Origin of the sequence: Parabacteroides caeci (assembly GCF_023656795.1) — a bacterium.
Taxonomy (GTDB): Bacteria; Bacteroidota; Bacteroidia; order Bacteroidales; family Tannerellaceae; genus Parabacteroides; species Parabacteroides segnis.
The window spans coordinates 1-99,757 of record NZ_JAMOKT010000020.1; the positions used below are offsets into that span (position 1 = coordinate 1).

The window sequence follows — 99,757 nt, forward strand, 5'->3', positions numbered from 1 at the left end:
AGCAGATACCCAATATCGAATCTGCAAATCACTGATAATCAATTATGACTCTCAGTACAAAAATGCCTGTTTCGACTCAGATTTAAGACCTTCATACTGTCCCAGTATACTCCGGTCTCTCCAACTTGCCAAGCTGAATGACAACGTGTTCAAGTTGAGAACAGAAGTTGAAAATCTGTCCGGCTCTATACGTGAGTGCAAACCTATTATTTCTGAAGAAATGCAGAAGATGGCAGTTGAATTTGGAGCAAGGCTTCTATGTGATTTTCTCAGTCAGATTGAGAGCAAATGCAAGGAAGCCGAGCGAAGAATGAAGAAAGCCGACAATGCCATCCCCATCCCAGATACGGCATTCTACATTTTGATTATCATTGTAGTCGCTCTATCTTCCTTTTTCGTGTGCATGATAGTGGCTAATTCAGAGATTTTGCATTCCGGATTGATTTGGAAGGCTGCTATTGGTTGTATTCTTATGGTTGTTTTGGAGATTAGTATAGCGTTAATAGTACAGAAGTTTTTGGATAGAGGTAAATAAACGAAAAGTCTCAACTGGATAGAAGTGCTATCGGTTGAGACTTTATTTTATTCGTTATCAAACAATCCCTTTTCTTTCCATAACTTAATTTCCTTATCGAAATCTGAAAGATATTCTTTATCTTGAATCAAGCGAAATTTGTCATATTCAGCATACGCTTTTTCCTTTGCTTGTTCAGCAGAAATGATACGAGAATCATGAAATTTGTCATAGCCATATACAGTCAGGAAATCATCCAATTGTTTTTTCCAGTCTTCCATAGTAGAAATTATCTGACGTTCCGCACGCGCTTCTGCCAAATCAAGAAACGAGGTTGTCAGACGGTTTAAAGAGGTTACTTCTTTATCCGATAAATAATTCTTTGCAATAATCGTATCTGACTTTTGAACTCTTCCTTCCGGTGCATTTTTCCATGTAGTAAGTCCCATATGAGGCATTTCTGCATCTGCTCTTGTATATACGATTTCAGCAGCAGTTTGATGAGTAACCGCCCAATGCATCATATTTTGCACCATTTTAAAGAATAGCTGAGTCGTCTCGGCCTTAGGATCATAATCGGAACTACATTCTGCATATACATCAGTGATTTTTTGATAATATCGACGTTCAGAAGCCCGTATTTCCCGGATACGCTCCAATAAGTCATCAAAATAATCTTTACCAAAATATTTTCCTTGTTTCAAACGTTCATCATCCAAAACAAAGCCTTTAACTATCATTTCTTTAAGAACAGATGTTGCCCATATTCTAAACTGAGTAGCTTGGTAGCTATTTACACGATAGCCCACAGCTATGATAACGTCCAAATTATAAAACAGTGGTGTGCGTTCCACTTCTCGTTCTCCCTCTGACTGAACTATCCCAATTTTTCGGATAGTTGCCTCTTTAGTGAGTTCGCCTGTTTCGTAAATCTGACCAAGATGATAATTGATGGTTCGTACATCTACCCCAAACAAATCAGCCATGCGCTTCTGCGACATCCAGAATGTTTCACTATTGAAGACTACCTCTATACGCACTTCCCCTTGTCCTGTTTTATATAATAAAATATTAGCAGATAGACTATTATTAATTGATTCAGGAGTAGATATCTCTTGCTTGAAATATTCTCTTGCCATTTGTACTTGTGGCTTCTTTCCATCTGCATTTTCCGCAATAATCAAGCAAGCGATACGAGATAAATGGATATTTTCCACCTTGCGAAAAGAGCCAGAACCAACCTTAACCATTTCAACCGTTTGGTTAAAATGCTCCGATACATTAAATCCTTTATTATTGGCTATCGCAATGGCTTTGTTTATAATACGAGTGAATTTTTGATATGTACTATATCCTAATACAGCACATAAATCCCTTGACGACCAATATTCTTTTCCGCCATCCTTCCGTTTCTTAATCTGTTCGAAATCAGAACTCAAGAATTCAACATTATCTTCTATCATACCAAAATCTTATTCTTTTAAAGTTGCTTTAAATCCTGACACAAAATCTTTATTAATGGAAACTTTCATCGATTACTATTAATCACTAGCAAACATCACTGATAGTTATAAATTACTCTATTCTTTTGCATTTGATTTAATAATTACGTTTATGGCTTACACGAAGTTTATCATCATCTTCTCTATATGATGAGATATATCCAATAGTTTTTAGCTTCCCTAAAAACATTTCATTCATGTGATTATTTTCTATAGTAGCCTTTTTTGATTTATCTGTAATACTTCGATAAGAATCGCCTAAAGACTCTATTAATTCTGTCACAATATCAAAATCATCTCTATACTTTTCAATCAAGTCTATCAAAAAAGACAAGCGCTCTGGCAAATTAGTAGAATCGACCAAAATGTTCTTCTCTGTATCATAATCAAATTTTTCAATATTGTTTTTCACCACAGGAAGAGTGATATTTGCCAATTCGTTATCCCACACAATATGAGGAAGAAAGTGTTGAACTACACTTAGAGCTTTTTCACCGATTACTCTTGGATTTCTCATAAGATACTTGTATAACCTCATATCTGTAGGTAACTCCTCTATTTCTATAATGCACTCATCCAAATACTTATCTACATAATAAGTAAGTACATCACTATGATTGTCTCTAATTGTAGTCGTATAATATGTGCTATATGGAAGCATATCGGCACAAAGTAACGATTTAAAATGAGCGTTATCTACACTGTTAATATTCGCATCCTTAAATGTAACTCCATCAAAGATTTTGATAAGTTTATCGTATACCGACATTTCAAAATCTGATGTCAACAAAGCACTGTTTGCCAGTAGTTCTTTCTGAGTATCATCCAATTCAGATATATCTGTTAATTCATCAATATGCTTCGTAATGAATATTCGCAAACTAGCAATCATTACATTATTCTGACTCTCATAGAATGCATATATCTCAGGCCATGCTGGTGTAACTATATCAACTTCAATAGCGGACTCCCACTGTGTATTGTTAACATAGGAAAGAGAAACTCTATTATGTTGCCCCGAAAGGTATTTGCGTTTTGTCTCCTCTGTTATATCTTCAGAATTAATAATTTCAAGAATAATTTCCACACTCTCTTGTTTCGCTGCATCTGTGATAAATACATTATTTAGTGCATCATCAAAACGTTCATCTATATAATCTGACACTGGTTTAGCAGATTCACAACTCCTCAGTATTGTAACATTTAAAGGATAATTATTCAATGCTTCCATCCTTTCATTTCGATAATAAACAAATGCGCATACAACATTTTCAGGTGTCAGCATATATGCTTCGTTTTCTACAACATATTCCAGCAAACACCCTGATTCTGCATCTATATCTGTAAAAATCAGTTTTCCATTCGACACTGTTTGTTTGACTATATCAAAACCTATAAGATCTACTCTATGAGATATAAATGCGAAGTGTTTATTCAACCAGTTACGACTTTCTTTTGTGGAATAGTTTAATTCTAGGAATCGCAACCAAGCCTCGAATAATTCATCGGAATTCTGTTTCACGAAGATCTTCCATAATCCATCAACGATACTACCCAAATGGTTGAAAAGCGGGCTCGAATCTTCAACTGACTTATAGAAATCAATCAAAAAGTCCCACTTTTTATTATTCTTAACAACTTGTGCTATCGAATGAAGTTTTGAGTTATTAGTTTCTTCTTCAAGATGCTGACAAATACAATCCACCACCTGAATATTCAATATACTTACATCATTGTAACATTTGTCAGGAATGTTTTTCACGCACAGTTCTATTTTATCTATATGATAATCATATGGTAAGCTATGCCGAAGTTTTAATTCCAGAATAAAATCATGGTCATGCTTATTAATTGACTTACCAAAAAAGAAAGAGATATAATCAAAGTAATCTTCATTTATAAGTCCTTCTTTCAAGAAAGCTTCAAGCATTTTAGAGACTTTGAGTTCACTAAAAATCTTATGCGTCTGCATATCAATATCCAGCAACAATTCATGTATTGGAGTAGCATAATGATTGTTCCGAGACAACTCTAGTATCTTGATTTGTTCACGATATTTTTTTTCGCCCTCTCGCAAGGCTTCTAATCGCTCATGGTAAGTAAAGTCCGAATTAACTATTTCCTCTATCTGACTGAATTGAACATTGCAACTATCTTCAGATGTATCATAACAAGATCTAACATGACCATAATATGTGTTAATTTGACATCCCTTAAAATATTGGTATCGAATTGAAGGTTGCGATATCAATGAATTAAATAAAGTTTCATTTTCAGCGATATCTTCAAGAGGTATAAAATTGTTCTCAACAAAAAACGAAAAGACATTACTTTTATATTGTTTTGATAATTTTTTACGATACCCTTCAATATAAATCAGCCTTAATTCTTTTTCTTGCATGGCATGCGTCGCTTCTAAAGATTGAAGTTTTTTAGTGATTACGCCAATACGTTCATCAATTTGCCTATTACGTTCAATTAACAACTCGCTTTTCTTATGCAAACAATCATATAAAACACCCTTTCCTTTATGTAGATCAGCAAAATCCTTTGGGTAGTAGTTTTTATATACAATCATGGCAAGAAGCTTGTTTTGATCAAGTTTCTCATCAAGTTTTTCTCTATATTGGGCATATTCATTGACAATGTTCTTAAGTAATCTCATATCGTCAATAAAAAAAGCTAAACTTTCTATTACCTCAACATTAAGATCTGAAAAACCTTTTATCTCTAGTTCCTCTTTCAGTTTGTCTGCCGAGTTTGAGGAGTTGATTATTGGAATTACAGTTGTGATATAATCAAAGAATTTAGTACGTTCTTCATCAAAGAACATATCATCCTTAACCGCATAAATGAACGTAACTTTACGTCCCACGGAGTTTGACTGATTTAAGAGTTGATTGACTTCTCGTAACTTAAGAAAAATATCAGTATTATTAAATCTATCTAAATCCTCTATAATCACGACATTATAATTAGTGACCTCAAAGAAATAGACAATTTCATCCATGTGCTTATTGAAAACAGATGTATCTTCTTTATTTTCTTTTAATTCAATCTCCCCATTCTTTAGATTTAACTTATTAAGTTTACTATTACTCAATGACTTGATAGTCTTTTGAGCGAATATTATTGTTGCAATAAATATATATGATAGAGCAAAAATATCAGACCATTTATTTAATACCGGATTGCTTAAGCGGTTGCAAATCCATTCCACTTTCAAAAACGATGGTTCAAATACAATAATTAAAGCAACAGCATAAAATATTATTACAAATGATAAAGCATATTGAGCCCAAGTTGATTTATGATAAATCCTTTTTAATCTAGAATTATAAAGCGTCTCTTGTTTTTCTTTATAAATAAGTTGTTGAAGAATGCTGTATTCAATACGATTATTCATCGTATCAATATCTATTTCATTCTTTTTATCATCTAATGGAGACTTTAATGTAGCAAGAGATATTGAAAGATATTTGTATTTAGGATAGTCTTTCTTCAAAGAGCGAAGAATGGAACTCTTACCGGCTCCATAAGGACCTGTAAGAGCAATGTTCAATATGTCTTTCTCTTCTAGTTTTCGTGCAAGATTCAAAACACTCCTATACTGCTTCTTATCACTTTCACTATCACGATTAAGCAGAGCAGGAGTTAATGATACTTGTTTATCATCCTCCATCGAATTATTTGCACATATTTTCTTCCAAAATCTCCAGTTCATTTATTTTCAGCTATTTATTAATCACATTTTTCTAGTTTGTTACAGATTGCTATCTATATTAAAGCAACACCAAATTCACGGATTGTTTCTTCGCTATCTCTTCCTGAGACAGATTTGCCTGTCGCTTGCTCTATTCTGTCAAGCAATTGTTTTGCTCGATCTATGAAATAAGCATTGAAATCATCTAATACAAGATGAGCATAACTTACCTTATGTGACTCTATGGCTTCCTGTATCTCAACTTGTTTTAATCCCTTATTTGCCATAGTTCCAATATAGGTACTTGGTGCATGTCCTCCTATTGAACGATTGGAAGATGCATAAATTGGAGTCTTATTAATGACAGAATTCCATTTTATACGTGGAAGGTTATTTTTCTCGCAATAAGTTTGAGGGAATATATGATGAATATCAGCATCTTCATCAATGTAAGATGCTATATCCATACGATGACCTGTCATAAAATCAAGTGGTGAGTCTTGTAAGATAAGTGCCATAACACCTTTGTACGCTGCACTATTCCTAGTCTGCATGGTCAATAAACGAGTTGGTTGTATATTAGAACGATATACAGTCTCTGGCATTTCACCACCTTCCATCCAACGGAATACGCCCATTATATCAGTTGCAAATCTGGCTTCATTGGCACCCCCATATAGTTCACCCATTACGCCACACCAATACCAACGAGACAATAATTCCTGTTTGCTTCCAAGATGCAACATTTTTTTATTTTCGTTGTCGTATGCAAAGATTGCAGCAAGTGGAATAAGTTGTGACGAATATGGAAGATCTCTGGAACGGAAAATCCCCTGATGTACTAAGAAATCAGCTGCATCACAGAAACCTTTAATCAAAGCGTCATGATACTTCAAATAATCTTTCAATTCAAGCCTAAGAATGTCTTTTTTCTTACATGTTACAGCCACACGCTCATCATCACCTGAAACCACTCTTTTATAATATGATACCAACAGAGTCATTGCCGCCAAAAAATTAGCACCAGTGATTTCTTTCAATAGCTCGCCATTTACTTTTTGAGCAAAAATATGACGAATGGTCTCCCAATCTTTTCTCAATTCATGTCCTTCAGCAGCAAATGTAGCTGTGACGAGTTCGAAAACCGTAAGAGGTACACCACCAGTGTTTACATTCTCAAAAATCTGACAAACAGCCTCTTTCGGGGTTTCTTTATCAAGCTGAATTATAGGTATGTTATACTCTAAAATTGGGCGAAGAATCTGCTGGGAGAAATCACGAAATAAATTTCTATACTCTCTATCACCTTTGTAATAGTCTTCCATATCATAATGCCAATCTTCCGTATCATTATGAGAAAACGTAATATTTAGGGGAAACATCAGGTTCTCAAATTCTTTCTCTCTTGTGGATAAGTCCAGCGTTACATCACGACCAATATTTGTTGTAAGCTGTTTCTTCTCTGATACAGATATGATAGCTTCCAATCTGTCCGCAGTAGAGTCTAGACATTTACGAATATCTAGATAATAATAGCGTTTGATAATTGTATCTCGATTGGTCTCTAATCGAGTATTAGTTGCTTTCTTACTCTTCAAGACCTGATATAAGGTTGTGAGTCGCTGTTGTCCATCGAGCACAAGCCACTCAGGTGTAACTTCTGATATAGAATTCACTCCCTCAAATGTGCGATACTTAAAACGGATATGCTCACCACCATTAGCCAAAAACATCGCTGCACCCATTGGGAAACCAGATGTGATACTTTCTATTAGTTTACATATCTTCGTGTCATCCCAAACCCAACTACGTTGAAAGTCGGGTAATTGAGCCTTACCTTCTTCAACCATTTTTAGGAGGTCATCAAGTTTCTTATCGTGTGATTCAACAGCCATAACAAATTCATTTTATCAACCGATTAGTAATACATCTCAATATACTGATAAGCCTTATCAAAAACTTCTTGATCTTTAATCTGGTAGTTAACCCACAGAATAGAACGTAGTTTCTTTTTTATCTCTCGCTGAGCTGTAATGCTTTTAAAAGCATCTTTAAACTTACGTACAATAGCTACTACATTTTCATCAATATCAGCAACTACACGTTCTACAATGATAGGTGTATCCTCAGTTTTAATTGATTCAAACAACTCCGTAAGAGCAGCTTTAGCTTGTTCCCTCTTGTCAAGAGGTTGATTTGAGTTTTTTTCTTCTTCAAGCACTTCTTTGGCAAGGGTGAGCAATCCTTGGAGGAAATCAATACTAGTTATAAGATTCTCCTCCATATGACGGCGCAGTTCATCCAACTTCTCAGCAAATACCTTGTAATTAGGGTCTCCATGATGCTCTCCTAACCTCAAACGAAGCATTTTTTCCACTTCCAATATCTTTTTAGGATTGTCTTTGGCTTGCTCCAACACCATATCAATTACATCTCCATCTACCACAAGATCCTCAAGTGGAGTCCCAATATCAATTGTATCAATGTTACGATGAATGATTTCAATGGTTTTAGCACCCAATAAAGTCCATATGAGTGATCCTCCGGTACTAACAGGACGTACACTTTGATATACCTGAGCCAGCCAAGTATAATCCGCCTGATAAGCAGCCAGCATTGCATCCGGGCTTACAGTTTCCCAAGCTTTAGCCAATCGTGAAAAATGTTTTGCAAAATTCGTTTTTGTAGACTCATCAAGTAAACATTGCTGGGCAGCTTGCAAACCTTCCCAACCACCGATTGTCCGGTCTACACCAGGGAAAAAGTCAATACACTCTTGCAAAAATTGAGGTATCAACACTTTTATCTCATCAATATTCTTTACAACCGTTTTTACCGTCTCCTCATCAAAAGCAAGGCTTTTGGCTACATTATCAAATACACCGACGAAATCTACAATCAGACCACATTTCTTATCAACATTGTACTTTCTATTCGTACGGCAAATAGCTTGTAACAACGTATGATCCTTCATTGGTTTATCAAGATACATACATTGCAAAATTGGAGCATCAAAACCTGTCAACAGCTTTGAAGTGACAATCACCATTTTAATCGGTGACAATGGATCACGGAATTGGTCAAGAAGTTTTCTTTCTTGTTCTCTATCACGACGGTATGCCTTATACTCATCAGCTTTATCGCCAGCCGTATGCATAACGATAGTGGTTGCATCTTCCGAACCCAAAAGAGCATCAATCGCTTTCTTATATTTCACACAGCAGTCTCGGTTATATACCACGACTTGAGCTTTCATTCCAGTGGGCTCTACATACTCTTTGAAGTGATTTACAATATAACGTGCGACATCGTTAATTCGCTTCTCCGCTGTAAAAAATGCTTCAACAGAAGTTCGTTTTACTAATTCGTTCTTTTCTTCCTCTGATATTTGATCGGTCAGTTCATCAAACTCTTCTTGTAATTGAGCTTCGTTAAGATGCATCTCTACCGGCACTGTTTGGAAATTCAATTCAAGCGTAGCTCCATCTTCAACAGAATTTTGGAAAGTATACTTTGAAATATATCCACCTTTCTCTAAATCCTCATCAGCTCCAAAAGATTGAAAAGTATTCTTATCTCGTTTATTGATAGGCGTTCCGGTAAGACCAAAGAAAAATGCATTAGGTAGTGCACTGCGCATTTTTTGTCCTAAATCCTTTTCCTGAGTTCGGTGTGCTTCATCTACCAATAAAATGATATTATCTCTTTCATTCAGTACACTATCAACATCTCCGAACTTGAAAATTGTCGTTATCAAAATCTTGCGCTGATCCTGCTTGAAAAATGCAACTAACTCTTCTTTTGTCTTTGCAGGTTCTATATTGGGAATATCAGCACGAGTAAAATCACCCGTTATCTGATCTTCCAAATCAATACGGTCATCAACGATAACAACAGTGGGAGCATGTAATTCGTTCTGCAAACGTAATTTTTGGGCAGCGAATACCATCAACCATGATTTTCCCGAACCCTGGAAATGCCAAATAAGACCTTTCTTCGGACCTTGTTTCTCACGATATGTGTTTAAGACACGCTGAACAATAGCTTCACCACCTAGATATTGTTGATAACGGCAAACTATTTTTATTTTTTTGCCTGATGATGTTCCTGTAAAAACACTATAGTAACGATATATGTCAAGCAGTCGGTTTGGTTGAACCAACCCCATTACGTTACTTTTAACCGACTCTATTGTGCCATGCTGACGACTTTCATCTTTAAACCAAGGTCCCCATTTATCAACAGGGGCACAGATGCCGGCATATTGAAGTTCTTTGCCTTCTGTAGCAAAGGTTAATATATTCGGAACAAACATTTCTGGAATGCTCTTTTCGTAATGCAGCATATCAATGGCTCCGTCAGCCCATGTTATCTGAGGGCGAACAGGAGATTTTACTTCACCAACACAAACCGGAATTCCATTTATCAGATAAACCAAATCCAAACGTTTACCTCCTTCAACAGAACTACGTGGAAACTCCCATTGATTGGTCACTACACAATAATCTTCGACCGCATCTTCGCTAAAGAATCTGATAGGTATATATTCACCATCCTTTCCAAAAGGCTCTGTGTTTTCATTAAATAACAATGTACGAAAACGGTCATTGGCAGTCACCAATTCATCATAATTACCTCCACAAGTAATAGCAGCACGGAGTTTATAAATAACTTGCTCCGCTTGTTGACGTGTTATTGGATTTAACCTGACAAGAGCTTCCAATAGCCATGATTCAACAAGGACAGAATCAGAACTACGAGGTATATCCTGTGACTTTACATACTGCCAACTACTTTGGGTTGCAGCTTCTATGAGCATTTGCTCCACTGTATTGTCTTCGTTAAACATATCTATGATTTTTATTGTTATCAATTTAATAATTAAGCGATTTTCCTTAATTCGTCACTCTGTATGTCATTCAAATATACTAAAGCTTTTTGAATGACAGATTTTGATTTGTCGGCTTGCTTTGCAATGGAAACAAACTGCATTTGTTTGGCCATTGGAGGAATTGGCAATTCCATTGAACGAATTATACCTTGCGATATATTCGGCTGAGCAGCACCTCTACATTGAGAAATCATCCAAGGCGTTTTTTGACATACTGCATAGTACAAAAATATCGGGTTAAAAGAGCTGCAAGGTAACAACGCACATACTGCTTGATTTGTGGTTAATGGAATTGTAGAGAGTCCAACCCTACCAGCTGTAGCTCCGTACATTGCAATAAGTACCGAATCTTTAGGAATCCACCTTGCAGATGAGTTGTCTAAACCTTCTTGAGTGATAAACTTCTCTGTAGAAAAAATATATCCTTGATTAACTTCGCTACTTGAAAGCCAAGGTATATTACCCCCTTCGTAATACTTAAGTTTTTTAGTATTCGGAGTACCACCAGACTGAGTTGCTATTTTGTCTTCCAATCGGACGACCGAGCTATCTCCAAACATCTCGATAAATTGCGATTTGAAGTCGCCAAATTTTGATTTGTCGGCTTGTCTATATATTGCTTCAAAACGCCTTTGTTCCTCTATCGCAGGCAACCCAACCATAAAATGGTCCAGATATGAAGCACTAACTCTTTTCTGCCCGCCTGTTCCAGACATATTTTTTGCAGCACGCTCACGAAATATAGGCATTCGTGTTAATGCTAACAGCCAATAGGGACTAGATATTCCGTTAATTGGCCGCAATACATGAAATTCTGTAGATCCCATTCCTATACCATTTGTAAGTCCATGTACAATAGCTCCTTTGCCATTCTCCATACAAGGTGTAATCTTGGCAAACAAGACATCATTATTCTCAAAATATGTAAAGCCTTTTTTTACTTTTCCATATTCTTCGTCAGTCATATCTACCAAATATCCATCCTCACTTACCGCCGGCATAGGAATAAAAGAGACTTTATCGGTGTCGCAAAGAGCAATGTTAGGACGTCTTGGATTTAGAATACAACATTCTCCTAATCTTTTCAACTCATTCTTCTGATTTAAAGAAAGAGGATTCCCAAACATCTCGATAAATTGCGACATACTAACCAATAAATTTACGGTGAGACATTTTTACATTTGTCTGATTCACCATAGCATATTGTAATGTTGTATCAAGACTTTGATGCCCTAAGAGATGCTGGACCTGCTCTATGGGCATACCTTTATCTATCGCCATTGTTGCCAACGTGCGGCGAAACTTATGAGGATGCACCTTAGGAATATTCAATTCACGTCCCAATCGACGTAACCGAATTTCCACGCCACTTATCTGTAAGCGATCGTAAGGTGCTAATAACGAAACAAACAGCGCAGGATTGTCATCTATCCGTTCTGCCAAATAACGTTGTAAATGTATCTTTGTACGAGCATCGAAATAAACTCGGCGTTGTTTATCGCCTTTACCGGTAACGATGCATTCCCGGTTTTCAAAGTCTATATCGTTCCGATTAAGCTTGACCAACTCACCGACACGCATACCGGTAGAAGCTAACAAATCTATCAAAGCCAAATCGCGAATACCCTCGCAATGGTCACGCATTTGTTCCAACGCTTCATCGGAGTATGTTTCTTTGACTGTTTTTCCGACTTTTACTTTATGAATCCGACGTACCGGACTCTTCACAATATAATCCTCATCCTCAAGCCATGAGAAGAAGCTCGACAAGATGCGACGTATATTGTCTACCGTAACCTTTGTTGCCCCACTTGTTAGTTGGTAGTCATTTAGATAACTACGCAAATCATCCGTCGTAATATGACGAATATTTTTTCCTATTTTCCTGATTGCATTATTTAACGTACTTCGATAATAGTGCATCGACTTATCCGAACATCCTTCAACTCTTTTGGCCGATAAAAAGATATCTATCAACTCACTATTTCCACTACACTCTTCATTGTTCTTAGAAGATACGTTGATATCACGAAAAGTATAATCCAATACCTTTCGCAATTGACTCATTTGCTCGTTGTTTAAAACTCCCAGCATAGCCTGCTCTATGTCATTAATCAGATTCTCTATCATATTATTAATAAATTAGTTATCCAATTAAGCTGCAGTATCAACGTATCTATCTATTCTATCCGTTTATTAAGCTCTTTATTCTAAGGGAATAACTTAAATTCAATCAATCTTTGGCAAGTATCCCAATAATGCACTTATAATCTCATCTCGTTTTTCTCCTTTTATCAAATCAAGTACTACTTGCGGATATTTCTTTTTAAGACCGATTATACCAGTAACTCGTTGACACATTCCCTTATGGTTAAACACATTCAACATTTTTTTATAATCCCTTTCTGCAATAATATCTGAGATATTTGTTTCAGCCTGAACAAATATCGCATTTACATCAATTTCAGAAATATGATTATTTAAGTCGTTTTGTATATCTTCGCCTTTATTGCCTTTAGATGAAAAACAATTTAGTTTGTGTCTTATTTCTTTTATACAAATAGAGTTGACTATGTCATATTTACCTTGCTCCATTTGTTCAAAAAGAAAATCACTTACTTTTTGAAATGCTTCATTCTCATTATCACCTATTTGCTTGGCCGCAAGTTTAATCAAAGGTTCTATGAGAAATAAGTTCTCCACTTCTAACACATCCAATGTATATATATTCTGTTTTAGATAACTATCTTTCTCAATATCAGTTAAAAAGTCATGATCAATTAACCCCTTTACATCATATGTGTGCAAAGACTTTACTTTTTCATTATTAAATGCCTTTGTCAACTCTATAACTTTTCGACAATTATCACATGGGATGACCAAATAATTACCGAAAACTTCTTTATATAAAGGCAAATCATAACTAGTTTTTCCCCCTTCCACAAACAGAATGGGACTTCTAGTACCTAATACTTCCAAGAAAAGAGCTTCTGGAATGTCATCATTATCTTCTATCTGGTAAATTTCCCAACTATCATGTCCATCATATGACTGCACCCATATCTTGGTTGCTGTTTTCCTTGAGGTTGCAAAATTTAAGTCATGGGTTATATAAACAAAAGTCTTATTGGGACAATACCTTTCAATCTCACCCCAAAGCCTTTTCATTATAGATGTATGAAGGTGAATTTCCGGTTCATCAACAACAATAATATAATCATCAGGAGTTATTAAGCATTGCGCAATAAGATAGAGACAAACCCTTTCTCCATCAGACATAGAACCTGCCTTATATAACTCCTCTTTGTACTTTGCTTTTGCTTCAAATTTCTCTAGAACAAGCTCTCTTTGTGGTAATACTTGGTTCCAAATCATCTTGATTTTTTCAACTATTGTCTCATATCTATTGAGCTTATTCCCTTTATCGCACAAATCCTTAAATACTCGAAGTTCATCAGTCTCCCTAGAAAAGACACTTGATAAAACACTTTCATAATCATTTACTAGTGTAGATGTTTCTTTTCCCCACTGCCATTTATAACCTTTATCTGTTTGAGTGGGATTGCCATAGAATATATTTTTCCATGCAGCCTCTTCATTTATAATGTTAATAGTATCAGGAATAGATAATGCACGTTGAGCAGAGATACGTAAAACTTTATCATTATTTTTTTCAATCCATGCTCCCAAATGACTTTTTCCACTACCATTCGCCCCAACAAGCACATACGATTGTGTACTTGACACATCACCTATTTGGGGAAATTTTACTGTTCTGTCAATCATATGGCTATAATTTTAATTGTTAATTAAACTTTTAATTACTTTATCTATTGCATCTATTGATTTACGCAATTCAAATTTTGATTTATCAGCCTGAATTATTATTGCTGAAACCTTCCTTAGCAAGATATCATCAGCTACATGAATTTCATAAGATAGAACATCCCCATTACTCACAGCAGGATACAAACCTCCACTTGCCTTGTCACACATCTTCTCAGTATATGCATCAGATAAAACTACTGATAATATATATTCTCTACATCCTTCTTTAGGACGTAATACACAAAAGCCGGTAGATGCAACCAAGTTGGGCATATCTTTAGTTATCAATGCTATATTCCTATTAATTGGACGTACCATTGATACAAGAATATCACCTTTCTTGACACATTGTTGTGCTCTTGATGGAGCCTTTTTCACTATGTATTGTGTTGTTCCCAAAATAGTACGAGTTGTATTATCAATAGATGATATATCGATATACTCAATATAGTCATTCTTATCAAAGGTTCTTTTCACACTTGCTATATTCTGCTCTGTAAGGTCTCTTATAGTTCCATTAATGGGTTTGCCTCCGAACATCTCGATAAATTGCGATTTCAGCATTTCATCAGTGGCAACAAGTAGTTTTTTATAGGCTTCCTTCAATCGATAGGCAGCCCATAATTTATCCGCAAGAACTTTTTGTTCCTCTAATGGAGGTAATTCAAACTCAAAATCCGCCAAATCAGAAAATAACACATAAGGATTTGTAGAACCTTTTGATTTAGCTATCGACCAAGTCGTAAAATCCTTTGATAGCATAATGAATGGCAACAAACGCTGTTCAAGTACAAGAGGATCTTTTGTTTCAAGAACAAAAGTTGTATTAGCACATATTCCCTCAAAATCAGCAACAGCTATTTTCTTTAGATATGTTCTTCTTGAGCCATACAAAATCTGACCTGGTTTAAAAACACGAATAAAAGCAGGTCCAACATCATCTGTTGCAAAACGACCTTTCCTATGTGTGGTTAAATCCTCCGAATCCATATGATCACCTGCAACATAAAATTCATACGGATTATTTAGACGATCTATATTTATCTTGACATCTTTAACGACATCTCCAAACTTTATCCTACTCATGTTTTAGCATACTTAAAAGATTAGAAACTTCGATATGCATTGATTTTGAAATATTTATCCATTTTAGGAGAGATTTATCCAAATCGAATATTTCATTCGTTCCCTTTTGCTCTACATAACTTTGAATACTAAGCAAACTCTTATTGTTTAATATATTATCTTTATCAATAACTTTTGCGAAATATTCTATATCCTCAAAATTTTTATAGGCAGAAATAATTTTTTGGATGTGTACATTTTCTAAATAGCTTTCTGCATTCCTTCTTGTTACCTCACCTCTTGCATCAATAAAAAGAACTTTACCTTTATGACTATCTTCTTTTCTATTTTTGCAGATAATAATACAAGCTTCCATAGAAGCATTAAAAAATAGATTGGGACCAAGTCCAATTACGCAATCTACAATGTCTATTTCAACTAATTTTTTGCGCAGTTCATATTCTTCATCACGAAATAGTACACCATGGGGAAACAATATAGCACACCTACCTGTATTTTTATCCATCGAAGCAATAATATGTTGAAAAAAGGCATAATCAGCTCTCCCTTGCGGAGGTGTTCCTAAGAAATTACGTCCCCACTTATCATTCATGAATTTTTCACGATTCCATTCTTTGATTGAATAAGGAGGATTTGCCAGAACAATATCGAACTTTCGAAGATGGCTTCCATCTAAAAACGCTGGATTCTCCAACGTGTCAGCACAGGCAATCGAAAAATCTTCAACTCCATTCAAATAAAGATTCATTCGTGCAATAGAAGATGTCAAACCGTTTACCTCTTGTCCGAACACCTGCACACTCTGCCACTCTTCTCCTTTATTGCGAAGATAGTCTAAGCATTTGACCAACATTCCCCCAGAACCGCAAGTCGGGTCATAAATACTTTCATTCGGTTGGGGCTGCAGTATTTCAGCCATAAGTTGAACGACTGTTCTATTCGTATAGAACTCCTGAGCTGTATTCCCAGCATCATCGGCAAACTTTCCAACAAGGTATTCGTATGCCTGCCCCATTTCGTCGGCAGGACATGCCTTTAGGCTCAACGTATATTTAGAAAAATCCTCAATCAACGAAGTAATGATACTATCGGGCATCTTCGCCTTGTTGGTCCAACCATCCTTTGGACCAAAAATTCCCTCCAATCCTCCGATTTTTCTGCCATCCATTTCTTTGGCAGGATTGGCTTGTTCTATGGCAATAAACGCCTCGACTAATTTATTACCAACATTTTCCGTCACCTCACGAACATCTCTCCAGTGCGCACCATCAGGAATGCGGATGGGGATATCTTCTACTTGCATACCTGCATACTCAACTCCTCCTTCACACACGAATCCTTCAAACTGTTCATCATAAACATCGGAAATGCGTTTGAAAAAAAGCAAAGGGAAAATATACTCTTTATATCCTGCCGCATCAATCTGACCACGCAAATGAGTGGCAGCCGCCCAAAGGAAACCTTTAAGTTCATCGAGCGTAATAGGGTCGTCCGGATGACGATATTGTTTTACTTTTTCTGCCATATTGATTATGCGTTAATGAGTAATGAAAATTCTTTCTCCAATCGCTTCACATCTTCGTATGCTTGTTTGAACTCTGCCAACACTTCCGCATAAGGACGAATTTCCTCCTTGTGGTAAACCACATAGCGATTGGGCGAAAGATTATACTCTTTATCTCTTATCTCCTGCAACGTAACGATTCGAGAATAGTCCTCTTCATCGGAGTAATTTTGATAAAGTGAATATAACCTATCTATATCATTCTCTGCTAAAATATTCTGCGCTCTCTTTTGAGTTAGAATTTTGGAACCATCTATCATCAGAATCCGTCCGGAATGATGAGCCGGTTTCATTCTTCGTATTATCAAAAAGCACGGTGAAAGTCCAGTACCATAAAACAATTTATCTCCTAATGTAACAACGGCTTCTATCAAATCACTTTCGACTAATTGTTTCCTTATTTCTACTTCTTGATTTCCACGAAACAGAATACCTTGTGGCATTACAACAGCCATACGCCCCTTGCCAGAAGACATTGAACATATCATATGCTGAATCCACGCATAGTCTCCACAACTATCACTCGGTGTGCCATAAATGTTGCGCTTATATTTATCTGAACTCCATTCCGTTGCTCCCCAATTTTCAAGAGAAAATGGAGGGTTTGCTATAACACAATCGAATTTGGCGATATTACCACCTTGAAGAATTTTTGGGTCTCTCAATGTGTCGCCTTGCATTACATTAAAATCAGATGCACCATGCAGGAATAGATTCATTTTAGCAATGGCCGCATTCACGACATTCTTCTCTTGTCCGAATATACTTCCACAGCAAAGAGAATCATCGTGCATATATCGTATAGCTTCGATAAGCATTCCTCCACTACCACAAGCAGGATCATATACAGTTTCCCCAGGTTGCGGATCGAGAATATGCACTAATAATCTCACAACAGAACGAGGAGTATAAAACTCTCCGGCCTGGGCCTTACTGTCATCGGCAAACTTCTTTAATAGTATCTCGTAAGCATCACCCATTAAATCCGCAGGGTAATCCTTATTACCAAGTTTTCGTTTTGATAGATGTTCTATCAGGTCACGAATCTTACTGTCATTGAGAATTGCCTTATTAGTCCACTTCTGAGATGAAAACATAGATAGCACCCCATACAATGTATCAGGGTTTGCTATCTCTATCTGTCTCATAGCACCGACTATGGCTGCTCCAAGATTTTCTATGCGTTCTCTGACTTCTTGCCAATGACAACCATCAGGAATAACAAAACGATGTTGCTCTGGCAGAGATGCATACTCCTTATCACCACCACTTGATATTAAAGCTTCTTCTGTTTCTTCATCATAAACATCAGATATCCGCTTGTAATAAAGCAAAGGCGTGATATAATCTTTAAAATTATCTTGGCTTACAGGACCGCGTATTATATTACAAGCCTCAAACAAGAAATTGTATAAGTCCTGTGCACCTGTAAGTTCTTTATTTATTGTTTTTTTTGCCATCTAATAACTCTGTCAAATAGTGGATTTGAGATTCCTTTATTTCATTAACTCAACAACATCTTCCGGCAACATTGCATTCCCAGCATCATCTTTCGGAGCGTTCTTAAAGAACAGCACCGGAACAATAATATAATTCTTAGCAAACGGCAGCAGATTAGCTTTGCGGAGAAGTTCAGCAGTTAGCTGTTTACCATTCTCCCCTGTTGTCCATTTGCATTCTCCGACCAACAGAAACTTTTTATCAAGCGATTCAGCCATTACATCGAACTCGACCTGTTCCGGCTTCTTATCCTCATTGAGAACAGAGCCCCACCAACGTTTTGCTTTGCCATAAACTACTCCATTAACAAGATTTCCTGTGACAGCATCCCGACACAGTTTTTCCCACTGCATACTCACATACTCAGAGAAATGAGCAGTCAAAGCCTGTTCTATGGGTAAACGACGACCAAGTTCAATGAACGAACGATTAGGAACAACAAACTGATAGTAGAACGCCATAAACGGATCGGCTATCTTGTAAAGACTCTTTTTCGCATTCTTTTCATCAATCCCAAACGGAACATCTTTCTCCAAAAATCCGAGATCAATAAGTTTCTTCAATGGACGCGACAGGTTGGTTGCAGGCTCATTGCATCTTGCGGCAATCTCAGAAAGCCGATTTGCGCCAGTACCGATATAAGACATTATCGTCGAAGTCTTAACAATATCCTTTACATCGTCCTGAAACAATTTTATCGGTTCTTCGTAAAGAGTCCCATTTACAGAAAGGATATTGTGCCACAAAGCATCATTAAGTAAATTTTGGTTTTCCCTTAGTTCCCAATAACGCGGCACACCTCCCCAAACAGCATATTCTTCAATGGCATTCATCGCATCAAGGCTCAAAGCCTCTTGAATATATGGCAAACGTATCGGTGCAAGTTTCATGATCTCATCAGCACGACCATAGAGAGGTGCAGTAGAATCAAGAAACAATCCATACATCATATTTTGTGACGAACCGCAAAGCACAAGATTATACTTCAACTGCTTTTCATCAACCAGTTTTTGTAGCACAGACGGCAGTTCAGAAGATTGCTCTACAAGATACGGAAACTCATCCAAACATAAAGTAAAACGCTTGTCTGTTCGATAATTGACCGCGCGAAACATAGATTCCCAATCCGGATATGTCAGTTTGTCGAAATCTGGAAACACCTGTGCTATCACTTTTGCAAACAATATCCTTTGGTGTTGGCCTTCAGAACGATCGGCAAGGAAATAAACATCCGTATCCGACAGCACCCTTTTGATAAGCGTTGACTTACCCAACCGTCTGCGACCGTACATCACGACTAACGAGGACTTCTCTCTTGCAAGAGCATCCTTTAATCGTGCAGCTTCATCTATTCTATCAACGAATTTCATATATCTTATTTATTATGCAATGCGAACATAATGTTTTTATAACATAACACAAAATTTTGAGCCATATTTTTTTATTCCCAAAGAGCAAATTGCAACTTATGTATAGGAGAACATGTGCTCTATTCCTTTTTTGAAGCTCTTTTCCTTGTTTTCAAACTCAAATCTTGCAAAGCTTTTCCCAACTCGTCTTCTTTGGCCAGCCACAGAATATCATCGTCAAGCTGTAAAGCATACAACACACGCAAGTAGATTCCGATGGCTACGGTCGGCGCACCTTTCTCTATTCGGGACACGGTTAATGGAGAGCAAGTGGCACGTTCCGCCACTTGAGCCACACTCAGATTCTTTCGTAGGCGAGCCAATTTAATCTGTTCTCCTACAATCGACATCTTCTGCACCAATTTTCGAGGCAGTTTGGTTCCCATTGTATTCTTTGTCATAATCAACTCATCATATAATATACAAAGATATTAGATTTTATCTATTTAATGATATATTAAAAGGAAAACTCACAAAACTAGAAGAGATGGCTAAAACAAGTACAATATAATGGTTCTACACTTTTCCAAGCGAATCCAATGTCTTTGCAGCAGATTCCGACAAGCATTTTTGGAAAAGTGCGAAAGACAAGGTGATTTTACTTTGGAAAATGCAAATGCTATCATATTGTTTGTAAGCGCCAATACACCCATATAACAAACAATATATTATTCGTTACATAAACACAAATCTCAAGATTAGATTGGCTATTCCAAATGAAAAGCAACTTTACTTTATCTCCGTATTCATATATACGAGCATTAAAGTAAACCTAACAAAGGGAGGAAAAGAAATGGCTTCGCCAAAGCCGAACCGAACCATATCTGCCGACTTTCTCATTTGGCTGCAAAAGCATCCGAAATCCTAACCCAAAAGCAAAGCAAGATTTTCTCCTTATCAAGCCACCAAAAGCCCACCAGAAAATCCGTAAAATTACCCTCTATTTTACAGCCATAATCGGCGAAATAATCACCAATATGCCTTATCTTTGCGAACCGGAGGCTTCGGAACAAAAGAGAGCCATTTTTCTCTTTTTCCCTTCGTTTGAAGATAAACTAAGGTTAAAAACGTTAAATCTTCGATTTTCGGCGAAAAAACAAGTAAATTTTTGAGCCTTCTATCTTTTAAGCCATAAAATATTGATAGTCAATTAGCATAATATGCTGCATCGGGAAATAAGTAATGATTTGTTTCAGAGGGTCATTCAAAACATCTTCCCCTCTGCACGAAAGCGCAAAAAGGAAGATATTCAATTACTTTCTCATCAATTTCTCAACTCCTTGCCAATCATATCCCCAGTAAACTTTACCGTCACCGGCAAAGCTCCAAACATTCATCACTTCACGAAGCCTGTAAGGAAGTTCCTTACCCTCACGAATATACTGTTTGGATTTACTACGAAAAAGACGATTGCACATTTGCTTGTCCTTCTTTTGCGATTTACAACACGCAATAGTACTGGCAGGAGTTTTTTTTCTACTTCTACTCATTTGTTTGTAAGATCTTTAAGCCAATAATAATGCATGGCTCTATTAAACACTTACAAACCGTCAAGAATTGTTTTACCTTTCAACATCATATTTCTTTTCATTAAACATTAATCTTCTGATTCTTTGATGATACGCAAAGTTTCTTTCTTATATTCCTTGCGGTCGTACTCCGCTCCTCTACACATCCAACAACTACACGGAGTTCCCGTAGTTTTATAAACCTGCGCCCATTTATCCTTTGCCAATTCAAACCAATGAGGATGTTCATAACAGCTACCATCTTCACGGATAATGCAATGTCCATAAGCGGCATAAAGAATCATACGAGCCCTAAACACACGTGCCATTTGCCGGCATCTCCAAAATTTTGTTCTTTTGTCCATCGTCTCTTTGTATTAAAGTTAGGATGAACAATGATATTGCTTTTGTGAGACTTAATGTATCCATAATCAGTATTCAATTTTATCGTAAATGCAATATTACAGAAAATATCGGAAATCATATCAAAAGAGACGTAATAAAAATATTCTACCACATCTACCATTCCTCACCCAAACTCTCATCAACAAAGCATTTCCCCAATGGTGGCAGATAAAAAAATATCTACCACCATCAACTCATATCTACCACTATTTCCTACTTTTCAACCACCAAATACAACCGTCCCCTACTCGCCAGCTGCGTCATTAACCCCAGTTTCTTCAGGAAGCGGCCGAAGACGGAAACATTACTCATTGGAAGTTTTACTCCGCTCTTTTTCTGCAACGAGAGGTAAATTTCTCCGGCAGAAGCCTTTACACCTTCTTCCTTATGTAGGGCCGGACGATAATATTGAAAGAACAGATCCTCAAACAAAGGACGCTGTTGAAACTCTTCATTCGCCTGCATCTGCAACGCTTCTTCTTCGTGCGTCAGCCAGTAACGTTCGTTATTATTCAGAGCGGCCACAGCTTGCGCGTAGAGTTGGGTATACTCGACCGGCTGTGCATTGTCTATCATCCCCTTCACCTCAATGCAGATGAAACGACGGCTACCGGAAGGATCACCCAATAAATCCGTATGGTTGCTCGTGGCAATAAACGAAGCATAACGCTTCACCGACTCCACCTGTGTAGCATAAGGCTTGCGCAGATTGACTACCGGCTTCTGCAACAGATGCTTCAAGAAGCCTTGATGCTTGACGCTCACCTGGTCGAACTCATCCATATTTATTAAACTAAAAACATTATTGATTAAATAATTAGCTGTAAATCAGTATAATATGAAAGTAATTATGATTGTTAAATATGATTTACAGGGTTGGGAGCATTATAGACTACTTATATTGTTACTCAGTACTTCTCTTGATTGGGTAAGAACAAATAATGTGTCTCGGATGTGTACATTATGTAACTTGCGTTACTTTGATTTAGAGTTGCCTCTAAATTCCTCTAACTTTAATCATTCTACGATGATAGCTTCTTCGACATTATCAGGCAAGAGATTATATCCTGCATCCTCTGTCGTTTCAACTACGTAGTCTGCGGGAAGGTCTATATTCATAGCTTCCTCTTGCTTACGTTCATATTCATCCCGTAAAGCTTCTAAAGTTTCTTCGTCAGGTATTGTTATAATCTTCGGATTTAATGGAAGTGTTACCTTTCCACTTATGTCCGACATAAAACCAATATAACTACACCTGTAGAAGAATGCGTTAATTGATAGGTTTGAGTAAGTCTCCTTATAAAGGAATGCAGCTATAGCAGCATTGACATCATAAATGATGAAATATGATTTAGCCAATTCATTCAGCGAAGTAACTTTCTCAAAGTCCAGCTTAAATAAGGTGTCCTCCATTCTATTTACGGTAACTTTTACAAACTCAACCTTAGTTAAGTTTTCAATATTATCGTATATAGCATTAAACGCCTTTGTATAGGTAACTTTACAAAATAAGAGTCCCTTTACTAAACGTTTAACAATCTCTTCATTAGAGATTTTAGACACCTGATTTACTGAAATCAGAAAAGAATTAGTTCTATCGAACATTCTCCTTGCTTGTTCTCTATTTGTCATAATCTTTTATTTTAATAGTTAATTATTAATTAGATTATGATATGTGCCTATCAACAGACCACGATTCCACCTCTTAACAATTCTCATAACTCGTATAAGTGCTGTTATATGGACTTGTAACGTTTAAAGATGCTCTTATGCACAATCAAGCGTTTGCTGCTAATGGTCTTGCAGTAATTAATGTACACTAAACCAAAGAACACATTATTTGTACTGCAAAGGTAGTAAAGATTGGCTTATAATGAAATAAAAGCAGCATAAGAGTTTCCTCAAATGCTGCTTATGCTACAATAAGAATTTATTGCTTGGTATAAAGTTCTACATGTCCGTCCTCGTACATCAATTTCATCTTATTGTCAGATATGTTATAATAGTACGTTTCGGGTGAATTATCTCCAAAATCAATAATAAACTTATCCTCCTTATCATCCATTGTATAAGTAAATGGGTCTAAATTGGAAGTGTTGTCATGTATATTCACTGACTCCCAACGACCAGTGTTATCACTGTAAAAAGTGATAATCTCTTTATATCCTTCATCTGTGATATAAACCCAACTACCAACAAGGGGAGAAACATTTTGGGTTTCAGAGATTGTGCCGTTCTCAATATTTAGGTAAAATGTATAATCTTTCTTCGTTCCGTCATAATATAAGAGGTCTAATTTGTACTTCCATATATTGGTGGAATTGTCAAGTAATGTACATTCTTTCTTGGTGTCAGAGAAAATTTCAAATGGAGGTTTATGCTTCGTGTACCAAACGTTCTTATATGTTTTATAATTAATTCTTGACGCAGTGATTTGTGTTAGAAAATCATTGACATTAACATCAAAATTAACATCAACATTGACGCTAACAGATTCTTCATAAGAAATAGGTGTCCCTCCTACTGCGCCATTGTTTACTTGGCTAACATAAAGTGTATCTCCCATGTCGTTATAGCAACAATTCCCAACGAACACAGATTCCTTGTACCAATCAGTAATATATGCACGATAGTCGTTTTTTATTTCTTTGAGCGTTCCTGCTGCTGTTTTGAACAAGATATTATCTTCATTGTATGACTCACCATTATAACTGACACTCGCAACGAAGATGTTGTTCTTGGCGCAAGCTCCATAGGTGGTAATGCTTGATATTTCAATATCCTTATATTCTCCATATCCAACATGAACTGTACGTTTTTTGTCAAAAGTTCTATTATCAGTCCATTCCCAAAGTTTTTCTTTAGTCGTCCTATCATAAGAACTAATCCATAGATGATTATTCTTCAAGCCTGAGAAATGATTAATATTCCCCCAATGGAAAGAGCCATAGCATTCATAATCTCTGAAATTCAGTCCATAAGTAGAAAAAGAATCTCCATCAATGAACATTACTTCTGTTTGATGTTCTTCCAATTCATCATCGCCACAAGAACTAAATCCTGCGCATACGGCAACTAATAATGAAGCTGCCAATAATCTAAATATTTTCATTATCGAGTTTAATCTACGCTCACCTGTTCCCTACGGCAAGCCATAAATAAAAGAGGTGTGGGAACTATATCTGTCTTATCCTACATTCAGGTCTTCGCATTACCTTTGGCACGGATAAAACAATAGCCCCACACCAAAAGGTATATAGTTCACCTAACCGATGAATATATATCAAATGTGTGGGTGCTATTGCTATCATCTTCGTGCCAATATCAAAGTTGCGAAGTTTGAATGTAGAAGATAATTTCAATAACACCTTTCGTTAAATATGTCCTTCCAACTCCCTAACACATTAGTTCATTGGAATTGATGCAAAGATAATGAAAGGTTTTAAATCATTAGGTATGAAGTGTGGATTAATAGTAAATTCTATGCCCTCAAACATGGTCTGAATGGGATATTTAATAAGAGTTGCATCTGAACTTTGTAAATCCATGTGGGTATCAAATTCACTTCTTCCCATATAAAGACTAAATTCTGAATATTCTTACCCACCTTGAATTATCATCTTTAAGTCAGTATATTGTTGGATATTCAAGAAGTGCTACCTGTAACATGATTAATAAGAGTTGAGATAGTTCTAAAGTCTGTAAACTTATATAATTGATTTACTTCTATAAGGCTGAAATGCCAAACTACCAAGATTGGACTTTAGATGTATCTAAGCTCAATATTCTATGGATTTGGGACAGAACTATTCAGACCACTATAAAGATGAATCTTAATAATCCTGTCCCAATCAATTAGAAGCTCAAACAGTCATAAGTCTGTAGAATCTCTTCCTGCCTTAGTCCCAAGTATCTTTTTGTAATGGCAACAGAACTATGGTTGAACAATTCCATCAGCTTTACTAAGGCAAGTTCAGCATTATCACTATTCATATTATAGACCTGCCTACCAAATGTCTTTCTAAGCGAATGGCAACTAAAGTTCTTAATCTTTAACTTGTATTTCTTCTTCACCTCTTTAAGAATGATATTGATTCTCTGAACTGTGAAGATAGTGCCTTTCTGACTTATAAGAATTGGTGCATTGATTCCAACAGGATTTATATGCTCGTAGCACTCTTTAATATGATGTTGTAATTGGGGGTTCAGTCTGATAGTCCTTACTTTGTCTGTCTTCTTCTCAATTACTGTAAACTCGTCAGCATCTAATATCTGCTTCCATCTTAGAGATAGAATATCAGATATTCTTAATCCTGTGAAGCATCCTAAAGCTATAAGAAGTGAGATTTTATAATTCTCGTCTTTGGCTAACTTCCTTATGAGGTTCATTGCATCAGACCAAACAAGATAGTCTGCGGTTGTGCTTGAATATTTAAGTGACATAATGTTCTGTTTTATAATGAAATGAATAGAAGTGAATATTAATTTTTAGTTATGTTTGCTAACTCATTGATTATTAAAGGAATATTCACTAATTATCAAAGTGAATATGATAAGGACACCCAATTTAGAATTAGAGTGTCCTTTACCTTATTATAATTCTCCCTCGTCAGCAAAACTGTAATATCCTGTATCTGTTAATATGAGGTGGTCTAAAACTGTAATTCTCATAAGTCTTGCAGCATCCTTAACCTGTTTAGTAATCTCCATATCCTGCCTGCTTGGTTTCGTGTTACCACTTGGGTGGTTATGAGCAAGAATAAGAGCTACTGAATTGGTAAGCAATGCAGCTTGTAAAATTACTCTTACATCAGCACAAGTTTCAGTAATTCCTCCCTCTGAAATGAGAGTGTAACCTAAAATTTGGCTGGTTTGGTTTAGAAACAAGACTTTGAAATATTCTTTGTAACAGATTGTACCCTCCTTATAGGTAGGAAGTAAGTATCTATAAGCATCCTCAGAACTGACTACCTTATGCAGTTTCTTGAATTTGGGTTTGTAGGACAGTTCCACTTCACCTACAGTATAATCTATATCCATAATGTACAATGTTTAATAAGTTGGTAGAAATAAAGAAAGGACACCAACTTAATGATGTCCCTTCCTCTCTCAATCAACAATCCACTCAGCCCAAGAACCAAGCGTATTCACTATCTCCTAATTTGGCACGTTGAATGCCTTGTACAAACTCTGTACAGTTAAGATTCCTCTCCAAGAAGTTATCAATGTAACTTGACTTTACAGAACCATTGAGCAGGTTTAAGAGCTGCCAGCCTGTAATGCTGTCCCCCGTACTCTTGAAATTCACATCAGAAACGAATGCTCTGCAAGCTGCATTAATCTGACTGTCTCCCAACAATAGACGAGGTAAGCGTTTCTGTTGGTTGGGTGTAAGAGCTTGATATAATCTCATCCTGCCTATTATCTGGCAGAACTCACTCGTTGAGATTGACATCTGCCCAAGTGTCCTTAACAGATGCAGGTCTTTGGATGGATTGTAAGCATGGAACAGATTCAATGCTGCTGCATATAGTTCCTGTACGCTTAGGACTTCTATCTTATCCTGCAAACCGTCAGTGGTGAGCATGAGATTACTGCAAACTCTATTCCTAAATCCTATGAAGATTTTAAATCTCTCAACAGATTTCTTACTGTATAGGTTAATCTCGTTATATGCTCTCACTCCACCAATGGATAACGCTAAACGATTACCGTATTCATCATGTACAATGGATGGAATTTCAAAGCAGAAACACATTCTCTGATAGAATAAAGTTTTCTCTTCGTCTGTCAATTCAGATGCTTTCTTACCCAATGCACTTGGTATTCTACCATTGATAGGGTGTGAGATTCTAATCTCTGGCATATCAAACTGTTCTCCATGAAAGTAATCCTTAGCTGCATCCACTACTGCACCTATAAAGGATTGGTGGCTAATGGTTTCTTCCATTGATGCAAAACTTGGAATGATGCAGTCTTGTTGTAGGTGCTGTAAGGTTACTTCCTGTGTATTTGCTTCAATGAAATGATTTACTCTTTTGGGTGCTGTTACTTCTTCCACAATGATTGCTTCTTCTGCAAACTCACCCATGTTTAATGATTCTCTACGCTGTGCCATAGCTGGCATAATTACTAAATCTCTCATAATGAAATTGAATTAAATGGTTATTGATTGAATTAACTCTGAAATTGGTAAAGTCCATATCGTTTTGGATTGCTCCGTTACGATTTGGACTTTACTACAATTCACTGAATTACTTTTAAGTGATATTTACAATTAGACAGTATTACCATTATGTCTGTATTGTGTATCGCTTTAAGAAGTCCATGAATGATGTGAGGTGAATAGTAAAATTTATAATGATTGAGGGGGTGGGCAGGTCTATGCTTAAACTCATTTTTCTTTCACTTGGTGAGAGGGGGAGTTTAAAGGGGTGTAGTAGCGTTCACAGTTCAGCTATCGGGTTCAGTTCAGCTATCGGGTTCAACCTTCGCTTCGCTCGGTCTCACAAATTTATATCTGAGAATGCTTTCAACTTCAAATTTTTATGAATTGGGACAAAACTATTCAGACCATAATAAAGATTGATTTTAATAATTCTGTCCCAATATCGGACTATTCAAGTGAATATCTCTTTTCAAGTGGAATGTACCCTTTAAGGCGGGTTTTGGGTATGGTCATTCTGTCAGAAAGTCTAAAATATTTATCCAAGTAGGTAGCCTTAGCTTGTAAAGGTTTACCGTTATCATCCACAAGCTCATATTTATCATATATGGTCTGTAAGTTGGTTACTATCTCATTCTCTGAATATGGTCTGCCTATTATAAAAGTGCTATGGATTTCATCTATTGGTACGAAGCAAATCTCCTTCTTATGTGCGGATTTAAGTTGCCGTTTCATGGTAGCTAAATCATAGTCGATTTCTATAATCTTATCCATGCCGAACTTCTCATAGTACTTGCACAGTTCGGGAGCTTCATGTCTTAAAGACCTCAATTCTTCCTGTTGTTCTTCGGTAAGAAATTTCAAAACCAGTCCTTCGGGTTTTAAATCCTGCAACCGTTCCAATATCTGTAACTTTCTCTCTCTTGACAATGGTTTAGCTTTTACAGCTTTAGGTTTCTCTTTGTAATGCTCATAATGGTACGACACATTAAAATGTCCTGTCTCATTGTAAGCATTGTTTAATGACTGTAAGTCTTGGTAGAACGATTCGACTTTGGACTTCTGAATGTCACATTCTACCAAGAACGGGTTTACCTTTCCTTTGTAATCATTATTTCTAAACAAGACCTTATAAATTGGGATGCGCTCCTGTATCTCGGTCAGAAGCTGCCTTTCCCTGCCTGTAAGAGTTTCCTTTAAGTCTGCAAGCATATTATAGACCTTACTCTGTGCTTCCATATCTTCAATGATTTCTTCACGAGATTTAGGCTTTAAATCCTCCTTCCAATTCGTTATATGTGTAATGTTACCAATTCCTGAACGAAACCTGCCTGTTATTTGGACGGAATGGGTGAAAGGGTCAATCATGGTCTGAGCCTTGCTCAAACAGTCTGTAACCATTATTATATCAGGCTTGTCAGGAGTATCTAAATCTACTGCTGAATAGAACCTGCTCGTAAAGAAGCTGTACTGTTCCAATATCTCACCCGACACGAAGCTGTCAGAAGCCTTGTAGCCGTCCTCATGGAGTTTGTTAATGGCGTTCTCCTGATTGGAGCAATAGATTTTACTGTGGTTCCTGATGTCTGCTTTATCTATCAAGGTCTTTGCATAGTCAGGTGAGTTTAGGAATATAGCTTTCTTGTTATCGTTCAAGGATATTTGCTTTAAGAACTCCAACTGTACGTTATTCGTGCCTATTAACGATAGATTCTTCTTGTAGTCGTAAGTGGGTACAATCTTGATATGACTGAACGAATGTTTGGTAAAACCTTTTAATTTGGGTGATAATGGAGTAGCTGAAATCAATGCCTTGTTGTCAAAGCTAAAGAAGTCGAAGAATGGCTGAACTATGGCAGGTCTAAAATTTGAGTCCTGTACTACTTTCTCGCACTCATCTATAAGCAGGAAGAAGTCTTTAAAGAGGTTTACACCTGCATATTCAGCCGCCTGTTTGACTTTGGAATAGCTTTCAGGAGTTACTATAATCTTCTTGTAACGTATGGACTTGTCGAGCAGATATTTCTTAACATCGTAATCCGTAACTCCTTCACGCACTCCCAACAAGTTTGAGTATTTGACTTGCTTGCTGTCAATTACGGGAACATTGGGTTCAATGATTATGGAGTTACGTTTGGCATATCTTTCATCCAATTCACAAGTTGTAGCTCCTTTGGCTGTTAAAGTCTTATCAATAATGGCATTACTCGGCAGACCGTCAGGGTAGAGGTCTGACATATATTGATTGTCCCGAATTTCAACGAGTTTTAACTCCAAGTTGGTATTCTCTATCATAATCTGAATTTAAAGTTTAATCGTTTGAATTATGGGACAAAAGTAATAATAATTATCTTTATTATGGTCTGAATGATTCTGTCCCATTTTAGTAAAATTTGGTCTAAAGGCAGGCATATCGTTCTAATTCCTTTAACGGCTGCTGCAATCATTCCCTGTATCGGACTTCAAACCCGTTCCTGCTACAAATCTCTTTCATTTCCTCCAATGTGTAGTAAGCATCCACTTCATCACTGTCTGTCAGTAATGTGTTATTGGGAGTATAGAAGTTCCGTATGTCAGGGTGGTACTGTGCCAATGTGTCTTTGATGAAGTAGGCGCACTTTTGTTGAGCCTTTCGTGGTTCGTAGAATATATTGAATATTCCTTCAATGGTATCAACCTTCAGGAAACAATAAACCTTGTCTATGTATAAGGGGTAAATGCCTTTCACGTACTCACGAAGGACTTTCATCTGCTTTTCAAGGTCTGCTTCCACCTCTTTAAAATATTGCTCCGTAAAGTCCGTACTGTTGAACCGCTTGATGTTGAAATCTGACAGTCTTATTCTGTCTGTCAGTCTATCCATTTGAGCCTTTATGGATGAAAGCTCTTTCTCAATCTTGGACTTCCGTTCCTTGTAACGGTTCTTGTCTATGTCATTATCCAAATATAAGTCCTCCAACCTTGTAAGTTTGTTCTCCTGCTCCTTATAAGATATTTTAAGTGCATCCTGTTCCTCAATGGCTTTACTCTTGTTATCGTTCTCTCCTGCAATAGCTTCAAGACGTTGCTCCACATTCATCTTACCGACATAGAACAACTGTTCCTTTACGAAGTTCCATATTATAGGGTTTACAATCCTTTCATTCAGATAGACTTGGCTCTTACAGCCTGTCAGACTATTCTTGTCACTTGTGCATTTGAAGTGTACGGTATCTCTCTTATTGGAGTGCAGCCTTGTGTAGAATGCTCCACATATGGAACACTTGATAAGTTTCTGTAATAGGTACTTGGTAGCTCTCGGATAAGGGGTGGTGGTTCTGTTGTTAGCTAACTTCTTCTGCACCTTGTTATAGGTTTCCTCGTCTATAATGGCAGGAATGTCAAAGTAGAATGTATCAGTAACCTTGTCTATCTCGTCATAGATATTGGCTTCCGCTCTGCCTGTGTAAGCTTTGTTGTTTAGTATGAACTTGGTGTTGCCAATGCTCTTTAGCTTCTTTATATCAGGGTACTTACCATAGATATATCTCGTTGTGGTAATCAACGCCTGTCCTTCTTCAAGGTACTTGTCGAACATCTCTTTCACGATTGGAGCATATTCATTCTTGACTAAATAGCCGTTCTTCTGTCTTGTATATCCGAATGGTGGGATGCCTGCAAACCATTGACCTAATCCTGCTGAATCTCGTTTACCTGACGCCATTCTGAAACGAATGGATGCAAGTTCTTCCTCCGCCTGTTCAAATGCTTTGCGTAGCTCCTTCTCAAATTCTAAATTGACCTCGCCTGTCTCTATGTCAATAGTCCATTTCCTTTTATCTCTAAAGTAGATTGGAATGCTGTAATCCCGATTAAACTTATCGACCAAAGTTACTCCATATAGAAAGTTTCTTGTCAGTCGGGAGACCTCCGAGATAAGAACGACATCAATTTCATCATTCTCACAGGCATCAATCAATTCATCAACAGACTTGCGGTTGCCCTTACGAATATCATCCTTACCAGTTACGTGTTCACCGAAGACTTTGGCGACTTTCAATTTAAACCTGCTGGCGACTTTCTCAAGTTCCAACTTCTGACGGTTATAATCCTGTATATTGGTGCTACATCTTAGCAATAATGCTGCTCGTTTCATCTTCTTAGTGCTTGAATTTCAGCACAAATATAGCACTTTAAATTTTATCATAAAAGTTATTAGCTTAATTGATCAAGCCGAAACGGGTAAGATACAATTCGGCATCCCGTTTTTTGCTGAAATCGATACTGTCCGTGTAATACTTATTCAAATCCGGAGGTAACAGATTGAAACAGAAAGTGGACTTTCCGCATCCCTGTCCGCCCACCAACAAAGGAGAGAGACTGTTGCCGTGCTGTTTGTCACGCCCCTGCCAGTGCGCCACCATAGACAGAAACCAGGTGTAAAACAACTGTTCCCACCGCACATTGTCGCACGGAATGCGTGCAGCCAGCGGACGTATACGGTCCTTGCCGTCCCACGCGGGTAAACGGGCCAGATAATCTTCGATGGGCGTATAATCTGGGACACGGTCCGAAAAGACAAAACGCCGTACATCCCTGTCCCACAACTGCAAACCTTCCTTTTGAGCATTCAGAGCAATACTGTTCAGTACGCGGTCCGTCACCGGACGATAGTCGAAACAGAATGTATTTTTCTCCCGATATTCCGGTCCGCCGGACATCAGATTGTAACGAAAATCATAACGGCGATTCATAAACTCTTCCATTTTCAACGCTTGTAACTGCTCAGGTTTATGAAGCGGTGTACTGCCAAAATCCGAACCGGGGGCTAACTGGTAAGCATGGCCCAACGTCTCCCGTATCTCCACCTCCGAAATCAGATTCCCCCAATAGAGCAACGTCCACTTCACACAATCTTCCTCCTCCACCCCGGCTGCAAAACAGAGTTTACCGAGCGTGACCAACATAGGTTTGAAATCCACCTTCAGATCCAAATCACCATACTCCTCCAGGGCCCGTTGTAAAGCAAATTCATATTGAATGGCAACATAACGATATTGCTCATAAAGCGTCTTCCCGGCACTCTCGACCGGCATCCGTTTTTCAAATCGTTCCTGATAGGCACTTTCTTCAGGCATGGCGACAGGCTGCTCCAGATGAATGGCAAGCGCATCAGGATTGTAAAACACATCGGCATCAAAACTAAGGCGACACCCCTGTTCCAGTGCCGGGCGGTTCAGTTCGATGGGATAAGAAAGGCGCGGTTCATACGTTTTGAGAGCATGCCGGTAAGCGTGCGCATGAAAAATTTCGGCATCGGTCCGCAAACGCGGAAGCGACCCGTCGGGATAGGTATAAGCCACCACAAACTTCACACTCCGTCCACTGGAACCGATCATAGCGAACAAGGTCTGCGGATATTCAACGATTTTCCGCTTCAAGTCCAAAGCTTCGTCCATGCTCTTCAACCGATTGATTTCCAGCAATACCCAGCCATTATACTCCTTCAATTCGCCTTTCCGGAAAGTCCCGGCAAAGAGTAACTGAGGTAATTTCCGGGTAAACGAATAACGCTTGTCGGGATAGGCCCGCCTCAGCCTTTCACGAAAGAGCATAAGTTTCTCCCTCGTCTGTTCGTCCTTTACCCATGCTACAATTTCCTCCATGCCCATCGCCCGTTGCGCAACACGATCCCGATAGACTGTCTGCTTGGTTATCTTCATTTTATATGTTGTTTGAGAGAATTACTAACTGACATTGATTTGTTTTTCTGATGAAAAAACTTTAGTTTATTGCTGTAAAAACTTTAGTTTCTTCAGCAGGAAACAAAATTTTTGTCAGCAGAAAACCATTGTTTCCACCAGAAGAAACTTTTTGTACCTCCCTATCCCTTTGTCCATCGGTAGCCTGTCTTCCAGGAATCAAAGGTTGGTTCTTCCTCCACCCCGTTATTAAGAAAAACTTGTTGGATATAATGCTGGTCTTCGGGCGAAAAGATTCTTTCTTTGCGCTTAAACTGATAAAACTTATTCTTACCGTACGTCATCAGCAAGCGTTGCTTGATGCACTTCGCCTCCTTATAAGGAATCCGGTCTAACAGGTGATCCATGCCGACGGCATATTGCACGGGAGTATCCGCCATAAAGGCCTTACAATCTCCATCGGAATTGGTACATGCCGGATTCACAACAGAGATCGACCAATGTGTATCGGGAATAAAACGGACAATCTGGTGCCGCAAACAGTGGTCCGCGCTTTTGCAGTTTCCGTTAAAACAATGTGCAAAACCTGTCGGGACCATAGCGTAATCGAGCTTTTCTATCATATTTGCTTTTGTTTTGAATGTCTTCCAAATATAAGACATATCCTTCCCAAAAGCAAATAAAATATGTAGAAAAACAGGTATAAAGTGGTAGATATTGAAGAATAGTTGTAGATTATTTTCCATCTACAATCACTGCATAATATACTTATTTATAAAGCTTATAAAATATAGTTGTAGATACTGTAGATATTATAACAAACTAAGATACATAAAAGCAATAAAGATAAATCAAGAAAACATTTCACCATCCTATTTTAACATCTCGAGAGGAATAATCATCTACTTTTACCTTTTATAGCAGATTGTTTTATATCTTTGTTACAAAAGACACCCCAGCTTGGAAGTCTTATTTCAAAATCAGATTAGAACTGAATGAACAAATTGTACTGAAAATCCAATTGCTCTATAAATAAAACTATGCTTGCATACACATATATTGAACAAGGTAAATTTGAATTACGAGACAAACCGGAACCCAAAATTACGGATACACGGGATGCAATCGTACGTGTGACTCTTGGCAGCATCTGCACCAGCGACCTGCATATCAAGCATGGTAGTGTACCGCGTGCAGTACCCGGAACAACAGTCGGACATGAGATGGTAGGTGTCGTGGAAGAAGTGGGAACAGATGTCACATCAGTCAGACCCGGCGACAGAGTGACTGTGAATGTCGAGACTTTCTGCGGGGAGTGTTTCTTTTGTCACCACGGATATGTCAATAACTGTACCGACCCCAACGGTGGTTGGGCCTTAGGTTGCCGTATCGACGGCGGGCAGGCGGAATATATCAGAGTACCCTATGCCGATCAAGGACTGAACCGTATCCCCGACACAGTCAGTGATGAACAGGCTCTATTCGTCGGTGATGTACTTGCCACAGGTTTCTGGGCAACTCGTATCTCAGAGATTACGGAGAAAGACACTGTCCTCATCATTGGTGCCGGTCCTACCGGTATTTGCACTTTGCTCTGCTCGATGCTGAAGAATCCGAAGCGTATCATTGTCTGTGAAAAGTCTCCTGAAAGGATTCAGTTTGTCCGTGAACATTATCCCGATGTATTGATAACGACACCTGATAACTGCAAAGAATTTGTACTCAAAAACAGTGATCACGGCGGAGCTGATGTTGTTTTGGAAGTGGCAGGGACTGAAGATAGCTTCCGGATGGCGTGGGAGTGCGCTCGTCCCAATGCGATAGTCACTATTGTGGCTCTTTACGACAAACCTCTGCTTTTCCCTTTACCTGATATGTATGGAAAGAATTTGATTTTCAAAACAGGTGGAGTAGACGGCTGTGACTGTGCAGAGATTCTAAGACTGATTGAGGAAGGTAAGATAGATACCACTCCTCTTATCACTCACCGCTTTCCGTTGAACGAGATAGAGGAGGCATATCGTGTTTTCGAAAACAAACTGGACGGTGTCATCAAAGTCGCTATTTATTAAAGACTTGTTTAATGCCTGTTAAAACGACCTGTTATATGAATAAAACGATTGTGTGTCTAACCGAAAGTTATAAATAAGAATATGCCTGTTATCGAAATATCCTCTTTATCTCATCCCGGTGTTGAAATGTTCTGTACCCTCACCGAAGCTCAATTACGCAACCGTATCGAGCCTGATAAGGGTATTTTCATCGTAGAAAGTCCAAAGGTTATCACAAGAGCTTTGGACGCAGGCTTTGAACCTTTAGCCATTTTGTGTGAGCATAAACATATCACAGGGGATGCTTCCGAGATCATTGAACGTTGTGGTAATCTGCCTGTCTATACGGGTAGCAGAGAACTACTTGCTACATTGACCGGCTATGTTCTGACACGAGGTGTTCTTTGTGCCATGCGTCGCCCTGCGGTACGCAGTATGGAAGAGGTATGCCGGGAAGCCCGACGCATCGTCGTTATCGACGGAGTTGTTGATACAACCAATATCGGTGCTATTTTCCGTTCGGCAGCTGCCTTTGGAATCGATGCCGTATTACTGACGCGTAACTCTTGTGACCCGTTGAACCGCCGTGCAGTCAGAGTATCGATGGGAACAGTCTTTCTTGTACCATGGACCTGGATGGATGGTTCTCTCAGTGACTTGGGCAAGTTGGGATTTCGTACTGTAGCCATGGCACTCACGGACAACTCTATTTCCATTGATGATCCGGTCCTGGCAACCGAACCCCAGCTGGCTATCGTAATGGGTACCGAGGGAGACGGACTTCCACCGGAAACAATTGCTGAAGCTGACTACGTAGTTCGTATCCCTATGTCGCACGGTGTCGATTCACTCAACGTAGCCGCTGCGGCTGCCGTAGCTTTCTGGCAGCTTCGTGTTCCACGAATATAGTCACACAAACTTAAATAATTCATCCAAATACGACATAATATAAAAAACTAAACATCATGGCAGATAACTATCTGGAAAGAAAATATCAGGAATATCAGTCTCAAAAATCCTCCGCAACAAAAAGCGGCTACGGCAAGAAAAAAACAACTCCAACCCACAAGATGCGCAGAGTTTTCGTGACAGGAGGCGCTGATGGTATCGGAAAAACAATTGTCAAGGCGTTCCGTATGGCCGGGCACCGTGTAGCTTTTTGTGGCCGGAATGAAGAATCAGGAAAAGAAACAGCCGAAAAAACCGGTACCACTTTTTATCACGTAGATATCAATAATAAAGAAGCTCTTGAAAACTGTATGCGCCATATCCTAGAAGATTGGGGCGACCTGGATATCATCATCAACAATGCCGGCATCAGTAAATTCGCCTCTCTCACAGAAACCAGCGTGGAAGATTTCGACCAGACTTTATCAGCAAACCTGAGACCGGCATTTATTACCTCCCGTCTGCTCGCTATTCACCGTCAATCACAAACGACACCCAACCCGTACGGCCGGATTATCAATATATCGTCCACTCATTACCCAACAAACAAACTTAGCAGTGAAGCATACGCCGCATCTAAAAGTGGCATATGCTCATTAACACAGACACTTGCCATGTCTTTATCACCTTGTCATACAACGGTTAACTCCATTATTCCAGGTTGGATACAAGCAGACGATTACGACCAGATCGACTCGGAAGCCCATCCCATACCCTTTTCCGGACGAATTGGAAAACCGGAAGATATAACCCGTATCTGCCTGTTCCTTTGTCAGGATGAAAATGATTTCATTAACGGCGAAAACATAACAATTGATGGCGGAACCACCAGGATATTCCACGACCATCATTGAAAAACAACAACTTTAAACGATTATTCTTTTAAAAGATTGTACCTTTGCCCCAACATAAAATTATATCATTATGAGACTGACACGCAAACAAACAATCTGCGATATTCCTATCCTGAAAATCAGGGATTATTTAGACCACATCAGACCCGCTCTGATATCTCCGGAGATGATAAGCGAGCAATTCGACCTCAACAAAGAGAAAACGAAAGAGCTTATCGATGTCTTATTATCCGAAGGATATATCGAATCAGCCAAGAAGAAAGGGAAGTATCAACTGACCATTAAAGGTCAAGCCCTTTGTGTAGCCCGGTATACCAATCCACTCAACAAGGAAAAGGCCGATAAACTATTTCAGGAATTCATGGAACGGGTCGAAGAGATCAACAGTAATGAGTTTTACCTGTATAGAGTCTCCAAAATCGTTTTATTCGGCAGTTATATTGATCCTGAAAAAACAGATTATTCAGACATCGACATTGCGTTTGAACTCTCCCGCAAGGCCAAAAGCCATGAGGAATTCATGGAAATGGACGAGCAAAGAATTAAGGAAGCAGAACTCGCCGGAAAATCTTTCCCTTCCTTCTTCGATCAAATCGGATACACGGAACGCGTCGTACTGCTCAAGATGAAGAACAAATGCCGGTATATCAGCCTGCATCGTATGTATGACGGAATATTGAATATTACGAAAACCAAACAAGTTTATCCCTAAAGAGTAGTCATAATCTGATATTCCTTTATATATTTGTTTTCTACAAACAAACAATATACATATATAAAGTTCGAAGATCATGAAAACAAAAACATTCATAGCACTTGCACTGATCATCAGTTCCATATCCTTTTGTAGTTGCGGAAGTTACATGACCGGCAAAAGTGCTATCATGAAGGTTGAAAAAGGGATGGCTAAAAAAGAAGTCGTCAGTCTGCTCGGTGAACCAGACTTTCGCCGGTTCGATGAACAAGTTGAAGAATGGGAATACAAGAAAACAAATCCGCTGACAGCGGAAACAACCATCATCATAGTCAACTTTATCAACGAAAGGGTGAGCAATATGAACTCATTCGACGGTGATAATTATCCGGTAAACCCTCCGGTAGCCATTTATCCTCCCGGTGATATCGATTATGGAAAACCTCCCTATCCATCCCGCCCGGATGACCACAGAAGACCATCCAGGGCTATAAACGAAAAAGACTTTCAGCAATTATACAACAAGGTCAAACAAAAACCGTTTAAAGACGACCAGCTGGAACTTCTTGAAATGGGGGTTACCAATAAAAATTTCACCTGCAAACAGTGTATACGCCTCATGTCCATCTACACTTTCGATGATGATAAACTGGAAGTATTGGAAATAGTGGCCCCGCATATCGTCGATTCCGAGAATTACGAAGACATTATCAAGTCGCTGAGCTTTCTTTCCAGTGAAGAAAAAGCGAATAAAATATTGCGCCGATCCCAGAAATGAACAAGTTCCATCAGTTACCTTTTCCGGCTACGCATTTTCATTTGCCGGAAAAGTTTACTTATCCATTCCATTACACACCTCATCCTTTATGCGTAGCGGCAGCAGCCGAGGTACAAAAATATCTGCAAAACAAGGATGAATGGAAAAGTGATCTGGAGCAGGGGAAGATGTTCGGTGTCCTGATCGTACAAATCCAGACAGGAGAGACCGGCTATCTGGCCGCTTTTTCCGGTATTCTGGCGGGAAAAAATCTGCATGATTATTTCGTCCCTCCCATTTACGACCTTCAACAACCGAACGGTTTCTTCCGGATCGAAGAAGATCAGATATCTGCTATCAACGCTCGCATCAAAAAGGCCCAGACGGATAAAAACTATCTGGCAACCAAGATACTACTGGCAGAAACAATCGACCAGGCAGAAAAAGCAATCAATACAGCCAAAGAAGAGCTGAAAGAGGCCCAACAAAGACGAGAAGAAAGGCGCAAGCATACCTCCGATGAAAACGAACTGGCAAACATGGTACGTGAAAGCCAGTTTCAAAAGGCTGAATTAAAACGGTTAAAAAAACAATGGGATGAACGTATTTCCGCCATACGATCAGAAGCAGAGACATTAGACCTGGCAATAGAGCAGCTGAAAACAGAACGCAAAACCCGCTCAGCCGCTTTACAGCAGCAACTTTTCGAGCAGTTTCGGATACTAAACGGGAAAGGAGAGACGAAAGACTTATGTGAAATTTTCAAAGAGACTACACAACAGGTCCCTCCTGCCGGAGCCGGAGAATGTGCAGCACCCAAATTGCTACAATATGCCTACCTCCATTGCCTGAAACCTATTGCTATGGCAGAGTTCTGGTGGGGCAATTCGCCTAAAAGAGAAATACGCCATCATGGATATTTCTATCCGGCTTGCAAAGGGAAATGCGAACCGATTTTAAAGCACATGCTGCAAGGATTGAATGTAGAAGAAAACCCGCTACTAAACGACTTGCATCGTGACACGAAACTTGAAATCCTGTTCGAAGATAACTGGCTGGTAGCAATTAACAAACCTGCCGGAATGTTATCTGTTCCGGGCAAAGCGGATATAGACTCTGTCTACCATCGACTAAAAACACGTTATCCCGAAGCAACAGGCCCCATGATAGTACATCGCCTGGATATGGCAACCTCCGGCATATTACTGGTTGCCAAAACAAAAGAAGTACATCAGAACTTACAGGCACAGTTCAAAAGCCGAATGGTAAAAAAGCGTTATGCCGCGTTGCTTGACGGAACAGTCATACCCAAAGAAGGCATTATCGACCTTCCCCTCTGCCTCGACCCTATGGATCGTCCCCGGCAGATTGTGAGTACGGAACATGGCAAACCAGCCATTACCCAATTCAAGGTTCTTGCCCACAACGGGAATCGGACACGCATTGCTTTCTATCCGCTTACAGGACGGACGCACCAGTTGCGTGTACATGCTTCCCACCCACTAGGCCTCAATGCTCCTATTATCGGTGACGAATTATATGGCAAAGGAGCCGACCGCCTTTACCTGCATGCGGAGTTCCTTGAATTCCGGCATCCGGTATCAGGCCAAATCATCCGGATAGAAAAAAAAGCCGGATTTTAAATTCTAAAACAGGACAATCATGAAAGAAAAGCAACAACAAACAATGTATGAAGCTGCTTCCATTAGAGATTACGACGAACTAATCCAGCTATGGGAAGCATCTGTACGCAGCACTCATCATTTCCTGACGGAAGATGATATCCAATATTACAAACCTCTGATAAGAAACGAGTATTTCCGTGCAGTAGAACTCTACATTATAAGAGACAGAAAAACAGAGCAAATCGCCGCCTTTATGGGATTAAGCGACGAACTGATCGAAATGCTTTTTGTTCATCCTGCACAGCAAGGAAAAGGCCTGGGAAAAACATTGCTTGAATATGCCATACGGGAAAAGAAGATGCAGAAGGTAGATGTAAACGAGCAAAATACCCAAGCCCTGCATTTTTACCAGAACAGAGGATTCGAGGTCATAGCGCGGGATACTATCGACGGACAGGGAAAAGCTTATCCAATCCTGCATATGCAGTTAAAACCGGTCCGCCTGAGAAAAGCTGAAGCAGGCGATCTTCCGGAACTTCACTCCGTCTTCGAGCTGAGTGTAAGAAATAGTTGTAAAAAAGATTACACGCCCGAACAAATCGAAGCCTGGATACAACGTGCCTCTCCCGAACGTTGGCAGGAATTATTCACAAGCGGCCTGCAATTTATCGTCGCAGAAGAAACAAAATCTTTCCGGATAACAGGATTCACTTCTTTTAATAGCCAAGGATATTTACACAGTATGTTCATACTACCCCAATTCTGTGGTAAAGGTATTGCCACCATGTTATTGGATTTTGCAGAAGATTTTGCACGCAACAATCATATACCCAACCTCTTTTCAGAAGTGAGTATTACCGCCCGTCCTTTTTTCGAAAAACGAGGGTTCATTGTAGAACAGGAACAGCTTGTCAAAGTAAATAATGTTGAAATGAGCAATTTCCAGATGCGGAAGTCCTTATATATATAATGTACGTATAAAAGATATCAAAAAAAGAGGTAAATCATTTCTGATTTACCTCTTTTTGTAGTCGGGATGAGAAGACTCGAACTTCCGACCTCCACGTCCCGAACGTGGCGCGCTAGCCAACTGTGCTACATCCCGTTTTTGATTACGGCTGCAAAGGTACAACTATTTTTGAATCCACAAACACTTTCGATGTTTTTTTCAAAAAAATATAGCATTCATCCCTTCAATTTCTTCAAATGTATTTTTTTCGACATTTTTTTCAGGAAACATTTGGAATGTATCATATTTTCCCTACCTTTGCACCCGTTAAACAAAACAAACGGTACCATAGCTCAGTTGGTAGAGCAAAGGACTGAAAATCCTTGTGTCCCCGGTTCGATTCCTGGTGGTACCACTGAAAATCAAGCAGTTACTTTTAAAGTAGCTGCTTTTTTTGTATGCAATCCCCTTCTTTTCACAAAATATCACCTATTCTCTTCGTTTTTCCTGTTCTATTTAAACTATGAGTACAACTTCTCCAATAAAAATACTTATTCCTTATATAGTCTCTTTTAATTTGGCTAAATGAGGAGTGGCAATATCGTATTTTATCCCGTAGGCAATCATATCTTCAATCATTTGCCGTACCTCTTTAGGAGAATGACTCACATGACCGTCAAACATAAGTTGTAAAGCCTCGTTGCCATATATCTTCCTGGCAATCGGAACACTTAGAAACAAAGGCAATCGATACAATTTATTTGCTTTCTCTTCCTTGGCATCATATCCACGCTTCAAGCAAATAGAAAAACCCTCACGAATGGCGCAGATAGTAGTTCGAATAATAGCGAAGTCATTCACAAACCTGGCTGCACCGCCTGCACTCAATATTCCGGCAGTCAATCCGGCAGCAGTAGCGTAATGAGTAATTATCCAAAGTAATATCTGTCGGGACAAGACAGGTTTCAGATGTGCTTCGTCTAGCGCCTGAACCATTTTCCGCACACGGGGAGTCATCTCTCCATCCACCTCCCCGATGGGAGTATGGGAATATTTCATTCCCGAAATAACACAATGTATTCCGTTCGCCTCTCTTCCACCTCCTACCATGAATGGAAAGCCGAAAAAATACTGTTCAGGTTTCAGAAAACGGGCAATCTCATCAAAGCAATCCCAATTATTCTGAAAGAACATCACATGCGCTTTACCAGCAGACACACCTAAAACCGGCAACACATCCGGTAGTTGTATCTTATTCGTTGCCACAATTATGTATTCAAAATCATTCCGTGCTTCCAGTCCGTCAATCACATGAGGACGAAAGACTGTATCAACCGTCTTCTTTATACTGCTCCTAAAATCCTGACAAATATGATGAATACCTTGTTCATCTATCAATTGTTTCTGTTCCTTCCGGACAAGTAACGTAACATCGTGTCCGGCCTCTGCCAATTGCCAGCCATACGTACAACCTATTACTCCGGCACCATGGCACATAACGCTGCGAACTTCGTTCCGCGTTATGTGCCATGGTGCCGGAGTAATAGGTTGTACGTATGGTCTTAACTGCTTGGACGGTTGTACTAGCTGAAATTTCTCCATTTTGCTTTATTATGCCAGTAAAAATAATCCTTCTTTACTGGAAAGCGGTGTAAAAAAAGGACTTTGTTATAATACACTATCCAGCTTATGATTCAGACGTGCGCATCATTCCATATCAAACATATCCGGCTCTTCGCTTCTGCTCTTGTTTTTATCTTTTTTCTTGTTCATGTTGCCGAAGTTGTAAGTCAGCGTGAAACCGACACGTCTTCCGCCACGCCAGTTCTCAGAGTCCTGCCAGAAACCGTCGCCGGCTGTAACGGTACGGAATTTGCGGGAATCCAACAAGTCTCGGGCATTAATGCTCAAGGTCAGTTTATCGCTCAGGAAAGATTTACGCAAGCCCAGGTCGACCGAATAATTCGGTTCGCGATGTCCCTGTGCCATCAACTGTTTGGAATTATAATTACCTGTTCCCTGCAAAGAGACGCCCCAGGGAAGGCTGAAGTTGGCAATCATACGGACGTTCCAGGCAAAACTCTCATCCGTATCTCCGATAACCGGTGTTTCCGCACCTTGCGGCAGATAACTGAAACCATCCAATTTAGAATAATAGAGGTTGACTGTCGTTGTCAAATCGAGTATCTTGAATAATTTATCCTTCCCTACGATTTCCAGACCGCTGGCCTGCGATTTTGCCACATTCTCACTGGTGGTATACATTACATTGTCTTCCGTATTCAGAAAACGGATGCGCTGAATTACATCATCCGTCGAACGATAGTAACCGGATAAAGACAAAGTATGTCCCGATTCCCAACTCTTGATATAATTCAATTCAAATGAGTGAGAATACTCCGGTGTCAACTCCGGATTACCGAAAGAGATATTGGAAGCATCGGATATATTACGGAAAGAGTTCAACTGTCCTCCCCACGGACGACGCAGACGGCGTGTATAATTCACCTGCAACTCATTGTTTTTCGGCAAGGAATAAGAAATGAACGCACTCGGGAAAAGTTTGAAATAATCTTTTTCAAAAGCCTCGGAGGCTTTGCCGTTAAACTCCTGGTCGAAATCAAGCGAACGGGTATCCACCCGCCAGTACTCACCGCGCAGACCGGCCTGATAACTTAATTTATTCCATTTTCCGCCGTATGTCATGTAAAGAGCATGTACATCCTGATTATAAAGGAAGCGGTTGTAAAGCGACTCGTCCTGTCGGATATCTTCGGCTGTCGTTCCGGTATAGGTATCAACCGGACTGGCATTTCGCTGAAAAGTACCCTTATAGCCGGCTTCGATGCGGGCCATATCGGATATTTTATTGGTGTAGTCGGCCTGGACTTCCCAGGTTTTGTCCTTTATATCATTCTCCTGAGTCTGATAAAGAGGGTTAGCGGTTTGGGAAGGGTCTGTATAGACAGTCGATTGCCTGAAAATATCCATTCCGTCCCGTCTCCACTGGTTATTGCTGACCGTCAGGTCGATGTTACTGTTTTCCGAAAACTTATGAACATAATTCAGTTCCAGATTATACATTTTCATATCCGAATCGCCATTGGTCATACGGTCGCTGGTGTAGATTGTATTCTTCTGACTGTCGATAGAGTTATAATGGATATTCTCACTATTGTCTCCACCACCGGTCATACCGGTTACATTAAATGCCAGGTCATCGCTTTTAGTGATATGCCAGGTGGCGCCAAAACGTCCGAACCAGTTATTATGCTGCCGTTCGGAATCGTTGGTCTGGTCGAGAAAACTGTTGTCCGTCGTATTCAGACGACTCGTGATGCCTCCTCCCTTAAACTCACGGTTACGGTAATTCAGATTGGCATAAGCATCCACTTTACTACTGCTGTAATTGATGTTACCACTCGCCTGATACCCTCCGTCCGTATCGGCTCCGACTTTTACGCTTCCGTAATAACCGGGTTTCCGGTCATCCTTCAATATAATATTGATAATACCGGCTGTACCCTCAGGACTATATCTGGCAGAAGGATTGGTGATAACTTCTACCTGCTTGATATCTCCGGCCGGCATCATATCCAGAATATCCGCCTGGTTATCAGCCGTTAAACCCGATGCTTTACCATTAATCCAAATCGTTACACTGGAGTTTCCCCGCAACGACACCGAGCCTTCATTATCTACTTCTACAGACGGGATATTGGATAACAGGTCGCTTGCCGAACCACCTTCGGCCGCAATATCCTGCGTCGCATCAAAGACTTTCCTGTCAATCTCGAACCGCATCTGAGGCCGTTTCGCCACCACTTCCACTTCTCCTAATTGATTGGCATCTTCTACCAGTGTCAACTCTCCCAGACTCAAAATCTGGTTGTCGCTGCTGATAGAAATATTTTTAGACACTTCTTCATAACCGATATAAGAAAAAGTAACTACATATTCCCCTTTCTTCAATCCGCCGATAGTGTAATTTCCGTCACTCCCGGTAACGGAACCCTGCACTATCTTATCCGAACCTTTTGCCTTTACCTGCACTGTAACAAACTCCAACGGTCCACCCAGTTCGCCGTCCATTACAATACCTTTAATCTTTCCATCCGTTTCATTTGCAAACATGTCCGGAGCAAAACACAAAAGCATTCCGGCCAGCACAATACTCATCTTCTTCTTCATCATAGTCCAAATATCTATCTATTCCAATTTTTTGTCGCTTTGTTTGACTGGTTATTAACGGAATAGTTTATTCGGAACAATAAAAAAATAAGCAAATATACCTTAATAAAAAACACTTTCACTGGTTTGAAATTGATTATCATCACCAGTAGATATTCAGAAGCAAACACATTTAAAAACGAATATTTTTCAATCTACAATATAATATTTTATCTATTTTCATTTATTACCAATTGGTAAGTTCATCCGGAGGTTAAAGGCCTACCTTTGCGGGCGTTATTATTAAAAACTAATTGATATGCAGAGGGATAGCCTTGATTTCAAAAGCATGAGCGTAGGAAAACTATTTACCAAATTACTGGTTCCTACCATTATGGGGATGGCCGCATCGGCACTATTTACCGTTATAGACGGTATTTTCGTCGGGAACGGGATTGGAAGTGATGCTATGGCAGCGGTCAATATCTCCGCCCCTATTTTTATGATTATTACCGGAGTCGGATTGATGTTCGGTATGGGAGGCGGGATACTCACTTCCATCAACTTGTCGCAGGGTAAAAAGAAAGTTGCGAATATTAATTTTACCCAGTCGGTCATCGCATTGGTATTCATCAGCCTCGTTATGACGTTGTTGCTAACGATATTTCCGCATAAGATAGCCACCCTTTTCGGCTCCGATGAATATCTGATGGATATGGTGGTTGAATATTTATTCTGGTTTTCCATCAGCCTGCCGTTTACGGTACTGGTGGTTGCCCTTCCGTTTTTTATCCGGCTGACGAATCCCAAGATATCCATGTGGGCGATGCTGGCTGCTACCGTTGTGAATATTATTCTCGACTATTTATTTATTTTTATTTTCAAATGGGGATTGTTCGGGGCAGCGATTGCAACAGATATTGGTGAGTTTGTTGGTGCCGCCATTATGATTATCTACCTGTTCCGGCATTCGATAGCCATACGGTTCGTTTGGTTGAAACTGAGTGTCAAGAGTCTGCTGTTGACGCTCCGGAATGTAGGTTATATGATTAAGCTCGGCTTTTCCGTATTCCTTAGTGAGATAACGATATCCGTTATGATTATTTCCGGCAACTATGTTTTTATGGATTATATGGGAGCCGACGGCGTAGCGGCTTACAGTGTCATTTGCTACCTGTTCCCAATCATATTCATGGTTTTCAACGCAACCGTACAGTCCGCACAGCCGATTATCAGTTATAACTACGGATGCGGACAGATGAAACGTTCGGATAACGCTTTACGTTTATCCATGCTTTTCACTTTGGCATTCGCATTCAGCATCATGCTCCTGTTTATATGTTTTACCCGGAGCATCGTTACTCTTTTCATTCCCGATACAGCTTGTGCGGCATGGGGATATGCTGTAGCCGGCTTACCGCTGTTTGCTACCGATTACCTGTTTTTCGGTATCAACATCATCATAATCGGTTATTATACCAGTATCGAACGGTTACGGCGTGCGATATCACTGACAGTTTTACGGGGAATATTGCCTGTCGTATTCTTTTTCACATTACCTTTACTACTGGATGTCAATGGTATATGGCTGGCAGTAGCAGCAGGGGATATTACCACAACAGTTGTTATCGTCATTTTATTAATTGTAGATAAAGTACGTAAGAATGGATAAATTAATTGAAGAAATAGACAACCGGTGTAACCTAAACGATACGGAAATGACATTACTCCGGCAGACACTCCGTATTCTGCATTTCCCCAAAGGCAGTATTGTCATTGGGGAAGGCAAGACGGACGATTCCATCTATTTTCTGGACCAAGGTGTATGGAGAGCCTACATTGAAGAAGAAGGCGAACAGCAAACCCTTTGGTTTGCTATCCCCGGGGAAACCATATTCTCTTCCTGGGGATATTTCCGCGGACATCCTTCACGTTACACAATCTGTTCGTCGAGTGACAGTATTGCCATCGAAATGAGAAACAGCACAATACAAAAACTGTCGGAGTCTTCGCCGGCTTTTCTGAAATGGATACAAGGTCTTCTGATGGATATACTCGTTAATGAAGATGATGTTCTGGTCGATATATCCAGCCCGAAAGCGGAAAAGCGTTACCTGGCTTTCATCAAAAAGATGCCGGAGTTGTTTAATAGCGTTCCTTTGAAAGAGATAGCCGGATACATCGGTGTAACTCCCCAGTCACTCAGCCGCATCCGGGCCGGGCTGAACAAAAACAAATAGAAAAGAAAGTAACCTTAACAGCCAACGTTTTGACAGACATTAGCTGTTAAGGTTATTTCATATTATAAACAGATGCTTCCTATAGCACGATTTTATTTATTCCAGATATAGCGATAATTAAATCTTCGGTTAGGAGCCGCATCGCCATCTACACACAATGATATAGGATCTTTCAAATTTGCAGGATTATCAGTCCATTTAAAATCAAAGACAAATGAATCATCAATTAATCCCAAATCTGCACGAGGTATTGATAATTCCAATTGATTTCCATTCACCCGATATGACAATGTATTTACTTTCTTCCACTCTCCGGCTTGTTCATCATACCTCATCAATTCTGTCGACTGCGCATCAACAACCTTTTTATTTACTATAAAATCATAACCGTACCAGCCGGTCGAAGCATTATTATCCGCATCGATAAGTAATAACATCCAGTTCGGATCAGAAAATGGGGACAATTTATCCATCGTTTCCACATAAAAGAATATATTATCCTTATCTACTGCTACTTTCGATAAAACAATATCATTTCTACCAGAATTATTTACATAATGATTTCCGCCATATCCTTTATGGTCACGATGAGTTACATCTCCTTTGGTATCCCGATATTCAACCTTGACTTTATCCCATTCCTTAAATGTCCCGTCTATTCGGATTTTCTGGTATCCACTACTCTGTGGTATGGGACGAACTCCTTTATAACGACGAATATTCTGTGCCATCTGCATATAATAGTTGTCCGTATAGCCACCTTTCATCGGTTGGATTGTACGATTAAATTCTGCATTATACTGATCTACAAAATAAAACGGATTTTTACGTCCCAAAAATTCTGTCGGTCCGGGTAATTCGGACCCGGGAGCTTTCCCTGAGTTATATTTTCCAGCAGTCCATTCATTCCAGTCATTCAAATACAGAAACTGAGGATCGTTTTTCAATGCTTCATCCCAGCGATCCTGAAAATAGATACCGTATGCTGTAGGATCATTTACAGTCTTCCCTAGCCAGGAGACATAAGTCGGTTCAGGCATATCATGGTCATTCAACTTCGGTTCCTTTTTATCACGAGTCCAGGATTTTCCAATTATGGAAATAGGATGTTGAGCCGGAGTAACTGCTGCTTGTTCATTTTCTCCTCGATAAGTTGCAACCAAATCCGACGGTGACATTTTACATACTCGTTCGTCACCCAAATCGTAGCCAAAACTCCAGTTTCCTTCTGTTCCGACAAAACGTTCACCAGCCCACTCATAGTATCCCCACCACATGGTTCTGAGCGTGAAAAAATCTTTCACATCCTGGGTATAATCCGGATAAAACTCATTTATGTAATCCGGATCATTATAGTGAGAATGTGAAGGGTCAGTCAATGCTTTGGGATCATAATGAGGATTCGGGTTCTTCACACCTCCGCCATTAGCATCCATTGTCGGTTTTCCATTATACAACAGTAAAGGTTTATCTCCCCAGTAGAACCATAAATCCTTATATTTATTTTCTTTATATACTTTATCATATAAATCTTGTACAACAGAAATAACAGGTCCGTTGAAAGCCCAAAAACAAAATTGAGGGACTTTGTTACCTTCCGCTTTCATTTTTTGCATCGTTGTAAACAGAGTTTCCCACTCATCCCAATAACGGACTGCATTTGTTACATCCATAACTAATACATCCACACCGGCATCGGCCAGCATCGACATATCTTTACGAATCACATATTCATCACGACTAAGGAAATACCCCAATTCAGGTTCTCCCCAATGGTAAGAACCTTCTGTCCATGCCGGATGATTAGCATCCAGACGAGCTTCGGGAGCTTCTTCCAACACCTTACTTACATCAGCACGATAAGGAGCCTTCAAATTAGCCAAATTATCCGAATGCCACGTGATATAAAAAATACCAACCACACGACGCTTATCATCCTTGACATTTCCGACCTCTTCCTGTGTCGGCATAGTCCGTCCCAAAGCATCCGTTGCCACCCAGGTATCAGAATAAGTATCCCAACAAGAATCAGGCATATTCACATTCGAATGGACGGTATCCTTTTGATTTCCACATCCCGACAGGGCCATTATCCCTATCAGTCCAAAAGTCCATAATTGATTTATACAAAGACCATTAACTTGTTTCATAATCTATAAATTCAGAGTTTATAAAAATAAGACAAAACTGATTCAAAACGAATTATATATTTCTTTATTCTTTATAAATTTCTATTTGGTATACTCCCGATGGAAATTTATAAAGAGACACTTCCTCCTCGCTTCCAATAAGTGGATAATCAGCCTTATTAAAAGAACGTTTGTTTACATGTATCTTTTTACTATCAGGTAATGCTACAATGCCTGATGTATTAGGAGGTAATGTTATTATCCATACCAAACTATTTTCTTCTTGGGACCATTCGCTTGCCGTTCTCCCATAAGGTGTTTCTATCGAAGCTTTTGCCCAGGAAAGATAAGATGTCATTGTTGGTTCAAAGTGTATAACTTTAAAACCCGGACCTGACACATCCGGTCGTATGCCTGCTATATCTTCATAAAACCAAGTGTCATAACCACCCTGCATGGGATGATTAAGTGAAGATCCTGCCAAACACATTTCCTTACTCTTTCCATTTACCGGAAGAATCTCCCAAAGAGATGTAGCATCAGCATCCGTCCACATATAAGCAAAACTATTCTCACCTGTTTTAGTAAACATATCCCATGCCATTTTACTATTGCCAAAACGTGATAATGCTTGCCCAATACGTCCTAGACCAAATATTCCCGTATGCATAAAACCATCATATTTTTCTTTCATATTCCTGACAATCGCGTCAGAAACAGCTTTTTCATCTCCGGCAGGAACCAGTCCAAAATCAAGAGCCATTGCATCAGCAGTCTGACTACCGAATGTTGTACTTTCTTTATCGTAAAATTCGGCAACAAAAGCAGCTGCAATCTTATCCTTCAAACCACTGTAATATCCGGCATCATCATTCTTTCCTAATATAGCAGCCGTTTTAGCCAAAATCGAAGCATCAAGATAATGGAAAGCTGTAGAACTCAAAGCAACAGGACAATCAATCGCATTATTTCCTTCCGGCGGACACCAGTCACCCAATCCGTAAGGTACAATATGTTTGGTTGAAAGCGTATCATTAAGCGTTAGACTCTCCACGTGATCCACCCATTGTTTCATTTCCTGATAATATTTATGCAAAGGCTCTTCATTGCCGAAATATAAATAAGTGTACCAGGGTAATTGAACTACGGCCGTCCCCCAATCCGGAGAAGCAACCCCACAAAGACGTTTTCCCGGAGAAATCATATATGGGATTCCCGGCGCTTTATCTGCAAAATAAAATATTGTATTAAAAAGTTTTTGATGAAGTGTATTTTTCTCAAATGCGGAAGAAGTCGAACTGATATCTTCCATATATTTCATCCAAAAATTATTCAGGTCAAAATTATAATTCTCAAAAGGAGCTACGGTATGTGCATCTCCCAACCAACCACATCGTTCTCTGTGAGGACAATCCGTCGGCAAACCATGCGTATTATTGAGCATTGTCCTGACCGCTAACTCATGCAATTTATTAATTTGTTCATCAGAACATTCAAATTCACCTCTCTTATTGACATCCGTATGTACAACAATTGTCTTTATCCAATCCAATTCAGGCTCTGCTGCCATACCGGAAAGTTCCAAATAGCGATAGCCATGGTAGGTAAAACGAGAGTTCCAGACTTCCCGACCGTTTCCGGCACAAATATATTCATCTGTTTGTACAACACCTGTAGCAAAGACTCCGGTTGTATTATATTCGATTGAACCATCCTCACGAAGAAGTTCCCCCATCCGCATTTTCAAATGTGTTCCTTTTGGCTGATTTACCGTTATTTGTGGTACACCGGCAATATTAACCCCAAAGTCAAATATCCAATTTCCGGAAGGATCCTTCCATTTTTTTACCGCTCTGATTTCATTCTTCAAACAAATAGGTTCCATAACCTGAGGAAACAAATTCACCGGAATAACACCTTCTGCAACTACAGCATTTTTCCATCCATTCAGTTGAGTTCCAACTTCTGACCAACCTTTAATTTCCTTTGTAGCATCATACACCTCACCAGCATATATATTACCCTTTAACACAGGTCCGGAAGTCCACAGCCAGGATTCATCTGAAACAATCATTTCCTTAGAACCATCCTCATAAGTTATTTCCATTTGTAATCTAAAAAGAGGATCGCCATATTTAGCCCAAGGTCCCCAGACACTGTTTTGCCCGTACCAACCTTCACCAAGTATCACACCTAAACAATTTTCACCTTTCACTAACCCGGATGTGATATCAAATGTAGAATACAGGGCATACTGCTCATAATTCGTTTGTGCAGGGTCAAGGATTCGTTTTTTATCGACAAGTTCACCATTCAAATAAAGATCACCGCATCCTAAACCACAAAAATAGACAACAGCTCTTTGTAGTTTCGATTCTGCCTTCCCTGTATCAAATACTTTACGAAAATAAGGCATCGGACTATCTTTTTTCCAAACAGAAGTTATCCACTTAGCTTTCCAATCAGACGTATTTAGCCCCAAAGAGAAAAAAGAAGGTTCACTCCAGGTCGTTACTTGTCCTTTCCCATCCCAAATGCGCAAACGCCACCAATAGAGTGGCCCTCTTTCTAGTATTGCGATATCCGGACGTACATTCACTTGCTGTTCTGAAACAGTCTTTCCTGAATTCCAAATATAATTACCATCCTCCAAATCCTCTCGGGAAGAAGCAATCTCTATTTCCCAAGCAGACTGAATAAAGCCATTCTCCTCTGACTCGATTTTCCAACTAAAAACGGCTTCATCTATTCCTTCCGGGGTTACCAGACCACGACACTTCAAATCCACCACCTTCGCTTTACTCCCGACACAGTTATCAGTACATCTCGTAAACCCTAAAAGAAAAATGAAAAGCAATAATAAACAAAGACTCTTTGACTTCATACATTTCCTATTTAATCGTATCAGACGCAAATATCATATAATGATATATTTTAAAGACTTCTCCATATCTCATAGAAGAGGGTGATACTATAAATTTTTGAAACTCCTGTATACACCCTCTCTATCATTTATCGAAAAATCATTTAAATCGTATATTTCTGATATTTATTGTAACATCAGCATTTGTACCGAAATCACAACGCATATAATCACCTGAATTAGCCCAGCCGACAGTAGCCATTCCGGCTGTATAGTCCTGTTCAAATGTTGTCCATTCTTCTGCTGCCGGAAACTCTATCGTTGTCGAATTAGCTTCAGATGGTCCGGAAGACGAAGTACACCAGAATATTTGTAACTTAACACTTTTAGTAGACTTATATCGGAATACCATGGTAGAACCTTTTTTTGCGGCAGCTAAGCCATTTGAATAAATATAAGGGTCCCCTCCTGTTGTTACAATCGTATATTCATTTGAATTCTCCGGATTAGAAGCAACCAATGTCATATCATTAATTGTAGCCTGGAAAGTTACATATTCCACATCGGGATAAACAACATCATCCGGATCAATAACCGGAGTAATCACATACTCTTTTTCTACAGACTTTCCACCATCCGCTTGATTCACTGCATAAACCGTCAATTTTGTTTCAGCGATAAAACCGGTAACAACATATACCCCTGTTTGAGTTGCATCAATAGTAACTTCCTGTTTCACATTATTTTTATCCAGATATGAAGCTATCAGGTCAACTCCCACAAATGTCTCATTTGTCCAGAAAATCTTTGCACCACCACTTGCCGGTTCCATTTCAACGGTTTCGATTACATAATCTTTTGCCTCCTCTATACCCTGAGGAACACCTTTCACCGTTACAGAAGATGAGGATTCTCCACCATATCCATAAGATGTCAAAACAAACTCATGTTCTTCCGTATCTGTAAATCCTCCAACAACAACCGATACGTTGTTATTAGCATCAGCACTATATTTACTAACCTTTTTATTCACATTTTCTCCTTGGGAATTTCTATAGGAAATCAATGTATAATAATAATTGGCATCTGTTGGATTCATCCAATTCAATGTGACGGAACCAATAAAAGGTATACACTCCACATTGCTGACAGGATCTATATGGCCCTTATTATTGTCATCATTGTCGCATGCATAAATAAAAAGCGAGATGAACATTACTAATAGAATATATTTCTTCATTGTATACTTTTTTTTAATTATATCTTCAATTACCATCCCGGATTCTGCCAGTTAGCACCCGTATGTTTCAACATCTTGGCTACTTCTGTCTGTTTAATCGGGTAGAGCAAATATTTCTCTGAATTTGTCCCACGCGATGCAAGTTTGATTCGATTGTATGTGAAAGTACCATCCTCCTCTTTTACAATTTTCATACCTGTCACAAAATCATCTGTTTCATTTAAAATTTTCCAACGACGAACATCAAAGAAACGATGTTCTTCGAAAGCTAATTCTACACGACGTTCATTTCTATAACGTTTTTCAAAAGAATCTTTCGACATGCCTGACGATAATGCCGGTATACCGGCACGAACCCTGATTTTATTAACAGCATCTCTGGCTGATAACGCCTCTGCCCCTACTTTGGATACCACTTGTCCATCCGGACCTACAGCCTGATAAGCAGCCTCTGCAAAATTCAAATATAATTCAGCCAAACGAAAAATACGCATAAGCCCATCTGCATCCTGCCCGATTCCGGATTTGAAATTATTGAATTTACGCATATAATATCCCGTACGAGTATAACGGATATCCGTCACCTTATCAGAGATACCACAATTTCCACCCACATATGTTTCTACAACATCTCCATTAGGTTGATCTAAATATCGAATAGCCCCATTATAATAAACCGACGCATAGAAACGAGGATCACGATTCGCATACGGATTTTTCGGATCATAAGAAGATGCCGTATTTAATATCGGCCGCAAATGCTCTGCATCCGAATAACCTAAAATGGGTTGAGTACCATCAATCATTTCATAACTATCTACCAACTCCTGCGAAGGTCCAGCTCCAGCTTTTTCCATACCATTTGTAATAGGAGTCCCGGCAAACTTCCAGACATTTGAACGCCAGGAGGTCGTTTCATAGATAGTTTCCCTATCCCATGAACGGCTTGGATCTGAACGAGTAATGAAATAATAGGCATATGCATTCTGAGCGATTGCAGGATCCGGAGCCTGACTATACAACTCAAAACCATGTTGCAAACAAAGATCTAAAGCCTCTTTGGTAATTTCTGTTGTTTTCTCCCATGTGTATTTACTGCTTCCGTTCTCATTCCATAAAGGACTTGCTGCATATAAAGCCGTCTGAGATTTCACAGCACAAGCAAAAGCACGTGTCAATTTTCCTCTTTCGTTATCATTTATTTGCCAACGAAAACCAATTGATTGTCCTTCGGACTCTACCGTAGCCAAAGCCTTATCACATTCTGAAATAATAAAATCTGCACATTCCTCAAAAGAGGCACGTTTATCTGTCGAGAAATCATGATTCGTCTCGTAAGGAGTTTCTATTAGAGGAACTCCCCCATAACGTTTTATCAATTGTAAATAATAAAACGCACGTGCAACACGAACCTCGGCAATCCAACCATTTTTTTCTACTTCATTAAAAGTATAAGTGGCCATTTCCGGATCATTTATACAAAGCAAAAAAGTATTACAACGACGAATACCTTCAAAATAATGCGACCAAGGATCCATATAACTGGCTGTTAAAGGATTATATTCAGGAGTCGTATATCCTTTATACCACTTGGATACCGGTCCGTCCTGATTGTCATTTGCATCATGGGCTTCATCACAAAAAGAAGCCAAAGGAGTATTCGTATTTTCATACGTAAATCCAACCTGAGGCATATATCCCAAGCAATTGGAGTAATAAGCAGATGTACGTTCATATCGATTAAAAATATCATTCAACGACACACGCCCATCGGAAGCTATATCCAAATCTGCACAGGAAGAACAACACAATGTAAAAGTAACAACTAATATATTTATCAGATTCTTCATAATATCTATATTTAAAATGTTAAGCTCACTCCAATATTATACACTCTATATGGTTGGAAAGTACCCATGTTAGCTATTTCCGGATCTATATGTTTTGAACGCATATTATCGATTGTAAACAAATTCTGTCCACTTAAAGAAAAACGGATTTTTTCTGCAAAAACCTTCTTTGAAGTATTCAATGGTAATGTATAAGCAACCTCCGCGTTCTTTAAGCGTAAATAAGATGCATCCATAATAAAGAAACTGTTTGGCTGATGGTTGGTAGATGCTATCAACGATAAAGCCGGATAAGTTATTTCTTCTCCATTATTCCAACGTTCAGGAGTCCATGCTTTTAAATGAAGGTCTGTAAATACACCCTGATATTCCGATTCATATGCACCTACACCACTTATTGTTTTTGAATATTTACCAACGCCTTGAAATAAAAGATTAACTTCAAAACCCTTATATTTAAAACCTCCGGAGAAACTATAGTACTGCTGCGGTATAGAAGTGTTTAAAATCGGAGCTTTATCTTTTTCATCTATTATTTTATCACCGTTTAAATCCTGATAGATAAAATCACCGACACGAGGAGTTCCGAAAGCATAACTCAAACCGCTCTTTTCAAGTTCTTCCTGAAAATTAAACATGCCATTGCCATTGCTGTAATCAATCAAATATCCCCACTGTTGCCCATAACTAAATCCCTCTGTACGGTACGGATAAGCATACTCATTTGAATAAGGAGATTCATTAATATTAATAACCTTGTTTTTATTATAACTGAAAGCGCCGCCTACATAAAAAGACCAATCTTCATTAATCTTTTTGTCATACATTGCTTCAATTTCAAAACCATGATTTTCCATTTTACCCGTATTCGTTTTTGGATAGTTGGAAAGTACAGTTCCTTGATATTCCGGAACTAAACCGGCACTACTTACCAGCATATTATCGCACAAAAATTTATACCAGTCAAAAGAGATGGTCAATTCATTGAACAGCCCCAGATCAAAACCATAATTTTGCTTTTTCATCTTCTCCGCCATCAAATCCGGATTACCTTTTAATCCTTCATTACCACTTACATCAATATAATCCAGATATAAAAATCGTTCCCCACCCAGCTGATCATTTGCTGTAATACCATACGAGGCTCTTAATTTCAAATTACTTAACCAAGTCCAATTCTCCAAAAAAGCTTCATCCGAAACAACCCAGGCACCGGAAATAGCCGGAGTAGCAATATAACGGTTATCTGGGTGGAACTGTTCAGAACCGGAATATCCCAAATCCGCTTTTACAAAATAACGGTCTTTATAACCATACGTTGCTGTAAATCCTAAACTTTCACGTTTATATGGCAACATACCGGAACCAGAAGAGACCTCTTTCTCTTGTTGCAAATAAAAAATATACCCCATGGCGCTAATACTATGATCATCAAACCTACGTTTATAATCCACATTTGCATAAAGATTCAAATTGTAATAAAATGTAGAGCTTTTTCCGTAAGAAAGAGGAGTATTGTTGTCTGAACCTAATAATGAAAAATCCAACTTTGACAAGTCTTTTGAACGGACATAACGTTCAAAATTCTGAGTTGTAGTTGTTTGATTCACAGAATTAGTTTGATAAGCCATTGTCCCACTTACAGAAAGACCTTTAGTAAGAAAACTCATATCCAAAGTCAAACCAGCTTGAGCGTTTATATTGGCAACAAGAGCCTGAATATAACCAGAACGGTTCAGCATCCCGTAGACAGGAGTTTTCTCATTATCATGTGTTACAACTTGATTACCGTTACTTAGACCGTCTCCTGACGGAGTTAATGGACCATACATCGTGGGTGGCAGATTAAATATATGGTTATAAATAGTCTCATTACCATAACCTGCAGTCTTTTCTGTTTTAATATTACCGGACAACCGCATGAAACCACTTAAATAATCATTTATTTTCACATCAATATTCGAACGGAAATTAAACCAGCTATTTTTAGGAGTCGGATCATACTTCGAACCACTTTCATTAGCTGTTTTAAACGGCAATTGCTGGTGCATATAATTCACATTAGAAAAATAACGAACTCTCTCAGTTCCACCTTTTACATTTACACCTACTCTGGACATTAAAGTCAAAGGACGTATAAACATTTTATACCAGTTATTATTCGGATATAATTCATTACCTCCAGCTTGGAACAACTCGGTATCCGTCTTAGAAAACTGGGAATACCCCCCCAGACCATCATTATAGCCTGCCTGATTTCTCATTGTAACATAATCGGATGAATTAACAAATAAAGGTTCTTTTGTCATTTGCTGGAATGACTGGTCAAAATTCACCTCTACTTTTGTTTTTCCAATGTGTCCCTGCTTAGTCTTAATCGAAATTACCCCATTGGCTCCCTGAATGCCATAAATAGCCGTTGTAGCAGCATCCTTCAATATAGTTACCGACTCTATTTCTTTAGGAGTAATATATGTATAATTCGTATTAGGACAAATAATTCCATCCACAATCACTAGCGGTTCCCGTCCATTAATGGTAGAAAGCCCTCTGACCAATTGTGTTACCCCTGTTGACGAAGAACTCAATGCTCCACGGGATAATTCAGCATTTGTTTCTATCGTCGTCAACCCCGTAAACCGACCTGCAAAAGTTTTTGTCAGATTTGATTCAGGAGACTTATCCAAATCTGAACCTAAAACTCTGGAAACAGCTCCGGTTACCGCCCTTTTAGGTAACGACATATATCCCAAATCTATGACCTCATCCATTTTTTCAGCATCATATGACAACTGAATAGATTCCAATCCTTCGTGATTTACGACAGATACTTTTTTATCATCATAACCGATATATGAAACTGTAATATATTGGCTTCCATCCTTTATATCAATTTCATACGCACCATCAACTTTTGTCAGATATTCGCATTTTCCGTTTTCCGACTTCAAAAGAGCCCCGGAAATCGGCTTTCCAAACTCATCAATGACAAACCCTTTTAATTGAATAGAAGGATCTTGTGCCCAACCTAATATTCCCGGAGAACTCAAGCAAGCACAAATAGCCAATATGGATATTTTATTTTTTATGTAGCTCATAATTTAGATTCTTTTCAAGTTATACAGAATATTACCATCCCTGATTTTGCCAGGAGACTCCCGTTGTTGACTCCAAACGGGACACTTCGTCCAATGGTAATGGCAATAATAAATCTCTATTCTGATATCCACCACGTGGATTTGTAGATATATTATATCGTTGATAATTGAACGAGCCATCATTATTTTTTGTAATTCTCATTCCTGTCAACCACTGGCATGTAGCATTCAAATTACCTTCAGGCTTCTGCCAACGACGTAAATCAAAATACCGAACCTCTTCCCAAGCTAATTCAACGCGTCGTTCATTATGAACACGTAAAATCATTTCATCTTTCGACAAACCGGCTGGCAACGCAGGCATATTTACACGAGCCCTTATCTCATCCACGGCAGCTTTGGCTTCTGCCAAATGCCCTGATTCTGCTGCAGCTTCCGCATAATTCAGAATAATTTCTCCTAACCGGAAAAATTTCCAGTTTGAATTATTTATTTGATTTGTATTTGAAGCCTGGGGAGTAACTAATTTCCTATGATAATAACCAGTACGACTATGAGCTCTGTCAGACGGATCCAAACTCATTCCATGTCGGCCATTCACATAAGTTTCAACAGTAAATACTTCTCCATTATTCCAGATTAAAGAATCACCATTACATAAAACTGTTGCTGTCAAACGCGGATCACGATTTTCATACGGATTTTTAGGATCATATATTTTATTATCTGGATTATAATTCGGTTGCATATGCTTTTCGTCCAAATAAGGTTTAGCCAAATCCAGTATAGGCTGCCCATCTATTGTTTCGAAAGCATCAACCAGCTCCTGAGTAGGACATGTTCCACATTTATAAGTACCATCCATAGAACTTCCTATATAACCGACATGCCATACGAAAACACCTCCGGCACGATGTTGCCAAATTGTTTCTTTATCACGTGGTTCTGCTGAATAGTCTGCATTTTGACAAACCAACTGATGAAAAGCAGCAGCGTCATATGTTCCAAATGTCGAAGGATTAGTACATGTGGTAAATAATGCATACCCATTCTTTTTCAATTCCTCTACAGCCTGTTTATTCATCTGATATGCTTCTTCCCAATGATCTTCTCCTGCATTAAACAAAGGGCTGGCTGCAAACAACATCATTTTAGATTTAACAGCCCAAGCTAATGCTTTAGTTGCCCGCATTGCTTCATCTTCCGTTGTAATACGCCAGGGTAGTTCCGCACAATTGAGACCGGCATCACAGTCTTCTGCTATAAATCGGGCAACATCATACACGGCTTCTCGTTTCAATGTAGAAAAATCAGCATCAAACGCTATGGTTTTATCCACAATAGGAACTTTGCCAAACCATTTAACCAACTCTGAATAGAAAAAAGCACGCATAACGTGTGCCTCTGCGGTAAAACGGGCACGTTCTGCTTCACTATTTACAGCCGCAGTCCCTATATTTTCCAAAAACTGGTTGCACAAACGTATTTGTTGCCAATATCTGGACCAATAAGCATTATTAGCTGCACCATGTCCATCGTGCATATCTCTTATCGGATGGGAAGACGCTGATTCATTCGCATTATACATTGATTGAATACTTGTTCCCTGTACTTCTTCCGAAGACCACCCTTCATCACTACAAGCTGTCACTAAAGGATCAAAAAACCAATAAGCATATCCCTTTTGAGGAATATTATTATAACAAGCATTCAACAAAGCACCTACTTTATCCGGGTCTGCATATATTTCCTCCATAGTGAGCGTTCCATCAGGAGCTACATCCAGGACATCAGAACAAGAATTCAATGTTCCCAACAGAACAATTGAAGATATTAAGAAATATGTTAGTTTCATATAACTCTCCTTTCAATGATTAAAATGTCACATTAATACCAAAATTCATCATCTTAGTAATCGGATAATTAAGCTCTGCACTTTGCTCCGGGTCAATTGCATCAGTTTTCATGGCCTTCCATGTCAATAGATTATTCCCGTTTACATAAACTCGTGTACTATTAATTCCGACTTTTTTCAAAAGTTTTTTAGGCAATGTATACCCCAGTTCTATATTCTTCAAACGCAGGAAAGAACGATCCATAATAAAGAAATCATTTGCCTTCTGGCTAGTTCCGGGTGAGGATGCCAAGGCTGGATATTTAATTTCTTCACCATTAGCATAACGTTCAGCAGTCCAAGCCTGCAAATGATAATCACTGTAGAAACCAACCAAACCGAACTCTGTAGCTCCCCAACCAGTATATACACGGGATGCTTTAGCTATACCGGAAAACAAAAATGAAAAATCAAAATTCTTCCAGTTTACAGAACCAGAAAAGCCATAAGTAATACGAGGTATATCACTATACTTGATCGGAGCCTGGTCCTTCTCATCAATTACACCATCTTCATTTATATCCACATAAAGAAAATCACCCAAACGAGGAGTTCCTCCTACCTGATAAGTAGCCAAAGCGTTGTCCAGTTCTTCTTGTGTATTAATATATCCATTACCATTACTATAGTCTATTTTATATCCGAAACACTGTCCTATACTGTAACCTGTACTTCTGTAACGATATGCATAATCAGCCGTTTTTTGTGCTTCATCCATAAAACGTTGGGTATTCTTATTATACGCGAAATTTCCCTTTACAGTAAATGACCAATCATCGTTTAATCGCTTATTGTAAGTTGCCTCCAACTCATATCCATGATTATCAATACGTCCCATATTGACTTTTGGCAGATTACCAAGTGCTACTCCCTGAATTTCAGGTACTGTACCACGAGATATCAAAACTCCTTCACGTTTTTCCTTAAAATAATCAAAAGTTAAAGACAGTTCATTAAACAACTGTATGTCAACTCCATAATTCTGTTTATAAGCAATTTCCCAACTTAAATTGGTATTTCCTAATTTCCCTTGTGAAATGGCTTGCCCACGTCCTAAAGAAGGAATAACTCCACCACCACTCGTAATGTTACTTATATACAAGAAACGTGTACTACCTAATTTATCATTACCCACTTTACCATAAGAAGCACGTAACTTCAAATTAGAAATAGTCTTATTATCTTTCAGGAAACTTTCATTACTAGCCACCCAACCTGCGGAAAAAGCAGGAAAAAAACCAAAACGATGTCCTTTTGCAAATTGCTCGGAACCGTTATATCCAATATTTACTTCAGCCAGATAACGAGAATCATATCCATAAGTAGCACGCGCTGAAACACCTAACATATTATAAGGTAAATCTGCTGCATATTCCTGCCAATTATCACGTTGAACCAGAGCCATCCCTGTGACATCATGCACTCCAAATTTCCGGGCATAATTCAATGAATACTGCATATTCATATAATAGTTGGTCGACATAGACTTTGAGAGAGAAATAGCATTATTTTCATTCGTTCTCACTTTTGTATAATAAGATTGGTCTTCCGCCGTTCTGGCAACCGACACACCATAAGCATCATACGATCGGACTCCCTGTAAAGTAGTCACAGCTTTTGAGTCAAAAGAAATCATAAATTTATTACTAAGTCCTTTCGTTATGAAATCTAATCCCCAATCCACGATTAACGATGAATTCAAATTAGTATTCGTTTCCTGCTGATACCCTCTACGGTTTATTTCCCCATAAGTATTGCGGTCCTGACCAGACTGATTAACAACCTCACCAGCCGGAACAGATGTTCCATCTATCAACGTATAACCCTCTTGAGTCAGTGGTCCCGGATCTGTCGGAGGTGTTCCCCAAATATAAGCCCTCATATTTTCAATCATAGCAGCGACACTTCCTCCAAAAAGAGTTTTTGTTTGTGGAGTATTTACCTTTTCCAAGTAAGAAGCCAGATTCAAAGAAAGCTTTAAATTTGAAAGTACTTTATAATCCAGGTTTGCACGAAAATTATAACGATCCGATTTATAACTCGGATCATATCCCAGATCCTTCTCCGATTCCGTGCGGAATTGGCCTCCTTGCCCCAAATAAGCAACATTCATGAAATAGCTCAATTTTTCTGTTCCTCCACTCAAATTCACGTTAACACGAGTTTGAGGAGCCCATTTTTTAAAAAATTCACTATATACATCCCTATCCGGATAAAATACAGGATCTTTACCAGACCTATACATATCAATCATATAATCGGTGTAAGGTAAATCCGCTTCAGAATATCCATCATTGCGAAACGCCTGATTACGTAACTCAGCAAATTCCCAGGAGTGAATACGATCTGCCTGGGCAGTAAATTGCTGCAAACTATAATCCGCAGAAATACTTAATTCTGTTTTTCCTACCTCACCACGACGTGTGGTAATCATTATAACACCATTAGCACCACGAACGCCAAATACTGCAGTAGCAGATGCATCCTTTAATATGGATACGGAAGCAATTTCATTCAGGTCTAACGTAGAAATATTATCACGTGGCACACCATCTATTAAAATAAGAGGATTTGCTCCATTTGTCGTACTGGCCCCACGTAAATAAAATGTAACATCATCTCCACCCGGTTGTCCGGATGTCTGCAAAGCGGTTAATCCCGGTAGACGTCCAGCCAAAGCGGTTGACAAATTCGCAGCAGAACTTTGTTTCAGTTCTTTCGTCTGTATTGCAGCGACTGCTCCGGTTACAGACACTTTCTTTTGGGAACCGTATCCAACCACTACTACTTCTTCCAGTGTTTCTGTATCTTCAAGCAATGTAATAGATACAGATTTCTGGCTCCCTGCCTTTATTGTTTGTGTCACATATCCAATATAGGATACACGCAACACAGACTGTGGAGTGACTTTAATGGAAAATTTACCATCTGCATCGGTAACAGTTCCGTTTGTAACACTTTCCATAATATTTACACCAATCAACGGGAAACCGTCTTTATCCAAGACAATACCTGTTAATAGCGAAGTTTGTTGTTGAACTCCTGCCTTTTCGTTTTTTTCCGGTATAACATTAGATTTTTCCGAATACCCATAGAAAGGGGTTAACAACAATGAGGTGATCAGCAAAGCTGATTTGCCTCCTAATTTTGTTAATCTGACATTTTTCATAAAAGATTAGCTTATTGTACATTATAGTAAGCAAGCTTAATAACAAAGTATATACACAATTATTCACGTGCATTTGAGAGATTCACAAGTTCTCATTTTTGACAAAATCAAGAATACTCATTTCAGAAACAGTTCAACATCTTTACTTCAATTTTTACCCTAAAATTCTTATGAAAGGGTAAAAGATTCAACAATTTTCGTTTACATATCGCAATAAAAGTTTGTATTATTATCATAATTAACCGAATTCTAGCCAAAGAATACTTCGGCAAAGACATAAAGATTTCACTACGGAGCAAAAACCATGTTTTTACTCCGTTCAAATGACGATTTAACAAAAAACAAATAGGATTTTTCAGGATAAAGAAGCTTATTTTTATCCTGTTTCTTTATATATAGGGATGGATGATTTACAAAGGATAGTCAAAATAGCACTTTTCAAAAGCACTAACCAAATACAAGATTTTATTATAGAATAATATAATTGACAAAAAGATTTGTCAATTATACAGGTTATAACCTGCGTTTTTTCGGTTTCATTAATCTGTTTCATCTGTTCTACACGGTATATATTTTTACTAATATCAAAGGAACAAATTCTTTTTTTATTAAATATTAAAAAAATGATTTTTCAAGTTTCATTTTTGACAAATACATCTGATATAAATATTTCTTATTTCAAATGCATTCCCAATTTCTATTTTTCCAACAAATAAATCAATATATCTCCGGGAGAGATTAATAAAGTAGCTGTATACGATTCAGCAGAAACAAGACTTCCGTCTTTTAATACACGTTTCACGGAGGGATCTGCATAAAAGGTAAGCTCCATTGTATCCATCAGACTTCTGTTTACAATAGCAAGATATTTCTTACCTCCATTTTCCAGCAATGAAATAATGGCTCCATATCCATGTGTATCCAAAACCTTCACCTTTTCAGGAAGAGTAGTCAAACGTGTCGTACCTCTCGGTATAACACTTCCTGTATGTCTGACCGACAAAACTTTTGCCCCCAAAAAGATTCCGGCAATTGATCTGATCTCGGCATTCATATCTTTCACCAAATCATAAACATCCGTTCGCTTACCATCCAAACCAATCGGTCCGTGTTGATAATCATAAAAAGAATCACCAGCCGGTGTCCAATAAGTAAAATACTGTAACCCTTGGGCTCCATAAACCAGATTACTATATAGTTGTAACCGTAAAGAAGCGCGTGTCGGAACAGGATATGGTCCATGTTTGGTAGCAAGAGCAAACGCCCAGAAATCCTTACCGATTTTTCTTGCTTCATCTGAGAAATCTTCCAGATTTTCATACCATTCAGCTTTCAAAACATTATCTCCAAGAACCGGATAATGGTCGAAAGAAAGAAATGGTAGAGGAACCTCTTTATTAAAACGGGTAATATAATCACGATAATTCTGAACACCCAAAAACCTCAAATGCTCCTCACCTCCTGTCGGAAATAAGTTCAGATAGCAAAATTTGCGATTATCTACAGCTTGTATTCTTTTAGCCCAATCACCTAGCGCTGCAAAATCTGCAACAACAGGCTCATCCCGTAAAAAATAACCTGCAACCGCCGGATGTTCCATAAATTTCCGAACAGTTTTTTCTGGTTCTTTACGTAACTCAGGACAAGCTATTATTAGCTGCACACCTACTTTATGTGCGGCGTCAAGCGCTTTTTCCACTTCTTCCAAACTTGAATACTCACTAAAGTTTATAGTAAATCCTGCCTCTTTCAGTTCCTTGAAACGCTCAACGGTCGCTTCATTTGCCCTTATGCCATACCAGGCTACTATGGGTATCTGTGCCGATAAATCCAATCTTTCCTGTGCTTGTCCTATTCTTGTAAACAGTAACAATAAAAAGATCATTCCCAATACGAAATAATGTTTCATAAAATATTTTTTACTAATTATCCTTCTCATTTCAAACTAAGATCCAACCTTTTTCCTGCATAAACTGGTAAAATCATCAGGGTAAGACGATGGTCAGCCACCGAACAATTAATTTTTTTACCATTAAAACGGACTTCAGCTTTTTTCACATGTGCAGGAAGAGGTATGCTTATTTTACCCTCACCGGCAACATACATCTGATAGCGGGACATATCATTATCTACAGGCGAAAATGTTAAATCCACGGGGGTATCTGCAAATTTATAATGAGTTCCGTCAAGAGTAATTTCATTACACTGCTGTCCTGAAAATGCAATCAGCTGTTGACCGTCTAAACGAAAGCCTAAAGATAAACGTCCTACATATGATACCTCATGCCCGTTAATTTTTGCCTGTTTCAATTCTATCCGATCTGATGGAAGAGGATTTTCAAGCAATACTTTTTCATCATCTTCCTGATTTCTTGAGAAACCTCCAAACCAACTTTCAGCATGTGTACGATAATGTGCTACTACCATGGTTGTTGAATTCGGGAAAGAAGAAACAAAATATTCACCAGTCCTTGAAAGATACGACGGATTATCATTTACCACAAACTTTCCGGTAGAAGGATAAGCATTACAAGCATTTAGTATTTCAAACAAAGTACGGGTTTCATACCCCAGGCTTGCCGATTGGTCATCACGTGGACGGAAACCACAATAACAAGCAATTCCTCCATCAGGATATTTAAGCATTGTCCCAACCACTTTCTTGTCTGAATAAGCTATAATCTCCGCATTAGAAACGGGAGTTACCGGATAAATCCGGTCCACAATAAAATCTGTCAGGATTGACTGATCCGGAACATCAGACAAACTCCCGGAAAAATCAATCATTTTCCCGGATGCAATTTCCCCCATATAACAATCATGGTTATACTGAGCTCCAAACAGTTTCTGCCACTGCCTAGTACAATTTTCCCCACTTTTATCGATCAGAGGCGGAGTACTGAACCAGACAACCTTTCCACCAGCTTTAACAAAACGTTCCATCATATCCAGTAATCCTTTTTCCGGTAACGGCTCAAACATAACAACCAATGTTCCGTACTTTTTTTCTGCGACCTGGATATGTCCATCCGATTGTACAGTTCCCATTTCAAGCAATTTATCAGTTGTCAGATAATTTGCATATCCATATTGCGTCATCCAACTTCCAAAACGCGGTTCCACAGCAACCAAATTCATCGGATAAAGAATCAACACTTCAGTATCGCGGTGCACATTTCCTGTCATTAAGCGGATTGGCTCACTCGGACTGGCACCATACGCATAATTTATAGCCATTTTACGTTCCAGAGCTTTATCCGGCATTCCCCAAGCTGCTGCATAGGCATTCGGATATTTATTGATAACACCTATGGATGCAGCCATTGCCACCCCGTAATAATTACGGTCACTCCAACCACCTTCAGCAAAATCATTACCGGTCGGTTGCAGATATTCACTCCATTTAAAATAATCATAACAAGCAGCAGACGCCTGATGTACCGTATTACCCCAGATAAAATTGGATGTATATTCATATTTATAACGATTGCCATATAGTTTCTCACAATTCCAATAGTCTATCGTAGGACTCTGTGCCCATGATGCATGCGCCGACGTACTCAATTCATGCCCAAACAGCTTTTCACCATAATCTTTCGCATTTTTGAATAAGTTGACTACATCATCATTCAACATTCGATAATAACGGTCACGTAATAAAAATGTACGATGTATTGCATCCGGTGTTTCTCCCAAAACATATTGAATATTGACAACAGCATCAGTTGTAGGACGGAACATCGGAGCTCCGTACGCAAAATAGAGCATGTAGCGATCATCAAATTTCTGGTTATACTTCTCTTCATAGCGACATGCCATATTTTTAGTCAGATAACGTTCTGCAAACTGACCTTCTTCGTGATGTCCAAAATAAAACCAATCTTGTTGAATATGCATTTCATCAGAATACAGGGAAGTCAGATTTACTTTTTTATCATGGTACTTCTTTAACAAGTTACTCAAGAAAGCCGGAGCTTCCGGATCAAAGTAATCCATTTCCTGAGTTTCATATTCTAACATAACCATAACCCGATCAAAACCTGCACATTGGATTCCATCACCATAGATACGTAAGCGCTTCATCGGAATTGTTCCCTGATCAGATCCATTGATAGAATCAATCTCCTCATATTTCACATTTTCCAATAAAACAATATCATCCGGATTTACAGATCGCATAGATGTAGATACCACCTTTTCTTTAAAAGCATAAGCCTTTACACCTTTAAGTTTTACCGGAGTTTGTCCCTTATTATTCGTCCAAAACAACTGCTGCCACATCTGCAAGCTGAATTGTCCTGTACGGGGATTCCTCAATCCGACTTTATAAGCAAGCCAACGACCGCTGTTACCCGTTTGATTTTTATATGCCAAACCCAATTCAAGCGGACTAAGCAGGCTCAAACAAAGTCCCATATCCTGTTTTGAGACAAAATCGCTGACAACTTTTATTTTATCAACATATTCATCCATATCAGGAGTCAAATTTCGTTCCGTATTTTTATCTGTACGATATTGACGGAAAAATTCATCAAACGCAATAATCAGTTCTTTCGATCCATAACTCTTTCCTCGTTTACAAACATCACGAAGACTTTCCAAACGAGAATCATACCCCAACGAATTATCTATTTTTTTATCAGGATCTGTTAAATCGTTTAGTTGTTGATCACTTGTCAGAATAATTATTTGTGCCTCAACAGAACTGGTTATCAAGGTAATTCCCACAAACAAATTTAAAATCCATTTTACAATTGTGCTTCTCATAATTTAAAAATTTAATTAATTTGAATATTACACAACAAAAATAGGACTCCTTTACTGCTAACAATTCACAAATCTGACATTTATGCCTACAATATTGACACATGAATATTACAACAAATGTTATTCATATTTTGGAAAAAGTTCGGTATGATCCGGTAATAATAGGATACTGGGTAAGTTTTTTACTAAATGGACATAAAAAAAGCCACCCTGTAACAGGATGGCTTTTTTTTCTATCTTGGGGTGAACGATGGGACTCGAACCCACGACCCTCGGAACCACAATCCGATGCTCTAACCAACTGAGCTACGCTCACCATTTCAGTCTTGTTGAGTATTTCTCTTTAAGACGGTGCAAAGATAGATGTTTTTTCTGATTCCGCAAGCGTTTTCAAAGAAAATTATACAAATATTTTACTTGTAAATCGCTTTCTTCCCGGCTAACAGCGTGTTACGCATCAAAGAAATAATTGTCATAGGACCAACACCTCCCGGAACCGGCGTAATATAAGAACATTTAGGGGCAACTTCGTCGAATTTTACATCGCCGGTCAGCTTATAACCGCTCTTAGTAACACTACTCGGCATACGGGTAGTGCCAACATCAACAATCACGGCACCGTCTTTCACCATATCGGCTTTCAGGAATTCGGGAACGCCCAAAGCAACGATGATGATGTCAGCGTTCAGGCACATTTCTTTCAGGTTCTTTGAACGGCTGTGACAAACAGTTACCGTACAGTTTCCCGGATAATTTTTCTGCATCATCAGCATTGCCATCGGTTTGCCAACGATATTGCTGCGTCCCAAAACCACACAATGTTTACCACTCGTTTCGATTTCATAACGTTTCAGCAATTCCAGGATACCGGCCGGAGTGGCAGAAACAAAACAAGGAAGACCGATCGACATACGTCCCACGTTGATCGGATGGAATCCGTCAACATCTTTACGGTAATCGATCGCCTCAATAATCTTTTGCTCTGAAATATGTTTCGGAAGCGGAAGCTGCACAATAAAACCGTCTACATCCGGATCGTTGTTCAGTTCGTCTACCCGGCGAAGCAACTCTTCTTCGGTTACATCGTCCTCATAGCGAATCAGCGTCGATTTGAAACCGATTTCTTCGCAAGTTTTCACTTTACTGGCCACGTAGGTTTCACTTCCTCCGTCATGACCTACCAGAATAGCTGCCAAGTGGGGAATCTTACCTCCTGCGGCTTTGATCTGGGCGACTTCTTCCGCCATCTCTTTCTTCATCTGAGCAGAGACGGCTTTTCCGTCCAGTAATTGATAATGATTGTCTTCCATAATATATCTCTTTAGTTTTTATCTTCTAAACGATGGGAATTTCTTACTTCCCGGTTTGGCAGCGGTAAGCATGCGCATCATCTTACGGGTTTCATCAAACTGCTTGATTAGTTTGTTTACCTCCTGGATAGTCGTTCCGCTACCTTTGGCGATACGCTGACGGCGTGAACCGTTCAGGATAGCCGGATTGACACGTTCGTCCGGCGTCATGGAATAGATAATCGCTTCGATACTCTTGAAGGCATTATCGTCAATATCGATATCTTTCAAGGCTTTACCAACTCCCGGAATCATAGAAGCAAGTTCTTTCAGGTTACCCATCTTCTTAATCTGCTGGATTTGGGAGATGAAGTCGTTGAAGTCGAACTGGTTCTTAGCAATCTTCTTCTGCAAACGTTTTGCTTCTTCTTCATCGTATTGTTCCTGGGCACGTTCTACCAAAGAAACGATATCACCCATACCGAGGATACGGTCGGCCATACGTTCCGGGTGGAAAGTATCCAATGCATCCATCTTCTCACCGGTTCCGACAAACTTAATCGGTTTATCGACTACCGTACGGATAGAAAGGGCGGCACCACCACGGGTATCACCATCCAACTTAGTCAGAACTACACCATCGAAGTCAAGACGTTCGTTAAATTCTTTGGCAGTGTTCACCGCGTCCTGTCCGGTCATGGAGTCGACAACGAACAATGTTTCGTCCGGTTGGATAGCACTTTTGATAGCGGCAATCTCTTTCATCATCTGCTCGTCGATCGCCAGACGACCGGCCGTATCGACAATCACTACGTCGTTACCCTTGGCACGGGCTTCGCGGATAGCGTTCATCGCAATCTCTACCGGATTCTTGTTTTCCAGTTCCATATAAACAGGAACACCGACCTGCTCACCGACAACACGCAACTGTTCGATAGCCGCCGGACGGTAAACGTCGCAGGCAGCCAGCAACGGCTTCTTGTTTCTTTTGGTTTTCAACATATTGGCCAGCTTTCCGGAGAAAGTGGTCTTACCGGAACCCTGCAAACCCGACATCAGGATAATAGCCGGATTTCCACTCAGGTTAATATCGATAGCCGTTCCTCCCATCAGGCTGGCAAGTTCATCATGAACGATCTTAACCATCAACTGGCTGGGCTTAACGGAAGTAAGTACGTTTTGTCCTAACGCTTTTTCTTTTACCGTATCGGTAAAAGACTTGGCTACTTTATAGTTTACGTCGGCATCAAGAAGAGCTTTGCGCACATCTTTCAGTGTTTCAGCCACATTAATCTCGGTGATCTTGCCTTCACCTTTCAGCAGTTTAAACGATCTGTCTAACCTTTCGCTTAAATTTTCAAACATATTCGTATGTGTATTTATTTTTTTCTTTCTAATTTCTAACGTAATAGGGTGCAAAGGTAAGAAAAAGGATGTAAACCTCTAAATCTTTTTATTCTGCCAAGCTGCTTTTTTCAAATAAATTACACTTGCCAGCAGCAGTCCGGTGTAATAAACAACTTCGGTCAGAAAACAAATAGCAACCGGAAGATGTAAACGCATCCCCGCCACATAGATAAACAATGTATAAAAGACAAGTGTCACCAACTCCATCGCAAAGGCAGAACGGGTATTTCCCGTACCTGTCACACCATTAAATACGATATTAGCGACAGCCGCTATCAGCAAGGCTCCGGCAATCACATAAAGCGAAGGTATCGAAGCATGTATCAAAGAGGCGTCATTCGTATAAACCGACAAGATAGCCGATGGGAAAAGACAGGTGATAAAAACACATACAGCCACAATACCCAATGAGATATAAGAAAGCCGCCGGATAATCGGGATAACCTGGTCGGTATGCCCCGCACCAATGCTATTACTGACAAAAGAGTTGGTTGCCGTGGATAAAGAATTAACCGGAATCAACAGAACGATATACACACTGCGCACAATATTGGCAATCGCCAACTCCCGTTGCCCCAGATGCTCCACAGCTACAAAAAGCATAAAATAAGTACTCAACGATATAAAATACTGTAACATGGTAAATATAGAAATACTTAACACCCGTTTCAGCAACCTGATATCGAACGACCGGAATTGATTCAATGCATATTTCTTTATATCCACCGTCAGGCGGGTATAAACCAGAAAGAAAACAATCGACACCCCCTCTGCTATCACCGAGGCAATAGCCGCCCCTTTGATACCCATTTCAGGAAAACCACCTTTCCCGAATATCAACAGGTAGTCGAGCAGCACATTCGTCAATGCCATCACAACAGCGTTCAAGGTCAATACCTTTGTCCGGGTTATACCGATAAACAGCGCCCGGAACATCACATTAACGAAAGAGAAAAAGAATCCGAACACACGCCAGTCGAGGAACTCTTCCGTTGCTCCCAAAATCGTATCGGAAGAAATCATGAACCGCATAATATCTTTAGCAAAGAGACGGGAGAAAGTAAACATCACAGCCGCCAGTGCCAACAGAAAAAACACTCCCTGTATCATGACCGGTCCTACATCACTGTACCGCCGTTCACCGTTTCTGCGGGCCATCACAATCTGAGACCCCGTACTGAATCCGAAAGCAATCGTAAACACACAAATATAATAGAGCCCACCCATCGCGGAGGCTCCCAATTCAACTTCCCCTACCCTTCCCAGGAAAGCCGTGTCGGTCACATTAATAATGTTCTGCGCCAACAAACTCAGAAAAATAGGATAACTTACATTCCAGATTTGTTTGTTCGTATACATATTCTACTCTTATTATTTTCTAAATGGGGAAACACAAGACCATAAAAAAAGCCCGCCGGCAACCGGCGAGCTTCTTTATTGTTGTTTAAAAACATTCTAAATGCTGCTACCGATGCTCTATATCAGTCTATTTGTTGCTGTATCGGGAAACACAACAGCCGGTTTAAATGTTTTGGCTTCTTCAAAATCCATCATGGCATACGACATGATAATGATGATATCGCCAGGCTGTGCCTTGCGGGCTGCTGCACCGTTCAGACAAATCACGCCTGAACCGCGTTCGCCTTTAATGATATACGTTTCAAAACGTTCACCGTTATTGTTGTTCACAATAGCCACCTTCTCATTGGCAATCAGGTTGGCGGCATCCAGCAAATCTTCATCGATAGTGATACTACCGATATAATTCAGATTAGCTTCCGTTACCGTCACCCGGTGAATCTTTGATTTAACTACCTCTATAAACATCGTTTTCTGTATAATTTGATTACCATTAAATGTCCCTCAAACGAAAGTAGGGTCTTTTGCATTTAAAATAAGGGACTTTTGTTTTCAAAATAAGGGACTTTTAAACTCAAAAGTCCTGACTTTTTTTCGAAAAGGTAATCACCTTATTTATCAGCTACTTATACTTTATATTATCAATCAGGCGAACTTCACCGCAATAGACCGTGATACAGCCGACTGCATAATCGGTATCCGACCAGTTTTTGATCGACTCCATGGTGTTTCCGTCTACGATTTCATAATATTCCACCCGCATAACAGGGTCGGCATTAATCGTATTCACAACATAATCAATAACCTCCTGTATGCTTTTTCCGGCTGCAAAGTTAGTACTTTCTTTTAACGTACGTGCTATTAACGGTGCTTTTTGACGTTGTTCCGGTGTTAAACGAACGTTACGACTGCTTAAAGCCAACCCGTCGTCCTCACGCAAAATCGGGCAGGCGTTAATCTTTACAGGGATATTCAACTGTTTTACCATGGCACGGATGACAGCGATCTGCTGGAAGTCTTTTTCTCCGAAGTAAGCATTATCCGGCTCTACGGCATAAAACAGCTTGCTGACAATCTGGGCCACCCCGTTAAAATGTCCCGGACGGCGCGCCCCTTCCATCACGGCCGATACTGTTCCGAAATCAAATGTGCGGGTATCCGGTTCAGGATACATCTCCGCCTCTGTCGGAGCAAAAACATAATCACAACCGGCCGGTTCCAATAATGCACAGTCCTTATCCAACGTGCGAGGATAAGTCGCCAAATCATTTTTGTCGTTAAACTGGGTCGGATTTACGAAAACGCTGACAACGCACACATCGTTTTCTTCCACGCAACGCTTAACCAGGCTCAGGTGTCCGTTGTGTAATGCTCCCATGGTGGGAACAAAGCCTATTTGCTTGTTATGCTGCCTTTCTTCGGCAAGATAACGCTTCAATTCTTGAATGCTGTTTACTATTTTCATCTTTTTAGATGCTTATTGACGGTGCAAAGCAAATAAATAATTACGGTAAATGAAAGAAATTTATTATCTTTGTGCCGTCTTTATAAAACTAGTTTACAGAATGGATGCAAAAAAAATCTTGTTTATAGCTCAAGAAATAACACCCTACCTTCCCGAATCTGAGATTGCAACAATATGCAGGAATCTGCCGCAAGGCATTCAGGAGCGTGGTCGCGAAATCAGAACTTTCATGCCTAAATTCGGAAATATCAACGAGCGACGCAATCAGTTGCACGAAGTGATCCGCCTGTCAGGTATGAACCTTATCATTGATGATACGGATCATCCGCTAATCATTAAGGTAGCATCCATTCAGGCCGCACGCATGCAGGTGTACTTCATTGATAATGAAGACTTCTTCCAGCGTAAACATACTGTCAGCGATGAAGAGGGAAACGAATACGAAGATAACGACGACCGTTCTATCTTCTATGTACGTGGAGTACTGGAAACAGTGAAGAAACTTCGCTGGATACCAGATGTGATCCACTGCCACGGATGGATATCTGCACTGACTGCATTATACATAAAAAGAATGTATGCAGACGATCCATGTCTTAAAAATGCAAAAATAGTCTATTCTATTTATAATGATGATTTTAAAACACCGTTAAGAAAAGAACTGGCTCAGAAGCTGAAAACAGACGGAGCCAAAGACAGCGACCTGAAAGGTATTAAGGCTGATACCAGCTTTGTCGGCTTGACGAAACTGGCTATCGATATGGCTGACGGTGTGATACAAGGTAGTGAAACGATCAACCAGGATGTACTGGACTATATTGCAACCAAGAAAGATACTCCGTTCCTTCCTTATCAGTCGCCGGAAACTTATATGGATGCATTCAACGAATTTTACGATGTCGTATTAGATTCTAAATAAGTGAGAGAAAATGATGAAGATCAAGCCTTTATTAATTGGCCTGGGCTTAGGAGTAACAATCCTGAGTGGGTGTAGTGATGATTTGAATCTGGTTGGCTCGACAATTCAGCCTGACGGAGACAAAATGCCCGTATATGTAGATACTTTCCAGATGCAAGCGACAACTTTGCTGATGGATTCGGTATATGCAAGAACTACTAATGGACTTCTCGGGGAGTTCTATGATCCGTTGTATGGTAACGTAAAATCTGATTACATCTGCCAGTTTTACTGTCCGGATGACTTCAAGTTTAAGCATGAACCTATTAATGGACAGATTGACTCTATCGATTTTAAAATCATGTATCAGAACGGTGCCTGGGTAGGTGATTCTTTAGCACCTATGCGTGCCCAGATATATTTGGTAGACAAAGAACTGGAAAGAGATTTTTATACGAACTTCGATCCGTTGGAGTATTGTGACATGCAGAATTCATTGGGCATGCAAACATATACTGCATATGATAATTCTGTGCCTGACAGCATTCGTAATGCCACTGATTCTAATGGTGATCGTACTTTTATTCCGACCGTTACAATCCGGATGCCTAAGGAGTTCGGTCAGAAGTTCTATGATGAATCAATCAAAAATCCAAGTACTTTCAGCAGCCAGGAGAACTTTAATAAATTCTTCCCCGGATTGTATATAACAAATACATATGGTAGCGGTAATATTCTGCAAATTACCTATTCGACTTTCTCGATCTACTATAAGTACAATTTGAAAGGTAGCCAAGGTCAGGATTCCACTGCATATTCCAGTGAAACGTTCAATGTAACCAAAGAAGTATTGCAATTGAACCGTTTCCAAAATACAGATTTGACTTCGTTGTTAAAGGAAAATGATTCAATTGCTTATCTGAAAACACCGGCAGGTGTATATACACAATTAACAATTCCTGCCCAGGATATAGTTGAAAGAATCGGAGACCGTGTTATCAACAATATACCTCTGACAATAAAAGCACTGCCGCAGGAAAATTGGCAATGGGCTCTTTCCGCTCCTTCAAATTTACTGTTGCTGCCTAAAGATTCTTTGGCTACTTTCTTTGTGAATAATAAGATAGAAGATAAAAAAACATCATTCCTTGCTAGTTACAGTACTAGTAGTCGATCTTATTCGTATGATAATATCTCCAATCTGATGCAGGAACATATAAAGAATAATCCTGACAAGGATATGGTATTGCTTTTGGTTCCGGTTGAACGTCTTACAGGTCAATCAAACAGCTACTACGGACAATCCCAAACATACACTACGGCAATAAATAATTATTTACTTCCTTCCGGAGTCAAGTTGCTCAAAACAAAAGAAGCGACAAAAATTGTCATAACAACAACGGAATATAAGTAATAATTTTAAATTCATAAAAAAGCGGATAATCAAAAAAAATTATCCGCTTTTTTTTATGAAAGGCTATTATATTATTTCTTCTTTGCTGCTTTCTTTTTCAACTTATCGACTTCTTTCTGAAGTGTCTCAATCTCAATACCCTGATTCTTAATTGTAGTCAATAATGAATTTAATTCTTCATTATCCACATCAATTGGGTACAAAGCATTCACACGACTAATAAAATCTCCCAGGATATTCATATAGTTTGTAAATGCATCATAAGGAGAATCATAGATACCACGATTCAACCATATCCCCGTATTCTTTGTAGTCATGAAACGGAAATTATTACTTGCCTGCAAATAATCCCAGTCTTGCTTGATACGACGGTCATCACACAAATGAACACGTTCTGCCACACTATAAAGCTTATTGAATGCTTCACGCTGCATCACATTACCCAACCAACAACTGATATCTCTTTCTTCATCTATCCACGACATCGGATAAGGGACATCAACCTGATCCACTGATTTCAATTTAGTCACAATATCTGTCGGTGTAGAGAACGTAATACCTCTTTCTTTTGCACAAGCAGGCAATGCTTTGATAAAACTCAAGATATTAGAAGATAACGGTTGGGCAATTCCCAAAGCCCCAAGTTCCATAAATATATTGATAACCTGCTCTTCTTCAGGAAATGCAGCAATCCAATCCATATACTTATCAGCAAACAATGGATACTCACTCCAACTTGAATTAGAAAAACGCAAACTAATATCATCCGACAATTTGAAATCACGAAGCAACAACTTCAGATTCGGGTTATATGCACAATGATATAAATAATGAGCGCTCTTCCAACCTAAAACATGCTTAGCACCTTCCGTCAACATACCTTTAAATCCCATGCTGGCAACCAAAGCACCGATTTCATTCGAATAGATCAAGCTTGAATTACGGAACACTTTCGGAGTTTGTCCGAATACCTGTTTGATCTTTTTCTTCATACGGTCTACCTCTTCCCGGAAACACTCTTCATTAGCCAATGAAGACAAACCGTGCGAATAAGGTTCACACAAGAACTCACAGCAACCGGTATCATTCAACTGATGCAACAGTTCGATCACTCTGGGGGCATATACCTCCAATTGCTCCATGGCCACACCAGAGATTGAAAATGCAACTTTAAATGCCCCACCATTCTCTTTTGCCATTTCAAGCAATGTTGTCAGAGCAGGAATATACGAACGTGCTGCAATATCACTGATACTGCGTTCATTTTCATAATCATCATAGTAGTAATGATCGGTACCTATATCAAAGCAGCGATAACGTTTCAGATGAATGATTTGATGTATTTCAAAATAAAGACAGATTGTTTTCATATCTAGTTATTGTTTTATTATTTACCGTAATTCTTTAAAACTTCCTCATAAAGTGCTCGGATTCGCAAACCGACTTTTTCCCACGTAATGCCATCGACCTCCTTCTTTCCTTCTTCCTGAAGGTATTTGAAAAGAGATTCATTCGTACAAAGAGAATAAATAGCGTCGGCCATTGCATTGATATCCCAATAATCTGTTTTAATCACTTTATCAAGAATTTCACCGCATCCGGACTGCTTTGAGATAATAGAAGGTGTTCCGCACTGCATCGCTTCCAACGGAGCAATACCGAATGGCTCGGAAACGGAAGGCATCACGAACACATCACTGTTTTTATATGCTTCATACACCTGGCGGCCACGTTGAAAACCCGGAAAATGGAAACGATCGGCAATACCGCGCTCAGCGGCCAAATTGATCATGGCATTCAACATATCACCCGAACCCGCCATTACGAAACGGATATTGCGTGAGCGTTTCAATACCAAAGCTGCCGCTTCTACAAAATATTCCGGTCCTTTCTGCATCGTGATACGTCCAAGGAACGTAACCACTTTTTCTTTCGGATGCTCCGGACGAGGTATATCCAGCAACTCCTGCGAAAGCGGATAAACGGCATTGTGCATAGCAAAACATTTACGGGGATCCTGATGATATTCACGGATAACCGTCTGACGAGTCAGTTCCGATACACACATGATACAATCTGCATGATCCATACCGTTCTTCTCCATCGCATACACGGTTGGATTCACCTTTCCACGCGAACGGTCAAAATCAGTCGCATGAACATGGATACATAATGGTTTTCCACTTACCAGCTTCGCATGCACACCTGCCGGATAAGTCAGCCAGTCATGCGCATGAATTATATCGAACTGCTGTTGCCGAGCTATAACTCCGGCTATAATAGAAAAATTATTGATCTCATCATGAAGATTACCCGGATATCCCCCGGCAAATTCCATACATCCCAAATCATTGACATGCATATGAGAAAAGTCGGCATAAATATGATCGCGAAAAGCATAATACTGCTCCGGCGTCATATAATGAGGCAACCGCGACTTGACATAGTTATAATCGACATCACGCCACACAATCGGCACCTGGTTCATACCGATGATATTCAAAAAACCTTCTTCTTCCCCGGTTGGCTTCGGAAGACAGAAAGTCGTTTCTACATCTCCCTGCAAACTCAATCCTTTTGTAATCCCATAGGATGCTACAGCAAGACCACCATATATTTTGGGAGGAAATTCCCATCCAAACATTAATACTTTCATATTGGCTCCTCCTATTAATAATTGTATTTACTCAATAAATATAACACTCGCAATATTTCTGCCACATTCATAGCAAAAGAAACAGCACCGCGTCCTTTGAAAGGAGGATTTCCATCAAACAGTTCAGAAATAGATCCGATACAGTGAGAAGACATCTCATCTTCATAACCGATCAAATAGCGTTCAATAAAACCCAAGGCACTCATTTTATAAATACGAAGATAAGCTTCGAAATAAAAACCTGCCAACCATGGCCATGCAGTACCTTGATGATAGGCATAATCGCGCTGAATCTGAGGCCCTACATAATTCGGATTATAACCTCCGCTCTTCGGGCTCAACGAACGAAGACCTTTTGGCGTAAGTAATTCTTTCGTTACAATATCAAGTACTCCTTTTTTCTGGCTGGCATTCAAAGGAGAATAATCCAAAGCTACGGCAAATATCATATTAGGACGGACACTCCAGTCCATCATATTTCCATCTACATAATCTAACAAATAACCGTACTCGTTCAAAAATGTTTCGAGAAACGACTTACCGCTTCTTTCAGCCAAAACAGATAATTCAGTACTTAATTGTTCATTTCCTGCCTCACCCAGCAATTCGCCTACAAAACATAGGGCATTATACCACAAAGTATTAATTTCTACAACAAAACCAGTCCGAGGTATTACCGGTCGCCCATTAGCTGTAGAGTTCATCCATGTAACAGCCTTCTCTGTTCCGCGAGTATACAACAAACCGTTGTCAAGTAAAGACAGATTAGGATGTTTATTACTGCAAATAAATGCCATGATATCCTCCAACAATACACCATATTTCTCACGACATGCATCGCGTGACACCATCTTAGCATACTGCTGGATACACCACACAGCCCAAAGTAAAATATCGGGATGATCCATTTCATAAACCCGTAGGTGGCTCGGTTCATTATTCATGAAAGCATACAAAGCTTTACGGGCTGTTTCCATCACAAGCTCAAATTTGGACTTTTCGTTGATAGCCAGCGTCAGTCCCGGCAATGATATAAACATGTCGCGAGCACGACACTTAAACCAGGGATAACCGGCCAGAATATAAAACTCGTCGCCCTGCTTATTCAGAAATTGATGAGCAGCATTGATCAGACAATGTTTAAATGTATCACGCGGAGTACGCTCTTCCATTTCTTCTTCAAACGTCTTTTTCAACGCACGTGTACCCGTCTCGGAAACACCTCCGGAGAAAACAATGCTTTCACCTTTTTTGATATCTACTTCAAAATACCCGGGAACATAAAGGTCTTCATTGAAATCATACCCTCTCTCCTGTTCTTTCGGATATTCGATACCACGATACCAGTCCGGTTGAAAATGGAACTCATTCTTTTTATTTAACTGCATGTACAATTCGGGATATCCCGGATACATACATGTCTTAATACCGTTTGTGACAACCTGATACTCACGACTAGCCTGTGAATTCTCATGGGTATATTCACGTACACTACGAAAAGCTAAAAACGGACGCAAACGCAAGGTTGTAGCAGAATGCGCATCCAACAATGTATACCGAATCAAAATCCGGTTTTCATGATGAACAAAAAGCTTTTCTTTTTTCAAAACAACTCCACCTACTCTGTAGATTGTTGTCGGTACTTTCTCACATTCAAATTCACGGATGTATTTATGCCCGTTCGGACTATAGTTATCACCCTGATACTTATGGAGACCTAAATTAAATTCAGCCCCATGCTGTATAACCGTTTCATCCAACGATGATAGCAACACATGGTTTTCATCATCTAGTTCTGGCACCGGAATGACAAGTAATCCATGATACTTTCGCGTATTACAATCCGCGATAGTTGTACAGTGATAGGCTCCCGAACGATTCGTACGAAGAATCTCCCTTGGTAGAGACTCCTCCAGGTTTGTCATAAGAGTCTTGTCAAATTTAAGATAACTCATAATTTTATATTTGGTTTTAAGTTTATGCTTATATAATGAAAATGATATGATATACAGACCAAATGTATCACTTAAAAACAAAAAAAACAAATCAGCTTTCATATTTATTTAGAAACTATTTTTTTTACAACACCAAAACGTTTGATAAATAACTCCTTAGAAAATTAGAGACTTCCGTTCATGTGTTGTCAAACACATGAACAGTTGTTAAAAACTCAAAACAAGCTACTTTATGAATATCTTAGACTACCCCCAAAAACAGATCTGCATACTTTTTGAAAAAATACACACAGTAAGAAGAAAACAAAAAACCTCTGCAGAAAGTTATAAAAACACAAGCGGGAAACAATAGTATACCAATTGCTGGCAAATACCGATACAGACAGACTTTATTGCCGATGCAATAAGGATTTGTTGCCGATCCAACTGTTTGTCGATAGCTATCGGTAAGCTTGCTTACATCTGTCGGTATAATTGTCGATAATTATCGGCAATTATGCTTATAACTATCGGCAAACAATTGGATCGGCAACATAATTAAGAAATATAGAGGGAATTTATTCAGTAGCACAGCTATTTTTTCCATCTTTGTGCCGGAAATAAACAGGTTGTTTCCGGCAATATATGGACTATAATAATATATAATGTATAAGAGATATGACACAAACAACTCATAATCCGTTTTTCTTTAGTTATAACACCCCTTTCGAAACCCCTCCTTTCAACGAGATAAAAAACGAACATTTCGAACCGGCTTTCGACGAGGGAATAAAGCGACTCGATAGTGAAGTGCAGGCCATTGCCAACGATACACAGCCGGCAACCTTCGAAAATACAATCATCGCTCTGGAACGTAGCGGTAGACTGCTGAACAAAGTCAGTTCAGCCTTCTTCAATATATTGAATGCGGAAGCCGACGACGAAATGATGGAGATCTCACAAAGAATCTCCCCCAAGTTGTCGGAAAGTTCTAATAATATCTTTCTGAATGAAAAGCTATTTGCACGTGTAAAGAATGTGTATGAACAAAAAGACAGGCTCAACCTTTCTACAGAAAATACCAAGCTGCTGGAAGAAACATTTGAATCGTTCTCCGTTCGTGGTGCCAACCTGAATCCGGAAGACAAAGAGAAATACCGCAAATTAAGCACAGACCTGAGTGTACTATCTCTGAGATTCGACCAGAATGCATTGAAGGACAAAAACAGGTACGAACTGCTTCTTACCGATGAGAAAGATTTGTCGGGCCTTCCCGAAAGTATTTGTGAAGCCGCAGCTCTCCGTGCCAAAGAAAAAGGGAAAAAGGGCTGGTTATTTAACCTGACTGCACCGAGTTATATCCCATTCATGCGATATGCCGATTCACGCAAATTGCGTGAAACAATGTACCGGGAATATATGAGCGTAGGGAACAAGGGAGACGAATATGACAATAAAGAGATCATCCGCCAGATCATCAATATTCGCCTGGAGATAGCCAGATTGATGGGTTACAACACCTATGCAGAATATTCGCTTAAGCATACGATGGCCAAAAATCCGGCTACTGTTTATAACCTGCTGAATCAATTGCTCGATGCTTATAAGCCGGTCGCCATCAACGAATATAATGCAGTACAGGGTTTTGCCATGGGGATGGAAAAAGAAAATATCACCGTCATGCCCTGGGACTGGAGTTATTATTCAGAAAAACTGAAAGACATCCGTTTCGATGTAAACGATGAAATGACACGTCCCTACTTTGAACTGAACAATGTCAAAAACGGCGTATTCGGACTTGCCACACAGCTATACGGCATCACATTCAAAGAGAACAAGGAAATACCGGTTTATCATCCGGAAGTAGATGCTTATGAAGTATATGACGCCGATGGCAAATTCCTTTCCATCCTGTATACTGATTTTCATCCGCGTGACGGAAAACAATCGGGAGCATGGATGAACAGTATCAAAGAGCAGTATCACGAAGCTGACGGAAGCGACAGTCGTCCACAGATTATCATCGTCATGAATTTCACACGTCCAACGGAGACAAAACCTTCTTTACTGACTTTCGACGAAGTAAATACGCTTCTGCATGAATTCGGACATGCCTTGCACGGAATGTTTGCCGAAGGAAAGTACGCCAGCCTGTCCGGTACAAATGTATATCGCGACTTTGTCGAACTGCCTTCACAACTAATGGAAAACTGGCTGACGGAAAAAGAATTTCTCGACCTGATCGCCGTACATTATGAAACAGGCGAAAAAATCCCGCAGGAACTGATCCGGAAGCTGGTCGATGCATCCAACTTTAACACCGGCTATTTCTGCTGTCGCCAGTTAAGTTTCGGCATGCTCGATATGGCATGGCATACACAGACCGAACCGTTTGAGGGAGATGTCATCGCCTTCGAAAAACAGGCTTGGGCACGGACCGTTATCGTGCCGGAAGTTCCGGGCACACTCATGAGCAGTAGCTTCGGACATATCTTTTCCGGAGGCTATGCCGCCGGATATTACGGATACAAATGGGCGGAAGTATTGGATGCTGATGCATTTTCTGTCTTCAAAGCCACAGGCATATTCAACAGGGAAACAGCTCGCTCGTTCCGTGAAAATGTCCTTTCAAAAGGAGGAACCGAAGACCCGGCAATCCTGTATAAACGCTTCCGCGGACAGGAGCCGACTATCGACGCCCTGCTCATAAGAAACGGCATAAAACAGGCTGAACCGAAAGCAAATAGCAATTGATATAAAAAATAGCTAAACATACAATAGTTAAATCAATTATATTTACCTTTGCCAGCTAAAGTAATAAGTACAAAATCAGGTAAACAATGTGCGAAAAAACAGAGAAACAATATGAATTAGATAAACGTTATCTGCGGATGGCTGCCGTTTGGGCTGAAAATTCATATTGCAAACGACGTCAGGTCGGTGCACTGATAGTTAAGGACCAAATGATCATTTCCGATGGATACAACGGGACACCTGCCGGTTTTGAGAATGTCTGTGAAGATGAAAATAATGTGACCAAGCCCTATGTGTTACATGCCGAAGCGAATGCAATAACAAAAGTGGCGGCATCTTCAAACAGCAGTAAAGGAGCGACGATCTATGTTACTTCGGCCCCTTGCATCGAATGTGCCAAGCTGATCATCCAATCGGGCATTAAGCGTGTTGTATATTCAGAAAAGTACCGGATGGAAGACGGATGCAATTTATTGCAACGCGCCGGTATTAGTATAGATTATATTGATATAAACGAATAAATATACGTTTTTATGGACAAAAACAGAAGGTTGACCATCTGGTTACCTGTTATCATTGCAGCAAGTATTGCTCTCGGAATTTTTATCGGGAACAATTATCTTTCTCTTACACAACATGGCAAGCGCCGTATGTTCTCCAGCGGGAATAAAATAAATGCCATACTCGATATTATCGACGAACAATATGTCGATACCGTTAATATGGCGAAGCTGGTGGAAGGCACCATACCTAAAATATTCAGCGAACTGGATCCGCACTCCGTTTACATATCTGCCGAAGACGCAACGATAGTGAATGAAGACCTCGAAGGGTCGTTCAGCGGTATCGGTGTATCATTCAATATGCAGACAGACACGATCCTGGTGATCAGTGTTATCTCCGGAGGTCCAGCTGAAAAAGCTGGTTTATTGCCATTCGACCGTATCATTACAATCAACGACTCGATCTATTCAGGAAATAACACCAGCCAGGCAAAAATTATGCGTACGCTGCGCGGAGCCAAAAACAGCACCGTTAAACTGGGAGTAAAACGCGGAGGTGAACCGGAACTGCTTTATTTCGATGTTACACGCGGTGATGTCCCGGTCAACTCTGTGGATGTTTCCTACGAGGTTAGTAAAGGCATTGGTTATATCAAAGTCAGCAAGTTCGGCCGGACAACTTATAACGAATTCATTACAGCTATCGCCAAACTGAAAGAAGCAGGATGCAGTTCTTTCGTTATCGACCTGCGTGGAAATACGGGAGGTTATATGGATGCCGCCATCAATATGGTCAACGAATTCATGCCGGAAGGACGACTGATCGTTTACACGGAAGGTAAGGCCTTCCCCCGTAACGATGTCTATACAAACGGAACCGGCACTTGCAAAGAGGCTCCGATCGTTGTCCTGACAGATGAGTTCTCGGCTTCTGCCAGCGAGATTTTCTCCGGAGCGATCCAGGATAACGACCGTGGATTGATCATCGGCCGCCGTACGTATGGAAAAGGATTGGTTCAGTCACCGATCAAACTGAGCGACGGTTCTGAAATCCGCCTGACAATCGCCCGTTATTATACTCCTTCCGGAAGAAGTATCCAAAAAGATTATGAAATGGGTAATTCAACCGATTATGATCAGGATATATACAACCGATTCATCCATGGTGAATTCGATTCAGCCGACAGTATCAAGAATACGCATACGGAAAAATATAACACCATGATGGGACGTACGGTCTACGGTGGTGGCGGTATCATGCCGGATATATTTATTCCACGCGATACAAGCGGAATTACAACGTATTTCACAAGTATCGTCAATAGTGGCACACTTTATCTGTATGCACTTGAATATTCAGACCAGAATCGTGAAAAATTATCTTCGTTCACGACTTACCAGGATCTGTACAAGTACCTGCAATCGCAGCCATTGCTATATGACTTCACTAACTTTGCTGCAACCAAAGGGATCAAGAAACGCCCGAACCTGATCAATATATCAGGAAAGCTGATCGAAAGCCAGTTGCAGGCATATATCGTACGTAACTTTTTCGACGAAGCCGGATTCTATCCGATCTTCCTGAAAGACGATCCTACGTTATTACGTGCTATCCAGATCATAAACGAAGGTAAATCTGTCCCTACATTAGAAAAAAAAGATGCAGACAAAGGAATTGCAGGAATCCAAGCAACAACTCCGAAAATACATAGCCTCGCTAAAGAAATCGTACAAGAAGACTACATTGCTTGATCTTTCCGAAGAAATAATGAAGCGGCTGGAAGAAACTGAACTCTTCCGGCAGGCTTCCTGTATCGCTCTATACAACGCGATACCCGGCGAAGTCCAAACGGCCGGTTTTCTTGAAAAATGGTTTGAAAAAAAACGACTTCTCCTGCCGTTGATTGTAGGCGATGATCTCCGCCTGTTACCCTATAACGGTACTGACAGCCTTAAGCCGGGCATCTTCGGCATTATGGAACCCATTGAACAGGAAACAACTGTCGATGAATCGGAAATAGACCTGATCATTGTTCCGGGTGTAGCTTTCGACCGGCAGCTGAACCGCATGGGACGCGGTAAAGGATATTACGACAGACTGTTATCCACATTGCAAGCACCCAAAATCGGTATATGTTTCGATTTTCAGCTACAAGACACAGTCCCTACCGAATCTTTCGATAAGAAAATGGATATGATCATTACGGAAAAAGAGATTATCAACGGATAATAATATCGTGTATAACAGTTGCCCCGGCATACTCATTCAGACTCTTCACCAACCGTTCACGGCATAAAGTCAGCTCACTTCTCAAGACAGCAGAAGTCAACGATACATATAATATATGATCGCGTACATATATATTACGGGTATATTGCATAACCATCGGTCCGAGCACTTCTTTCCAGGCACGTTCCACACGAATTTCCAGAATCTTTTCATAAAGTTCCGTATTATCTTCAAAGAAATCTCTCAGGACTTCACCGATCGCTTGTGTATTCTTTCGCTTCATGGCTGATCCTCCATCGGTTGAACTTCACCCTGTTCCACTCTGAACAAAGCATAATCATGATTCATTGCCTGCAGGATTTCATCCAGGTATTTCCGGTTGGTATCGGTAATAAATATCTGCCCGAAACTGTCTCCACTAACCAGCTTGATGATCTCGGCCACTCGTGCCGCATCCAGTTTATCAAATATATCATCCAGAAGCAAAATGGGAGTTGTCTGCCCTTTTCGGGTCAGAAAAGCAAACTGAGCCAACTTCAGTGCTATCAGATAAGTTTTATTTTGTCCTTGCGAACCGACCCTACGGATTAATTGTTCGTTCAATGTCATTTCCAGTTCATCTTTATGAACACCGTTGGAAGTATATCCCAAAATACGGTCACGCTCCCTGTTGACCGCCAGCGACTCAGCCAGATTCCGGTCTGCCAGTTGGGATATATACCCCAATCCGACCTGTTCGGTAGAACGGCAGATAGTTTGATAGTATTCGTTAAAAATAGGAATAAAACTTTCCACCAGTAGCTGGCGTTTCTCGAACACCATCCGCCCATACATATCCAATTGCATTTCCAGCACTTCATACAAAGAAGTGTCCATACTTTGATTCTTCAAAAGAATATTCCGCTGGAGCAAAGCCTTGTTATATTGTATCAGGGCATGCAGATATTGTTTGTCCTGTTGCGAAATTATCAGATCCAGAAAGCGGCGGCGTTCGTCACTCCCTCCCCGGATCAGATCCGAGTCGGCCGGCGACACCATAACCAAAGGCAGGAGTCCGATGTGTTCGGACAACTTATCATATTCCTTTTTATTCCGTTTGAACTGTTTCCGCTGGCGGCGGCGGATAGCACAGAATATATCCTCGCTTCTCCCTTCATAATCATATTCACCCTGGATAACGCACATGTCCTGATCATTATTTATAATCTGACTATCAGGAGTATTGATATGACTCTTGCAAAACGAAAGATAGTGGATTACATCCAGCAGGTTCGTCTTCCCCATCCCATTGTTTCCAAAGAAACAATTCATTTTCGGAGAGAAAGCAACTTCCGCCTGAAGAATATTTTTATAATTGAGAATAGAAAGCTTTTTGAGTATCATCTGTACCTTATTAATCGTACAAAATTAAAAAATATACTTCTAAGTATAGATTATATCAGTAAAAAAAACTACTTTTGCGCTTTGAATTGCCATTGGCATAAATCAGTAGATAAAAATAATAAATAACTATAACACATTATGGCTACTAAGGAAAAAAACACCAACACGGAGTTAGAAGTAGAAGAAATTGTTTCAAGATCAGAGCAGTTCATTGAAAACAATTCAAAAAAGATCATTTACGGAATTATAGCTATCGCACTCGTTGTTGGAGCTGTTTTAGGAATTAAACACGGTTATTTGATTCCTCAGGAAAAGAAAGCAGCCGCTGCTATATTTAAAGGAGAACAGTATTTCGCTAAAGATTCTTTCAATCTGGCTTTAAACGGTAATGGCGCTGACTTTGACGGATTCGAAGGTATCATCGACCAATATGGAAGTACTGCTTCCGGTAACCTGGCAAAGGCTTATGCAGGTATCTGTTATTTCAAGATGGGAGAAACCGAAAAAGCTCTTGACAAACTGAAATCATTCAGCGGAGACGACAATATGATTTCTCCAGCTATCATCGGCCTGATCGGTGACTGCTATGTAAATATGGGTAATGTAAAAGAAGGTATCAGCTATTTCGAAAAAGCGGCTAAGAAAGCAGACAACGAAGTGATCAGTCCGGTTTATCTGAAAAAAGCAGGTATTGCCTATGAAAACCAGAAACAATACAGCGATGCAGTTAAAGCATACACTACGATCAAAGAAAAATATTTCAACTCAATGGAAGCTGCCGATATTGACAAATATATCGCTCGCGCTTCTGCTGCAAAATAATATTATCATACGATATGAACTATATAAAAGGATGTCCATCAAAAAAGGCATCCTTTTATTTTAAATAAAAAGTTATGGCTACAGCTTATCAAAATTTATCAGACTACGACTTCAACAGTGTTCCTGACGGTTCAGAAATGACGTTCGGTATTGTAGTCGCAGAGTGGAATAAGCACATCACCGAGAAATTATTGGAAGGTGCCTGCAACACTCTGGAAAAACATGGTGTAAAACCGGAAAATATCTATGTGAAACGTGTACCGGGTAGTTTCGAACTGACTTTTGGTGCAAAACGCATGGCTGAAACAAAAGATGTAAACGCAGTGATCGTTCTTGGCTGTGTTGTCAGAGGCGATACTCCACATTTTGATTATGTTTGTTCAGGCGTTACACAAGGTGTTACCGAACTAAACCTGATGTATGATATCCCATTCATTTTCGGTCTGTTAACTACCGACAACATGCAGCAATCGGAAGATCGTGCAGGCGGTAAGTACGGAAACAAAGGGGATGAAGCAGCAGTGACTGCATTAAAAATGGTTCATTTTTCTGACTAAACGCTTGCAGGTTTCAAAAATAATCGTACCTTTGCACTGCAATTGAAAATAATAGGGGCAGTTACCAGAGTGGCCAAATGGGGCTGACTGTAACTCAGCTGTCTTTCGACTTCGGTGGTTCGAATCCATCACTGCCCACTACTATTTCAAAAGCAATAAAAATTGCGGAAGTAGCTCAGTTGATAGAGCATTAGCCTTCCAAGCTGAGGGTCGCGGGTTTGAGCCCCGTCTTCCGCTCTCTGAAAAAAGGATAATCGAAAGGTTATCCTTTTTTTATATATTAAAAGTCCCGACTTTCACAAGCCGGAACTTTACCCGATAACTAAATCAAAAACTATGAAAAAATGAAGCTGATCAACCTCTCCCAATGAAAAAAAAGAAAAAACATAAATTTAATCATAGGCTACGAGTATTCTAGAAAAAGTAGTCCGACAAACGTCTTCATCAGACTACCCAAAGAAGAATCACTTCTTCTTTCTCTTTTTCATAGATAAGGTATGCCTATGCATCTATATACTTTAATACCTTTTATTTTTATCATTTATCTCTGATGCAAAGAAATAACAAAAAAAGAGAGCAAGCAAGTAAAAACAAGGCATGAAGATGACAAATAGAAGCCACCTTAGGACAAAATCGTTTTTGTCCGTTCATTAGACAGCTTACCTATAAAATCAAGGGTTCCCTTTCCGATAAGAACGACGGAATTCACTGGGAGTCATATGATATACTGCTTTGAAATTACGAACAAATGTCCGGGAATTATTAAAGCACGATTCTGAAGCAACCACTTCAATCAATTTATTAGAAGGATCAAGCAATAAAGTAGAAGCATAAATAACACGCTGTTTATTTATATATCCATGAAAAGCTACATCATCTTTTAAACGAAGAACTTTATTCAATAATTTTTTCCCGACATTACATTGACGAACAATGATATTCATAGTTATATTTTTATCCAAAAAATGCTTTTCCGTCACTACATACTGATGAATCTTATTATATATTTTCACAAATTCTGTATTATCTGAAAACTTTGATATTTTAGGATGGGGTATATTTCTATCCAATATAAATATAAGAAGACAAAAGTCAGGACGTTCTATTTCAAAGAAATGTATTTTAATCTTTTCAATCATGGGTTTACTATATTAATTATAATATTTTAGGGCAGACCCGATATAGCTTATAGTAAAAACCTAATCAATATATTAGATCCAGAGTTAACAATAACAAATTCAAGCCCTATACATAAACAAATATAGGATTTAACATTTGCTTTTCCAAAGAAAATATCTAAATAACATTCTATCCCCTATTTTTCTAGTCATTTTGCTTTTTATTTATAACTTTGGGGCAACATAAATCTATAAACGATCTACAGAAGATGAACGAACAGATAAAACAGATAGCGGAGCGCCTGGCCGGTCTTCGTGATGCATTGGAGATAGCTCCTGAAGAAATCGCCAAGGTCTGTAACCTGACCACAGAGCAATATCTGGAACTGGAAAGCGGCAATGTCGATATTTCAGTCAGTGTTTTACACCAGATATCACAGGCATACGGAGTGGAACTTACCACACTTATGTTCGGTGACGAGCCTAAAATGAGCACTTACTTTATTACCCGTAAGGGAAAAGGTATTGCCGTTGAACGTACCAAGGCTTACAAGTATCAATCGTTGGCAGCCGGTTTTGCCGGACGTAAGGCAGATCCGTTCCTGGTTACCGTTCATCCGAAATCCGAAGAAGAACCCATTTATCTGAATTCTCATCCGGGACAGGAATACAACCTCGTACTGAAAGGACGTATGCTTTTGCAGATCAATAATAAGGAATTGATCCTTGAAGAAGGAGACAGCATATATTTCAACTCCGAACTGCCACACGGCATGAAAGCATTGGACGGAGAAAAAGTCAGTTTTCTGGCAATCATTTTATAAATCAGTAGACAGTTGACAAGCGAGAGCTGACAATTAATTATAAAAGCGACAACTATCCTTGTCCGTTAAATAAATAAATTATGTTAGAAAGATTCTTAGATCAGACGTCCTTTACGTCTCAGGAAGATTTTATAAAGAATTTCAAGATAAAAGTACCCGAGAACTTTAATTTCGGATATGATGTAGTAGACGCATGGGCCGCTGAAGAACCCGACAAAAAAGCTTTGTGCTGGACAAACGACCGGGGCGAACATATTGATTTCACATTTGCAGATCTGAAGAAATACACCGATCAAACGGCTGCCTATTTCCAGTCTTTGGGGATAGGACATGGCGATATGGTGATGCTGATCCTAAAACGCCGTTACGAATTCTGGTTCTCGATTATCGCATTGCATAAGTTAGGAGCAGTTGTCATTCCGGCAACTCACCTGCTGACTAAAAAAGATATTGTTTATCGCAATAACGCAGCTGATATAAAAATGATCGTTTGCGCCGGCGAAGAAATCATTACCAAACATATTATCGATGCCATGCCGGACTCTCCGACTATCGAGAAATTAGTCTCTGTCGGTCCAGAAATACCGGAAGGCTTCGAAGATTTCCATAAGGGGATCGAAGAGGCGGCCCCATTCGTTCGTCCGTCTCATCCGAACAGCAATGACGATATTTCACTGATGTATTTTACATCGGGCACGACAGGCAATCCGAAGATGGTGGCACACGATTTCACTTATCCTCTGGGACATATCGTGACCGGTAGTTTCTGGCATAACCTGCACCGCGACAGTCTTCACCTGACGATTGCCGATACAGGATGGGGAAAAGCCGTCTGGGGAAAACTATACGGACAATGGATCGCCGGTGCGACTGTTTTCGTTTACGATCATGAGAAGTTCACACCTGCCGATATGTTGCAGATGATTCAGGATTACAGAATCACTTCTTTATGTGCACCTCCAACAATCTTCCGCTTCTTGATCCGTGAAGATATGACCAAATATGATCTGTCATCCCTACAATATTGTACGATTGCCGGTGAAGCACTGAACCCAGCCGTATTCGAAACATTCTATAAGTTGACAGGTATCAAGCTGATGGAAGGATTTGGCCAGACAGAAACAACACTGACGGTTGCAACCTTCCCCTGGATGGAACCGAAACCCGGTTCTATGGGTGTTCCCAATCCTCAATATGATGTCGACCTGATCCGTCCGGACGGAACCCGTGCGGAAGACGGCGAACAGGGACAAATCGTGATACACACGACCAGCGGCAAGCCTATCGGACTGTTCAAAGAATATTACCGGGATGCCGAACTGACTCACGAAGCCTGGCACGACGGCATGTACTATACCGGCGACGTTGCCTGGCGCGATGAAGACGGCTATCTGTGGTTTGTTGGCCGCGCCGACGACGTGATAAAGAGCTCCGGTTACCGTATCGGCCCGTTCGAGGTGGAAAGTGCCCTGATGACACATCCCGCCGTGGTAGAATGTGCTATCACCGGTGTGCCGGACGAAATACGCGGACAAGTAGTAAAAGCAACGATCGTACTGGCTAACGATTATAAAGAAAAGGCAGGCGAAGCCCTGATTAAGGAATTGCAGGATCACGTGAAACGTGTGACGGCTCCTTACAAATATCCGCGTGTAGTGGAATTTGTCGATGAGTTACCGAAAACCATCAGCGGTAAAATCCGTCGCGTAGAGATCAGGGATAAAGACAATAAATAACTGTGAACGCAAAGATGGCATATCAGTTTAAGCGGATAGCAGTAAAGATAGGAAGTAATGTGCTGACAAGGAAGGATGGCTCACTCGACGTCACCCGTATGTCAGCACTGGTCGACCAGGTAGCCGAACTACACCGGAAGGGAGTTGAAATTGTTTTAATCTCTTCGGGAGCGGTAGCTTCCGGAAGAAGCGAGGTGAAGCCCGGTAAGAAACTCGATGCCGTTTCAGCCCGCCAACTCTACTCCGCAGTAGGCCAGGCCAAACTGATCAACCGTTACTTCGAACTGTTCCGCGAACATAAGATCGCTTGTGGCCAGGTGCTCACTACGAAAGAGAATTTCGGTAGCCGCACGCATTATCTCAACCAGAAACATTGCATGGAAGTGATGCTCGACAACAACGTGATACCGATCGTAAACGAAAATGATACGATATCCGTTACAGAACTGATGTTTACGGACAACGACGAACTGTCGGGACTGATCGCCACCATGATGGGGATGGATGCACTTATCATCCTGAGTAATATCGACGGCATCTATAACGGAAATCCAGCCGATCCTGCCTCTACCGTTATCCGCGAAATAGACGGCGGGAAACAGGACCTTTCCGAATACGTACAAACCAGTAAGTCCTCGTTCGGGCGGGGTGGCATGCTGACTAAATGCAACATTGCACAGAAAGTTGCCGACGAAGGCATAACCGTCATTATTGCCAACGGGAAAAAGGAAAACATTTTGCCCCAATTGTTGGTTAAAGGAAGTACGGAAATATGTACCCGTTTCATTCCTGCGGCCAAGCCGGTCAGCAGCGTAAAGAAATGGATCGCCCACTCCGAAGGCTTTGCCAAAGGAGAGATACATATCAACAGAGGTACTGAAGAAGCATTGACCGGCCCACGTGCAACAAGCCTTCTATTAGTCGGCGTCACAGCCATTAAAGGAGAGTTTGAAAAGAACGACATCATAAAGATTGTCAATGAAGAAGGCATCCAACTCGGTGTCGGCTGCACCAGTTACGACAGCAATGAAGCAAAGAAGCTGATTGGGCAGCGCGACATAAAACCGTTGGTACATTACGACTATCTGTATCTGGATTAGAGACTAAACATAGCGACCGGTAGTAATCACTCCCCTCTTGAGAGGGGGTAGGGGGTGTGTTATCTTCCGCCATTCACGCAAATTATTACACACCCCCTGCCCCCTCTCAAGAGGGGAAAAAATTACTATCAAGAATGTCTATTAAGAACCTATTACAACAGACCGTTGCCGCTTCACGCCAGCTAATCACGCTGAGCGACGAAACCATAAACCGTATCCTGACCGATACAGCCGGCGAATTGATGAACAGACAAGCCGAAGTTCTTGCAGCAAACGAGAAAGACCTGTCCCGTATGGACCCGGCCAATCCCAAATACGACCGCCTGAAACTGACAACCGACCGTTTGGAAGGTATTGCCGGAGATATGCGGAATGTAGCAACACTCCCCTCACCGCTTGGAAAAGTATTGAGCGAAACAACCCGCCCGAACGGCATGGTGATCCGCAAGGTATCCGTCTCATTCGGAGTAATAGGTGTGATCTATGAAGCACGTCCCAACGTGACATTCGACGTATTCTCTCTCTGTTTCAAGAGTGGCAATGCCTGTGTTTTGAAAGGTGGTTCAGATGCTGACGACTCCAACCGGGCACTGGTCGGTATCATCCATCAGGTACTGGAACGTCATGGCGTAAACCCGGCTGTTTGTTGCCTGCTGCCACCTGACCGGGAAGCGACAACCGAACTGCTGAATGCTGTCGGACTGGTGGACCTGATCATACCACGCGGCAGCAGTTCGCTGATTAACTTCGTACGCGACAATGCCCGTGTCCCGGTAATCGAGACAGGAGCCGGTATCTGCCATACCTACTTCGACAAGGAGGGAGATAAAGAGAAAGGACAAGCCATCGTAAACAACGCAAAGACGCGCCGTGTCAGTGTATGTAACGCTTTGGATTGCCTGATCATCCATAAAGACCGGCTCGGCGACTTGCCCTATATCTGCAATAAGTTAAAGGACAGCCATGTAATCATATACGCCGATCAACCGGCTTTCAACTCCCTGGCTGGTTCTTATCCATCGGAACTGCTTCAACCGGCTACGGAAGACAGTTTCGGTACCGAATTCCTCGACTACAAGATGAGCATCCGTACGGTTGCCAGTCTCGACGCAGCCTTGGAGCACATTGCCCGATACAGTTCAAAACATAGTGAAAGTATCGTAAGCGACTCGGCGGAAGCAATCCGTTTGTTCCAGCAGATGGTCGATGCCGCCTGCGTTTATGCAAACGTATCGACCGCTTTCACCGACGGCGCACAGTTCGGATTCGGAGCAGAGATCGGTATCAGTACGCAGAAGCTGCATGCACGTGGCCCGATGGCGTTGCCGGAGCTGACCACCTATAAGTATATTATCGAAGGGGAAGGCCAGATTAGACAGTAGTAAGAAACAGCATTTGTAGCCTATGTTATCATTCAATTAAATTGACTACATTTGCCATTCATATAAATAGATAAACAACATGAGACATTTCACTTGTGTACAAGATGTAGGCGACCTGAAGCAGGCGCTTAACGAAGCATTCGAGATCAAGAAAGACCGCTTTCAATTCACAGAACTTGGCAAGAACAAGACGCTGCTAATGATATTCTTCAACTCCAGTCTGCGTACCCGCCTCTCTACCCAGAAGGCAGCGATGAACCTGGGGATGAACACGATGGTGCTCGACGTGAACCAGGGTGCCTGGAAACTGGAAACCGAACGCGGTGTCATCATGGATGGTGACAAACCCGAACATTTGCTGGAGGCTATTCCTGTCATGGGTTGCTACTGCGATATCATCGGTGTCCGTTCTTTTGCCCGTTTCGAAAACAAGGCGGACGATTACAATGAAAAGATTATCTCCGAATTCATCCAATACTCCGGTCGTCCGGTATTCAGCATGGAAGCAGCTACCCGCCACCCGTTGCAGAGTTTCGCCGACCTGATTACGATTGAAGAATACAAGAAGACTGCCCGTCCGAAGGTGGTTATGACCTGGGCGCCTCATCCGAAAGCCTTACCGCAGGCCGTTCCCAACAGTTTCGCCGAATGGATGAATGCAACCGATTACGAATTTGTCATCACCCACCCCGAAGGTTACGAGCTCGACCCGAAGTTCGTCGGCAATGCCCGTGTAGAATATGATCAAAAGAAGGCTTTCGAAGGTGCCGACTTCATCTATGCCAAGAACTGGGCCGCCTATACCGACCCGAATTATGGCCAGGTATTAAGCAAAGACCGTGCATGGACTGTCGATACGGAAAAGATGGCGCTGACCAACAATGCTTATTTCATGCACTGCCTGCCGGTTCGCCGTAACATGATCGTCACCGACGACGTGATCGAAAGCCCGCAAAGCATTGTCATTCCCGAAGCAGCCAACCGGGAAATCTCAGCACAAACAGTATTGAAGAAGATATTGATGGGGTTATAACCTGAAAGAAAACCTGTCCCCGTGCCTGACACGGGAGCAGGTCGGTTATGTCACCTATAGGAAGTCACCGTTTCCCGCCTAAGAAACGCCAGTTTCCTAAATACGAAACTACGAGGAAACTGTAATCAATGTATATCAAGCATATACCCCCCAAACAAAGAACAAAGCAAAAAGGAGTAAATTCTCCCTATATTATTCATCCCGGAAAACAATGAAACACTCTTCTATCCTACTTGCCTTTTTCACTCTATATCTATTGAGCAGTTGTGCGAAACAGAAACAGTATTACGAAGTAACCGGCATGCTTCATACTCCCTATCAAATCAAGTTCGAATATACCGAATCACTGGAAGATGAAATCAGTGCTGAACTTCAACGCTACTACCATTGCCTTAATCCGTTTGATTCTACCTCCGTCATCTCCCAGGTAAACCAAAACAAAGATATAGAGGTCGATGATCTTTTCATCGAAGTCTTCAATAAAGCGATGGAAGTATCCGGACAGACCAATGGCATCTATGATATTACCTGTGCCCCGTTTATTAATCTTTGGGGATTCGGATTCAGTAAAAGTGACAGTGTTACGCCGGCTATGATAGATAGCATACGTCCATTTGTCGGTTATCAGAAAGTCCGTTTGGAGGGACGGAAGGTTATCAAAGACGATCCCCGCCTTCTGCTGAATTGTTCCTCTTTGGGAGACGGATGCTGTTGCGAAGTCATCGCCCGCCTCTTCGACAGTAAAGGCATCGAAAACTACCTGATCGATATAGGTGGTGAAACGACAGCCAAAGGCGTCAACCCTAAAGGTGAATGCTGGCACGTCGGGATCACCAGGCCATCCGATGATCCGATGGGCACGAATAAAGAGTTGCAGGTGATCCTCCTGTTATGCGGACGCCACGGCCTTGCCACTTCTGGCGACTACCGCAACTTCTACATCAAAGACGGAAAGAAATACGCCCATACCATCGACCCGAGAACAGGCTCTCCCGCCGGACAGCCCGTCCTAAGCGCAACCGTTATCGCCGCCGACTGCATGACCGCCGATGCTTATGCTACCGCCTTCATGGCTATGGGCCGCGAAGAAGCCCGCAAAATCCAACAACAACATCCGGAACTGGAATATATGTTTATCTATGCGGATGAGAATGGAGACTATCGCACGGATTATACGGAAGGATTTAAACAGTATTTGTTTCAGAAGCCATAATTCCTGATAACTTATCCTATAAATCAAGGCCTTCCCCCTATTCCATCCGAACATATTCCGTCTCCGATTGTTCTATTATAAAACGTAACATAGAACATCATGGGCTTCAACATCGCAAAAACAAATAAGAAACGCGTAGTCATCATAGGGGGTGGCTTCGGCGGATTAAAGCTGGCCAATAAACTGAAGGGGAGTAATTTCCAGGTTGTCCTGATAGACAAAAACAATTTCCATCAGTTCCCGCCTTTGTTGTATCAGGTAGCATCGTCCGGGCTGGAACCGGGCTCAATCATATTTCCTTTCCGGAAGATATTCCAGAAGCAGAAAGACTTCTACTTCCGGATGGCGGAAGTGAAAGCCATCATTGCCGAACGCAATCTGATTGAAACATCCATCGGTGAATTAACCTACGATTATCTGGTGATTGCCTCAGGAACTATCACCAACTTCTTCGGTAACAAGACCATCGAAGAAAAGGCTCTGCCGATGAAGACAATCCAGGAAGCTCTCGAACTCAGGAATACCCTACTCTCAAACTTCGAGAAGGCTACAATCTGTACCGACCCGGAGGAACGGCAAGCACTGATGAACGTAGTTATAGTCGGTGGCGGTGCAACAGGCGTTGAAATATCGGGCGTATTGGCCGAGATGAAAAGATTCGTTATGCCCAAGGACTATCCGGACCTGAAACAGTCGGACATGCACATCTACCTGGTGGAAGGTTCTCCCCGGCTACTCGGAGTGATGTCGCCCGAAGCATCAGCCAATGCAGAAAAATTCCTGAAAGGAATGGGAGTAAACATCATACTCAACAACCGTGTTACAGACTATCAGGACGGAAAAGTGATACTGGACGACAACTCCACCATCGCCACCAAAACACTCGTATGGGTCAGCGGAGTAACCGCCACCCATTTCGAACATATTGATAAAGAGGCATTAAACCGCGGCGGACGAATAACGGTAAATGAATTTAACCAGATGCCGGGAATGGCAAACGTTTTTGCTATCGGAGATGTCTGCTTCCAGACAGAGGAAGACTACCCGAACGGCCACCCACAGGTAGCCCAGGTAGCAATCCAACAAGGTAACCTGCTTGCCGACAACCTCAAACGGCTGGAATCGGGCAAAGAATTGAAAGCCTTCCATTATCTAAATCTCGGAACACTGGCTACCGTTGGACGCAATAAAGCGGTGGCCGACCTGAAAAAGTTAAAGCTGCAAGGGTTCATTGCCTGGATGGTGTGGATGGGGGTACACCTCCGTTCTATCCTGGGTGTCAAAAACAAACTGATGGTGCTGATCGAATGGGTATGGAGTTACTTCACATACGACCAGTCTATTCGCCTGATATTGTATATTCCTAAAAGAAAAAAGAATTCGGCATAACGATTATTCATTTATAGAAAAAATTGAGCTATCTGCTAATTATTGAATTGAACCAATTAGCGACGGTGTCTTCAGGCTGTAGGCCTGTAATAAACTAGCCCAGGGTTCTAACCCAATGTCATCAATTTAAGAAAAAATACCCTTAAAACGAAAAAAGCCATTGGAAATATCAAAGAAAGAATTACTTTAAAGTTACCACACAACAAGTAATCCATGATCTATGATACAACCAATGG

Annotated in this window: 70 protein-coding genes, 5 tRNA genes and 1 pseudogene; 28 read left to right on the forward strand and 48 right to left on the reverse strand. The window is 40.1% G+C overall.

Annotation, left to right across the window (positions count from 1 at the left end; all coding sequences use genetic code 11):
* Positions 1 to 37: 37 nt before the first annotated feature.
* Entirely contained in the window at positions 38 to 535 is a 498-nt protein-coding gene (locus NBH15_RS11720; protein WP_250822755.1) for a hypothetical protein, read from the forward strand.
* A 47-nt stretch (positions 536 to 582) separates the two neighbouring features.
* On the opposite strand, the gene NBH15_RS11725 is transcribed toward NBH15_RS11720, so the two are convergent.
* From NBH15_RS11725 to NBH15_RS11840, 24 genes and pseudogenes are all read right to left on the reverse strand, one after another.
* Complete coding sequence (locus NBH15_RS11725; RefSeq protein WP_120137106.1) at positions 583 to 1,977, reverse strand: virulence RhuM family protein; 1,395 nt, start codon at positions 1,975 to 1,977, stop codon at positions 583 to 585.
* A 136-nt stretch (positions 1,978 to 2,113) separates the two neighbouring features.
* Positions 2,114 to 5,740 (reverse strand): YobI family P-loop NTPase, encoded by a 3,627-nt coding sequence (locus tag NBH15_RS11730; protein WP_250822722.1) that lies wholly within the window; start codon positions 5,738 to 5,740, stop codon positions 2,114 to 2,116.
* 53 nt (positions 5,741 to 5,793) lie between these two features.
* Complete coding sequence (locus NBH15_RS11735; protein ID WP_250822723.1) at positions 5,794 to 7,614, reverse strand: GmrSD restriction endonuclease domain-containing protein; 1,821 nt, start codon at positions 7,612 to 7,614, stop codon at positions 5,794 to 5,796.
* Between the two features lie 23 nt (positions 7,615 to 7,637).
* Entirely contained in the window at positions 7,638 to 10,568 is a 2,931-nt protein-coding gene (locus NBH15_RS11740) for a type I restriction endonuclease subunit R (protein WP_250822724.1), read from the reverse strand.
* Between the two features lie 32 nt (positions 10,569 to 10,600).
* The gene (locus NBH15_RS11745; RefSeq protein WP_250822725.1) at positions 10,601 to 11,755 is read right to left on the reverse strand and encodes a restriction endonuclease subunit S; all 1,155 of its coding nucleotides are present in this window, start codon (positions 11,753 to 11,755) and stop codon (positions 10,601 to 10,603) included.
* Position 11,756: 1 nt separating this feature from the next.
* Positions 11,757 to 12,740 carry a site-specific tyrosine recombinase/integron integrase gene (xerA, locus tag NBH15_RS11750; protein ID WP_234146214.1) on the reverse strand — a complete coding sequence of 328 codons (984 nt, stop codon included), beginning with the start codon at positions 12,738 to 12,740 and terminating at the stop codon, positions 11,757 to 11,759.
* Positions 12,741 to 12,839: 99 nt separating this feature from the next.
* On the reverse strand, positions 12,840 to 14,396 hold the full coding sequence (locus NBH15_RS11755; RefSeq protein ID WP_250822726.1) for a DUF4435 domain-containing protein: 1,557 nt from the start codon (positions 14,394 to 14,396) through the stop codon (positions 12,840 to 12,842).
* 12 nt (positions 14,397 to 14,408) lie between these two features.
* On the reverse strand, positions 14,409 to 15,524 hold the full coding sequence (locus NBH15_RS11760; RefSeq protein ID WP_250822727.1) for a restriction endonuclease subunit S: 1,116 nt from the start codon (positions 15,522 to 15,524) through the stop codon (positions 14,409 to 14,411).
* Entirely contained in the window at positions 15,517 to 17,049 is a 1,533-nt protein-coding gene (locus tag NBH15_RS11765; RefSeq protein WP_250822728.1) for a type I restriction-modification system subunit M, read from the reverse strand. Before NBH15_RS11765 ends, NBH15_RS11760 begins: the two co-directional genes overlap by 8 nt.
* 5 nt (positions 17,050 to 17,054) lie before the next feature.
* Positions 17,055 to 18,548 (reverse strand): type I restriction-modification system subunit M, encoded by a 1,494-nt coding sequence (locus NBH15_RS11770; RefSeq protein ID WP_250822729.1) that lies wholly within the window; start codon positions 18,546 to 18,548, stop codon positions 17,055 to 17,057.
* A 36-nt stretch (positions 18,549 to 18,584) separates the two neighbouring features.
* Positions 18,585 to 19,958 carry an ATP-binding protein gene (locus NBH15_RS11775; protein ID WP_250822730.1) on the reverse strand — a complete coding sequence of 458 codons (1,374 nt, stop codon included), beginning with the start codon at positions 19,956 to 19,958 and terminating at the stop codon, positions 18,585 to 18,587.
* 119 nt (positions 19,959 to 20,077) lie between these two features.
* On the reverse strand, positions 20,078 to 20,398 hold the full coding sequence (locus NBH15_RS11780) for a helix-turn-helix domain-containing protein (RefSeq protein ID WP_250822731.1): 321 nt from the start codon (positions 20,396 to 20,398) through the stop codon (positions 20,078 to 20,080).
* Positions 20,399 to 21,250: 852 nt separating this feature from the next.
* Positions 21,251 to 21,487 carry a hypothetical protein gene (locus NBH15_RS11785; protein ID WP_233567603.1) on the reverse strand — a complete coding sequence of 79 codons (237 nt, stop codon included), beginning with the start codon at positions 21,485 to 21,487 and terminating at the stop codon, positions 21,251 to 21,253.
* 107 nt (positions 21,488 to 21,594) lie between these two features.
* Complete coding sequence (locus NBH15_RS11790; RefSeq protein WP_128135743.1) at positions 21,595 to 21,870, reverse strand: hypothetical protein; 276 nt, start codon at positions 21,868 to 21,870, stop codon at positions 21,595 to 21,597.
* A gap of 253 nt (positions 21,871 to 22,123) precedes the next feature.
* Positions 22,124 to 22,708: pseudogene (locus NBH15_RS11795) on the reverse strand (DUF3874 domain-containing protein); the annotation flags it as partial.
* A 219-nt stretch (positions 22,709 to 22,927) separates the two neighbouring features.
* On the reverse strand, positions 22,928 to 23,542 hold the full coding sequence (locus tag NBH15_RS11800) for a hypothetical protein (RefSeq protein ID WP_128135606.1): 615 nt from the start codon (positions 23,540 to 23,542) through the stop codon (positions 22,928 to 22,930).
* Positions 23,543 to 23,840: 298 nt separating this feature from the next.
* On the reverse strand, positions 23,841 to 25,022 hold the full coding sequence (locus NBH15_RS11805; RefSeq protein ID WP_128135605.1) for a hypothetical protein: 1,182 nt from the start codon (positions 25,020 to 25,022) through the stop codon (positions 23,841 to 23,843).
* Between the two features lie 743 nt (positions 25,023 to 25,765).
* On the reverse strand, positions 25,766 to 26,353 hold the full coding sequence (locus tag NBH15_RS11810) for a tyrosine-type recombinase/integrase (protein WP_128135604.1): 588 nt from the start codon (positions 26,351 to 26,353) through the stop codon (positions 25,766 to 25,768).
* 150 nt (positions 26,354 to 26,503) lie between these two features.
* Positions 26,504 to 26,950, reverse strand: coding sequence for a JAB domain-containing protein (locus tag NBH15_RS11815; protein ID WP_128135603.1), 447 nt, complete (start codon positions 26,948 to 26,950; stop codon positions 26,504 to 26,506).
* An 85-nt stretch (positions 26,951 to 27,035) separates the two neighbouring features.
* Positions 27,036 to 28,055 carry a DUF3871 family protein gene (locus NBH15_RS11820; RefSeq protein ID WP_035447267.1) on the reverse strand — a complete coding sequence of 340 codons (1,020 nt, stop codon included), beginning with the start codon at positions 28,053 to 28,055 and terminating at the stop codon, positions 27,036 to 27,038.
* A 471-nt stretch (positions 28,056 to 28,526) separates the two neighbouring features.
* Positions 28,527 to 30,371, reverse strand: a complete 1,845-nt coding sequence (locus tag NBH15_RS11825) for a hypothetical protein (protein ID WP_250822733.1) — start codon at positions 30,369 to 30,371, stop codon at positions 28,527 to 28,529.
* Positions 30,372 to 30,519: 148 nt separating this feature from the next.
* Positions 30,520 to 32,211, reverse strand: a complete 1,692-nt coding sequence (locus tag NBH15_RS11830) for a recombinase family protein (protein WP_244050251.1) — start codon at positions 32,209 to 32,211, stop codon at positions 30,520 to 30,522.
* Between the two features lie 64 nt (positions 32,212 to 32,275).
* Complete coding sequence (locus NBH15_RS11835) at positions 32,276 to 33,778, reverse strand: BT4734/BF3469 family protein (RefSeq protein ID WP_250822734.1); 1,503 nt, start codon at positions 33,776 to 33,778, stop codon at positions 32,276 to 32,278.
* 161 nt (positions 33,779 to 33,939) lie between these two features.
* Positions 33,940 to 34,380, reverse strand: a complete 441-nt coding sequence (locus NBH15_RS11840) for a DUF6078 family protein (protein ID WP_128135741.1) — start codon at positions 34,378 to 34,380, stop codon at positions 33,940 to 33,942.
* A 417-nt stretch (positions 34,381 to 34,797) separates the two neighbouring features.
* Here NBH15_RS11840 and NBH15_RS11845 point away from each other — a divergent pair, with 417 nt between their 5' ends.
* The 7 genes from NBH15_RS11845 (at position 34,798) to NBH15_RS11875 (ending at position 41,656) form a co-directional block, all read left to right on the forward strand.
* Positions 34,798 to 35,829, forward strand: a complete 1,032-nt coding sequence (locus NBH15_RS11845) for an alcohol dehydrogenase (RefSeq protein WP_250822735.1) — start codon at positions 34,798 to 34,800, stop codon at positions 35,827 to 35,829.
* 81 nt (positions 35,830 to 35,910) lie between these two features.
* Entirely contained in the window at positions 35,911 to 36,717 is an 807-nt protein-coding gene (locus tag NBH15_RS11850) for a TrmH family RNA methyltransferase (RefSeq protein WP_250822736.1), read from the forward strand.
* Positions 36,718 to 36,773: 56 nt separating this feature from the next.
* Positions 36,774 to 37,610: an SDR family NAD(P)-dependent oxidoreductase gene (locus NBH15_RS11855; protein ID WP_250822737.1), complete on the forward strand. Its 837-nt coding sequence runs from the start codon at positions 36,774 to 36,776 to the stop codon at positions 37,608 to 37,610.
* A gap of 70 nt (positions 37,611 to 37,680) precedes the next feature.
* A complete protein-coding gene (locus NBH15_RS11860; protein WP_250822738.1) occupies positions 37,681 to 38,322 on the forward strand; it encodes a nucleotidyltransferase domain-containing protein in 642 nt (213 codons plus the stop codon).
* Positions 38,323 to 38,401: 79 nt separating this feature from the next.
* Positions 38,402 to 39,082 carry a DUF4476 domain-containing protein gene (locus tag NBH15_RS11865; RefSeq protein ID WP_128134590.1) on the forward strand — a complete coding sequence of 227 codons (681 nt, stop codon included), beginning with the start codon at positions 38,402 to 38,404 and terminating at the stop codon, positions 39,080 to 39,082.
* Positions 39,079 to 40,704 (forward strand): RluA family pseudouridine synthase, encoded by a 1,626-nt coding sequence (locus tag NBH15_RS11870; RefSeq protein WP_250822739.1) that lies wholly within the window; start codon positions 39,079 to 39,081, stop codon positions 40,702 to 40,704. Before NBH15_RS11865 ends, NBH15_RS11870 begins: the two co-directional genes overlap by 4 nt.
* A 19-nt stretch (positions 40,705 to 40,723) precedes the next feature.
* Complete coding sequence (locus NBH15_RS11875) at positions 40,724 to 41,656, forward strand: GNAT family N-acetyltransferase (RefSeq protein WP_250822740.1); 933 nt, start codon at positions 40,724 to 40,726, stop codon at positions 41,654 to 41,656.
* Between the two features lie 61 nt (positions 41,657 to 41,717).
* On the opposite strand, the gene NBH15_RS11880 is transcribed toward NBH15_RS11875, so the two are convergent.
* A tRNA-Pro gene (locus NBH15_RS11880) sits at positions 41,718 to 41,791 on the reverse strand.
* 186 nt (positions 41,792 to 41,977) lie between these two features.
* On the opposite strand from NBH15_RS11880, the gene NBH15_RS11885 reads away from it, so the two are divergent.
* Positions 41,978 to 42,050, forward strand: a tRNA-Phe gene (locus NBH15_RS11885).
* A gap of 143 nt (positions 42,051 to 42,193) precedes the next feature.
* On the opposite strand, the gene NBH15_RS11890 is transcribed toward NBH15_RS11885, so the two are convergent.
* The gene (locus tag NBH15_RS11890; protein WP_250822756.1) at positions 42,194 to 43,132 is read right to left on the reverse strand and encodes a ketopantoate reductase family protein; all 939 of its coding nucleotides are present in this window, start codon (positions 43,130 to 43,132) and stop codon (positions 42,194 to 42,196) included.
* A 210-nt stretch (positions 43,133 to 43,342) separates the two neighbouring features.
* Positions 43,343 to 45,829, reverse strand: coding sequence for a TonB-dependent receptor (locus NBH15_RS11895; RefSeq protein WP_250822741.1), 2,487 nt, complete (start codon positions 45,827 to 45,829; stop codon positions 43,343 to 43,345).
* A gap of 295 nt (positions 45,830 to 46,124) precedes the next feature.
* Between NBH15_RS11895 and NBH15_RS11900 the strand changes: the two genes are divergently transcribed.
* On the forward strand, positions 46,125 to 47,477 hold the full coding sequence (locus NBH15_RS11900; protein WP_250822742.1) for an MATE family efflux transporter: 1,353 nt from the start codon (positions 46,125 to 46,127) through the stop codon (positions 47,475 to 47,477).
* Positions 47,470 to 48,045 carry a Crp/Fnr family transcriptional regulator gene (locus NBH15_RS11905; protein WP_250822743.1) on the forward strand — a complete coding sequence of 192 codons (576 nt, stop codon included), beginning with the start codon at positions 47,470 to 47,472 and terminating at the stop codon, positions 48,043 to 48,045. Before NBH15_RS11900 ends, NBH15_RS11905 begins: the two co-directional genes overlap by 8 nt.
* A gap of 92 nt (positions 48,046 to 48,137) precedes the next feature.
* Here the strand turns inward: NBH15_RS11905 and NBH15_RS11910 are convergent, their stop codons facing one another.
* The 15 genes from NBH15_RS11910 to panC form a co-directional block, all read right to left on the reverse strand.
* Positions 48,138 to 50,195: a glycoside hydrolase family 71/99 protein gene (locus NBH15_RS11910; RefSeq protein WP_250822744.1), complete on the reverse strand. Its 2,058-nt coding sequence runs from the start codon at positions 50,193 to 50,195 to the stop codon at positions 48,138 to 48,140.
* A 64-nt stretch (positions 50,196 to 50,259) separates the two neighbouring features.
* Entirely contained in the window at positions 50,260 to 53,058 is a 2,799-nt protein-coding gene (locus NBH15_RS11915; RefSeq protein WP_250822745.1) for an alpha-L-rhamnosidase, read from the reverse strand.
* A 139-nt stretch (positions 53,059 to 53,197) separates the two neighbouring features.
* Entirely contained in the window at positions 53,198 to 54,277 is a 1,080-nt protein-coding gene (locus NBH15_RS11920) for a DUF4959 domain-containing protein (RefSeq protein ID WP_250822746.1), read from the reverse strand.
* A 29-nt stretch (positions 54,278 to 54,306) separates the two neighbouring features.
* Positions 54,307 to 56,127, reverse strand: a complete 1,821-nt coding sequence (locus NBH15_RS11925) for a RagB/SusD family nutrient uptake outer membrane protein (RefSeq protein WP_122328935.1) — start codon at positions 56,125 to 56,127, stop codon at positions 54,307 to 54,309.
* Positions 56,128 to 56,138: 11 nt separating this feature from the next.
* Positions 56,139 to 59,225 carry a SusC/RagA family TonB-linked outer membrane protein gene (locus tag NBH15_RS11930; RefSeq protein WP_250822747.1) on the reverse strand — a complete coding sequence of 1,029 codons (3,087 nt, stop codon included), beginning with the start codon at positions 59,223 to 59,225 and terminating at the stop codon, positions 56,139 to 56,141.
* Between the two features lie 31 nt (positions 59,226 to 59,256).
* On the reverse strand, positions 59,257 to 61,080 hold the full coding sequence (locus NBH15_RS11935; protein WP_007654073.1) for a RagB/SusD family nutrient uptake outer membrane protein: 1,824 nt from the start codon (positions 61,078 to 61,080) through the stop codon (positions 59,257 to 59,259).
* A 19-nt stretch (positions 61,081 to 61,099) separates the two neighbouring features.
* Positions 61,100 to 64,288, reverse strand: coding sequence for a SusC/RagA family TonB-linked outer membrane protein (locus NBH15_RS11940; protein ID WP_250822748.1), 3,189 nt, complete (start codon positions 64,286 to 64,288; stop codon positions 61,100 to 61,102).
* A gap of 697 nt (positions 64,289 to 64,985) precedes the next feature.
* Positions 64,986 to 66,197 (reverse strand): hypothetical protein, encoded by a 1,212-nt coding sequence (locus NBH15_RS11945; protein ID WP_250822749.1) that lies wholly within the window; start codon positions 66,195 to 66,197, stop codon positions 64,986 to 64,988.
* A 26-nt stretch (positions 66,198 to 66,223) separates the two neighbouring features.
* Positions 66,224 to 69,055, reverse strand: a complete 2,832-nt coding sequence (locus NBH15_RS11950) for a hypothetical protein (protein ID WP_250822750.1) — start codon at positions 69,053 to 69,055, stop codon at positions 66,224 to 66,226.
* A 239-nt stretch (positions 69,056 to 69,294) separates the two neighbouring features.
* A tRNA-His gene (locus tag NBH15_RS11955) sits at positions 69,295 to 69,371 on the reverse strand.
* A 97-nt stretch (positions 69,372 to 69,468) separates the two neighbouring features.
* On the reverse strand, positions 69,469 to 70,365 hold the full coding sequence (gene folD, locus NBH15_RS11960) for a bifunctional methylenetetrahydrofolate dehydrogenase/methenyltetrahydrofolate cyclohydrolase FolD (RefSeq protein WP_128134597.1): 897 nt from the start codon (positions 70,363 to 70,365) through the stop codon (positions 69,469 to 69,471).
* An 18-nt stretch (positions 70,366 to 70,383) separates the two neighbouring features.
* Positions 70,384 to 71,709, reverse strand: a complete 1,326-nt coding sequence (gene ffh / locus NBH15_RS11965) for a signal recognition particle protein (RefSeq protein ID WP_007654088.1) — start codon at positions 71,707 to 71,709, stop codon at positions 70,384 to 70,386.
* A gap of 78 nt (positions 71,710 to 71,787) precedes the next feature.
* Positions 71,788 to 73,110: an MATE family efflux transporter gene (locus tag NBH15_RS11970; RefSeq protein ID WP_250822751.1), complete on the reverse strand. Its 1,323-nt coding sequence runs from the start codon at positions 73,108 to 73,110 to the stop codon at positions 71,788 to 71,790.
* A gap of 117 nt (positions 73,111 to 73,227) precedes the next feature.
* Positions 73,228 to 73,578 carry an aspartate 1-decarboxylase gene (gene panD, locus NBH15_RS11975; protein ID WP_007654090.1) on the reverse strand — a complete coding sequence of 117 codons (351 nt, stop codon included), beginning with the start codon at positions 73,576 to 73,578 and terminating at the stop codon, positions 73,228 to 73,230.
* A 154-nt stretch (positions 73,579 to 73,732) separates the two neighbouring features.
* Positions 73,733 to 74,575 (reverse strand): pantoate--beta-alanine ligase, encoded by an 843-nt coding sequence (gene panC / locus NBH15_RS11980; protein WP_250822752.1) that lies wholly within the window; start codon positions 74,573 to 74,575, stop codon positions 73,733 to 73,735.
* 100 nt (positions 74,576 to 74,675) lie between these two features.
* Here panC and NBH15_RS11985 point away from each other — a divergent pair, with 100 nt between their 5' ends.
* Positions 74,676 to 75,494: a glycogen/starch synthase gene (locus NBH15_RS11985; RefSeq protein WP_044215231.1), complete on the forward strand. Its 819-nt coding sequence runs from the start codon at positions 74,676 to 74,678 to the stop codon at positions 75,492 to 75,494.
* 13 nt (positions 75,495 to 75,507) lie between these two features.
* On the forward strand, positions 75,508 to 76,887 hold the full coding sequence (locus tag NBH15_RS11990; protein WP_250822757.1) for a DUF4270 domain-containing protein: 1,380 nt from the start codon (positions 75,508 to 75,510) through the stop codon (positions 76,885 to 76,887).
* A gap of 71 nt (positions 76,888 to 76,958) precedes the next feature.
* Here the strand turns inward: NBH15_RS11990 and NBH15_RS11995 are convergent, their stop codons facing one another.
* The 3 genes from NBH15_RS11995 to NBH15_RS12005 are packed head-to-tail and all read right to left on the reverse strand — an operon-like array spanning position 76,959 to position 81,498.
* Positions 76,959 to 78,257 carry a glycoside hydrolase family 57 protein gene (locus NBH15_RS11995; protein ID WP_046147954.1) on the reverse strand — a complete coding sequence of 433 codons (1,299 nt, stop codon included), beginning with the start codon at positions 78,255 to 78,257 and terminating at the stop codon, positions 76,959 to 76,961.
* A gap of 17 nt (positions 78,258 to 78,274) precedes the next feature.
* Positions 78,275 to 79,543 carry a glycosyltransferase family 4 protein gene (locus NBH15_RS12000; protein WP_010800450.1) on the reverse strand — a complete coding sequence of 423 codons (1,269 nt, stop codon included), beginning with the start codon at positions 79,541 to 79,543 and terminating at the stop codon, positions 78,275 to 78,277.
* A 14-nt stretch (positions 79,544 to 79,557) separates the two neighbouring features.
* Positions 79,558 to 81,498, reverse strand: coding sequence for a glycogen debranching enzyme N-terminal domain-containing protein (locus NBH15_RS12005; RefSeq protein WP_044215229.1), 1,941 nt, complete (start codon positions 81,496 to 81,498; stop codon positions 79,558 to 79,560).
* 657 nt (positions 81,499 to 82,155) lie between these two features.
* Between NBH15_RS12005 and NBH15_RS12010 the strand changes: the two genes are divergently transcribed.
* The 4 genes from NBH15_RS12010 (at position 82,156) to NBH15_RS12025 (ending at position 86,964) form a co-directional block, all read left to right on the forward strand.
* Positions 82,156 to 84,231, forward strand: a complete 2,076-nt coding sequence (locus NBH15_RS12010) for a M3 family metallopeptidase (RefSeq protein WP_128134600.1) — start codon at positions 82,156 to 82,158, stop codon at positions 84,229 to 84,231.
* Positions 84,232 to 84,317: 86 nt separating this feature from the next.
* Positions 84,318 to 84,752, forward strand: a complete 435-nt coding sequence (locus NBH15_RS12015) for a dCMP deaminase family protein (protein ID WP_007654099.1) — start codon at positions 84,318 to 84,320, stop codon at positions 84,750 to 84,752.
* A 12-nt stretch (positions 84,753 to 84,764) separates the two neighbouring features.
* Positions 84,765 to 86,486: a S41 family peptidase gene (locus NBH15_RS12020; protein ID WP_010800452.1), complete on the forward strand. Its 1,722-nt coding sequence runs from the start codon at positions 84,765 to 84,767 to the stop codon at positions 86,484 to 86,486.
* Complete coding sequence (locus NBH15_RS12025; RefSeq protein WP_502921236.1) at positions 86,395 to 86,964, forward strand: 5-formyltetrahydrofolate cyclo-ligase; 570 nt, start codon at positions 86,395 to 86,397, stop codon at positions 86,962 to 86,964. The genes NBH15_RS12020 and NBH15_RS12025 overlap by 92 nt, the downstream gene beginning before the upstream one ends.
* Here the strand turns inward: NBH15_RS12025 and NBH15_RS12030 are convergent.
* On the reverse strand, positions 86,954 to 87,247 hold the full coding sequence (locus NBH15_RS12030; RefSeq protein WP_007654102.1) for a DciA family protein: 294 nt from the start codon (positions 87,245 to 87,247) through the stop codon (positions 86,954 to 86,956). The genes NBH15_RS12025 and NBH15_RS12030 overlap by 11 nt on opposite strands.
* The gene (gene recF / locus NBH15_RS12035; RefSeq protein ID WP_128134601.1) at positions 87,244 to 88,347 is read right to left on the reverse strand and encodes a DNA replication/repair protein RecF; all 1,104 of its coding nucleotides are present in this window, start codon (positions 88,345 to 88,347) and stop codon (positions 87,244 to 87,246) included. Before recF ends, NBH15_RS12030 begins: the two co-directional genes overlap by 4 nt.
* Before the next feature lie 138 nt (positions 88,348 to 88,485).
* Between recF and NBH15_RS12040 the strand changes: the two genes are divergently transcribed.
* From NBH15_RS12040 to NBH15_RS12055, 4 genes are all read left to right on the forward strand, one after another.
* Complete coding sequence (locus NBH15_RS12040) at positions 88,486 to 89,169, forward strand: tetratricopeptide repeat protein (RefSeq protein WP_007654107.1); 684 nt, start codon at positions 88,486 to 88,488, stop codon at positions 89,167 to 89,169.
* Between the two features lie 74 nt (positions 89,170 to 89,243).
* Positions 89,244 to 89,726 carry a 6,7-dimethyl-8-ribityllumazine synthase gene (gene ribH / locus NBH15_RS12045; RefSeq protein WP_007654108.1) on the forward strand — a complete coding sequence of 161 codons (483 nt, stop codon included), beginning with the start codon at positions 89,244 to 89,246 and terminating at the stop codon, positions 89,724 to 89,726.
* Positions 89,727 to 89,781: 55 nt separating this feature from the next.
* Positions 89,782 to 89,864, forward strand: a tRNA-Tyr gene (locus NBH15_RS12050).
* Between the two features lie 26 nt (positions 89,865 to 89,890).
* Positions 89,891 to 89,963 (forward strand) — tRNA-Gly (locus tag NBH15_RS12055).
* Positions 89,964 to 90,397: 434 nt separating this feature from the next.
* Here NBH15_RS12055 and NBH15_RS12060 read toward each other — a convergent pair.
* Entirely contained in the window at positions 90,398 to 90,865 is a 468-nt protein-coding gene (locus NBH15_RS12060) for a helix-turn-helix domain-containing protein (protein ID WP_250822753.1), read from the reverse strand.
* A gap of 248 nt (positions 90,866 to 91,113) precedes the next feature.
* Between NBH15_RS12060 and NBH15_RS12065 the strand changes: the two genes are divergently transcribed.
* The 7 genes from NBH15_RS12065 to NBH15_RS12095 all read left to right on the forward strand — a co-directional run bounded on the left by NBH15_RS12065 (position 91,114) and on the right by NBH15_RS12095 (position 99,521).
* A complete protein-coding gene (locus tag NBH15_RS12065) occupies positions 91,114 to 91,668 on the forward strand; it encodes a helix-turn-helix domain-containing protein (RefSeq protein ID WP_007654110.1) in 555 nt (184 codons plus the stop codon).
* Positions 91,669 to 91,748: 80 nt separating this feature from the next.
* A complete protein-coding gene (locus NBH15_RS12070; RefSeq protein WP_250822754.1) occupies positions 91,749 to 93,404 on the forward strand; it encodes an AMP-binding protein in 1,656 nt (551 codons plus the stop codon).
* Between the two features lie 14 nt (positions 93,405 to 93,418).
* Positions 93,419 to 94,504 carry a glutamate 5-kinase gene (gene proB, locus NBH15_RS12075; RefSeq protein WP_244050149.1) on the forward strand — a complete coding sequence of 362 codons (1,086 nt, stop codon included), beginning with the start codon at positions 93,419 to 93,421 and terminating at the stop codon, positions 94,502 to 94,504.
* Positions 94,505 to 94,638: 134 nt separating this feature from the next.
* A complete protein-coding gene (locus tag NBH15_RS12080) occupies positions 94,639 to 95,886 on the forward strand; it encodes a glutamate-5-semialdehyde dehydrogenase (protein WP_128135779.1) in 1,248 nt (415 codons plus the stop codon).
* A 79-nt stretch (positions 95,887 to 95,965) separates the two neighbouring features.
* The gene (locus tag NBH15_RS12085; RefSeq protein ID WP_007654116.1) at positions 95,966 to 96,919 is read left to right on the forward strand and encodes an N-acetylornithine carbamoyltransferase; all 954 of its coding nucleotides are present in this window, start codon (positions 95,966 to 95,968) and stop codon (positions 96,917 to 96,919) included.
* A 211-nt stretch (positions 96,920 to 97,130) separates the two neighbouring features.
* Positions 97,131 to 98,132 (forward strand): FAD:protein FMN transferase, encoded by a 1,002-nt coding sequence (locus tag NBH15_RS12090; protein ID WP_128135780.1) that lies wholly within the window; start codon positions 97,131 to 97,133, stop codon positions 98,130 to 98,132.
* A gap of 99 nt (positions 98,133 to 98,231) precedes the next feature.
* Complete coding sequence (locus tag NBH15_RS12095; protein ID WP_186958317.1) at positions 98,232 to 99,521, forward strand: NAD(P)/FAD-dependent oxidoreductase; 1,290 nt, start codon at positions 98,232 to 98,234, stop codon at positions 99,519 to 99,521.
* The last annotated feature ends 236 nt before the right edge of the window (positions 99,522 to 99,757 follow it).

Bases quoted from the DNA above. Each gene is read 5' to 3' on its own strand.
- NBH15_RS11725 (WP_120137106.1), bottom strand. From the start codon at position 1,977: ATGATAGAAGATAATGTTGAATTCTTGAGTTCTGATTTCGAACAGATT.
- NBH15_RS11730 (WP_250822722.1), bottom strand. From the start codon at position 5,740: ATGAACTGGAGATTTTGGAAGAAAATATGTGCAAATAATTCGATGGAG.
- NBH15_RS11735 (WP_250822723.1), bottom strand. From the start codon at position 7,614: ATGGCTGTTGAATCACACGATAAGAAACTTGATGACCTCCTAAAAATG.
- NBH15_RS11740 (WP_250822724.1), bottom strand. From the start codon at position 10,568: ATGTTTAACGAAGACAATACAGTGGAGCAAATGCTCATAGAAGCTGCA.
- NBH15_RS11745 (WP_250822725.1), bottom strand. From the start codon at position 11,755: ATGTCGCAATTTATCGAGATGTTTGGGAATCCTCTTTCTTTAAATCAG.
- xerA (WP_234146214.1), bottom strand. From the start codon at position 12,740: ATGATAGAGAATCTGATTAATGACATAGAGCAGGCTATGCTGGGAGTT.
- NBH15_RS11755 (WP_250822726.1), bottom strand. From the start codon at position 14,396: ATGATTGACAGAACAGTAAAATTTCCCCAAATAGGTGATGTGTCAAGT.
- NBH15_RS11760 (WP_250822727.1), bottom strand. From the start codon at position 15,524: ATGAGTAGGATAAAGTTTGGAGATGTCGTTAAAGATGTCAAGATAAAT.
- NBH15_RS11765 (WP_250822728.1), bottom strand. From the start codon at position 17,049: ATGGCAGAAAAAGTAAAACAATATCGTCATCCGGACGACCCTATTACG.
- NBH15_RS11770 (WP_250822729.1), bottom strand. From the start codon at position 18,548: ATGGCAAAAAAAACAATAAATAAAGAACTTACAGGTGCACAGGACTTA.
- NBH15_RS11775 (WP_250822730.1), bottom strand. From the start codon at position 19,958: ATGAAATTCGTTGATAGAATAGATGAAGCTGCACGATTAAAGGATGCT.
- NBH15_RS11780 (WP_250822731.1), bottom strand. From the start codon at position 20,398: ATGACAAAGAATACAATGGGAACCAAACTGCCTCGAAAATTGGTGCAG.
- NBH15_RS11785 (WP_233567603.1), bottom strand. From the start codon at position 21,487: ATGAGTAGAAGTAGAAAAAAAACTCCTGCCAGTACTATTGCGTGTTGT.
- NBH15_RS11790 (WP_128135743.1), bottom strand. From the start codon at position 21,870: ATGGACAAAAGAACAAAATTTTGGAGATGCCGGCAAATGGCACGTGTG.
- NBH15_RS11800 (WP_128135606.1), bottom strand. From the start codon at position 23,542: ATGACAAATAGAGAACAAGCAAGGAGAATGTTCGATAGAACTAATTCT.
- NBH15_RS11805 (WP_128135605.1), bottom strand. From the start codon at position 25,022: ATGAAAATATTTAGATTATTGGCAGCTTCATTATTAGTTGCCGTATGC.
- NBH15_RS11810 (WP_128135604.1), bottom strand. From the start codon at position 26,353: ATGTCACTTAAATATTCAAGCACAACCGCAGACTATCTTGTTTGGTCT.
- NBH15_RS11815 (WP_128135603.1), bottom strand. From the start codon at position 26,950: ATGGATATAGATTATACTGTAGGTGAAGTGGAACTGTCCTACAAACCC.
- NBH15_RS11820 (WP_035447267.1), bottom strand. From the start codon at position 28,055: ATGAGAGATTTAGTAATTATGCCAGCTATGGCACAGCGTAGAGAATCA.
- NBH15_RS11825 (WP_250822733.1), bottom strand. From the start codon at position 30,371: ATGATAGAGAATACCAACTTGGAGTTAAAACTCGTTGAAATTCGGGAC.
- NBH15_RS11830 (WP_244050251.1), bottom strand. From the start codon at position 32,211: ATGAAACGAGCAGCATTATTGCTAAGATGTAGCACCAATATACAGGAT.
- NBH15_RS11835 (WP_250822734.1), bottom strand. From the start codon at position 33,778: ATGAAGATAACCAAGCAGACAGTCTATCGGGATCGTGTTGCGCAACGG.
- NBH15_RS11840 (WP_128135741.1), bottom strand. From the start codon at position 34,380: ATGATAGAAAAGCTCGATTACGCTATGGTCCCGACAGGTTTTGCACAT.
- NBH15_RS11845 (WP_250822735.1), top strand. From the start codon at position 34,798: ATGCTTGCATACACATATATTGAACAAGGTAAATTTGAATTACGAGAC.
- NBH15_RS11850 (WP_250822736.1), top strand. From the start codon at position 35,911: ATGCCTGTTATCGAAATATCCTCTTTATCTCATCCCGGTGTTGAAATG.
- NBH15_RS11855 (WP_250822737.1), top strand. From the start codon at position 36,774: ATGGCAGATAACTATCTGGAAAGAAAATATCAGGAATATCAGTCTCAA.
- NBH15_RS11860 (WP_250822738.1), top strand. From the start codon at position 37,681: ATGAGACTGACACGCAAACAAACAATCTGCGATATTCCTATCCTGAAA.
- NBH15_RS11865 (WP_128134590.1), top strand. From the start codon at position 38,402: ATGAAAACAAAAACATTCATAGCACTTGCACTGATCATCAGTTCCATA.
- NBH15_RS11870 (WP_250822739.1), top strand. From the start codon at position 39,079: ATGAACAAGTTCCATCAGTTACCTTTTCCGGCTACGCATTTTCATTTG.
- NBH15_RS11875 (WP_250822740.1), top strand. From the start codon at position 40,724: ATGAAAGAAAAGCAACAACAAACAATGTATGAAGCTGCTTCCATTAGA.
- NBH15_RS11890 (WP_250822756.1), bottom strand. From the start codon at position 43,132: ATGTGCCATGGTGCCGGAGTAATAGGTTGTACGTATGGCTGGCAATTG.
- NBH15_RS11895 (WP_250822741.1), bottom strand. From the start codon at position 45,829: ATGATGAAGAAGAAGATGAGTATTGTGCTGGCCGGAATGCTTTTGTGT.
- NBH15_RS11900 (WP_250822742.1), top strand. From the start codon at position 46,125: ATGCAGAGGGATAGCCTTGATTTCAAAAGCATGAGCGTAGGAAAACTA.
- NBH15_RS11905 (WP_250822743.1), top strand. From the start codon at position 47,470: ATGGATAAATTAATTGAAGAAATAGACAACCGGTGTAACCTAAACGAT.
- NBH15_RS11910 (WP_250822744.1), bottom strand. From the start codon at position 50,195: ATGAAACAAGTTAATGGTCTTTGTATAAATCAATTATGGACTTTTGGA.
- NBH15_RS11915 (WP_250822745.1), bottom strand. From the start codon at position 53,058: ATGAAGTCAAAGAGTCTTTGTTTATTATTGCTTTTCATTTTTCTTTTA.
- NBH15_RS11920 (WP_250822746.1), bottom strand. From the start codon at position 54,277: ATGAAGAAATATATTCTATTAGTAATGTTCATCTCGCTTTTTATTTAT.
- NBH15_RS11925 (WP_122328935.1), bottom strand. From the start codon at position 56,127: ATGAAGAATCTGATAAATATATTAGTTGTTACTTTTACATTGTGTTGT.
- NBH15_RS11930 (WP_250822747.1), bottom strand. From the start codon at position 59,225: ATGAGCTACATAAAAAATAAAATATCCATATTGGCTATTTGTGCTTGC.
- NBH15_RS11935 (WP_007654073.1), bottom strand. From the start codon at position 61,080: ATGAAACTAACATATTTCTTAATATCTTCAATTGTTCTGTTGGGAACA.
- NBH15_RS11940 (WP_250822748.1), bottom strand. From the start codon at position 64,288: ATGAAAAATGTCAGATTAACAAAATTAGGAGGCAAATCAGCTTTGCTG.
- NBH15_RS11945 (WP_250822749.1), bottom strand. From the start codon at position 66,197: ATGAAACATTATTTCGTATTGGGAATGATCTTTTTATTGTTACTGTTT.
- NBH15_RS11950 (WP_250822750.1), bottom strand. From the start codon at position 69,055: ATGAGAAGCACAATTGTAAAATGGATTTTAAATTTGTTTGTGGGAATT.
- folD (WP_128134597.1), bottom strand. From the start codon at position 70,365: ATGGAAGACAATCATTATCAATTACTGGACGGAAAAGCCGTCTCTGCT.
- ffh (WP_007654088.1), bottom strand. From the start codon at position 71,709: ATGTTTGAAAATTTAAGCGAAAGGTTAGACAGATCGTTTAAACTGCTG.
- NBH15_RS11970 (WP_250822751.1), bottom strand. From the start codon at position 73,110: ATGTATACGAACAAACAAATCTGGAATGTAAGTTATCCTATTTTTCTG.
- panD (WP_007654090.1), bottom strand. From the start codon at position 73,578: ATGTTTATAGAGGTAGTTAAATCAAAGATTCACCGGGTGACGGTAACG.
- panC (WP_250822752.1), bottom strand. From the start codon at position 74,575: ATGAAAATAGTAAACAGCATTCAAGAATTGAAGCGTTATCTTGCCGAA.
- NBH15_RS11985 (WP_044215231.1), top strand. From the start codon at position 74,676: ATGGATGCAAAAAAAATCTTGTTTATAGCTCAAGAAATAACACCCTAC.
- NBH15_RS11990 (WP_250822757.1), top strand. From the start codon at position 75,508: ATGAAGATCAAGCCTTTATTAATTGGCCTGGGCTTAGGAGTAACAATC.
- NBH15_RS11995 (WP_046147954.1), bottom strand. From the start codon at position 78,257: ATGAAAACAATCTGTCTTTATTTTGAAATACATCAAATCATTCATCTG.
- NBH15_RS12000 (WP_010800450.1), bottom strand. From the start codon at position 79,543: ATGAAAGTATTAATGTTTGGATGGGAATTTCCTCCCAAAATATATGGT.
- NBH15_RS12005 (WP_044215229.1), bottom strand. From the start codon at position 81,498: ATGAGTTATCTTAAATTTGACAAGACTCTTATGACAAACCTGGAGGAG.
- NBH15_RS12010 (WP_128134600.1), top strand. From the start codon at position 82,156: ATGACACAAACAACTCATAATCCGTTTTTCTTTAGTTATAACACCCCT.
- NBH15_RS12015 (WP_007654099.1), top strand. From the start codon at position 84,318: ATGTGCGAAAAAACAGAGAAACAATATGAATTAGATAAACGTTATCTG.
- NBH15_RS12020 (WP_010800452.1), top strand. From the start codon at position 84,765: ATGGACAAAAACAGAAGGTTGACCATCTGGTTACCTGTTATCATTGCA.
- NBH15_RS12025 (WP_502921236.1), top strand. From the start codon at position 86,395: ATGCAGACAAAGGAATTGCAGGAATCCAAGCAACAACTCCGAAAATAC.
- NBH15_RS12030 (WP_007654102.1), bottom strand. From the start codon at position 87,247: ATGAAGCGAAAGAATACACAAGCGATCGGTGAAGTCCTGAGAGATTTC.
- recF (WP_128134601.1), bottom strand. From the start codon at position 88,347: ATGATACTCAAAAAGCTTTCTATTCTCAATTATAAAAATATTCTTCAG.
- NBH15_RS12040 (WP_007654107.1), top strand. From the start codon at position 88,486: ATGGCTACTAAGGAAAAAAACACCAACACGGAGTTAGAAGTAGAAGAA.
- ribH (WP_007654108.1), top strand. From the start codon at position 89,244: ATGGCTACAGCTTATCAAAATTTATCAGACTACGACTTCAACAGTGTT.
- NBH15_RS12060 (WP_250822753.1), bottom strand. From the start codon at position 90,865: ATGATTGAAAAGATTAAAATACATTTCTTTGAAATAGAACGTCCTGAC.
- NBH15_RS12065 (WP_007654110.1), top strand. From the start codon at position 91,114: ATGAACGAACAGATAAAACAGATAGCGGAGCGCCTGGCCGGTCTTCGT.
- NBH15_RS12070 (WP_250822754.1), top strand. From the start codon at position 91,749: ATGTTAGAAAGATTCTTAGATCAGACGTCCTTTACGTCTCAGGAAGAT.
- proB (WP_244050149.1), top strand. From the start codon at position 93,419: ATGGCATATCAGTTTAAGCGGATAGCAGTAAAGATAGGAAGTAATGTG.
- NBH15_RS12080 (WP_128135779.1), top strand. From the start codon at position 94,639: ATGTCTATTAAGAACCTATTACAACAGACCGTTGCCGCTTCACGCCAG.
- NBH15_RS12085 (WP_007654116.1), top strand. From the start codon at position 95,966: ATGAGACATTTCACTTGTGTACAAGATGTAGGCGACCTGAAGCAGGCG.
- NBH15_RS12090 (WP_128135780.1), top strand. From the start codon at position 97,131: ATGAAACACTCTTCTATCCTACTTGCCTTTTTCACTCTATATCTATTG.
- NBH15_RS12095 (WP_186958317.1), top strand. From the start codon at position 98,232: ATGGGCTTCAACATCGCAAAAACAAATAAGAAACGCGTAGTCATCATA.